A 115,343-nucleotide genomic window follows, 5' to 3' on the forward strand; every position below is an offset into this window, starting at 1 on the left:
CTGCGCAGCCCCTCGGGGCTGCGCAGTTTTTGTTAGACGGCTCCTTGCAAAATCCCTTCCGCCCATTCGACTTCTTCCGTCGTCGGAGGCTTGATTCCTTTTAACGGATAGTCGAGACCGAGCGCCTCCCATTTGTAGACACCCATCTCATGGTACGGCAAGATTTCGACCTTCTCGACGTGGTCGAGTTTTTGAATGAACGCCGCCGTGCGCCGAAGCGCCCCTTCGTCGAGCGTCCATTCAGGGACAAGGACGTGGCGGATCCACATTTTCGTTCCGCGCTCGGATAAATGTTCGGCAAGCGCGAGCGTGTTGACGTTGCTCCGTCCCGTCAGTTTTTTACACATGTCATCATCGATATGTTTGATATCGAGCAGCACGAGGTCGGTATGATCTAAAATCGCATCTAAGTTAGGAGGGCGTAAAGCACCCGACGTATCGAGTGTCGTATGGAGACCGTGTTTTTTCGCCTCCCGCAACAGCGCCTCTAAAAACTCTGGCTGTGCGAGTGGGTCACCGCCTGAAATCGTGATGCCGCCTTTTGACGCCTCCATGAACGGACGATAGCTGAGCGCTTCTTGAATGACATCCTCGGCCGAACGATGGTTATTTTTTTTGAAATCCCACGTATCAGCGTTGTGACAATACAAACACCGGAGCGCACAACCTTGTAAAAAGACGATAAAACGAATTCCCGGGCCGTCAACGGTTCCAAACGATTCGACCGAGTGTACATATCCCATTGTCATCGAAATGACCTCCTAACGAATGAGCGGCCTTCATCCGAAGGCCGCCAAGCCTTGATTGCTTACAGTGAACCGTGGAACGTACGGTTGATGACGTCGATCTGTTGCTCGCGTGTCAACTTGATGAAGTTGACGGCGTAGCCCGAGACGCGGATCGTGAGCTGTGGATATTCTTCTGGATGCTCCATCGCGTCGAGCAACGTCTCACGGTTGAAGACGTTGACGTTCAAGTGATGTCCTTTGTGCTCGCCGCCCATATAACCGTCAAGAAGAGCAGCCAAGTTGAGTTCACGAGCGACGTCTTCTTTTCCGAGTGCTTTCGGCACGATCGAGAACGTATATGAGATACCATCTTGCGCATGTTCGAACGGTAGTTTCGCGACTGATGAGAGCGAGGCTGCCGCTCCTTTCGTATCACGGCCATGCATCGGGTTCGCACCCGGTGCGAACGGTTCGCCGGCGCGACGTCCGTCTGGTGTGTTCCCCGTCTTCTTGCCGTAGACGACGTTCGACGTGATCGTCAAAACGGACTGCGTATGAAGCGCGTCACGGTACGTTTTATGTTTCCGGACTTTTTCCATGAACGACTCAACGAGTTCGACAGCGATCGCATCGACACGGTCGTCATTGTTTCCGAATTTCGGGAATTCGCCTTCCGTCTCGAAGTCGACGGCGATGCCTGCTTGGTTACGAACCGGTTTGACTGTCGCGTACTTGATGGCCGAAAGACTGTCCGCTGTGACCGAAAGTCCAGCGATCCCGCATGCCATCGTCCGCAAAATCTCTGGGTCGTGAAGCGCCATCTCGATGCGTTCGTACGCATACTTGTCATGCATGAAGTGGATGACGTTGAGCGTGTTGACGTAAAGTTCCGCGAGCCAGTCGAGCGTCCGGTCGAAGTCGGCGTACACTTTGTCATATGTGAGCACGTCTTCTGTGTTCAACTCCCATGCCGGCGCGATTTGATCGCCGCTCTTCTCGTCACGGCCCCCGTTCATGCTGTAGAGGAGTGCTTTCGCCATGTTGGCACGGGCCCCAAAGAATTGCATCTGCTTCCCAATCTTCATCGGTGACACACAGCAGGCGATGCCGTAATCGTCACCGAACGTCGGGAGCATGAGGTCATCATTCTCATATTGGATGGCGGACGTCTCAATCGACATCTTCGCGCAATACTGTTTGAATCCTTCCGGCAACTTCGTCGACCAGAGTACCGTCAAGTTCGGTTCTGGTGCCGGGCCGAGGTTCGAGAGCGAGTGGAGGAAACGGAACGAGCTCTTCGTCACGTTCGAGCGACCGTCTTCACTCATCCCCCCGATTGATTCCGTGACCCAAGTCGGGTCGCCAGAGAACAATTCGTTATAATCAGGTGTCCGTAAGAATTTGACGATACGGAGTTTCATGATGAAGTGATCGACGATCTCTTGGACGTCTGATTCTGACAAACGCCCCGCTTCGATATCACGCTCGGCATAGACGTCGAGGAACGTCGAGACGCGTCCGAGTGACATCGCTGCCCCGTTTTGCTCTTTGACAGCGGCAAGATATGCGAGATATACCCATTGGTACGCCTCTTGAGTATTCTCCGCCGGACGGCCGAGATCGAATCCGTAAGCCGTACCGAGTTGTTTTAATTCTTGAAGGGCACGGAGTTGTTCAGATAACTCTTCGCGGTCGCGGATATCTGATTCTGATAAGAAGCCACCACGCTTCGCCAAATCTTTCTTCCGTTCGGCCATCAAGAAGTCGATTCCATAGAGTGCCACGCGGCGATAGTCACCGATGATGCGGCCACGGCCGTAAGCGTCAGGAAGACCTGTAATGATCCCCGACTTACGTGCAGCACGCATTTCTGGCGTATACGCATCGAACACACCTTGGTTGTGCGTCTTACGAATATCCGAATAAATCTTTGTGATCTCTTTGTCCGGTTCGAAACCATACGACTCGAGCGCGGCATCGACCATGCGAATCCCGCCGTTCGGGTGGATCGAACGTTTGAACGGTTCGTCTGTCTGGACACCGACAACCTTTTCAAGTTCTTTGTCTAAGTACCCAGGTCCGTGCGAAATGATCGTCGATGGCGTGTGTTGATCGACGTCCCATACGCCGCCGCGCTCCCGCTCTTGTTTTGTCAATTCCATCACATGTCCCCAAAGACGATTCGTCGCCTCTGTCGGTCCCGCCAAGAACGAATCGTTTCCTGTATACTCGTGTCGGTTCAAGCGGATAAATTCACCAACGTTCACTTCCGTTGTCCACTGCCCAGGAACGAATCCTGACCAGGCTGATTTAATTTCGGTTGCCATTGTGGGTCACTCCTCATAAGTTGAGATAACTGCCTGCTTTCTATAATATGAGTGTACGTGAAAACGTGAACATTATGTTTTACATTCTTGTGAAAGTTGTAACAATCTTATGAACGTTGATATATCAGCTTTTTTGTAAGCGCTTTAATTACTGTTATACTATAAATTAACATACATATGAAACAGTTCAAGGTTGATAGGCCATCATTTTTCCGTTATCTGTATCATTTTTATCGTTCTGTGACGATTTACACAGTTTTTATAGTGATGTAACTCACAGTGCGGGGATAGAACTTGAATTTTTGACCGTTATCGGACACAATGAAGGCAGAACATTGTAGAAGAGGAAGGGGTTCTTCCCATGACGTATGAACCATTGACTGCCGAGCACGACTTAAAAACCGGAGACCGCGTCTCTCTCAAAGTAGAAGCAGCCGGCGAACAGCGTGACGGATTTATCACAGAATTTGAAGACGCAGGGTTTTGGATTCGCTTTGACGACGACATCGAGAACGAGGATTTCATCGATTACCGCGACCACTTGCTCGTAGCATTGATTTCCCGTCCTATCGTCGTAGTGGCGGCTCACCCTGAATTGAAACCGTATGAGCAACTCGTTTCAGAATTACAGTACCGCGTATACCAAGGATTCACGATCGAAGGTGTCGATCGAACGGCTGACGGGGTCGATGTGCACATCAAACTCCTCGAAGACGGCCAGACGTACACACAAACGCTTCGCTCCTCGTTCGACGGAGATACTGAACATGTTCGTTATATTTGAGACAGGGAGCGCTTATGCTTCCTTTGTTTTTGCCCAATGATAAGGAGAAATGATATGAACTTTACAAAACCATTTATTAATGAAGCTTGGCAACGCCTAGGCTTTACGGAACCGATGCCGGTTCAGGCGGAAGCGTTCCCGCCCCTATTAGAAGGAAAAGACGTCACGATCGAAGCACCGACAGGAACGGGTAAAACGCTCGCTTACCTTTTACCCGCTATCGAAAAAATCGACGCCTCGAACGACCGGATCCAAGTCGTCATCGTCGCTCCGACACGCGAGCTCGTTATGCAGATCCAGGCAGTGGCCCAACGTTTCACCGAGAAAGGTGACGTTCGTATCGCCTCGTTCATCGGTGGCGTCGAACTGAAGCGCCAAATCGATCGCCTCAAGAAAAAACCGCATTTGATCGTCGGCACGCCGGGGCGTCTCGTCGAATTGATCGATAAGAAAAAGTTGAAACTACACGAGACGCATACGATCGTGATCGATGAAGCCGATCAAATCATTGACAGCGGTTTGACAGAAGCGGCCGAACGGATCATCAAACATACGGCATCGAATCGTCAAATCGCGCTCGTATCGGCGACGTTGACGGATACGCTTCAAGCATGGGCCGCCCCGTTCTTACCAGAGCCAGTCCACATCAAAATCGAGCGCGCCGTAAGTGCTCAAGTGACGTATGGCTACATGTTGACGACACGCCGCTATAAGCCAGAACTGCTCCGCCGCCTGTCTCACGTCGACGGCGTCAAAGCGCTCGCCTTCATCAACAACCGCTCGTTCTTGCCACCATTAAAAGGTGAGCTCGAGAAGATGAACGTCAACTATCGCATGCTCGACAGCTTGAAAGGAAAACGGGAACGCGTCGAGACGCTCCGTGAGTTCCGTAAAGGCGAGTATCCGCTCCTCATCACGACAGGCCTTGCCGCTCGCGGCCTCGACATCGAAGAAGTGACACACGTCGTCCACTTCGACTTGCCGGAGTCGATTGACGACTTCATCCACCGTTCAGGCCGGACGGCGCGCGGGAACGCGGCCGGCACCGTCCTCTCACTCGTGACTGATGAGGACTTGAAACATTTGAAATCGTTCGCCCGTCAACTCGGCGTCGAATTGAAAGAGCTCGAAATTTACCGTGGCGACGTCATCGAGAAGCGAATCGAAGATAAACCCCCGGTCGTCAAACGTCCCGCGAACAAGCGAGGACCGCGCCGATGAAAAAAGACCGGAAAGTGATTCCATTCCCGTTGCTCGTGGAAGAGTCCGAATTGCTGGCCGAGCTGAAGAAATTGTATGAGCAAGCGGCACTTGCACGAAGCACGCAGTGGACGAACTATATTCAAGAGATCGCCTCGGAAGGCACGTGGCACTTGAAAGACGCCGAACTGTTCCGCGACCTTTTCATCGATTGGGCCGTCTTCTTTGAGACGGACGAGGACGGGATGACACCGCACGGCCGCTACTTGGTGGAGCATAAGGCGGACATGTCGCCGGCCCTCTATCATGCCCTCCGCGGTCTGGCCGTCCCACGCTGCAGCATCTTTGAAGTGACCGAGAACGGTTTACGCGATTGGGAGACGAAAGAAACGTACAACGTGACCCTTCCAGAAGTACGGGAACCTGGCGATGTGATGCTTGGGAAACTGCTAGACATCCGTGGCAGCTGGCGTTTCGGGTCGGCGTTTCTCGCTCTTCCGGCGAAAATGGCCGGGAACGTCTCGGACCTCTATATCGACTTCACGGACGAAGTCGGTCCCGGTGCGTTTCTCGATCAGTTCCCAGAGTTTTGCGCCGAGCTGATTGACTTGTTGCTCGATTTAGAAGAAGGGATCATCGTCCCGAAACCACTAAAATAACCGAGAGGCGGCCGCCTCTCGGTTTTTTCTATCAGTAGACATAATACTCGACGGTTTGATTGGCCGCTTGATCGCTGTCTCCTTCTGCTTTTATGGAAGCACGCGACACCATGTCTCCCTCATCATATACTTCTAGCATAGCCCCTTCTGTCGTTGGAAGCACATGATAGATTAGCTGATCGACATAAGTGACTGACCCGACCGTACCTTGAATGGCTTGGCGAGTCGTCTGCTCCAACGAGTTTAAATCAATAATCAATTCCGTTCCGTCAGATTGAATCGTACGATACTCATGACCTTTGAATAGCGTACCTTTCAATTCTTCCGATTGGTTCACTTTCACTACTTTGTTTTCTTTAGCGTCATAGACAAATAGTCCTGGTAGATCCATTTCTGACATATATTCTTCACCTGTGTCGTCTTGTAACGTCTCAAGCGCCGTCGCGCGAATCGGAATATAGCGGTTGTCCGTCGCCACTTGACCTTGATACGCAGACGGATACCATGACCATTCCGCCCCAACGACACCTCCGATTAACGTCTTGGATCGATCAATCTTTTGCGTGACGAACGTCTTCGTCGATTCATCGAACGTTGCCACATGATGGTTCGTCGTTTCATAGTTTTGATCGTATAGAAGGTGGACTTTATCGTCGTAAACGTAAAATCCCTTCCAACCACTTTCTAATATCTCTCGTGCCTGTCCAAACTCGGTGACGTCTACTTCCTTACCGTCTTTTGATTTGAGCACCACTAACGTATCACGGTCTTTTTGGCCGATCGCCACTTCCCCATTGGTCGTCCAAATGCGTTGCGCATAATCCAACTGTTTCAGCGCTCGTTTGAACGCTCGAGAGTCTTCCCCGAAATTCGCTCGAAAATCGAGGAGCTGCTCGAAGTAACTTCCCTTATGCGAGGAGGTGCTCCCATTCAATGTCACATTGATCTGCGTATAAGGCTGATCTATCGATCCTTTAGCGACTTGAACGATTCGATCTTCCCACACCTTTTTATTGGATTCGACTTGAAGTGACCAATCCGTCCCACTTTCCGTCCCGCTGACGGCATATGTGGCGAGCCCTACCGTGATCATCACACCTAAGGCGACCACGTTCACCATTCGTTTCATGCGATTCACCTCACACACTCATTTTTTTTGAAAGGAAACGACGGCTTAGCAACGTCAGCCCGAAGACCAACCCGATCAATCCTAAACCGAACAGTCCAATCAGTTCATCCATAAACAAATAGCGTTCAAAATAAATAATTAGAAGCGTCGGCAACGCAATCAAACCACTCACTACACAAATCGCCAAGACCGGTGACCAAAGCGTCCGTTGCCATAGCCCCCGCTCCACTAAAACGAACGTGAAGAGTGCGAGCACGACAAATGCGATCAGCACTTGATGCACGAGGAAGTTAAATCCACTCTCTGGATACATCATGGCAAGATAATCGAACTGTATCGCCCTCTCAAACGATCCTTGAAGCGGAATCATTTTGGCGTTCAGCCAAGCAGTGAACAGTTGATATTGCAAAAGCAACGCCATCCATTGAATCGCGAACAAGCCCAAAATGAGCATCATGACCGTCACAAATTTCGCAATGAACAGTTTCATTCTCCCTGTCGGTATCGTCAGCAACCGCATCATAAATGTGCCGCGTCCTTGAAACTCGCGATACCAAATCCAGACGCTGAAAAAAATCATCGCGACGATTGCGACACCAACCGATAGAGTAAAAATAGTGCTCCCGATGTAATTCGCGAACGAGACCGTATAACCCGTCATGCCCTCTAGTCTCATTTCTTCATATGTAGCAGTCTGCCTCCATAAGAAAGCACCTAGCCAGCTGAATTGCAGCGCCAACAGCACGCCGACTAAAAGCAAGTACGATTTCTTTACGCGATCAAGCTCCCAACTGATCAGTTTCAACACGCTCATGCCCCGTACTCCTCTCTCATGACATCGACGATCGACTTGCCGTGAATGAAACGGACGTCCTCGACGTCGAACTCACGGACGATCCGTCCTCGGTTCAACATGACGGCCTTATCGACCAAATATTCAATGTCTTCAATCTCGTGCGTCGTAATCAACACGCCCCGATCTTCCATCACATCACTCGAGAACAACTCGACGATCTGTTCTTTTGAAAACACATCGATGCCTGAGAATGGTTCGTCGAGCAATAAATAGTCCGGGTCTTGTGCGATGCCGAGCGCCAAGTTCACTTTCGCGAGCGTCCCTTTCGATAGCTCGTTCAACTTGTCTTCCGGGAACAGCTTGAACTCGTCGACGAGACGGGCGAATAGTTTTGAATCGAACTTCGGATAAAAGTCGCGCATGAACGCCTCGCACTGCTCAATCGTGAAGTGAATCGGGAATGTCGAGTGATCCGGTACGAACGCGACGCGATTCAAATCAAGCGGCTCCCCATCGATGAGCACCGTGCCGCGATCAAACGGCGTGAGCCCCATAATGCCTTTTAAAATCGTCGATTTCCCGGTCCCGTTCAAACCGATGAGGCACGTGATCTCTCCTTTTTGGGCCGTGAACGACACGTCTTCAAGTACTTGCTTTTTACGGTAACGTTTTTTAACTCCCAGTACTTCGATCATCGAGATTCCCCTCCTCGTATTGCTGTTTAATTTTATCGACGAGTTCATCCATCGTGACGTCGAGTTCTTGGATCGATTCGACGAAGACGGCGATCGCCTCATCGACGAGCTCCGTTCGAATCCGGGTCAATACGTGTTCATCCGTCGTCACGCGACTCGGACGGTTCCGTTCGGTCGTAATCAATTGTTGTTCCTCCATCTCTTTGAACGCCTTTTGGACGGTGTTCGGATTGATTTTCAGTTCGGTCGCGAGCTCTCGCCGCGACGGCATCTCTTCGCCCGCCTGTAGTTCTCCTAGCGCCATCTTCTTTTTGAAGTAATCGACGACTTGGATATAGACGGGGGCTCTCGTGTTGAATTGAATGATCATAGGCCACCTCTCTAAGTGTATGATGCGACTAATACACTATCTGACTGTATTATCATCATAATACACTTAGGTGTCAACAACTATTTGTCAAAACCATCCAAAACAAAAACGCATCCGTTGCTTACACGGATGCGTCAATCGATTTGAATGATCTGGTCGGCCTTGACTTTAGGATTGACCGTCTCGAGATAATGCGCCTCTCCCGGCCAATAGCGACGCTTGTATTTGGCGAGCCGTTCCGCCATGTCCCCGATGTATGTATCGCGTTGCAGAACCCGCTCATACCGGACCTCCCGCGGGCAGTCGAGATAGACGACGTAATCGAAATAACTCCGCCATTCGTCACGCAGCAAAAAGATGCCTTCGATGAGGACGAGTGCGTTCGGTGCGATTTCCACCGTTCGGTTGATGACCTCATCCCGGTCGCGGTCATAATATGGCAACGTCAGCGTCGCCTGCCCTTCTTGAAGCGGTTTGAACAACGTCTCCACGAGCAAGTCGACATCCCATTGGAGCGCATAGTATTCCATCGCCTCGGGTTCACCCGTCCCATAACGCCTGAACCGCTCGACGATAAAGTCGTCAATGTGAAAATTCGATTCGTTCGGCACGATGCCCCGTAATTGATTGACAAGTGTCGTCTTCCCGGCACCGCTCAACCCGTCAATCGCCACCACGAATGGCCGGTCCGGCGATTGTTTGACGTATTCGTTTCGAAGGATCTCCTTCAGCGTCTCCATCTTTTCCTCTCCTCTAACAAAAAAAGTCAGCCGCTAGGGCTGACTTCAGTTTACCAGAGCACCCAACCGCGCGCTCCCGGCGGTGCACTCTCAATCAAGTGCCAAATCGGAATCGTGTAAGCGAACGCGATCAAGACGAACGTCACGGTGATCCACAATTTCCAGTTCTCGAAGAAACGAGGTGTCTCCATCGCCGCCTCCTCTGTCTCGGCGAGCGGGAACTCTTCTTCCCCTTTCGGCGCGAGGAATGACAGGTTGAACATCGAATAGACAAAGATGAGGACGGAGATCAAGAGAATCGTCCCACCGATCGCCATTGCCATATGGTACGGGATCCATTCACGCGTGAGCGCGTCCGAGAAGTAAGTCGCCGGACCCGTTCGACGCGGGTTTCCTTGAAGGCCCGAGATGTGCATCGCGTACGACATGATCGCCATCCCGAACGCCCAAGTCCCTGCTTGGATCAAGCCGAGGCGATTCATCGCTTTCGTGAGCGTCCGGCCACGCAATACCGGCACAAGCCAGTACGCTGTCCCGAAGAACGTCAAGGCGACGGCCGTCCCGACCGTGATATGGAAGTGACCGGTGACCCAAAGCGTGTTGTGGACCATCGCGTTCAATTGGTGCGACGCGTTAATGATCCCACCGGCACCGGCCGGGATGAAGAACAACATGCCGACGAAAGGTGCAAGGAAACGGACATCCCCGTAAGGCATCTTCTTCACCCAACCGAACAGTCCGCGGGCACCGAGCGCCCGGCCTCGCAATTCAAACGTCGCGAACAGCGAGAACGCGGTCATGAACGAAGGGATGACGACGAGGAACGTCAAGATGACTTGGACGAACTTCCAGAACGGGTCGATGCCAGGTTCCGTCAACTGGTGGTGGAAACCGACAGGGAACGAGAACAACAAGAACAACAAGAACGCCATCCGGGCGAGAGCATCCGAGAAGATCTTACCGCCGATGACTTTCGGCACGACCGTATACCAGACGATGTAGGCCGGCATGAGCCAGAAGTAGACGAGCGGGTGGCCGAAGTACCAGAACAGCGTCCGTGACAACTCGATTCCGACCGTATCTTTCCACCCGAGTGAGAGCGGGAGCAGTTGGAACAAAATCGTCCCGGCGACGCCGAGTGTGGCGATGACCCAAAGCAGCATCGTCATGATGCTCATGAAGGCCGGAAGTGGCGGATGAACCCCAGGATTTTCCCGTTTGTAGTCCGCATACATCCGGAACATCGCGAACGCTGACAACCACGTTCCAACGACGAAGAGGACGAGACCGACATAGAAGATTGGGTCGGCCATGAGCGGCGCATAGAACGTATAGAGCACGGTCGCTTTATTAGCGAGCACCATGATCGTGACGAGCACGGCCCCGGCGATGATCATCCAGAAACCGAGCCAGGCGACGCGGGTCGGGAATGATTCGAACCGACCGAACGACTTGGCGAGGAGCGCATACAGGAGACCGATGATGAACATCGTCGTGAAGACGAGACCGAGCATGATGCCGTGGGCGGTCAAAAGTTGATAGTAGCCGAACACTTCCGGGATGATGCCGGTCCGGATAAGCGTTTGCATGAGCCCTGCCAGGGCACCAATCAAGACGGCGAGCACCGAAATGACGACGTGGGCGTAAGCGAGCCTTGCCTCTTTCACACCGATACTTGGCACCGGCACGCCCCGTTCCATTTCCCATTGTTTCAACTTTGAAGCGACGTCGTTCATGTTACTCCACCACCTTAATTTTAGTCGCCATCATATGATGGCCCGTACCGCAGTATTCATTACAAAGAATCAAGAACTCTCCCGTTTCTTTGAACGTATACGTGAGCGAGTTGATATGTCCCGGGACGACCATCATGTTGACGGGCGTACCGACGAGCTGAAAGCCGTGAACGACGTCAGGTGATGTAACGAGGAACGTCACTTTCGCACCTTTCGGGATCTCAACGTTTCCAGGCGTGAACGTGAACGCCTGGGCGACCATGACGAGTTCATACTCGTTGTCCCCGATTTTGTGAAGGCCAGGATTGTCGAACGGCGCCGTTTGATGTACTTTCGCCGGGTCGACCAGATCGGCGTCTGATGCCGGTTGGTTGCCGGCCGCAAAGGCCGATACACCGAGGACAGTCAAAAACACGGCCAATAAGATAATGCCAAACACTAACCAATATTTCTCAAGCTTATGAATATGCAACGTGAGCGACTCCTTTCGTTTCTGTTATCGTGTGACGAATAAATAAAAGACCGATGACCACATGGCGATGATGACGCCCGCGACGATCATGACTGATGTGAACGTTCCTTTCAAATCTGGTTCTTGTCCACCGTTCTTATCCACGTGAAGGACCCCTTTCGCTATAATTTCCATCTTCATTGTATGAGATTGAGCAGTTATTAATATGTGACTTTTATCACTTCAAAAGTGACAATCACATCATTTTTGCGTAGTTTACACACATAAAGTTCACAAATGATACATGCAGTCACACAAAAAAACCGTCTCACGAAGAGACGGTTGCGTTTCAGTTATAATCGGCAAATTCCAGCCGGACAGCCTTCACAGTGACATAACTCTTTTAGGAAATCGAGGTCGTGAATCTCGATCGTATTCGGAGCCGTCATCAAGACGCCATCTTTGCGCCATTGACTCATCAAACGATTGACCGTCTCCCGCGGGGCGCCGATCAGTTGACCGAGCTCACCATCGGACGGATGTCTCGGAATGATGATCGATTCGCCATCGTCGATACCGTGCATCGCAGCCATCCGGAGCAATGTCGAGGCGAGTGCGCCTGGCTTGCCGTAAAGGAGAAGATCGCGCACTTTCATCTCTGAATGTTTACGCATCATCGACGTCCACCGGATAATCTCACCAGCGAACCGGATATCCTGCTGCATGAGCGTCTCCAGCTCTTGTTTCGAGATGGTCCCGATGACACTCTCCTCGGTCGTCTCAATGCTATAGGAGCTTGGATATGATTCGACGATGTCGAACTCTCCGAAGAAATCATTCGACCCGAATAAGAACATGACGAGCGGATTGCCTTTTTTCGTGATCTTTGTAAATTTGACCGAACCACTCTTTATATAAAAGAATTTGTCACATTTCTCGCCTTCCCAACAGACGATGCTCGCTTTCGGATAAACTTGAGTCGTCATCATCTCGAGCAACAACTGTTTCGTCTCGTTTGAGAAGATAAAACTGTTCGGTTGCGTCTTTCCACATTTCGTCGACATCATTTCCTGCTCCCTCCATCGTTCATTCACTTGAATGTCTCGTACGTTCATTGTATGGGTTTATTATACAGGAGAAGATGCCGTTTCATCACAAAAGTATGTGACATTTCAAACAATCTTCTATCTTTTCTAGAAAAAAAGACTGCGGCGGGGCCACAGTCTCCATGCTTACCGGTACACGAGACGAATCAACTTCTCTGCCGCTTTAAAGTTCGGATAACGAAGCGGCAAATCATACTTCGTCGTGTTCCGTAAAATCGATTTGGCGTGGCTGAACGTCTCAAAACTGTAACGTCCGTGATAAGCACCCATTCCACTGTCGCCGACCCCGCCAAACGGCAAGTTCGGGTTCGTCAAATGCATGAGGACGTCGTTGACACAGCCGCCACCGAACGAGAGGTGTTTGAACGTCTTTTGTTCGATCTCTTTAGACTCAGTGAAGAGATAAAGGGCAAGCGGATGCGGCCGCGCCGATACGAACTCGATTGCTTCATCCAAATCTCGATACGTCAAGACCGGGAGAATCGGGCCGAAGATTTCATCTTTCATGACGTTTGCCGATTCATCAACATCCGTCATCACCGTCGGCGCAATCTTCAAATTGTCACGGTCGATCTCCCCGCCAAAGAAAATGTTTCCTTCTGCTAAGTAACCTGCCAGGCGGTCAAAATGGTTCGTGTTGACGATTCGCGTGAACCGTTTCGTGCCGACGCCGTTACCGAACATCGTGAACGCTTCTCGTTTGACTGCCTCAAGAAACTCGTCTCGGCGAGATTCATGGACGAGGACATAGTCCGGCGCGACACATGTCTGCCCGGCGTTCATCCATTTGCCCCACGCGATCCGTTTGGCTGCCACATCAATCACGGCGTCTTCATGGACGATGGCCGGGGATTTCCCTCCGAGTTCGAGCGTGACCGGTGTCAACTGCTTCGCCGCCGCCTCCATGACGACTTTTCCGACCCCGGTCGAACCGGTGAAGAAAATATGTCCCCACTTTTCAGCGAGCAGTGCCGTCGCCACGTCTTTATCGCCTTCAATGCTGACGACGTAACGGTCTGTGAAAGCGCGCTCGAGAACGGTCGTGATCATACGCGCCACGTTCGGCGTGAGTTCCGATGGCTTCACGACGGCCGTGTTGCCGGCTGCAATCGCTCCGATGAGCGGAGCCATCGCGAGTTGGAACGGATAATTCCACGGTGCGATGATCAACACCGTCCCGTACGGTTCATACGTGATCTCGCTCTTCGTCCCCAAATGGATAGCCGCTCCTCTAACTCGTTTCGGGCGCATCCACCGCTTCAACTCTCGGCTCGTCCGAGTGATCTCATCATATACGAAACCGATCTCGGTCGTGAACGCGTCAAGTTCCGATTTGTTCAAATCTGTTTGTAACGCCTCAATGATGTCCGCCTCGTAATGTTTAATCGACTCTTTCAAAAACGTCAGCATACTGAGACGGAAAGCTAACGACTTTGTCGCTTGTGTTTTGAAGAAACGACGTTGCTTTTGAATCAATTCCTCGATCGTCAATTGTTCGATTGGTGCGAGCATGAAGGTTCCTCCCTTGATTAATAACGCTGTCTCCATCTTATCACTCTCGGCTCACCCGCGACCATTTTGAACCTTCTCGGAACCTTTCGACAACCATCTCGTTTCACTCTGACTTTGGTGATAACAGCCGCTTCCTCATTTGTTCGAAGGCAAAGAAAGCAACCCCTGACCCGAGCAGTACGATTCCCGTAACGGTGAATTTATTCGTTAACGGAATCGTGAGCCAGCCGAGTAAAGCCGACCCGACGACCGTCCCGAGTGAGAAGAACGCATAAAAGTATCCGTACGACTTGCCGCGGTTGGCACGGCTTGTCGCTTTGATCAAAAGCGTGTTGATGGCGGGGAACAAGATGGCGAAGCCGACACCGTACAAGGCGAGGACAGCGTACAGTGCGCCGGCACTGCCAGACGTGCCGATGAGCAACTGACTCACGCCGAGAATCGTGATTCCGAGTGCGGCTAGCTTCGTCGGTTCAACACGATCGAACAACCGGTTCGTCGGCATCACAAAGACGAGGACGGCGACAATCCCGAACGTGCTCAACAGCGTCCCGCTCAGCCGCGAATCATACCCGAGCGCCTGTACATAGAGCGGCAACAAATAAGCGAGCGCCCCTTGGGAGAACATGAGCAAAAATGCACCGACGTACGCTTTCAACACGTCGCGTTGCAACGCATCGGACACCGGTTGTTCATCAGTGTCAATCCGTTTTCCGGTCAGACGCAACTGACGTAACACGACTAAAGCGAGTAGCGCCACGGCCAATCCATAAAACGCGACGAATGAAAACACGACCGGGACCGACGTCCGGCTCGCCATGATTCCGCTAAACGCCGGACCGAGGATGGCAGCGAGTCCGACAAAGCTACCGGTGAGGGCGACTTTCTTCCCTTGCCGATTGGCGGCGGTCAAGTTGGCCGATAAGGTGAAGGCGGCCGGGACGATGAGACCGGCGACAAAGCCGTGGACGATTCGGACGACGAGTAACGTTGTCGGCGTGTCGACGACGTGATACATGAAAAGACTGACACTCGACAAGACGAGACCGGCGAGCAAAATCCGGAACGGACCCGTCCGATCGGTCCACACTCCAGACAAAATATTCCCGAACGTGTTCGATAATGAATAAATCGCAATCGCCACACCGGCAAGGAACGGTGTCGCACCGACCGAAGTGGCGAACGTGCTCATGACGGGCAGTTGGGCGAATAAATCAAAGAAAGCAAAAAAGACGATACTATAGATGACGAATGCAGACGTCTTGTTCAAGCGATTCAACTCCTTCGCTCAGTCAATCAGTGACTAAGTTTCAGCTTCAGTCTAGCTTGACGTCTTGACTTTGTATAGATGACACGGCACACCGACACAAAAATGCCCTACAAACGAATTTGTAGGGCACCCGATTAATTTGTCACTTCGACGGCCGTGTCGAGGGCGACGCGAATCATTTCGTCGAACGTCGATTGACGCTCTTCCGATGTCGTCTCTTCACCTGTCAACAAGTGGTCCGAGATCGTGAGAATCGTCAACGCGTTGACTTTATGTTTGGCTGCAAGCGTATAAAGGCCAGCTGCTTCCATTTCAATCGCGAGGCAACCGAAGTCGGCCCACTTCTTGAAGTGGTGGAAGTCATCTTGATAGAATTGGTCGGCCGTGAAGATTTGACCGACTTTTACTGGGATGCCCGCTTTCTCAGCGTTCATATATGCCCGATGTAGGAGGTCGAACGTCGCAGTCGGTGCATAATCCATTCCATCGAAACGGACACGATTCTGCCCCATCTCACTTGATGCGCTCATCGCGATGACGACGTCGCGGACTTTGACGTCTTCTTGAATCCCGCCAGCAGTCCCGACACGGATCAAGTTTTTCGCGCCGTACGACATGATCAACTCGTTCACGTAAATCGACATCGATGGGACACCCATCCCTGTCCCTTGAACGGAGATGCGCTTTCCTTTGTATGTTCCTGTGAAACCGTACATACCACGTACTTCATTGTACAATTCGACGTCCTCTAGAAACGTCTCGGCGATATATTTCGCACGAAGCGGATCTCCTGGAAGTAATACCGTTTCTGCGATTTGTCCTTCTTGTGCCCCAATGTGTACACTCATGATTTATTTCCTCCTTTAAACTTGTTGTTGGTATTGTTCCCGATATTCATTCGGGGTAACACCAACTTGTTTTTTGAAGACTTTTCGGAAATATTTGTCGTCCGAAAAACCAACTGCTTGGGCGACCTCGTAAATACGTTGTCTACTCGTCTCAAGGAGACGTTTGGCCTCGAGCATGCGAATCGAGAGCAAGTACTCTGATAAGTTGACGCCATACTGCTGCTTGAAGCGCCGCGATATGTATTCGCGACTCAAAAAAAAGCGCTCACTCATTCCTTGCAGACTCAGTTCTTCCGCGTAGTGACGTTCGATATAGGCGCCGATTTGTAAAATCGGGTCGTCCTCTGTCGGACGCACATCGACAAGGGCCCGCTCGAGCGTGTCGTTCAAGACGTCCGGATCGATCGGCTTCAGCAAGTAATCGAAACTCCCTAGCTGAATCGCCCGTCGCATGTATGAATATTCGTCATACCCGGTCAAGACGATCAGTTTCGTCGCTTCGGCTTCTCGGTGCAACCATTCCATCAACTCAATCCCGTTACAACGCGGCATTTGAATATCCGATAATACGAGTGCCGGACGTTCCTTGACGATGATTGCTTTCGCCTCATCCCCGTCGCTTGCTTCGATCACGTTCGTGACGCCGAGCCGCTCCCATTCTCCGAGCAACTTGACCGCTTCCCGTACCGGTGACTCGTCGTCGACAATCAACACTTTTGTCATGACGCATCTGCCTCCTTTACGGCCGGAAAGCGCATGACGATGCGAAATCCGCCTGTCTCTGGTGTAGCCAACATAAATTCAGCCTCCCGATTATAGTTTAACATGAGTCGATCCCGAATGTTCTTTAAACCGGTGCCTTCCGCCCCATTTAACGGGATCGATGACCGTTCAATCCGTTCCTGTAACGCCACCAATTCATTGTGCGGGAAGAGGCGTCCGCTATTCTCACAATGGATGACGAGTTCGTCCCCGTTTTGACGGATGCGAAGCGTAAAGCGATTGGACGCCCCGTCTCGTTCAAAGCCGTGCTTGAAAAAGTTTTCCGCTAGCGGCTGCAAAATCATTTTCGGAACGATCAAGTTTTTCAGCGATTCGGGTACATCGACCTCGACAGAGAATTGGTCAGGAAAACGCACGTGCTGCAGCCGAACGTAAGAGTCCAAATGATCGACTTCTTTTTTTAACCTCACCATCGACTCATCAGGATGCATCGTATAACGCATCATCGATGAGAGCTGGGTGATCAAGCGATAGACCGTTTTGCCGTCTCCTTTCAAGGCGAGCGTGCCGATCGATTGCAAGGCGTTGAACAAGAAATGAGGGTTCGTCTGTGCTTGTAGCGCCCGTAGCTCATTCGTCCGGTTTTCAAGCGCGAGGCGATATTCTCGTTGGATCAAATCATCAATTCGCTCAATCATTCGTTTGAATTGACGGCCGAGCACACCGAACTCATCATTTCCGAGGGAATCAAACGAGACCGTCATGTCCCCTTGCTCGATTCGCCAAATGTTAGACGTGAGCGTCTTGATCGGCGTCGTCAAACGGATCGATGCGTACGTGGCACCGATGAGCGCCAAGATGAGCGAAATGACCCCGACGATAAAAATGATAAATGACGTCCGTGAGGCCGGTTCGGTCAATAGACGGTCTGGAATCGATTTCCCAACGTAAAAGTGTTGATTCTCGAACTCGAACGACTTGATGATCCGGTGGTGTTTTCCGTCACTCGACACCGACGTCGGCGCCACCGTTTCCGGGATCGCCTCGTCACCGAGGTGGGCGAATACTTGGTCACCTGCACCGACAAACCAAAGACTCTCACCCGGATTGTTTTGGAGTGAGGCGAGTTGACCGATAAAGACGTCCTCTGGAATATCGATCGATAAGATGGCGAGCGGCTTGTCTGTCTCGATTTTATCGAGCCGGAAGTGAAGTGTGACGACGTCTTCTTCTGAGACGAGCGGTCCAAAATCATGATACGGGACGAGCGGATGCGACGCCTCAAGCAAGACGCGGCTCTCCTCGTACTTCAATAATTGCTGTTGGATGGCACTCGGTTGCTTTTTCGAACGCGGGGACACTTTCATTTTGTAAGCCGCGAACGAGTCCATGTCCTCGAGAATGAGCAGCTGGATTTGCGCGACGTCCTCACGGGATAAATACATGCCGAGAAGTGCCCGCCGTACTTCAAGTTCGGTCTGTTCGAGCGACAACCCGGGACCGTACTCTAAAATGTCGAGCACGTCGCGATTGGCATATAAACTCGTCGGGAGACGGCTCAAATCAGATATGTACCGTTCAAACTGCAACGTCCCACGTTCGAGCGACCATTCGGTCAGTTGGAGACCGCGTTCACGCTCTCTGTCCTTCACGTACCAGTAGGAAACGATTGTCGCTAAAATGACTGGAACGATGATTGTCAACGCGATCATCCCTGTCAGTTTCGTTCGAATGCTATTCACCGTCATCCCTCCCGACTTGATTATATCACGGGTTATGCAAACGCTTGCAAAAACCTTCAAAAAAAAACTTAGCCCTTCGTTTAAAAGGGCTAAGTCAACGTTTTATTCATATGAGCGAAGGAGTTCGACGATCCCAAACTCATGGCTCCAATCTTTCGCCACATCGATCGGTGTCATCCCGTCGTTGTTCTCGATTGTGACATCGGCTCCGCTTTCAAGCAACAGCACCAACGAATCATAATCCATTCCATCGTTGTACAACAAGTTATGAAGCGGTGTGTCGCCATAACCGTCTTGCATATTGATGTCCGCCCCGTTCGCCAACTCCTCGCGGATCGCATCCGCCCCTGCGTTGTCATACGTCAACTGTTGGAGCGGCTCTTCCGACAGCGTATCGGCGAACCCTTCGCCAAACGACGGCGAGGCGAGGCTCGTGAACCCGTCACTCGTGACGAGCCACGCGATAAGGGCCCCGTTCAACACGACCGTCATGGCAATCGTCCCGATGATCGACGCTTTGACGTAGCCGGCCGTCTTGAATACCGGTACATTCACTTCGCCAGCTGCCGTGGCGATGGCGGCGATACGTTTCGGTAACGTCGGATGTGTCGAGATGAGTTCGCTGTATTTGGCGATAAAGCCGTTCTCGCGGCTCGCCTCTTGTAAATAATCGAACTCGTTCACTTCCTTGGCGAGTGTACCACCGACAGCGAGGACGGTAAGCGCCTGTTTCGCTGCCGCTTCGTCTTGAATATAGTGGGCCGCCATCCGGTCGCACGTATATTCGCAAGCGCGTGAGTATGCCGAGCCGAGGAACGGGACGATATTCCCGAGCAAGACGAGCCATTGTTTTTGCACATGGTTGCGACGGATATGGGCCAGTTCATGCGCGATAATGAACTCGACTTCTTTCACTTGACCGTTCCGAGACAATTCAACGATGTCGGAATACAAAATAATCATATTCTTTTGGAAGAACCGTGTCGCGAACGCGTTCAAAATCCCTCCGGCTTGCAAGATATAGACGTCCGGCAACATCCGGATGCCCATCCCTTGACCGACGCGTTGATACGTCTCATATAAGTCCGTAAATTGACGTTCGGTCACTTTCACCCCGTTCGTCCGGATGTAACCGATTTGAATCCAGTGGGCGAACATCGACAACGACACAATGAAGCCGATGATGACTAAAAAGAAGCCGAGCGATGCGATCGTTAAGACGATGGCTAAAAGAATTGTCATAATACTCGATGCGACGAGCAAGCCGAAATACAAGTTTTCGTGCTTATGGATAAGTTTTGTTTGATTCACGTAATATTCCCCTTCATTTTCCAATTAACAACATAATTATAGCGGCTTCCTTCTAAAAAGCAACAAAAAAATAGAAACTGACGAAGTATCAGTTTCTATCGAATTGTCACACTATACAATTGATCATCTTCAGAGCCGGGATTGCCTCGCCCATCCGTATTGTTCGTGATGTAATACAGACGGTCTCCCTCGAGCCAGACGTCACGGATTCGGCCTTTGTCTTCGACAATCGGGGTCACGTCTCTCGTCTCCCGGTCAAGGGCGACGAGTCGATTTCCGCGTAACGTCGCCATATAGACGTAATCCTCATCCGCGATGATGCCGGACGGGGCCCACGACGTCGGCCCGACTTCGAACCAAGGCGTCTCTAACCCGTCGCCGGTCTCTTCCGCCTCGATTAGCGGCCAGCCGTAGTTGTTGCCTCGTTCGATGATATTCACTTCATCGTGACCGGATGCCCCATGCTCACTCGCATAGAGGACCCCGTCGACAAGCGCCAGCCCTTGCGGATTGCGATGGCCCGAAGAATAAATCCAGTCGACCGGCTCACCTTCACCCGAGAGCGGGACAGCAAGAATCTTTCCAGCGAGTGACGTCTCATCTTGGGCGAGATCGGGTACGAGCGCATCACCGGTCGTGACCCAGAGCATGTCATCGTCGAGGAGCAATCGTCCACCGTTATGGAACTGTGCACCGGGGATATCTTCGAGCAAGATGCTCGTCTCTTCAAACCGTTCGCCGTCCCACGTCAGCTCGACGACGCGATTTTTAACGTCTCCAGGCGTCCCATACGTATGGTAGGCATACAGCTGACGGGACGTATCGAAGTCATCTGTCAGCGCCAACCCAAGGAGCCCGCCTTCCCCGATTTCGAGAACATCCTCGGTCAACTCGACCGGTTGTCGGTCCACGTTCCCGTCCGCTCCAATGACCGCGATCGTACCACCCCGTTCCGAGACGAGCCAGCCGTCTTCAGTCCGCGCCATCGACCACGGTACATCGAGTTGTCCGGCGAGCGCCTCACTCGTCCCGATCGACAATCGTGCTTCCGTCGACTCATCCGTCTGTCCGCCTTCTTCTTCCGTTTGCTCAGGCGCCTCTTCGACCGGTGTTTCTTCTTGTACAGCGTCTTCTGTCGGTTCGGACGCACATCCGGCGACGAAGACGAGAGACAAGAGTAGGATCCATCGTTTCAATTTGACCGCCTCCCTTTCCACCATCATACCGCGACTTTAGTTGTCACGTGAAGGTTCGGGTGGGCGAGCGGGCAAGCGCAAGGCGATCAAAAGGGCGATGAACGCTGCCAACGCCGCTCCAACGAAGACGGTGTTCAGACCGGTCGCAATCAATTGCTCTCCTTGTAAGCGGACGGTCTCGTCAAGCGCCGCACTTGTCGCCCGGTTGAAGAACGATTCGAGAGAGGCACCGCGCAACATCTCATCGTTCCGGAATCCGCTCAAGACGATAAAGTTGAATATCGCACCAAAAATGGCGACACCGAGCGTCTGCCCGACCGTACTTAAAAATGAATTCGCCGCCGTGGCCGTTCCTCGTTGACGGTACGAGACGACCGTTTGCAACACGACGATGAACATCGGTTGCGACAATCCGAAGCCGACGCCGATGATGCCGACGGCGAGATAGATGAACACGTCCGGGCTCGACTGGGTGAGAAGCGTCAAAATGATCGTCCCGACTAGCAAGAGACTCATTCCTGTGACGGCACGGCGCCTTGGCGAAGCCGCCCCGAGCGTTCGCCCTCCAATGATCGACGTGAACGTCCACGCCACCGACAACGGCATGAGCATGAACCCTGCCTCTGTCGCCGACTTTCCGAGGACAGCCTGCGCCCAGATCGGAATGTACGCCGACATCGACACGAGCACCCACGCCGCGAAGAAGACAGCCCCATTGATCGAGGCGATGATCGGTTGCTTCAGCAGATCAAGCGGCAATAGCGGCGTCGCGGCTCGACGCTCCGACATGAAGAAACTCGTCAGGAGACCGAGGCTGGCAATCCCGCTGACGATGACCGGTACCGTCCACACGTTCGTCTCACTGAACGTGATAAGGGCGTACAAGAAAGCTGACGTCCCACCGGCAAACAAGAGGGCGCCTTTGACATCGATTCGTTCGGTCGTCTCCGTAACCTTTTCTTTGTAGAACACGACAATCATCAAAAACGACAGGAGCGCGAAAGGTACGTTCAATAGAAAGACGTAGCGCCACGACAACGTTTCGACCAAGAAACCACCGATGACCGGCCCGAGCACACCGGACACGCCCCAGACGGCACTCAAAATCCCCTGGATTTTTCCGCGTTCCTCATATTTATATAAGTCTCCGATAATCGTCATCGAGATCGGCAGCACCGCCCCGGCACCGAGACCTTGGAGCGCCCTGAAAATGATGAGCTGCTCCATCGATCCCGCGAGTCCGCATAGAAGCGAAGCAACAGTGAACAAACCGATTCCGAACAACAAGACGCGTTTACGCCCGAACAAGTCGGCGACTTTACCGTAAATAGGTGTTGATACAGCGGTGAATAGTAAATAAGACGCGAACACCCAACTGACGAGTGCCGCCCCGTTCAAATCGCTCGCGATGACCGGTGTCGCGACGGAAACGACCGTCCCTTCAATCGCTGCTAAAAACGTCGCCAATAACAAGGCGATCGTGACATTCTTTCTCATTCGATTCATCTCCCCAACAAAATAGTGGCGCCGGTAGGTTCCGCACGCCACTTCACTGTCTATTATTTTGTGCGAGAGACGTCCGTTTGACAAGTGTCAACTTCAATCCCAAAAAAGAATCGACGAATTTCGTCGTATGCCGTTTCATCATGAACGACGACGCGGCCGATGAGCTTCCCTGTTTCGAGCACCCATACCTCATCGGCCAACATCGCTGCGACGTCAAGCTGATGCGTCGACAGTACGATCGTCGCCCCTCGGTCCGCTTCTTCGCGTAACAACTGACTCAACGAACGCATCCATAGCGGGTCGAGTCCATTCGTCGGCTCGTCGAGAAGCAAAATATCGGGCGTCGTGACGAGCGCTTGAGCCAACAACAGCCGCTGCCGCATCCCTTTCGACAGTTCCCCGACCCGTCGTCCCATCTTGTCATCGAGTCCGACGCGCCGTAGCAAGGAAACGTCCGGCTTCGCTCGCTGGAGCAACGCGTAATAGACGTATGTCTCTTTCACCGTCCATGACGGGTCAAACGCGAAATCGTCCGGCATGTAACCAAACGTTTGATTGAACCCGTTGCGACGGCGGGTCGTCTCCCCGTTTAAAGAGATGTGGCCGACACTCGGGGCGATCGTGCCGTTCATCAAATTGAGAAGTGTCGACTTCCCGGCCCCGTTGCTGCCACATAAAGCAACGACACGTCCTGTCTCAATCGTCCCATCGAGCGGATGGAGCGACCACGTCGCCCCATAACGTTTCCCGACTTGACTCAATTCAATCATGGCGTCCCTCCTGACGTAACATGAACGTCGCCCCGAACAACGTGAACATGATGACACTGACGATCGCGATCGTGACCGAGATGGCACCGAGCGGTTGACCGAGCCAACCGATGAACGACTCATAGATCGCCCCGAACAAGTCAGGCGCGGCCGAGACGGCGCTCACCCAGACACGCAACAGTTCGAATCCGTTCAAATAGAGGAGCCCTACCATCGCGTTCGCTTGAATACCGTATGGCAACCATGTCAACGTCGCGACAAGAAGCGTGGGCCAAAGTAAAATCACGACGACCCACAAGACGAAAGAATAGAGCACGGCGCGAAGCCGGGTACGGCCTGCCACCCCAATCAACGTGCCGATGCCCGCCGCATACGCTGTGAGCCCGAGGGCATATCCCCACAAGACGAGCCACGCCCCAAACGATAAACTGACGAGAAAAGAGGCAAGGGAGAAAGCGAGCGTGATGACGACGGCCTGAGCAGCAAGGAACGCACTATATCGCACCAACACGATCCGACTCATCGCAATCGGGTACGTCGAAAGGAGGCGCAACCGCTTCGATTCGAGTTCGTTCGCCCACTTAAGCGACGTCGTCAACAAAATAAAGAGCGGCAGCACGAGGCCGATCACCGTCACAAGCGTCGCATTAATGTTCGTGTACGCCGTCGCTACCGGAAGCGCCTGCCCGAGTCCTCCAAGCAAAACGAGAGTGAACAGCCAGGCGATGAGGAAAGCGTAACTCTCCTTTTGACGCAGTGCGCGCGACCATTCTATTCGCCACAGCATCACTTATTGTCCATGTGCGTCAGACGATGATTCCGAGTGAGCGTCGCTCATCTCGTCTGTTTCAGCCTCGTCATCAGAGTGCTTGTTCTTATGCCCTTTCATTTCTCCTCGATCCCATGCGTGCTCTTTTAAATCAGCGAACTCCATCACCGTGCCACCGTTCTCTTCCACATAAGCTTCCGCATCAGTCGCTTCGGCAAATGACAAGATGTTATAAGCCATCGGTGTCTTCGACGCTTTGTCGTAGACGAACGTCCCTTCTTCGAGGTCGACCCAGTCTTTCGTGTTATAGTCTTTCACGTACATCGCCGCAATATCGGCTTCTTTTTGTTCAGGGTACCAGTCGCGCATTAAGCAACCGATATCATCGAACGCATACCCTTTCCCGTTCGTCATGATCGCTTCAGCAGCGAACTGTTCGTCCATGATTTTCATGTTGCACACTTCACACTCGGTCTCGCCCCATTTAATCTCAAACGGCTCGGCCGATGCGTTCGAACAAGCACCAAGCGCAAGCGTTAATCCTGTGACAGCGAGTAATCCAGTCATCTTTTTATACGTCTTCATCATCGTTTCCTCCCAAATACCCATAATATAATCATTAAACTGCTCATCACGGCCGCTCCGACCGACCCGCTCCATGAGACGCGTCTCGTCTCGACACGGGGTCCGACGTCCGTGAGGACGACGTCATCCGGACTGCGGAGGACGTGTTCGAGCACGGTCAGTCCCGGCGAACCGTACAACAACTCGAACGCTTCATATGTATCTGCCAATAAGAACAGATAAGGATCGGACCGGAACGGGAGATCACTTAAGCCGTCGCCGGTCACATCAAGCGTCTGTCCGCCCCACTCATTTCCTTTGACGTCGTTATGTGCCGACTCGAACGAGAGCACCGGATAGCGATTTCCTGTCAGATCGTTTCCTTCCATCGTCATCTCGTTCGCCCGTTTGAAGCGTAGACCGACGTCGTTTCCGTTGATGCCGTTGTCATAGATGAGCGTCCAATCCGACTTTTCAGCATAGAGGCCGACCCGGTTGCCAAAAATCGCGTTCGCACGGACGGTCGTCTCGAGTGCCTCAAACAACATGATTCCTGTCGCCGACGCACCGGTTTGATCGTGAATTTGACCGTTCTCGATCCGGACCCGCTCTGTCCCCATGATCATCGCCCCTGCCCCATTCCCATGAAGGTTCGGAGAAGTGATGACGGTATCTTTTGGGAACATGAGATGAATCCCATACCTCGAGTCCGTCACGAGCGGACGCGTCACCTGGTGCATGGAACCGTTCTCCACGTAAATCCCATCTCGTGCGTGATGGATGATGGCGCCAATCACAATAGACGCCTCGCTGTCGATCAGCGAGATCCCTTCCGCTCGTCCGTTTCCGATAATGAGCGGACGGATGAGACGGACGCCGTAACTGTTCACGACGTTTATCCCAGCACCTCGGACGTTCACGTCAATCAATTGATGACCGAGTCCTGTAACCTCGACGGCGGGGACTTCCGCTTGCGCGCACTGCTCAATTTTCACATTTTCAAGCAACGCCCCTGTCCCTTCCATGCGGAACGCAGGTTGGTCACAACTGACGAAACGTTTTCCGGAACCATCAAACGACTCGTTCGACCCGATGACAATCGGCTCCTCGAGCTGAACGGTCTCCATGTCCTCTTCTGCCCCGACAGGCGTCGCCAACATGAGCAACGCGGCAATCCATACGTATCGTTTCATAACCCCTCCTTAGTGAACCGCTTACAGAACATATTGTACGAAAACCCAAGGGGGTATGTGTGTGGTTTATATGGGATTCCTGTGACAATTTCTTCATAAAAAAAACACAAACGGCAAAGGGGTCGTTTTGCCGTTCGTGCTTATGATTATTTCGACTTGTCCATCCATACTTTTGTGAAGTCTTGAAGCATCTCATCGCCAGTCTTTTGACCGCCGACATACGCTTGCATCAATGCCCCGTACTCATTGACCGCGCCGTCTGGGTACTTGAACCAGTTCCATGAGATCGTCTTGCCTTCGTTCGAATAGGCGAGGATGTCGTCGGCAAGCGGTCCGAGGTCGTTCGCTTCGATCGATTTGAACGCCGGAATGAACTTGAACTTATTGACCATGTAGTCTTGTCCTGTTTCAGACGTCGCCATCCACTCGAGGAAGTCTTTCGCTTCTTCTTTATACTGTGAGTTTTTGTTGACGACCCAGTTGTTCGGGACGCCGACCGGCAAACGGTCCATCTTCTCTTTGTCGTCATTGATTGGAATCGGGACGAAGCCCATCTCGAGATCCGGGTTCACATCAAGAATCATCTGTTGCGCCCAGTTGCCTTGTTGCAGCATCGCTGTCTCGCCCTGGGCGAACTGAGTGACTTGTGTGTTGTAGTCTGTCGTGAGCGGGTTTTTGTTCCCGTATTTGATCGTGAGGTCGAATAGTTTTAAGAACTGCTGGAACTGTTCGTTGTCCTCGAATTTTGCTTTATTGTCGTTGAGTGCTTGGATAAACGCGTCCGGGTCATCTTGTTGTGCAACCGGGATGTTGAGCAAGTGGATGCCGAGAATCCAAAATTCTGCATAACCGACCGAGAACGGGGTGATGCCAGCCTTATCCAATTTTTCTGCCGCCTCGGTTAATTCCGAGAGCGTCTTCGGCAACTCGCTAATACCGGCTTTCTCAAACAACGCCTTATTGTAGATGAAACCATATCCTTCAAGGTTCATCGGCATCCCGTACAGTTTACCGTCCATCGTCATCGGCTCTTTTGCAACGTCACTTAAGTCGCCGACCCACTTCTCGCTCGAGAGGTCTTCGAGCTTGTCTTTCCAAGTCTGTGCTTCTGTGAAACCACCGTTATTGAAAATATCCGGTTCATTTCCTGAAGCGAACTGAGATTTCAACGCTGCGCCGTAGTCGGCACCGCCCCCTACCGTTTGGACGGTCACTTTGACGCCTGTCTCTTCTTCGTATTCTTTCGCCATCGCTTCAAGATCTTTGGCGATCTCCGCTTTGAACTGGAAGACGTTCAACGTCACTTCTTTTTTGTCACCGCCGTCCGCTTTCGCATCGTTCGATCCTTCTTCTTCCGTTAGCGAACCGCCTCCGCATGCCGCAAGCGTCAACACCATCCCTGCTGTCATGACGGCTGTCGACAATCTCCATTTACGCTTCATTCTAATTCCTCCCTTGATGTCGGATCATTTTTGCCATCCATCCAATAAGTACACTATTACTGTAAATGAAAACGCTTCCAATATGTAGGTGTCAAAATTGACGTGTAGGGTGGAAAATGTTGCACAGAAAACCAGGACTTCCATAAATGAAAGTCCTGGTGACGAGTTTCTTCTATATTACTATTTGAATTACAACAAGCTGATGCCGGCTTCTTCACACGCCGTGACCATTTCAAGCGGCCAAACCGACGACTGGACTTCACCGATGTGACGGGCCCGGAGCAAGTACATCGCGACACGGGACTGTCCGATTCCACCGCCGATCGTGAGCGGCAAGCGACCTTCGAGAACGGCTTGATGGAACGGATACTTCCGTTTCTCTTCCGCATCGGCAATTTCGAGTTGGGCAGCGAGAGCCGCTTCGTCGACACGAATGCCCATCGAAGACAACTCGAACGCTGACTCGAGCTCAGGATGCCAGACGAGGATGTCGCCGTTGAGCGACCAATCGTCATAGTCAGCCGCACGTCCGTCATGCTTCTCACCAGAAGCGAGTGCACCGCCGATTTGTGAGATGAACACTGCCCCATACTCTTTACAAATCGCGCTTTCACGATCTTTCGAAGAGAGCGTCGGATATGTGTCTTCGAGCTCTTGGCTCGTGATGAAATGAATCGATTCCGGAAGGATCGCTTCGATGCCATATGTCGCCTCGACCGTCTTCTCGGTTTCGAAAAGAGCCGCATAAATCGATTCAACCGTCGCTTTCAAATACTCGGTCGTGCGTTCTTCACGGGCGATGACGCGCTCCCAGTCCCACTGATCGACGTGAAGCGAGTGCGTCGCATCGAGCTCTTCATCACGACGGATGGCGCGCATCTGTGTATAGAGACCTTCACCGACCTCAAACCCATAACGACCGAGCGCCTCGCGTTTCCATTTCGCAAGTGACTGGACGATTTCAAGCTCATGCCCCGGATACAGTGTGTCGAACTGGATGATGCGTTCAACGCCGTTCAAGTGGTCGTTCACACCGCTCGCTGACGTCACGAATAGCGGGGCTTGCACTTGAGTGAGCCCAAGTGCCGTGCTGAACTTCTCTTCGAACGTCGCCTTTACTGTCGTGATTGCCTGTTGTCTTTCCTTCATCATGCTTGTTGCTGTTGTCATTTTGTCTTCCTCCAATTGTGGGGTATTTGGGATGGAACAATAGAAAAAAGCCCTCCAATCCCATGGACTATGGGACGGAAGGCTTCAAGCTCCGCGGTGCCACCCAAATTAGTAGACGAGTCTACTCACTTTTTCGAGACGAACATCTCGTAGTTCCGATAACGGGGAACGGTCCGGCTACGTCTACTTGCAAAGCGTTCGGGTAGCGACTCCAGGAGGTTCTTCGACAGAGATTTCAGACCGGGCTCTCACCGCCCCCGGCTCGCTTTGCTTACGTCTTCTGTGTACTCGTCCTTTCAATGTCGTTCACAATTGAATTGACCCCATTATTATAAATATTCAGACGAATGTCAACACCTTTTCTCAAAAAAAAATTCTCCCCCGTGTAGCGGACGGGGGAGATCCCTTGGGAAGGGTTATTTGATCGAACCGCTCGTAATCCCTTTGATGATATGCTTTTGCATACCGAAGAAAAAGATGAGGAGCGGGACGATCCCAAGGACTAAACCAGCGAGTGCCAAATCCCATTGTTTCGTATATTGCCCGAAGAAATAGAACGTCGCGAGCGGAATCGTTCGCAGTTCGATGTCTCGGAGGACAAGTGAAGGTAATAGAAAATCGTTCCAAATCCAAAGACTGTTCAAAATGACAATCGTCACCGTGATCGGCTTCAAGAGTGGGAAGACGATGCGCCAAAACACGCCCCACGTCGAACAGCCATCGATGATCGCGGCTTCTTCGATTTCCTCAGGAATCGACTTCATGAAACCGTGATATAAGAACACCGAGATGCCCGAACCGAACCCGAGATACATAATCATCAATCCCCAATGACTGTTCAGCAACCCGAGGATGCTCGACACTTTGACGAGCGGAATCATAATCGATTGAAACGGGATGACCATCGCCGCCACGAACAAGAAGAAGATAACGGTCGAGATCCAATGTTTCGTCCGCACGAGTTTCCACGCTGCCATCGACGTAAAGAGGACGATGAGCAGGTTGGCCCCTGCCGTGATGAGAAGGGAGTTGAAGAAGACCCGCCCATAGTTCATCGCTTCCCACGCCTCAGTATAGTTCGAGGCGAGCCAAACGTTCGGTAACGCCGACGTGTTTGTGTAAATCTCGGTGATCGACTTGAACGAGTTGACGATGACGTAATAGAACGGGACGAGATACAACAATCCGAGCAAGATCGCAATCAACTCGATGAGTCCGAGCCCGGCCGTGTATCCGCCTGTCTTTAGTTTTCGTTGAGGCAATAACTGTCTTGGCGCTTGATCGATATTTGATTCAATGCGTCTCACTTTTTCTGTCGTCATGCTTCCACCTCCCGCTTTTTCGTCAAATATACTTGTGTGACAGTGATGGCCGCGACGACGAGGAAGAAGATGACCGCTTTCGCCGAACCGAGGCCGTAATTGTTATTCACGAACGACTCCGTATAGATGTTCAAGGCGAGCATCTCGGTCGACTTGAACGGTCCCCCGTTTGTGAGCGACAAGTTCGTATCAAATACTTTGAACGACCACGAGATCGTCAAAAACAAGCAGATTGTAATCGACGGCATGATCATCGGGAGCGTGATATGGCGAAGCATTTTCAATCGGTTCGCCCCATCGATTCTCGCCGCCTCAAGCAAGTCGGTCGGTACGTTTTGAAGTGCTGCGATGTAGATGACCATGACGTAGCCGCCCCCTTGCCAAATCGCGACGATAACGATTCCCCAGAACGCCGTTTGGGCATCTCCGAGCCATGGTAGCTCGAACAGGCTCCACCCGGTCAACGCTCCGATTGACTCAAACCCTTTCACGTAGATGAACTGCCAAATGAACCCGAGGATCAGCCCGCCGATCAAGTTCGGCATGAAAAATACGGTCCGCAACAGATTGCGTGTCTTGATGTTCATCGTCAACAGCAGAGCAAGCGAAAATCCGACGATGTTCGTGAGCAGCACCGCTACGATCGTATATTTTGTCGTGATCCAGAACGAGGAGCGGAACTGAGCGTCCTCAAACAATAAGCGATGATAGTTGTCGAGTCCGACAAAATTCAATTGCCCGGTCACTCCGTTCCAATCGGTGAAACTGTAATAAATTCCGTTGAAAAATGGAATGAGCACGATAGCCACAAACGCCAAAAAGGCTGGTCCGACAAATGCGATAAAACTCGCTGGTCTCTTCCAATTCCGTCTACGCTTCATTCGTTTCGTTGTTTCGGTCATGTTGATCGCCTCCACTATCAACTTACATCCTAAACAGCCTTATGAAAATGGATACATTTGACGGAATGGGTGGAATATATTGAACTTCTTTGATGAATTCTGCATAGCGATGCGTTATGATAAACTCAATGACAATACGAACGACCCGAGACAGATTAGAGATTTCATCATAGATCGGGCTCGAATCACGAATGAAAAAGATATTTTCTTAATAAAACGTTCGAAAGTGGAGGGATTTTGTACATGACGACGATCAAGCCGTTAACTGACCTGACGATTGCCCAACAAGCCGAGATGCTCCCCATCAAACAAGTGGCCGAAAAACTCGGCCTGCACGAGGACGACCTCGATCTTTATGGCAAATATAAAGCAAAACTGTCGTTTGACCTGCTAGACGACGTGAAGACCCGGACAGATGGGAAACTCGTCCTCGTCACCGCCATCAACCCGACGCCAGCGGGCGAAGGAAAATCGACGGTGACCGTCGGCCTCGGACAAGCGTTGAACCGCCTCGACAAACGAGCGATCGTCTGCCTTCGTGAACCGTCTCTCGGTCCGACGATGGGGTTAAAAGGCGGGGCTGCCGGTGGCGGTTTCAGCCAAGTGCTCCCAATGGAAGACATCAATCTTCATTTCACCGGAGACATGCACGCCATCACGTCAGCCCACAACACGATTAGCGCCATGCTCGACAATCACCTCCATCAAGGCAACGACCTCGACATCGACGTCCGAAAAATCGTCTGGAAACGCGTCCTCGACTTGAACGACCGGGCCCTTCGCCACGTCACGATCGGGCTCGGTGGCCCGGTCCACGGGGTGCCACGGGAAGACGGGTTCGATATTACGGTCGCTTCGGAAATTATGGCGATCTTGTGCCTCGCCGACTCGCTCGCCGACTTAGAAGCACGAATCAAACGAATCGTCGTCGCCTATGACCGTGACAACGAACCCGTCACCGCCGAACAAATCGGTGCGGCCGGTGCGGCTACACTCCTTTTGAAAGAAGCGTTCAAACCGAACTTGGTCCAGACGCTTGAACAGACGCCGGCGCTCGTTCACGGTGGTCCGTTCGCAAACATCGCCCACGGGTGCAACTCGCTTATCGCGACAAAAACGGCTTTAAAGCTTGGCGAATACGTCGTCACAGAAGCTGGATTCGGAGCTGACCTCGGTGCCGAGAAATTTTGTCACATCAAATCACGTATCGGCGACTTGAACCCGGATGCTGTCGTCCTCGTCGCGACCGTCCGCGCGCTCAAGATGCATGGCGGTGTCGCCAAAGACGCCCTCCATGTCGAGAACGTCGAGGCGGTCAAAACAGGATTACGCCTCCTCGCGAAGCACGTCGATACGATGGCGAAGCTCGGATTGCCGGCTGTCGTCGCACTCAACCGATTCAATTCAGACACGGATGAAGAACTTGCTGCCGTGCTCGATTGGTGCGAGGCACAGCACATCCGCGTCGCCTTGAGCGAAGTTTGGGCGAGTGGCGGACGAGGCGGTGAAGCGCTCGCCGAAGCCGTCATCGAAGTGGTTGAATCGAACGAAGCCGCGCTCACGCCACTTTATGAATTGACCGACTCGATCGAATCGAAAATCACGACGATTGCTCGCGAAGTATACGGCGCAGCCGAAGTCACTTTTACGGCGATCGCCAAAAAACAAATGGCTCAAATCGTCGCGAACGGGTGGGCCGATCTGCCGATTTGCATGGCGAAAACGCCGTTCTCACTGTCGGACGACCCGACGAAACTCGGGTACCAAGAAGGGTTCAACGTAACGGTGCGCGAATTGAAGCCGTCTGTCGGCGCAGGTTTCCTTGTCGCTTTGACGGGCAACGTGTTGACGATGCCAGGATTACCGAAGCAGCCGGCCGCGCTCAACATGGGAATCGATGAGACGGGTAACGCGATCGGCCTATTTTAATTTTGGAGGGATGAGCTTGAACGTCACAGAATATACGTATACGGACGGTTATCGTACTCACGTGCTGACCGTTCCCGCGACAAATGCGATCGCCGATTGTTTCTTGTTTCACGGAATGCTTGAACATCACGAACGCTACATTGAGTTCGCCCACTTTTTAGCAGAAAATGGATTTAATGTATATGTTTGTGATTTGCGCGGCGCGGGTTCACTCGCCCGGAAACAGGAGACGTACGCTCATTTACTTCCAAAAGAAGGGTTTAATCAAATGGTCGACGATGCGGTTACGCTCATCGAGCACCACGCGAGGGCGTTGCCGACGTTTGTCCTCGGTCATAGTTTCGGATCACTGCTCTCACGGCGTCTCGGCCAAGTCATGGGGCACCGGTTAGCTGGGGTCGTCGCCATCTCCCCTCCCCCGGGGTCAGGGATCATCGGTCGATTCGGCCTCCTCGCCATCGATGCTGCCATCCGGCGAAAAGGAAGCGATTATCCGTCACGTTTCTTCGAACGCCTGTTGTTCGGTCGTTACAATTTAAAGTTTTTACCCGCTAAAACGGAGAGCGATTGGATTTCAAGTGACCCAGAAGAAGTCGCCGCTTATCGAAACGATGAGAACTGTGGCGGGTTACCGACCCTCGGTTATCTTCATGAAGTAGCAAGCGCGTCCCTCGACGTCACGTCTCTCCCTCGTATTCACGAACATCCAAAGTCGCTCCCGCTCCTCTTCGTCGTCGGGGCGGACGATCCGGTCGTACATGACGGAGAAGGACTGAAAGGAATGGTTCGTAACTATCAGGCGGCCGACATTGAAGTGACCGTCTTGTCTTATGACGGAGCGCGTCACGAAGTGTTAAGGGAAATCAATCGGACCGAGGTGTGGAACGATATCACATCATGGCTCCTGCAAACGACTTCTATCGCACTTGAAAAAACCTCCTACTAATTGGAGGTTTTTTCTTTTTGTAAAATTCATACAACCCTATTCTAAATCATTTACCTTTTTTGAAATTTTTCATCTTCTTTCCATTTTTTCTGTACGCTATACTTAGACCGCATACTAAAAAAAACACCAATTATGTATAGATTCACATGGATCGAAAGGGGTAAGACATTGAAACCAACGATGACAAGACTCAGCGTGGCCGTTCTCGTTTCGAGCACTGTGCTCAGCACAATCGTCCCGACTCAGTCATACGCAGCAACATACGAAGGAACCGTAAACACCTCGATCTTAAACGTCCGTTCGGCAACATCGACATCTTCATCGATTGTCGGCAAATTGACGCAAGGGGCGACCGTCCACGTCTACTCAACGAGTAACAACTGGGCCGAAATTGATTTCCAAGGCCAAAAACGGTACGTGTCGTCTTCCTACTTGACGCTCAAGCCGACCGTTGCGAAAACGAGTACGACCCAGGCGTACACAGCGAACGAGAACGTCAACATGCGCTCGGCCATGACGACGACGGCATCGGTTGTGACAACGATCCCGAAAGGCGCGACCGTCACGTATCTCTCGACACACGGAGCAACAGGCTCGTGGTTCAAAGTGACATACGGCGGGAAAACAGGCTATGTGGCGCAACGTTACTTCACGCTCTCAGGAGGTGGAACGGTGTCTCCTCAATCAAACGCTACGCATACGACCGTCAACAACACAACGATGCATAGTTCGATGATTTCAACGGCCCCTGTGCTCGTTACCATTCCAAAAGGTGCAAGCGTGACACTCGTCTCGACGCATGGCGCGACAGGCTCTTGGGCAAAAGTGACGTATGCCGGACAAACCGGCTATGTGGCTATGCGTAATCTCCAAGCCATCGTCACGTCATCACCAACGACGCTATACGTCAAGACAGCGACGAGCATCTTTAATTCGATGTCGACGTCAGGTCAAGCGCTGGGCACATTAGCGGTCGGATCGAGTGTGCGACTCGTCTCGACGCACGGGGCGACTGGCTCTTGGGCAAAAGTGACGGCCGGCTCGTTGACAGGCTACGTGCCGATGCGTAACTTGTCGGAAACAGAAGTTGCTGCACCGGTGACACCTTACTACGCGCAACGGACTGCGACGATGTATTCGTCTATGTCAACATCACGTACCGTTGTTCAATCGATTCCAGTAGGCGCGAAAGTCGATCACCTTTCCACTCACGGGGCGACTGGCTCTTGGTATATGATTCGCTACGCCAATAAAACAGGATATGTCGCGGCACGTGATTTTTCACTGACTGCTCCGTCGACCTCGACAGAACAATACGGACCCGAGCGTGAAGTCCAAGTCGTCTCCAACAACACGCCGTTGAACGTACGCCCTACTCCAGCGACCGGAAATGCCGCCATCGGCACTCTTGCGCATGGTACAGTCGTCAAAGTAAAGCCTGTTCTGAACACGGATTGGGGACTCTTGACGAGCGGTAACTTCGTTGGAGGATATATTCATTTAGGCTACACGGCCCCTGTCTCAACGACGCCACCGGCCACAGGCATTCAGCGTGTTGTGTCCTATACAAACTATTCAATTACCGCTCGTGCCATGGCCGAACGTCAAGTTGCCCAATTCGGACAGACTGATGCCCATCGCAATGCGCCGGCATATTTGCCACGGGCCTGGGTAAGTGTGAATGGGAACACCGGGACCATTGTCAATAATCAGCTTCGCGTCATTTCTGGGGTAGGGACGGCACTTAAGATGTCGGCTTCTTCTACTGCAGTCACACTCGCAACGATACCTAACGGGACGAACATCGAGTATGTGGACCGACAAGTTGTCGGGACCGCTGTTTGGTATCGGGTCAAATATGGCTCTATGACTGGTTTTGTCACACCGAGCTCGGTTGTGGGCGCCGCGAATATCCTTAGTCAACCGAGTTTGACATCGCACGCATATGGTCAAATCAATCCTGGGGAGACTGTCACCATCACTGGCCAGACAGGTACTTACTATACGGTTTCATATCGCCGCCCTGCAGGTCATAATATCCGGATATTTGATAATGTGTGGCGTCGAGCTTCTGTGACGGATCTTGAACCGTTTGTAAACCCGAATAATTTTGATCAAAATTCTCAGGCGTTCTATCAGTTCCTTGATTTATCGAAGAGTGCTGGAACGACTGCGTCTACGTTGAATAAAGTACTTGTGAATACCGGCACCCTAACGAATCAAGGGCAAGCATTCATTAATGCTGCAAACCAATACAGTATTAACGAAATTTATTTACTCTCTCACGCTGTTCACGAAACCGGCCACGGAAAGTCTGTTCTTGCCCAAGGGGTTCCTGTCGATAAAGACGGAAATGCTCTCATCAACTCGAGCGGTACTCGGATTCATCCAGACCGCGAGGTGGCGGCAACTGTTTACAACATGTACGGCATTCAAGCGGTAGATAGCAGCCCGCTCGCGACCGGGGCCAAGTTTGCCTTTGAACAAAAGTGGTTCAGCCCTGAAGCTGCCATTGTCGGAGGCGCCTATTGGATTGGTGCGAGCTATATCAACCATCCGACACACAAACAAAACACGCTCTACAAGATGCGTTTCAACCCAGCTAATCCGGGCGTACATCAATACGCGACCGACATCGGCTGGGCAACGAAACAAACGACCCGGATTTATCAGACGTACCAAACACTTGACTCTTATACGCTTCACTTCGACGTACCTAAGTTCCAATAACGAACAAGAGACACGAGCCATCCGGCTACGTGTCTCTTTTCATGCCCATTCGATCGAATCGACGATTGCTTCAACTTCTAATTTTTCGTCGGTCATCTTGTCCGCAACGTACGTCAAGAACAACAGACGTTTCCCGTCGGTCAATGACCAGACGTCCAAATGCATGCCGTCTTCAAGCCCGCTCGCATAAGCGGTCGTCATCCCAGCCGACTGATCGGTCACACTCGGTGCGACTTTGACTTCAATTGGGAATTCACCTAAAAACGTGTTCAACTCTTGTAATGCCGCATCCTCGGGCGCCTGCTCCGTCTCTGCTTCGTAGATGGACATTTGCAGCGTCCCTTGGGCGTCAGGTTCTACCGAGTAAAAGCTGACGTGATCTTCTTCCTCGTTGTATTCAAAGTGTTCTGGATACGTCAAACGGATCCATCCATCGATTTCATATTCTTTCATGCCGTCTGCTCCTTCGTCTTCTTAAAAGCTAAGCCGGTCACCATTCTTGTTTGGAGCGCATATTTCAATCGCTCGGTCACATAGAGGCGCTGGCTGTTCATATCTTGGGCGATCATATGCCCGAATAAATTCATACGCACCGTTTGATTCGATAGAAAGTAAAGTCGGTCTGGGCTGAGCGGTCGATACTCTCCTGAGTCTTCTATCTGTTCGATTTCGAACCGTCGCAACACGTTAAGCGCGGAGTATTCGTCCGTTTTACCGGTCGTCGTATGCAGTTCGACCCGGACGAGCTGAATGTCGTAAGGACAGAGGTTCATCAAGATGGGGGCGATGCGAGCATGGATCAACAACACCCCCATGTCCGTCTCGATCAAATCAGGCAGCACCCCGGCGTCTTGCGAGATGCTCAAAACGACGTACGGGCGTTCAGTCGGTGCGAGCAATTCCCCTTTAAAGAAGCGGAATCGTTGTATGCCGGTCAATACGCGGGCCTTCCAGGCGATGCCTCGGGCTTCCGCTTCAATCCGATACAGCCTTTCTCCACTCACGACTACTCCCCCTTCAATTGTTTGAGCGTCTCGACAAATCGACCCCACTCTTCATCGTCACAGACGACCTTACTTTCAATTCCCCATTCTTCCTCGATCTTCAAACGTACCTCGTTCGACTCGACATGCCGTTGCAATGATAAATCACCTAGACGCACTTGGGCAAGGTCGATGCTGAACTCGCTTGCAGGCCGACCGACCCATTTGAGGCGATCGGTACGTAAGATGACCGTCCACTCCTTGTCATGCCGGAACGAAAACGTCCATTGCCGCAAAGTGACCGTCTGCTCGACTTCTTTCGCTTGTTTCATCATCCGAAACCCTTCGCTCATCATCTGCAAATACGATTTTCGTTCGCTCACGCCCATCCACTCCCCTCTTCTATTATCTTAGCAAGATAACCTATTCCGTAACAACCAATGTTTTTGCAAAAAAGGGTTTGCAAATATAAATTCCTATGCTATTATATTTATCGTAACGTTAAACGTTTCGCGGGTGTAGTTTAATGGTAAAACCTCAGCCTTCCAAGCTGATGACGAGAGTTCGATTCTCTTCACCCGCTCCATTTTAATATTTATGATGCGGGTGTAGTTTAATGGTAAAACCTCAGCCTTCCAAGCTGATGACGAGAGTTCGATTCTCTTCACCCGCTCCAATCTCAACATATACGCGAGAGTTTTCTCGCACACATAATCGCATGATGCACATCATGCCAAAAGCAGAAAGTCTTTTGACTTTCTGCTTTTTTGTTTTCCACCATAACGCATATGCGATGCAAATTCGGGAAAAGACAGATAGACAATGAGGAGGGATGATCCGTGATCCAAGTTCGCCTACAACCATTTACCGTTTATGAAAGTGCTCTCATGCGCACGACATCGACATTGATTTTTACCGAAGAGAGCCTTATTCTGGTCGACCCGAACTGGTTGCCAGAAGAAGTAGCGATGATTCGACGCGACATCGAGCTAGCTCGGGACGGTAAGAAGTTATATGTCATCTACACCCATCATCACTACGACCATATCATCGGTGCCTATGCGTTTCCTGACGCGACCGTGATCGCCTCAAAAGCGTTCGTCGAGGCAAACTCGGATGATCAATTGCGGGAGATTCAGTCATTTTACGAACAGAACTACATCAAGCGACCGATTCATAAGCCAGCTGTCGACTTGATCATCGCGGAAGACGGCACACTCGAACTCGGCTCTACCCCGATCACGTTCTATTTGACGCCCGGCCATGAGTCGACCCATATGTCTCTCGTTGTCGAACCACTTAAGCTGCTATTGTGCGGCGATTACGGTTCGAATGTCGAGCCTCCTTTTATTGAGCATGATGCGGAAGAATACATCGAATCCCTTCAAAAGTTGCAGACTGCCGTTTATGAGCATGAAATCCGCTGGCTCGTTCCGGGTCACGGTGACGTCTGCGACGATCGCAGTAAAATGATTGAACGGCTAAGTGCCGCTGAAGAGTATATTCTCGCCTTGCCGGAGGAGCGCGTTTGGTCCAAGCTATGGCCGGAACACGCGTTCTTTGACCGAGTTCATGAGCGCAATCGAGAGCATGTCGAACAAAAAATGCGGGAACGCGAAGCGCGCCGCCAAGATTATTGATAAAAAAATCGCAACGTCTCCCCAAGACGTTGCGATCCCCCCTATGTAAAACTATTTCTTTGTGACGCGTTCTGAACGGACCGTGAACATACGGTCAATCCCAAAAATCGTCACGCCTGTCAGCGCGAGCAATCCTATCATGGCTGTTGAAAACATTGACCATACCCCCATTGTTCACAAATTCGTCATAATCACCCCGTGTTTTTATTATAGTAGAAACCGTTCTGAAAAGAAAGCGTTTTCTTCAAACTTTTTTCACATTTTCAGCCTGCTCACGCTTCTCTTCTTTCTGTATAGCCCTCGTTAAATATGTGTAGGTTTTGTGGAATGTGGGAATACACTCTATAAGAATAAAAGAGACAGAAAGCTGTTCGTTGAGGAGGAAGAGGTATGATCAAGTATGGCACGTTGGTGCGGGTCGAAGGGAAATATGCCGTGCTACGTTGGAACAACGGCTCAAGTTTTATCCCGAGACGATTCTTGCCATCAGAAGCACGTGTTGGCGATACGATCATTCGAGATAATCATCACTATTACCTCGAAGAAGACATGACACCGAATTTCGATGCGCTGATTAAACAACATTATAAAAAATAAGCAAAGACAGACCGGTCCATTTCCAGTCTGTCTTTGTGCGTTCAGTCCGTCTTGTCATGTAGCCAATCAAAATCCACGGGCCCGATCTGTTTAGCTGTAATCCGTCCGTCCGTCCCGATCACGTACGTCGTCGGCAACGCAACGACCCGGTAGGTTTTCTCGACCACTCCTGCCTCATCTAACAGTACAGGGAAGCTGACCGGCACTTCAGTCAAGAACGCTTCGACGTCCGCTTTTCCCCGGCGTTCATTTTTTGTGACGTTCACGCCGAGTACAGGGATCCCGGTCTCCTCACCGAATTCAATCAATTCAGGCAGTTCCTCGCGGCACGGCGGGCACCAAGACGCCCAAAAGTTCAGCACGACTTGTTCTCCCGCATAATCGGACAAGGCGACGGTCTCGCCTTCGATCGTCTCCAATTCGAACGCCGGTGCTTGTTGGCCAACTTCGAGACCACCGAGCACGGAATCATCTCCAGCGATGCTGACCGGTTCTGCTCCTTGGCTTGTCCTATATTCATCATAGCCTTTGTAAGCTAATCCAGCGACGAGCGCCAGTATGATCAATCCAACGAATAGTTTATGAACTCTCATCATTTACCCCTTGTCGTTTGTACGATACATTTCTAAACTTAACTTATCATATTCGTTCAAAGGAGAGTAATATATGATACATCTTCATAATGAAAACGTGAACGTGACATTAAAAGCACAAGGAGCGGAACTGACAAGTTGGAAAGTCGGCGGGACCGAGTTGCTCTGGCAAGGAGACCCGACGTATTGGGGGCGCCAAGCACCGATTTTGTTTCCTTTCGTCGGCCGACTTTTAGACGACCGTTATCTTTATGACGGGACGACGTATACGATGAGTCAGCACGGATTCGCACGCGATGAGCTGTTCGAGGTTATCGACTCCTCCGACACACATGCCCGGTTCAAACTTCAGGCCACGACCGAGACACGCACCCATTATCCGTTCCAATTTGAACTGTATGTGGATTACCGATTGATCGGAGAAGAATTGAGCGTGACCTATGAAGTCCGTAATGAAAGTGACGTGCTCCTTCCATTCAGCATCGGGGGGCACCCCGCCTTCAACATCCCGTTCGCGGGCGGTTCATTTGAGGACTACACGATTGATTTTGGCGACACACGCCCGCTCGACCGGCTCCTGCTCGAAGGGCCGTATTTGACGGGAGCGTATCATCCGCTTGGAGAACGTCGCTATATCCCCCTCACCCACTCGCTCTTTGATCAAGATGCGCTCATCTTCGAGAATGTCGAGTATGCCGCACTGCGACATGAGCCGACAGGTCGCGCCATCGTTATGGAGTGTCCGTCGTTCACGCACTTCGGGATTTGGTCACCACCGAAATCAGACGCGCCGTTCGTCTGTATTGAACCGTGGTTCGGTCATGCCGATTACACCGGCCATCGTAAAGATATTCGCCAGAAAGAAGATATGCAGTTGCTTTCACCGAACGAGACGTTCGAAGCAACGTATACGCTCTATCTCGAAACGTAAAAAAAAGGCTGACCCTCTTGCGGTCAGCCCTTTCACATTAAAAGCGACTTTCTTGTTCCGCCTCATATTCTGAAGGCGGTTTTTTCATGACGATGGCCAAGACGATATAAATGAGGATACCCGGTCCCCCGAACAAAGCGAGGGCAACGAAAATAATACGCATGAGCGTCACATCGACCCCGAGATACTTCCCGAGACCGGAACAGACGCCGGCAATCATTTGATCAGACGGATCTTTATACAACTTTCGTTCCATCAAGGTTAATTCCTCCCTTTATCGTTGTGGTCGCCGGAGTGTCGTCCGACCGGCTGTCGCGGCTTCGCCACGGCTATCAAAGTCGAGCGCTTCATTGATTGGTGTGCTGCCGGACATAATCTCAATCCGCCGGCCATACAAACCGCGATTGTCGAGTGCGGCAGCGATGACCGTTGCGACGTCCGTCTCCGAGATTGTCGCGTCTCTCGCATCACTTAAATCTTCTGACGCTTCAATCGAACCTTTCCCCGCCCCTTCGACAATGGTCACTGGGCAAATGATTGTATAGTTTAAACCGCTATGTTCGATGTATTCATCGGCTGCGTTGTTTGCTGACAAAAAGTTGAACAATTCTTTCGGAGCGGCGTTCGGTTGATCGGCCCCGTAGGCACTCAGTAGGACGACGTGGCGCACGCGTTCTTTTTTCGCGGCGTCAATCGCCTTCATCGCGACATTTCGGTCAAGTAGCTCGATTTCCTTGCTCGCCCCTTCAGCACCGGCCGTCGCGGCAACGATGACCGCATCTTGTCCGGCCGTCGCTTCATGGATTTTTTTCTCCAACTCTTTCTCGACGTCAACCGTCAACACACGTGCACCCATCTTCTCATACTCTGCCTGCAATTCAGGATAACGAATTAAAGCGGTCACTTGGTGAGTTTTCGCCAAACTTTTCAAGACGCGTTTGCCAATCTTTCCGGTTGCTCCAATGACTAAGACTTTCATTCAAATTTCCCTCCTCAAAAGAGTAGTTCATTTGATTAAAATTCCTCTTTCCGAACGGAATCAAACCCGTTTCCGGAAATTATCTCACCGTTCCCCACATCGTCAAATCAAGGGCGTCACGAATCGCTTGAACACTCGCTTCAGTCGGTTGATAGTAGTAGACGTTGTTGATATATGCATCTTGGCCTTCGACTTGCATTTTATTGACGTCCGGCTTTAGCAACATCGTCAAGCCGACTGACGCCATCTGAAGCGGGTTCATCTCAAGCCCCATCTCATTTTTCATGAAACGATACGTAGCCGGGATTTTCGTCCAGCCCGAAGGACTCGCCAATTTATCCGCGACCGCTGTCATGACTTCCGTCTGGCGGCTCGAACGGGCCCCATCCGTATCAGACTTTCGGTGTCTTGCGTAGGCGAGGGCCATATCACCGTCCATCGAGTACGAAACGCCTTCGGTGTATTCATACGTTTGATTGAACCCTTTCTCGCTGAAAGAATGTGTCGCCGTCACGTTGACGCCGCCGACCGTGTCAATCAATTCCATGAACGTCTCGAACGTGATCACGACCTGGCCGTCGACCGATGCCTCGGTCAAACCTTCGACTGCCCCGACTGTACAAGACGCGCCTCCATACGCGAACGCATGGGTAATCTTATCCCCTTCGCGATCCGGCTCACATGGGATGGCCGTATACGTGTCCCGAGGAATCGATACGTTTTGGACCGTCCGTGAGCGGGGAACAAACTCGATCAATTGCAACGAGTCCGTTCGAGAACCGGACACCGATTCACCGACCCTGGCGTCACTGCCCATGACCAAGAACGTAAACGGATTCGATGCCAAATAACCAACGACAACAAAGAATAGTAAGAGAAGTAAGAGGAACTTCCCTTTCCAACCACGCCGCTTGCGTTTTTCTTTCACTGGTTTTTCGCGCGGTGGTGCTGCTTCCCGCCTCGATTCCCGGTTTTTTGATTCTTTAGCGCGTGGTTCAGAGTGACCGTCCTCGCGCTTACGCCGCCGCTTCTTGCCGAGAGGCAGCGTCCACTTCGGCTTAGGGGCACGAACGGTCTGTTTGTGTCTATCGGTTTGCTTCTGCCGATCTGTCGACTTTGACCGCTGTTCCGAATTCGATTGGTTTAAAAACGGATGATCGGACGAAACGTCTTCATCTCGAGACGTAGGCGATGTCACTTCACCCGTGCGACCTTCCTCTATTTGTTCATCACGTATATTGTCTTCGGTTGATTCATGCTCGAGTTCACGTTTACGCCGTTCAACACGCGACAACCGTTGTTCTTCATTCATATGGATTACCTCAATCTTTAGATTTTCTTCTATTATTACGGACCAATCGCATTCTGACAATGAATCATGCAAAAATCCGCCTTAAGCATGAGTCGTCATGATTGTTTCAAATGAAAACCGGGAAAGGAATAATAATTGGTGTCTGCCTATCGCCGTGAAGGCAGGCCGTTGAACGTCCTCTCGAAAGGAGGGAGAGCAAATGCGCATTGGGAAGTTACGCATGTTGTTAGAGCAATATGGCGAGGCCACGTTACGAGATATCATCGCGGAGATGTATCGACATATCCCGAAAAACGTGATCGAGGAAAAAGAAATTGATTTTATGCTCGGTCAGTTCACACGTTATAAAGAGCAAAAGTCGTCAGACGAGCGGCATTCGCTCTCACAGACGATCGTCCTCGCGGAACGTTTCGTCGAACTTGCATACGACCAGCTGTATCTGCTGCCAAATCAAGTCATGAGTGAACGAGATCAAAAAAATTGGTATATCCATGCCAAGAAAATCATTCGCGACTTGACATACTATGCCGAGAACGATGCCGAGGCACGCACGATGTACGAAGAAATGTTTTTTTTACTTTCTTCTTCAGCGGGCGAAGAACCGCTCTTTACTACGAGCGACCCGTTTCGTTTATTGAAACTTTCCCAGAAAGTCATGCTCACGCAACTGATCCACTACTATCGTCTCGACGCACCGACATCTGATGTTTGGATCGATCGTTCCCTTTACACGGCACTTCATATCCCAAAAGATGTCGACTCGACCCGAATCGATTTACTCTCGACTTTGCTTGCCCAGCCGTTCACCCCGTCTGAATGGTCCCTGTTCCACCGCCGTGTCGCATCGCTCTGTGAGCGGACGTTGGCGAAAGCATACATCGACGATCAAGCTCTTGAAGACTATCAAGCATTGAAGATGCTTGAGCTTGAACTACTCGTCGAACGGGGCCGTTTGTCCGAAGCTGAGCAGAAACTGTTCGCAGAATATATCCCTTTCTTCTCCCATCGCTCTGAACCGTTCCAAGTTTATATCGACTTACTCGAAAGCCGTGGTCATCTTGACGAGACAAAGCGCCTACGCCGCCTCGCCAAGGAAAAACGAATCCCGTTTTGACTTGCTCCCCAATAGGTAGACAGATGATTTCTTAAATCTGTTTTTCCTACCGGGGGATTTTTTTTTGGCATAAAAAAAGGGAGTCCGCGATTTTAATCGCCAGACTCCAAAACATGATATGAACGAGGGGTGTTCATCTGAAAAGAGGACTGAAGTTGGTGCAGAACTTCGTTCCTACTCCTTTAGTATAAAAGAAAATTGTAACCGCTTCCGTCCCACATATTGCATTTTTGTGAACGTTTTCACGTTATTCGATTGCATTAATAATACCTAAACCGATGACCGACAAAAGGACGATCAAAATAAAGATGAACACCATCTCGTTTGGCGATCGAAAACCATCATACAATTCAACCTTCTCTTCAACAAGCACATTTTCATGCACGACGACCGGGTCCGTTTCTGCATAAATGACCATCGGAACGCTCGACAGCATAACGGCCAACATAATGGCTAATACGTATTTCATGACACACCTCTTATTTGTATTCATTGGTATTAGTATACCATGTCTAAATCCTAAAATTTTTGCGGGAAATGACGTGGTCTTGTCGATGTGGATAAATATCACAAGCACGGCCACTAAATTATTATTTTATTCTTTTTTAGGATTTTTTGGGTAATTCAATGACCTAACAGGACTTTAGACCTATGAAAAACAGCTTCATGCGGTGTCGAAACACCAAAAATAAACTTTTGAATACCAATAAATGTTCATCAATTAGATGTTATCTTTATTATATGGTAGCGCTTACAATTTAAGGGTACCATACATAAAAAAGAAAGAAGGAATCCCTTTGAAACGCACTATTACTTTTCTAGAGGCACGGCAATTGACAATGAAACACCGTTTGGCGGTCAGAAAATTATACGACCTCAAGGATGACCCAATCATCCTTAGTATCCCGGCCTCTCATCAGATTTACACAGCGTTTGAAGGAGACCAACCCGTAGCAGCCATCGCGGCCGAACGTGTGGATTATGAAGGAAGACGATCAATCCTCCTCCGTCATGAGGCGTACCGAGATCGCCACATTTTCCAAGGTTTGGTCGATCGACTTTTCGATCAGCTGAGCCGAGAGACGATTCATGAAACGTCTGTCTTGTTGCAAGTCAAACAAAATCAAGACCAAGACAAACTACAATTATTCCAATCACTCGGATTTACAGCTTACCATGAGTCGTTACACTATGTGTTGCCACTTATTCCTTATGAAAAAGAGGCGTATAACAACTGGTCCTTGACGTTAGTAGAAGCAAACAACCATTCTACGTGGTTGCATCACCGTAATCTTTACGCCCACGTCTTATCAGACATTTTACCGATGTCGAAGGAACGTTTACACAGTTACATCGAACGCGGTCACGTCTGTTACACGCTCCATCATGATGGAAAACCTGTCGGGATTCTGCGTGCCCGAATTGGAGAGAATGATGTCAACGTTCATGAAGTTCATGTATTTGGTGGAGATGACATCATGCAAGATGCGATTTCATTTTTACAGCGCACGTTCCATAAAAATCTAAAACCATCGCGACAGCTTCGGTTGACCGCCACTTCTCTTCAACCAGAATTACAGTTCGCCATCATCAAACAAGAGCCGCTTTCGAAACAACCTGCCTTCTATACGATGACGACTGAAATTACCCCCGCCGTCTCTTACGCTAGATAAAAAAGCGCCCATCGCTTCGTTCTTTTCGGTTGAAAAGATACGTCCGATGGGTGCTTTTCTTCATTCAGCGGCAGTTGTCGATTCCATGGCCAGCGGAGGCATCTCTTCGAACAAGGCAGTCCGTAGCCCAATGTCACGCGGATCGAGTGAGGCGATTCGGTCGAATTGAATCTCCCGATCGTCCACCTTGAACCAATATGTGATGTGCGGCTCATCCGCGAAGCGAAGGGCATAGTTCGATCCATTTAAATGGAAGTCTACCTCGGTCGACAGGATTTCTGTTGGTCCAATTTTTTTATGAGTCGTCAGTCGTTCGAGCACGACTTGTTCTTCATTGATTCGGTAATCGACAAACGTCGCAAGTGAGAGTCCAAACACAAATGACACCAGCGCGAATGCGCTGATCAATCCAAGAGTGATCTTTCCGTTCATTCCGCCGTCCCTCCCTCTCTTAGTATATCGGATAACGGTAAATCGTTGTGAAGTGACATTTTGTTCAAGTTTAGGCAAACTAGAGCGAGAGGAGGGATGAATATGCACATTGATCATACTGGAATCGCTGTCCGAGATTTAGACGAGGCGATTTCATTTTACACGACAGTCCTACAAGGAAAGCTCGTTGACCGTTATACGAATACGGCGGTCGGCGTCGAAACGGAGATTGCCGTCATCCACGTCGGGGACGACGTGATTGAACTGCTGTTACCGACTAGTCCGACGAGTCCCATCGCCCGCTTTATGAAGGCAAGGGGCAAAGGTGTCCACCATATCGCTTACCGGGTCGACGATTTAGAGCAATCAATGGACACGCTCAAGCGGGATGGCATCACATTTTTAGAAGAAACGCTTCGAACGACAGCGAAAGGACGGCGTCTGATTTATATGGACCCGCGCCATTCGGGCGGTGTCATCGTCGAACTGTGTGACTACCCAAAAATCAAGCAGTGAGGGACCCCTCACTGCTTGATGATTGTCTGTTCGATGATGGCCCGGTTTTTCGATTTTAACCGTTCGTTGTGTGAAGATACCATCGCCGTCTTGGTCGCATCAGGATCGATGAACGTTTTCGCGCTGTTCACGGCGTTCGCCGCGTCTTGGAACGCCCCGGCAATCAAATGAACCTTTCCTTCATGCGTCAAAATATCCCCAGCCGCATACAAGCCCGGCACAGACGACTCACTTCGCGCATTGCCTGACACGTAATAGCCGTCCTTCATGTCGACCTGGAGTTCGCAATCACCTAACAGTGTCGCGTCTTGTTCATAGCCGTGGTTAATGACGACTTCGTCCACTTCCACGTGTTCGGTCTCACCTGTGACGCAATCCACTAGCTCCACCGCATCGATCATCTGTCCATCCCGTGAGATTAAGTCGTGAATGCGGGTTGACAGGCGACAATCGACGCGCCCGCAGCGCAACTTCTCTACTTGAGACTCATGTCCCTTCAACGCCTCTTTCCGATACGTCAAAATGACGCGTTCAGCAATCGGCTCTAGCTCATTCGCCCAGTCAATCGCGCTGTTTCCGCCCCCGGAGATGAGCACCGTCTTGCCTTTGAAACGCATAAGCGACTTTACCGTGTAATGAAGGTTTGACACTTCGAAGCGCTCGGCTCCGCTGATTTCAATCTTTTGTGGTTGTAGGATCCCGCTTCCCGTCGCGACGATGACCGTCTTGGAGATGTGACGGCCATGCGTGCCGTCTAAAATGAAATGGCCGTCATGATCTTTCGTCATCGACTCCACTTTTTCCCCTAAGACGACGGTCGGCTCGAACGTGAGCCCTTGCTCGACCAGCTGTTCAATCAATTTTGCCCCAGTCGTCGGCGTCACACCCCCGACATCCCAAATCATCTTTTCGGGATAGACATGAATTTTCCCCCCGAGGTGCGGTTGAAACTCAATCAATTTTGTTTTCATACCGCGCAGACCGCTATAAAATGCGGAATATAGCCCGGCCGGTCCTCCACCGATAATCGTCACATCGAATATGTCTTGTCCCTTCATCCCACTCAACCATCCTTCCACGTGTCCACTCGTCATTGATTATCATTCTCACTCACTATACCGTGTATCACGCGGAAGCACAATCCGTTTTCTCTCAAACTGAAGATTGACAGAAAGTGAAGCGCTTGCTATAGTGAGTACGATATTGAGAATCATTATCACATTTGGCGATACGAGAGGAGAATCACTATGTCACGCATACATACAACAGACATCGAGGTCGGTTATGGGGACAAAACGATCGTCAAACAGCTCAGTTTAACGATTCCGGACCGTCAAATCACGACCATTATCGGACCGAACGGTTGCGGCAAGTCGACGCTGTTGAAAGCGATGACGCGAATCCTCTCGCCTTCAAAGGGATCGGTCCATTTAGACGGTGCCGATATCGCCAAATGTAAAACGAAAGACATCGCTAAAAAGATGGCGATTTTACCGCAGACGCCTGAAGGCGCAAGCGGCTTGACCGTCGGCGAGCTCGTCGCCTATGGCCGCTTTCCTTACCAGTCCGGATTCGGCCGATTGACGAAGCGCGATCATGAGGTCATCGATTGGGCGCTCGACGTCACCGGGACGCTTGACTATAAAGACCGGAGCGTCGACGCCTTATCCGGCGGTCAACGCCAACGGGTATGGATCGCGATGGCACTCGCGCAAGAGACCGATTTGATTTTCCTGGACGAACCGACGACTTACCTCGACTTGGCCCATCAACTCGAGGTGCTCGAACTGCTCGAGACACTGAATCGCGAGCAAGGCCGTACGATCGTCATGGTCCTTCACGATTTGAATCAAGCCGCTCGTTTCGCTGATCACATCGTGGCGATGAAAGATGGCGAAGTGCTCGCGACGGGATCTGCCGAAGAAGTCATCTGTCCGCTCGTCTTGCGCCAAGTGTTCCACATCGATGCTATTATCGGTCGTGACCCACGCACCGAGAAACCGATGTGCCTGACGTATCATTTAATCAAAGAAGAAGCATTTGTCGAGACAGCGGCACCACGCCCAGATTTGATTCATGCTTGATGCCCTGCCTGTTCCGTTATCAGGCAGGGTCTTTTTGATTCGACAGCGAACATGTCGAAGAGAGCATACCGAACCCGCCCTTACGGTTTTTGGACAAACAGGCACGGGTATGAGTGAGAAGAGAGTGAAGGAGGAGTTGCTATGGATTGGCTCGATGGATTGTTCGTCGTCACCTCGATGGCTTGGCTGTATGAGCTATGGCGTTATCGCAATCGTGACGATACGAAAGACGGGCGGAGCGAACATATGAGTTTTTATGTCGTCTCGTTCGTCATGGTGATCGTGTTCGCAGGTTCGCTCGGTTACTCTGTATTGACGGACGTGCGTCAAAGCGTCTCTTTACGTTTGATCGGTCTTGCATGTTACATAGCCGGTGTCGCCCTCCGGTATTGGGGAATCGCTCATTTACGGCATCAGTTCACACGTCATGTCGTCGTCCGACCTACCGATGAGATTGTCAGCACAGGTCCATACCGGTTTTTACGGCACCCGCTCTACACAGGGCTATTGTTTATCACGTTCGGGTTCTCACTTTACTTCAGTTACGTACTGTTCGCGGTAGTCGGAACGATTGCGATGGGGGCAGCACTGTTATGGCGCATCCACATCGAAGAGAAGATGTTGACCGCACATTTCGGCGAAGCTTACGCCGTATGGTCGAAGTCCCGGAAACGTTTGCTTCCGTTCATCTACTGAAAAAGACGCGGCCTCGCCATAGCGAGAGCCGCGTCTTTTGTTCACACTGAGAATTTCCCAAGCAATCGGACGATCATGAAGCCAGCCAGGAACGAGACGATACTCAATCCCCACATGACGGTCGTCTCCGGAAGACCTGGGAAGACGACGGCGAGCGATCCGATGACGAGGCCAAGGATGACAGAAAACGTCATACCCGGATAGTTCGCGAGCAGATGGCGAATGACTTTACTGCTGACGATAAACCCTACGGCGACACCGAGACCTACGATCCCGATGACGAGCACGTTCAAATTCGACAACGCACTAATGACCGTCGGATAGACGCCGATCAACAGCAAGACGAACGACCCACTAATACCCGGCAAGAGCATCGCCATACTGCCAAGCCAGCCCGAGAAGAACAAGAGGACTGCCGTCCCCGCCGTCACATCCGTGATGACCGCCGTGTCCGCCGGTTTGATGATGGCCATGCTCGCGACGAGAATCGTGCCGATAATCATTGCGGCAATGTGGATCGGTCGCATCGTTGCCCGCGACTTGAATTCAAACAACAAGAGCGGGATGATCCCTAAAATCAAGCCGATAAAGAAAAACTGCGTCGGGGCATGGTAGTTCAGCAATAAAAACTCGATGACGCGGCTGAGCCCTAAAATCGCCCCGCCCATTCCGATGGCGAGCGGAATCAAGAACCCGATATGTTTTTTCCAGTGCCGGCTAAACACACCGCTAATCGCTTCAATCAACCGGTCATAAATCCCTAAAATGACTGCAATCGTGCCGCCGCTGACGCCAGGGATCAAATCACTCGTCCCCATCGCCATGCCGCGTAGTATATTTTTCCATTCCATAAATGCGTAAGCTCCTTTGTTCGCTAGTTCAGTTCAAGCATTCAGTATAGCCGAGAACACCAATTCATGCATCGGTTTCAAGACCGAAAAAACGGACTTTCGTCCGTTCTCACACTTCGAGCGCCATATAGTCGAATCGAGCACCTGAAATATCAATTTCTTTCTCTTTTTGAAAACCGAGCCGTTCGTACAGTCGGGACGCGGCCGGATTAGACTGGTCGACGTTCAATGTGACGACCGGGATACCGGATGCACGGGCATGACCGATGACGTGTCGAATCAAGTTCGTCCCGATCCCGCGACCGCCAAAACGGGTGTCGACCGCGACCGAGTCGATATATAAGACGTTCCCTTCTGTCTCGACATCGAGTTGTCCGATTTGGCCAGCTTGCAGCAACCAACGTTGAATCGGTTCATCCAGGGCAGCCGCCGCTTCTCCCGGATACGCGATAATAATGCCTGCGATCGTATGGTCGACGTCTGCGACCCAAATGTTTTCATAACTCAAACGATTTGCTGGACGGCTTATCCACATGGCGAGCCGCTCGAGTACTTGCTCTTTCTCCGTCGTCCCGGTAAGCGTGTAGGCGATGTCATGGATGGCCGCATAGACGAGTGGGGCCACGTTTGTTGCCTCTGTTGGTTTAGCTTGTCGAATATTCATCAATATCTCCTCCATCTACAACTTTATCATATTGGCAAAAAGAGTGGGTTTGTCAACGAACGAACTGTGGGATGATACAAACAGAAGGGAGGAAGATCTATGAAAGCTATTTTGACAGGCATGAACGGTACTGTCGCCCCCGTCGTGGCGGCAACGTTACAGCGCCACGGGATCGAACCCGTCGCGTGGGACCGAAACAAAGTATCTACATCGAACGAAAGCGAGATGCGTGATTTCATCGAATCGACCCGGCCCGATTACTTTCTCCATATCGGGATGGGCTCCGTCGAGTGGGCCGAAACGCTGGCAAGACTATGTGGCGAGTATAGAATCCCGTTCCTCTTCACAAGTACCGTCTCTGTCTTCTCGGATGATGTGACGGGTCCGATCACACCGGACACGCCACCTGACGCTAAAGACGAGTACGGATCTTACAAACGGGCGTGCGAGCAAGCCATCGCCCGTGCCAACCCTGGCGCCCAGATCGTCCGTCTCGGATGGCAAATCGGTGACAACGCCGGTTCAAACAATATGATGGACTATCTCGAGACCGAGATGGAACAAAAAGGCGTCATCATCGCGAGCACACATTGGTATCCTTCGTGTTCTTTCTTAGAAGACACGGCCGAGGCACTGTTCAACATCTTGACGAAACGAGGTGCCGGTCTGTATCAATTGAACGGGAATACGAGCCATTCGCTTTACGATATCGCCTCCGCCCTCGCCGAACATCATGATCGTCCTTGGCGCATCGAGCAGGCCGACGAACCGAAACGTGACAATCGCATGGTCGATACGAATATCACCATTCAACCGATCACAAAACGATTAGCACTTCACAGAAAATGAACCACCCGTTCGGGTGGTTCATTTTTCATGTGCGTCGTTCGATCTCGGTCAACACGAGTTTGCTTTTCGGCAAACTTGGTAAATCGACAAAACTATAGCTCAAATCTTGTGGTGGCACGGTATAACGATAGCGGTTCAAGAAGACATCGATCGTCTCTTTCATGACGGCAATCGTCACGTGTTCACCGGCACAGCGATGCCCGAAGTCAGCATCGCCCCCACCTTGGGGAATAAATGTGAACGGACTTTCTTTCCAATCGTTGAACCGTTCTGGCATAAATTGCTCCGGTTCGTCCCAGTGTGCAGGGTCGTGATTCGTCCCATACAAATCGAGCAAAACGAGCGTTCCTTCTTCAAACGCGTACCCGTCCCACTCAAAATCTTGTTTGACTCTTGCTGCCGTCACTGGGAAGAACGGATAGAAGCGGCGAACTTCTTGCACGAACCACGTCGGATTGACCGAACCGGCAACAAGCTTAGCTCGCGCTTCTGGGAATTGATGGAGCGCGAGCACGGTGAAGAGGACGTAAATCGACACAGCGACGGTCGGTCTCAAAATGTTGATGACTTCGACGGCAACAACGTCCGCCGGCAACAGTTCCCCTGTCTCGTCGCGATGCCAAGAGAACTCATACAAGGCCGTCTTCTCGTTCGGTAACAAGCGGTTCGTCCGTACTTCTTCGACCATCTCTCGGATCCACGCCTCGGCCGAGGAACGGGCTTGACGTCCTCGGAAGTGTTTCGGTCCTAGCGCCGTTCCCGATTCGAACAACAGACGCATCTCATTCGTACGCTTCTCGACTTCTGCTTCGGCGAGCGGGACGCCTGCCCACTCGCAAACGGCACGCATGAGCACTTCTTGAGCCGTGTCATATAAGACGATCTCTCCGGTGGCGCGGTCGAGGGCACGTTCCCATTCTCGACTGACGAGCCGCGTCAACCGGTCGATATTTCCAGGGAACATAAGTGACATGAACATCCGTTTGCGGTGCGTATGGGCTGGCCCATCAAGCGTCTGGACCCCATCCTCACCGAACAACGTCTTCAAGAGACGTTTCGGTGCCGCATCTTCACGGACAAAACGTTCGGCATCATAGAACAATTCAGCCCCGTCTTCCCCTCCTAGACAGATGGCCCGCTCCCCGAGCAGCCTCGTCTCGAATATGTTCGACTGGAACCCTTTCCGGCGATTCGGGACGAAATGGTAACCCTCTCGTAAGAAATCAACGCTATGATCGAGTCCTTGTTCTTTAGGTATCGGTCTTGTCATTTCCTTCACCCTTTCTTTCACAGACTATAAAGGATGTTCCCTCCTCCGTCACGAACAAACCTATAGAAGAAAGGAGTGGTCCGATGCTCTCATTCATTTTGACATTCCGGCGCATGTTTCGCGGAATCTGGCGGGGGTTAAAAGAACCTGAGTTTCAAGTATTGTTCAGCCTCGCTTTCCTCACCATCTTGTCCGGCACGTTGTTTTACGTCCGCTACGAAGATTTACGATGGCTCGATTCGCTCTACTTCAGCGTCATCACGCTGACGACGATCGGCTATGGTGATTTTGTGCCGTCGACCGACCTCGGGAAAGTGTTCACGATCGGCTACGTCATCACAGGCGTCGGCATCATGGTCGGTTTTGTCACCCAAGTGTTCAACCACTTGCAGCAAGCCCGCCTCGAAGAAGTGAAAAAGAAAAAAACGCCACCGTCCGAGTAGGAAGGTGGCGTTCGTTCGTCATGACGCCTTTCGATTGCGATTTTCAAGCGCGAGCTGTTGATTGAACCGTTTCGTCTCGGCGATGACGACACCTGACAAGAACAACAGGCCGATCAAGTTCGGGATGGCCATCAAGCCGTTGAAGACGTCTGATAACGCCCATACCAAATTGAGGTTCGTTGTCATGGCGCCAAGACCAGCGACGAGGACGAAGGCGATCCGATACGGAATGATCGACTTTTGACCAAACAAGTAATGGATCGAGCGTTCCCCGTAATACGACCAACCGAGAACGGTCGAATACGCGAACATGACGAGACCGATTGTGACGACGTAGCGGCCGAACGGTCCGAGGAACTGTTCGAACGTGGCCGCCGTCAAGTCGACCCCTTCGAGACCAGACCCGATCTGCCCACCCATGACGAGTGTGATCCCCGTGATCGAACAGACGATGAGCGTGTCGAGGAAGACTTGAGTCATCGAGACGAGTGCTTGCCGTCCCGGCATATCCGTTTTCGCGGCTGCTGCCGCGATCGGTGCCGAACCAAGTCCTGCCTCGTTCGAGAAGACCCCTCGTGCGACACCGTAACGGATCGCCGCACCGATAGCCCCACCACCGATTGCCTCGGCACTGAACGTGCTGCTGAAGATGAGCGCGATCGCATCCGGGATGAGCGTGTAGTTCATGACCATGATGATGAGCCCGCTGCCCAGATAGAAGATGATCATAATCGGGACGAAGAGGCTGACGACACGACCGATTGATTTGACTCCTCCGAGAATGACGGCACCCGTGAACACCATCACTAAAATCCCGGACACGTAGAGTGGGACGTCAAACGTCGACTTGAGCGCCAAGGCGACAGAGTTCGTCTGAACCCCGTTCCCGATGCCGAACGCCGCGAGCGAAGCAAACGCCGCGAACAAGACGGCGAGCCAGCGTTGTTTCAATCCACGTTCCAAATAGTACATCGGCCCTCCGGCCATCTGCCCCCGTTCGTCGGTTACCCGGTATTTGACGGCGAGCACGGCCTCGGCATATTTTGTCGCCATCCCAAAGAAACCGGACAGCCACATCCAGACAATCGCACCCGGTCCCCCGAGCACGACAGCCGTGGCGACACCGACGATATTCCCCGTACCGACGGTCGCCGCAAGAGCGGTCATGAGTGCTTGGAAGTGACTAATGTCCCCTCGTGACGTCTTGTCTTGGTTTTTCGAGAAGGCGAGCTTTAATGCGTAAGGCAGTTTTGTGATTTGAAGGCCACCTAACCGTACTGTCAAATAAACGCCTGTCCCCACAAGCAAAATCAACAGCGGCGGTCCCCACACAAAGTCTGAAATCGTACCGATGAGTTCACTGAACGATTGACTCATGCTGAAATCCCCTTTCCCCTTATGTAATGGTACATCTCTATTTTTTCAGAATACTTGGAACATTGTCAAAAGTATTGTACTAAAACAAAGGTTCACGCGCGGACCTGTACCTAAAACAGCGAGACGTCGATTAGACGTCTCGCTGTGATGGGGGTTTCTCTCGTTGTAGCGGTGCTTTCCAGTCAAACTCGTCCGGCACATAGTCGAGTCCGCCCGAGTGGAACGGCTGACAGCGCATCAGACGTCGTGCGGTCAAATAGCCTCCCTTGACCGCACCGTGTTTCTCAATCGCTTCAATCCCATAATGGGAACAGGTCGGATAAAATCGACACGTCGGTGGCTTTAACGGTGAGATGAACCGTTGATACCCTTGGATTCCGCGCACTAAAATTCGTCTCAAGTTCCTCGCCTCGCTCGCTTATTTTATTGCCATCATAGCTCGTCAAACACGAAATGTCACTTCCGTCACTTTCATTTGTCGAGTATATTCCTTCACTTTTTATATTTCCTTTCTTTTACAATTTGAGCACGTGAGGCGATATTCGGTGAAACATTTGTTATGATAGGCACCATGTACTAGACCGAATCTATATGAAGAGGTGACGAAAATGAATTTATTAATGGTAGGAGCAGGATCAATGAGCGAGGCCCTCGTCCGAGGTTGGATCGACTCCGGTCTTTCACCAGAGTCCATCACGATGACGAACCGGAGTGACCGGGCTCGATTGGACCAACTACACAACGAACTCGGCGTCCAAGTCGTTGAGGAAGAGGACGTGAACGCTTATGATATCGTCATCCTGGCGATGCAACCAGACGGTGTGCTCCCGTACGTGCGCTCGAAGACGTGGACGGCCCCACTTCTCGTCTCTGTCGCAGCCCATATCGAGCCGGCGGAACTCGAGGCCGCCTCAGGGCTTCCTGCCGTGTGCGCGATGCCGAACACGCCAGTCGCATTCCGAGACGGGATGACGGGCCTTTGGTTCGGACCGGAAACAGACGAGTCTGTGCGCGCGACAACGACCGCTCTTTTCGAACGGGTCGGGCGAACGGCCGTGACGGACGCAAAAACAATGTCTGCCTTCATGGCAGCAGCCGGATGTAGCCCAGCGTTCTTCTATGAAATCGTCGGATCGATGACACCGGTCTTGACCGACGCTGGATTTGACGAGGCGACGGCCCGACAAATCGTCGCCCAAGCGATGAAAGGATCTGCCGAGCTGTTACTTCACGAATCGCGTCAAACCGAAGAATTGATTGCGGACGTAGCCGCGCCAGGAGGTCCGACCGATCGTGGTGTCGGCGTACTGCGTGCTCGCGACTTGTCCGATGTCATGTCCTCGGCATTGCGTGAAAGTGCGAAAGAAGGTCATGAATCAGTCGACACAACGATCGACAGAGTGTAAGCGATGCTTACGCTCTTTTTTTGTTTGTAGACGATAAGCGTTCACAAAGTCGATACTTTTTCCCGACGCCGTGCATGATATGCTAGCAAATGAGAAGTATTATCATTTGACCAAATTGGAGAGATTTAAATGCGCTCATTGCTAGCCATGCCCTTGCATCAATCGGTAATCTTATCCGATATGACGAAGCTGGATGATCGACTACGACGCCGAATGATCGCCTTAGGTTTTTATGAGGGCTGTTCTGTCCAAGTCAAACGTCGGGCCATCTTTGCCGGTCCGCTCACCGTCGAACAAGTCGAGCACCAACAGATGATCGCGCTCCGTCGTTCGGACGCCGCCCAGATTGGAGTGATCGTTCCGTGACTCAAAGAATCGCACTCATCGGAAATCCAAACACCGGTAAAACGTCACTCTTCAACCGCTTGACCGGTTCTTCTGCCCATGTCGGGAACTGGTCGGGGGTGACGGTTGAACAGAAAGTTGGGACGTTACATGGACAAAATGGGCACTTGATCGACTTGCCCGGCATTTATGACTTAGACCCTTTGTCAGCGGATGAGGCAATCGTCGCCCGCTTTCTGTTGCAGGAGCCGTTCGATGGAATCATCAATATCATTGATGCCTCACAGTTTGAACGGAACTTGCAACTGACACTGCAACTTCTTGAAACGGGACACCCGTTACAAATCGGCTTGAACATGGTCGACGTCGCCAAAGGACGGGGGATCGATATCGATCTCACACATCTGCAACAATGTCTAGACGTGGACGTGTTCCCGCTCACCGCTCGGACAGGCGCCGGTTGCGAAGTCCTTCTGACTTCACTTCGGATGATGCCACGTGAGCCGTTCATCCTCGATTACGGGGTCGAGACCGAGCAAGCAATCCGACAAATTCTTGTTGCGACCGGCTTGTCGCCGGACGAGCGCTGGGTCGCCGTTCAATATTTGGCAGGAAATCGCGTCATCTCCAAGCATCTCGAAGCAACGACACCGACGGTCAGTGACATCCGAAAATCGCTTGAACAGGCGCTTGGACGTTTTGCCCACGCACAAATCACAGAGCGGAGACGTGAATGGGCCAAAGCGATTCGCCAGCAAGTCGTCAACCGTCAAAATACCATACGCGTCACGACGACCGACCGAATCGATGCTGTCGTCACCCACCCGGTTTTGGGACTACCGATCTTCTTTGCGGTGCTCTATAGTTTATTCCATGTCACGTTTAACTGGGTCGGGGCCCCATTGTCAGACATGTTCAATTTCTTTTTGTCAGGTCCGTTCACGTCAGCTATAAGCTCGGCGCTCCAAACGTTCGGTGCCTCCGCTTTCATTCAGGCGTTGCTGCTCGATGGGGTCATCGCCGGTGTCGGAGGGGTGCTCGTCTTTGTGCCGCAAATCTTCGTGCTCTTTTTCTTTATTTCATTGTTAGAAGACTCAGGGTATATGGCGCGTGTCGCCATCGTCATGGATCGCTTCATGCAACTCGTCGGGTTGAACGGTAAAAGTTTTATTCCGATGATCATCGGGTTCGGCTGTAACGTGCCTGGCATCATGGCTGCCCGTACAGTTGAAGAAGAGCGGGAACGCCTCGTCACCATCTTCATCTCACCGTTCATGTCATGTTCCGCGCGTCTCCCGATTTACGCCGTCTTCGCCGCTAGCTTCTTTGCGACTAACCAAGCGCTCGTCGTGCTGTCGTTGTATGTGCTTGGCATCACGCTCGCACTCATTGCCGCAAAAGTGTTCACTTCCGTATTGGCTACAGAGGATGACCATAGCCTCTTTCTCGTCGAACAACCTCCTTACCGTATCCCACAAGGGTTGACGCTTTGGCGCAGCACGTGGCAGAAAGCAAGAGGCTTCGTTCGAAAAGCAGGTACGTTCATCTTCGGTGGCTCTGTCTTCATTTGGCTCCTCGCTTATTCAGGTCCGAGCGGATTCGACGTTCCGATGAATGAAAGCTTTCTCGCCCTCATTGGTGGATCGATCGCCACGCTGCTCGCTCCATTAGGATTCGGAACATGGCAGGCAGGCGCTTCGCTTATCACCGGATTTTTAGCGAAAGAAGTCGTCGTCTCCACGATGGCCATCATTTACGCGGTCAGTGAGTCAGACCTTTCCACTTCATTATTGCCGCTGTTCACACCGCTCAGCGCGTACAGTTTCATGGCATTCGTACTTTTATACGTCCCTTGTCTCGCGACAATCGCTGTCATTCGTCGGGAAGTCGGCAGTGTTCGGCTCACATGGGTGGCCAGCCTATACGGACTCGGCGTCGCCTATGCCGTTTCATTCCTCATCTATCAATTCGGTCGTCTACTAGGCTTTGCATAACAAGGAGGAAAGCTTATGTATTTATTTGATTTATTAGTCGGTCTCACCGTCTTCGGTTACGCTTCCTATACGCTTTATCGCTTTACACAGAAGGCGAAATCCGGAAAGTGTGCCACATGCGAGTTGGAATCGACGTGTACGACGACTTGCGACGCCATCGACTGGGATGCCATCATCAAACAGGCGTTACAGTCCGATCGAACGAAATGACAAATAAAAACGGGCGAGCCGCGTTTGCGAGCTCGTCCGTTTTTTAAGGAACCATATGTAACACGGTCACGACAAGCGCCACCATCAAAATTCCGGGCAACAAGTTTGCCACTCGTATTCTCGTAATACCAGCCAAATTCAGGCCGATGGCGACGATCATGACGCCGCCGGTCGCCGTCATTTCCAAAATGAAGCTATCCATGAGCGTTTCCGGGATGAACTTCATGATTTGGATGGCGAGAAGCGCGATCGCCCCTTGATAGAGCAAGACCGGTACGGCCGAAAACATGACACCGATGCCAAGTGACGAAGCGAGGACGAGCGCCGTGAACCCATCAATCATCCCTTTCGTGTAAAGAACGTCATGATCGCCTCGAAGTCCACTGTCGAGCGCTCCGATGACCGCCATCGCCCCGATCACAAAAATGAGCGTCGCCGTGACAAACCCTTCTGCGATGCTCGATTTCCGGTTACCGCCGATTTTCCGCTCCAATTGATAGCCGATTTCGTTCAGCTTCTCATCAAGCTTCCACCACTCCCCGAGCGCTGCGCCCGCGACGAGACTCCCGATCACAATTAAAAAGTTCTCACTCTTCAGTCCCATTTGAACGCCGAGTAGCACGACGGCTAGTCCGATTGCGGCCGTGACCGTCTCTTTCATCCGTTCCGGGATCCGGTGGAACAGAAGACCGAACAACGTCCCGATGACGATCAATGCCGCGTTGACGAGCGTCCCTAACAACACCATCCTGCATTCCCCGTTTCTTTATGTATTGAAAGCAATATACCAACCCGTTCCATCGGATGTCAATTGAAAAAAGAACAAAAAAAAGAGCCACTTCTCGCAAGAAGTGGCTTCGCGGAAACCCACGTTCCTATGGGTTTCGCATCGGGTTTGGCACCCAAGTGATTCTGACTGGGCTCGAACCAGCGACCTCTACCCTGTCAAGGTAGCGCTCTCCCAGCTGAGCTACAGAATCAGGTCGTGTCCTCTCTTAAGGACACTATTAATATATCAAGAAACTAATGCGTTGGCAACTGTTTTTTAAAAGTTTTTTTATTTTTTTTAACGCGACATTTCTTGTCGTTGAATGTGACGGCAAAGCCGCTCTAAGTCACCCGCATATACCGATACGAGCATTCCCTCGTACTCCGTGTCCCGGTCCCAATGAAGTCCGTTCGCTTTCGCCACACGTTGCGATGGCACGTTGTCCGGGTGGATGAGCGAGATAATGTCTTTCTCCCCTTCCTCGAACGCATGTTGCATAAGGCGAGCCGCCGCTTCTCGACCGTAACCCATGTGCCAATGCTTCGGTGCCAACCAATAGCCGACTTCAAGTTCGATATTGCCGTCGAGCTCGTGTAACAACGTACCGGCATGGCCGATCGGCTCGTCACTTTCAAACGTCATCAACTTGAGTAACCCGGTCTGCCGTCCCGTCTTATAACGCGCCAACTGCCGCTCGAACCATTCGATCGTCTGCTCATCCGTATACGGTTTTCCGTCCGGGCTAATGAATCGCATCACCCGTGGATCTTGCAACAACGATTTGACGAAATAAAAGTCAGCAATCGTATATGGTTCAAGCCGTAAGCGCTCAGAGTGTAACTCGACATGCTTCATCGTTCCCGCCCCTTTCGTTCACAGTCTTTACTCATTAATTCCCGTTATCAAATAAATTCAATCCTGTTCAAGCGATAACTTTCAAGCCGACGACGCTGCCGATAATGAGCGTTAAAAAGAAAATTCGCCACCGGTCCGTCGATTCGTTCAAGTAGAGCATACCGAGGATGACCCCACCGGCCGCTCCAATGCCGACCCAAATCGAGTAGGCGAGTCCGAGCGGCAACGTCTCGAGAGAGCGGGACAATAAATAGAAACTGAGCGCGAACGTCACGATCGACAAGATCGACCACTTTAAGATTTGATAGCCTTTTGATTTTCCCATGAAAAAGACGGCAATCATCTCGGCCAGTCCCGCCCCTATTAAAAATGCCCAACTCATGCTGTCCCTCCTCCCGTCACTTGTTTCAATCCGATCACACCGACTAACAACGTTCCAATGAAGACGAGCTTCATGCCGGTGAGCACCTCGTCAAACAAAATATTCCCGACGAGCACTGTCCCGACCGCACCGATCCCCGTGAAGACGGCGTACCCCGTACCGGCCGGCAAAACCCGGAACGATAATGCCAACAATCCGAAACTGACAATCAACAAGACGATTGTAATCAATGTCGGTCCAAGAACGGTGAACCCGTTCGATAATTTCATCGTCGTCGCCCAGACGATCTCGAGCAGACCGGCGAGGACGAGCCACATCCATGCGAGTTGATCACGTTTCATGTCCACCCGACCCCTTTCTTGAAGATTTTAAAGGCGGCGCGTTGCCGGGCAACCCGGTTCGTCTCGAACGTGAAGAGAGAGACGAGCGCACCGTCTAAAAAGCAATAGTATGCGTGGTAAATGTCATCAAGTGACTGGTTTGGTAAATCACCTTGCTCCATGGCGAGACGAAACTGTTCTTTCTCGAACGCTTGGAGTTCTATCTCGACTGTTCCGAGTGTCGCCTCGATGAACGATCGTAACTCAGGTGGCGGCACGAGCAACATCCGTTTCGTCAGCATCCACGTTTCCTCTTCTTCAAAGAAACGAATGAGTGCCTTCACGATCGCCGCGATCCGCTCGAGCGGTGGAGCGTCGACCGACGCGTCACGCGCATCCATCCATGCCCGCTCATATCGTCCGGCCATCTGTTGTACGACTTGTTTGAATAGCTGTTCCTTTCCTTCGATATGCGCATAGAGTGACGCTTTTTTTATACCGACGTCCTCGGCGAGTGCGGCGAGCGACAGTCCTTCATATCCTTCAAGGGCAAAACGGCGCGTCGCCGCTTGCTCAATTCGTTGTTTCGTATTCATGTCTATTCGGCCTCCTAACTGCTCCCTTAACTTTACCTAACGAACGGTAGGTAGTCAAGTACGGCGATTGAATTTTTAATTGGAGACCTTCACAATATAGGAAGTGTATCGGAAAGGAAGGTTGTTTATGATTGAACAGTTCAGCTTCACAATCCCGACGGATCGTCGTGGTCAAAAACGTATCATCTCCATATATCGTCCTGACTTTGTGACGGCGCAACATCCGCTCCCTGTCCTTTATATGCATGACGGACAAAATGTGTTCGACTCGAAGACAAAATCCAGTTGGGGCATCGACCGCCACATTGAAGATTTGCACTTGCCGCTCATGGTCGTCGCCGTCTCGAGTCCTCCGGATTGGCTGGACCGTTATGATGACTATTCTTTTTACGAGGATGACATGCTCTATCGGCGCATCGGACCTGAACTCGCAAAGACGAGACCGACGCTCGGCGGCCGTGGACGCCTCTATACGGATTGGCTCATGCACGAGTTGAAACCATGGGTCGACGCTCGTTACGCGACCGACCCGGATGATGTCGGGGTGATGGGCAGTTCGATGGGCGGAGTCATCTCTTTATACATGATGGCGACCTATCCGTCGATTCGTCGAGTCGGCTCGCTGTCAACGGCTGCCTGGTCAAACCTCGACCCGCTCGTCCGCGAACTGACACAAGCCGACTTGTCGGCGCGCCTGTATCTGGATATCGGTACGAACGAGACGAGTGGTCCAATCACACCGGAAGACTATCTATATACGAACGCCAAGCTCGTCGAGGCGTTGGCAAGGACCGGCATCGCATTCCGTTACGAGGTCGAACCTGACGCCACCCACCACGAGTCGGCTTGGCGGCGGCGCTTGCCGAACGCACTCGCCTATCTGTACGACCGTACTTAAAAAAGGGAGGCAGCGTCCGCTGTCTCCCCATTCATCCGCCTCCATGATGTTCAGCCAAGTAGAGCGGTCCGACTTTCCGGACGAAGTAGCTCTCGAGTCGGCCTTGTGTCGCGCGCTCCACCGGTGGCTCCGTCAACGTATAAATCTTCCCGCCCCGCTCTTCGAACGCATCCCGCTCTAGCTCGTTACGGGCATCGTCCTCGACGATTGGCGACGTCAAGGCTGCAATCGGATGACCCATCAAACAGACGTACGTCCGGAGGGCCGCATGCGGCGTCGCATGTAACGCGAGCAAAATGAGACAAGTCACACTGATTGAAATCAATCTTTTTTTCACGGGCACACCCCTTTACTCATTCGTTCCTATAACATAGTTCGGGCACCGCTCTTCTTTTTCCTTCATGCAAAAAAGAGACGAACCCTAAGTGGATTCGTCTCTCCTTCCTTTAGATGACCCAGTTGCCGGCACGCATGATCGCTTCGCGCGAGCCGTCTTCAAGTTCACCATCGATATCCATATCGGCTGAGCCGATCATGAAATCGACGTGTGTCATCGAGTCGTTCGCCCCGTTCTCGGCGAGCTCTTCGGCTGACATCAATGGACCGCCCTCGAGACACGTCGAATAAGCACGTCCGAGCGCCAAGTGACACGAGGCGTTCTCATCAAAGAGCGTGTTGTAGAAGAGAAGGCCTGAGTTCGAGATTGGCGAGTCGTCCGGAACGAGCGCGACTTCGCCGATTCGGCGCGCCCCTTCGTCGAGGTTGAGCAACTCATCGAGTGCGGCTTGTCCTTGTTTCGCTTCCGCCTTCACGACTTTTCCGCCTTCGAACCAAAGCGTGAACTCATCAATCAAGTTCCCGCTATAGCTGAGCGGTTTCGTGCTCGACACATGTCCTTCGACCGCATCTTTATCAGCAAGCGTGAACACTTCCTCGGTCGGCATGTTGGCGATGAAGTCGACACCGTCCGTGTTCGGGCCTCCGCCGCCTAAGAAGACGTGTTTCTTCGGAAGACCGATTGTCAACTCTGTGCCTGGCGCTTTGTAGTGGAGTTTCGCATATTTTTTCTCTGTCAATAGCTGTGCCCGGGACCGAAGCGCTTGGTCATGTTCATCCCAAGCGGCGACGACATCGTCTTGGTCCATCCGTGTTGCGGCGAAAATAGCCCGCCATAACGCCGGAACGGCATCCTCACGATCCGGGAACACTTTCTTCGCCCACGCCTCAGAGGCACCGGCAATGATCGACCAGCTGACGTTGTCGCTCATGACGTACTTGCGCCACTTCGCGAGCGCCACACCGGCTGCCCGGTTCGAATCAGCAATCCGTGAGGACTCGACACCGTTTAACGCGTCTGGGTCGTCGCTGACAATTGATAGGAACGCCGTCTTTTCTTCAGCAAGCTGCTCGAAACGCGCTTTCAACCATTCTGGAAACTCTTTAAACGAGTCGTGCGGTGCATCGAAGTAGCGGATTTTCGTCGACTCCTCGTCGCTCCAGTTGACGAAGACTTGTTTCGCACCGGCCGCATAAGCCGCTTTCACGACTTGACGGACGAGCGGGGCTTGGCTGATGTCCGCGCGGACTTCAAGCTGTTGACCCGGTTGGATGTTGACACCTTTTTTGACGGCGAGTTCCGCATAGCGGGCAAACTCTGCCTCAGTCGGTAACGTTTGAGTAGACATATGTACAGTTCCTCCTTTGTTCGTTCTATATCATTTTCTTAAATTTTCGGAAAAGTTGCAACCAAATCGCAAAAACGGGCATATTAGTAGATGTAAAGAGAAGGAGGAATTCATATGTCAGATTGGAAAACGACGTATACCCATTTTTTAGACACGGCAAAAGAAGAGTACGCCGGCAACGAACAACGCGGTGACCTGCTCGTTCAAGGCGAACTCGCCTTAGCCAAAGTGACGGTCGATGTCGCTTCAAATGAAATCAGCAATATCGAGCGCGAGGAAGAGCTCACGCTGTACTTCCAAATGAAACAGTTGCTCAACATGTTGCGCGCCATCTATAATGACCAGTTCGAAATGCAACCGGAAAAAGAAGACGCGCTCGTCGCGGCCGTCCTCTACTTCGTCTCACCGTTTGATGCCATTCCTGATGATGCGCCGCTCGGATTGTTTGATGACGCCCAAGTGATCGACTACGTACATGAACAACTCGCTAGCGATATCGACCGCTTTCACCACGCATTGTAAGCAATCGCCCTTGAAATTCGACCCGGGTCGGAGTACGCTTGCTTGAGAACTATGTCAAAGGGGGCGTATGGCGCCTAGCCAATCTATATGTACGCAAAATCACGAAAACGAATCGCCGTCGAAACGGTATTGTTCATTATCGCCGGAACGATTCTCCAATCTATTTTCGTCAGTTTGCTCCTTAAGCCGAACGAAATCGGCTCTGGAGGAATCGTCGGAATCACGCTTATTATCAATGAACTGTTCGGGACGCCAATCGGTCTCAGCCAGTTAGTGTTAAACATCCCGCTCTTTATCGTCGGGATCAAGTTTTTAGGAAAGCGGTTCATCTTGATGACCGGGATCGTCGTCGTCTTGTCCTCTATCTTGATCGATGCGTTACCGGTGCTCGTACCGCCGACGCCGCTCGACGACCCGCTCGTCGCCTCCGTATTCAGTGGAATTGTTTCCGGACTCGGCCTGGCGCTCCTATTGTTCGCCGGCGCCTCGACAGGCGGACTCGATATTCTCGGAAAAGTCATCTATTCGACGAACCGAAATTTGTCGCTCCCTAAAATCTTTTTGACACAAGACATCATCGTCTACATTCTCGTGTTCATCACGTTTGACATCAAGGCGGTCATGTACGCGCTCGTGCTCAGTTTCGTTCGTTCGCGCACCTTGTTGACGATCCACCGCTTCTTCTCGGCCCAAAAGCAGTGCTTTATCATCTGTAAAAAAGCCGATGAGATCAACTTGGTCATCAAGCAGAACTTGAAGCGCGGCGTCACGATCATGGACGCGACAGGCGGCTATTCGAACGACTCGAAGAAGATGTTGTACGTCGTCGTCCAAAACAACGAGATTCCAAAGCTTCGTCAAATCGTCTCCGATATCGATTCGGAAGCGTTCGTCACCGTCTCAGAAATCGATTCGGTCGTCGGAAATTTCAAAGAACATTCTTATACACTTTAATCGACAGCAACTTGCTGTCGATTTTTTGTGTAACAAACGCTCCAACGTTCCGATAATACGAATGAGCCTATTAGACATATACAGAAGGAGGTGCATGAGTTGTCTAGCCACTCCTTGCGCCAATCAGTCCCCGCCCTGCTCGTCGGGACATTTGCTCTCGGACTGTTATTGATTGTTTTCAGCCCTTATGGGTTACGTGAGACGAGTCTGTTCATCTACTTCATGACGATCACACTCATCGCGACCGCTATTAGCGGCTACGCCGTTTACCGCCATCAGGGCATGCGACGCTACATTCATTTGTTGATCAGCGCCGGCAACCTTTGTTTCATCGCTTACTTAGTCGTGCATCGCTACTACACGACCGTACCCGGTGACATGATGATGTTCATTCAAAACTTTTTCTATTTGATCATGGCACTCATCGTCATCACCCAGTCCATTGAGATCCGCACGCTGAAACTGCGGACGTTCGACGTGTTCGCCTTACTCAGCTTCCTGCTCATCGGCGCATTGCACATTTTCTTCTACTCAGCCCGTGGCGAACAATACGTCGCCAGTTTGAACGGTTTCGAAGAACAAATGGTGCTCGTCAGCCTCTACATGGTGCTCGGGTTTTTGTATTTAAACCGAATCGTCACCTCGGGCCAAACGTTCCGGGTGATGCTCTTGATCGGGATACTTGGTTTCACGACCGCCTCGATTATGAACCAGTTGAACGGGTTTGCCGGTGTCGGTCATGACCTCGTCCATCTGCTTCAAGTGAGTAGCATCTTCCTCATCTCAGTCAGCTTCTTGTTCGATGAAGCTGCGGAAGACGTCCTCGCCCATGACTCCGTGTTCGATTACGTCATTTACAGTTCGGTCGTCATGTTGTTCATGCTCGCATCCGACCGTCTGCTCGGCACGTCCGTTCTAGACTCGATGATCGCGAACGCGGTCTTGCTGTTACTCATCCGACAGTTCGTCGTCGCCAAACAAAACGCCTTGATCAGTCAACGCTTACATACGGTCAATACGGATCTCGAAGTCGCGGTGACGACGAAAGCGCACGAACTTGAGATTCGGGAACAACAATATCGGTCACTGTTCGCCTATCACGCGGAACCGATTTTCTTGTTCGACTTGCACGGGGAAGTTCTATCCGTCAACGAAGCCGGTAGTTCGGTGCTCGGACACGATGCCGAGATGTTGGTCGGTTCTAACATTTTAGACATTATCGAACAGAAAGATCGCGCCGCCTATGCGACCGTGCTCCACGACCTAACGACAGGCCGTCCCGAGACACTCGAGGTCGATGTCATGACCGATGATGGGACGAAACGTGTCTGGCAATTGATGAACATCCCGATGATCATTGATGGTGAAGTCGAAGGAATTTACGCCATCGTCAAAGATGTCACGCAAATGATCGCGCAACAAGAACAAATCTTATACCAAGCGAACCATGACAGCTTGACGGGGTTACATAACCGCTACGCCCTGCAAGAACAGATTGAACGACTCATTGAAGATGGCCGACCGTTCACGCTCATGTTCTCCGACCTTGACGGATTCAAAGAGATCAATGACCAGTTCGGACATCATATGGGCGACCAGCTGTTGCAACATATCGGCAAGCGTCTGCGCAGTGCGCTGTTGCCGAACGAGTACGCCGGCCGCCTCGGCGGGGACGAGTTCATCGTCGTCGCTGAGCACGGTGATGACGAAATTCTCATTGAACGGCTCCGCCGTCTCGTCTATCGCCCTCCATACTTCATGGCCGGTACGCTCGTCGAGATTCACGCCTCGATTGGAATCGTTCGGTATCCCGAACACGGGGCGACGCTCAAACATCTGCTCTCAAACGCCGACCTCGCCATGTACAAGGCGAAAGAAAAAGGACGGGATGAGACGGTGCTGTTCGCCCCTGAACTACGCGAAGACAAGGAAGAACGGAAACTGTTGATGGAAGGGCTTGACACCGCTCTCGAAAAAGGCGAGATTTCGTTATATCTTCAACCACAAGTCGACGCCTCGACGAAAGCAATCATCGGTGCTGAAGCGCTCATGCGCTGGCAACGAGACGGCAAGTTCGTCCCGCCGAGCGAGTTCATCCCGATCGCCGAGGAGACCGGACACATCCAAGACCTTGGTCGCTGGATGATTCACGAGACGTTCCAACTCATGTACGCGTTTGAACAAGGGGAAATCGACCTGCCGAAACTATCGGTCAACTTATCGGTCCGCCAGTTGTTCGATGAGCACTTGATCGAGTACTTGACGACGTTGTTCGACCGGTTCCCGATTGAGCCGAGCCGATTGAACTTCGAGTTGACCGAAACGGTCGCGGCCCATCATTCCGAGCGCGTCTTAAACCGCATTCTCGAATTGAAAGCACTCGGTATCAAGCTGTCCATCGATGACTTCGGGACGGGATATAGCTCACTCGCCTACCTCGTCCGGTACCCGATTGACGAGTTGAAGATCCCGCGTGAATTCACGATGCAACTCGAAGAGAACCGAGAGTATCAGACCGTCACCGCGACGATTGTAGCGATGGCCCGCCAACTTGGCATGGCGCTCGTCGCCGAAGGAGTCGAAACCGAGTATCAAGAGACGTTTTTGCGTCGCATCGGGTGTGACTCGATGCAAGGCTATCGTTATGCCAAACCGATGCCGCTTGACGAGTTCGTCATCTTTTACATGAAACAACGACAATAGAAAACGCCTCGGACCGAGAACCGGTCCGAGGCGTTTTACATTATTTCATCTCATACACTTTCACTTCACCTGGTTTCAAATCGATCCACAGGTCCCAGTTTTCATCGAAACGATGCTCCGCATACGGCCACGAGTTCGGTGAGTACACCATCTCGGCGAAGCGGCTCGCGTTCCAGTTGCGGCGACGAACGCCGTCGAGCGGGACCGTCCCTTGTAACGAGTGATGCATGTCCGTGTTTGCGACGATGATGAGCGTCTCGTTCGTGTCCGGCCGTAGCCAGGCGAGACCGATGAATGGAGCGTCCATGTACGGCATCGTCAGCGGCTCGAAATGGCTCGGGTTGACGAGCACATCGAGCCATCGGCGACGAATGCCGGCCACTTGATGCATGAGTTCGATCATCTCGTTCCGTTCCGGGTGATCCCAATGGAACTGATAGGCGTCAAAGAACGCGAGCTTCCCGAAATAAGGGTCGGTCGGGAAGAGCTGATACGCTTCTTCCGGACGACAGTCGAGTCCGGTGTTCATCGGTTGTGTCTCGTACAGTTCGAGTCCCGAATTTGTCATCGGCACCCCATTCGGCATGAACCCGTTCAAGACGGTGAGCAATCGGCTCGCTTGACGGCCTCCTTCACGGGTCGCGATGCGACGCGTGTCCGCGGTCTCACCGGCAGCGAATACCGGAAGCGGCAAGAAACGAGAGTCATAAATGAACTGATGTGTGTCATGCGTATCAAACCGAGGCTCTTTATAGAATCCGTATCCGATGATCATGTTGTAGCCGGCGTCACGCGCTGCCCAGGCCCCTACTTCGATCAACTCCTCGGCGATAAAGCTGAAGTTCGAGTCGAGCGCCCGTGGTTCCGTCAAAATCCGTTGTGCCAGATCGACCGGTAAGGCGTGGCCCATGTCGATTCGGGCACCGTCAATCCCGTATTCCCGCTGATAATGCGGAATGATGTCAGCGAGCATCGCCCAGAGCGGTTCGTTGATTTGCTCACCTCGGAACTGGTTCGACTTAATCGAATCGAACAAAATGTATGGCGCCAAGTTCGCTTCGTTCACATAAGGCGCGGCCGCTGTCGGATGGTCGAGGAACAAACGGAAGTACGTGACGTCAGACCACGGCGGTTGCGGGTCGTTGATGCAGTCAGAGAACGCCGGGGCGGTCGTCAACCCGAATTCGCGTTCGATGACGGCGAGCAAGTTTTCTTCCGGGTGCTCCGTCACATACGTCTTCACGTCTTCCCACTTCTTCGCATCGACGAGGTTCGGGGCCATCGAGAAGCGACGCAAGTGGTGCCACACGTCTTCTGATCCGTAAATCATCGGTAAAAATGCGTACTCCGGTTTCACGTTCTCCCCGATTCCTGGGACGTGAGGCGGATGATAGTGATCGAGCTCCGTCACCGGAATCCAATAAAACCATTCCGGGTTCTCGAGAATCAATCGGTTGTCCCGGGCACACGTTCGCGGGATCACGTCGATGACGACACGAATCCCGACCATGTGACATGCTTCGACGAAGGCGGCGAACTCTTCTTCGACCGTCAACCCATCTCCCGTGAGCGTCTCTTTTAACTCTTCATCGATTGCGAAGAAGTCTTGGACAGCGTACGGTGAGCCGAACTCCCCTTTTTTGTTCTTATGGCTATGTTGCGAAATCGGTAACAAGAATAACGTATCGATGCCCATGTACAACAAGTGCGGCAGCAGAGCGAGCGTCTTCACAAACGTCCCCGTGTCTTTCATCCCTTGTGAATTCTCCATCTCGACATAGCCGGAGCCATCATGGTCCCACGATGTCGACGTCCGGACTTGCATCGAGTAGACCGAAGCGCGTTTGATCCAATCGCCACCCGTCTGTAAGTGGCCGTCAGCTTTTGCGACAGACTGATGATAGTCCCGTCCGTCAACGTTATGCGGGAGGATGCCTTTCTCAATCGTTTCAATCAAGAAGTCGTACGGATTGACCCGTTCGACGCCGTCACGGACCGGTTCGGACGAAAATCGCATCCGATTCCATAAGGTTGGGATTTCATAGTGCAGGTCGGTCCGTTTTGTTTTTAAGACTTGATGTAACTTTTTTAACGACGAGTTCTCTGGCATAGTTATTCTCCTTATGATTGAAATCGTACCTCTTCACAATTGTAAACGATAACAGGGCACGGCTTCTTGTCTTTTTATACATTTACCCGTTTTTTTCCTTTTCCAAAAAAATATTTTGTGCCGAATGAGACAAAATATTGTACGATGGTCATCAGAAGGGAGGGAATGATCATGTTTCAGCGCAAATGGCTCGCCCTTTTCGGTGCTTTAGCCGTCTTGCTCGTGCTCGTCATCGCCAGTTTCATCGTTCAGTTACGGAACACGAACGAACGGATTGAGGCGATACATGGAGAACGACTCGATTCGTATCAAGCAATCGAAGAGATCATGTATTACAATCTCGAGCGGGCCAACGCCATCCGTGGTCTTCTCGCCTACAACGACCGACGCTTCTTAGAAGCTTATTACAGCATGTCCCAACGAGCGAAAGAGTTGAAAGCTTCCATCGCCAGCGACCCGAACACACCGAGCTCACTTCTCGACTTGTTGTATCGCGACGGGATTTGGGAACAAGAAGCCGACCGAGTTCTCGTCATTTACGAAACTGGTGATATCGACGAAGCGACCGCCGTGGCCGAGACGATGACCGATCAACGTCAGACCATCCTCGAAGATCTGCGTTCACTTAAAAAGATGCAATACAATGACATCCGTAAGCAGTTGACAGCGACACAACGAGAAATCGACCTCGCTATCCAAGTGCTCTTATCGCTTTCGATTTTACTCGTCGCCACGTTCATCATCCTTTTGTTTTTAATGTTCAAACCACGAAAAAAGACCGATCATTAATGACCGGCCCTTACGCCTCAAGCCTGCTTGAGGCTTTTTTTCGTCCCACGGATCAAACGGGTCGCGTTCCCGATGGCGAGCAAGGCGACGCCGACGTCGGCGAAGACGGCCTCCCACATCGAGGCGATACCAAGGACGCCGAGAACGAGGAACAATGCTTTCATCCCAAATGCGAACGCGATATTTTGCCAAACGATCCGCTTCGTCCGTTTGCCGAGGTCGATGGCGGCAACGATGTCGCTCGGGGCGTCGTTCATGAGGACGACGTCTGCAGCTGTGACAGCCGCGTCACTGCCGATGCCCCCCATCACGAGTCCGAGGTCGGCCCGCGCGAGTGCGGCCGCATCATTCAACCCGTCGCCGACGAAAGCGACTTTTCCGTGTCGAACCAATCGTTCGACCTCCTCGACTTTTTGATGGGGCAGGAGTTCGCTCTTCACGTCGTCAATCCCGAGATCTTGACCGACCTTGGCGGCGACCGCCGCCCGGTCCCCCGTCAACATGACGGTTCGATACCCGTGTCGCTTCAAGGAAGTGACCGCCTCGGTCGCGTCTTGCTTCACCGTGTCCATCAGCTCGATCCGCCCGAGCCATCGGTCGTTTTTCACTACGTGAACGTTCGTCCCGACTCTTGCCTCGGTCACTGCATGGCCTAGTTTTTCCATGTAGCGGGCACTGCCGACATAAATTCGATCCGTTCCGTCAAGCGCCATAAGGCCGTACCCCGGCTCTTCTCGCACATCAGAAAATGCCGTCGCCTCACCTGCTCGCGCCACAATCGCTACGGCGAGAGGGTGAGTCGAGGCGATCTCGACTCGGGCCGCGAGCTTTAATAACGCTTCTTCTGACGTTTGTCCGTTCGTTTCAACTGCAGTCACATCAAAACGTCCCGTCGTGAGCGTGCCGGTCTTATCGAACACAATCGTGTCGACTTCGGCGAGTGTGTCTAAATATTCTCCACCTTTCACCAAAATGCCTCGTCGTGAACCTGCACCGATGCCGCCGAAATACCCGAGCGGAATCGAGATGACGAGGGCGCACGGACAGCTGATCACGAGAAAGATCAGGGCGCGATATACCCATTCTTCTAAATCACCGACGAAAAGTGGCGGTACGAACGCGACGACAGTTGCCAATCCGACAACAATCGGCGTATACACTTTAGCGAGACGCGTGATCATCTGCTCCGTCTTCGCCTTGTTCGCACTCGCCTGTTCAACGAGCGCAATCATTTTTTGCAGGCTCGAATCGTTCGCCGGTCGCTCCACCTCGACCTCAAGGCGCCCATCGAGGTTCAACATTCCGGCGAGCACGGCATCCCCCGGACCAGTTTGGCGGGGAAGTGATTCTCCTGTAAGTGACGCCGTGTCGAGTGAACTCGCTCCTGTCACAATTCTCCCATCCATCGGCACGTGTTCCCCTGCCCGGACGACGATGATGGCACCGATCTCGACGTCTTCTGGTCGGTGCTCGATTTCTGATCCTTCGACGAGAACCCTTGCCTTCGTCGGTTTCATGTTCAACAGCGACTGGATGGAGCGGCGCGAAGCTCTCACGGCCCGACCTTGGACATACTCACCGAGTTGATAAAATAACATGACCGCTACCGCTTCCGGATATTCGGCAATCGCGAACGCACCGAGCGTCGCGACGGTCATGAGAAACTTTTCATCAAACCACTCGCGGGCCCAGATATTACGCCCCGCCGTATACACCACGTCGTATCCGGCAATCACATAGGCGAGGACGTAAAAGAAGAGCGAGTCGGTAAACAAGCCGAGACCGAGCAAGACGAGAGCGATACCAAAGCGCCAAAGCAATCGGTCCGCTTTCGTGTCCGCGTCGTCTTTACGGACGAAATGGGCACCCGGTTCGATCCGCTCCATCGTCGCCTCGATCGAACGAAGCATCGCTTCACGATCGGACGGCCCGACCCACTCGATCACCATTTGGCTCGTGGCAAAGTCGATGCGACACGACGTGACGCCGTCTTGCTCTGTGACGCGACGCTCGATCTTCGCTGCACAGTTCGTACAGGTGATCCCTTCGACCGGCAAGACATCTCGTTTTTCCATCGTATCCCCCCTCATTCAAACACTCATTTGAATATATGATAACGTGCCCGCTCCCATATCGCAACACAAAAAAAGCGTCTCCCGCAACGCAGCGGTAGACACTCATGATTCGGTCGGTCGTTGTTCAGCACTATGGGCCATCGCAATCTCGACGAGACGACGGACATGGTCGTCATCGAGCGAATAGTAGACGACTTTCCCGTCTTTCCGATATTTGACGAGCCCTTGCTCAAGCAACGTCCGGAGGTGATGGGACGCCGTCGCATTCGAGTGACCGATGACGGCCGCCACGTCACAAACGCATAATTCCGCTTCAAGCGTCAACACGTACAGCACTTTCAAGCGTGTCGGATCGGCGAACGCTTTGAACAAACGGCTGACTCGATTCGCATCCAATTCAACGAGAGACGCTTGTAAAACCGCCACGTCTTCGCTTTGAATCGCTATCGTTTCACATTGGGGTACCTTCACCTGTCTCACCTCATTTCTCATTACGTATAGTTTATCAAACCTTTACCGGAAAATCTGTTATATATTATTATTGACTTGTTAACCTCTGTTATAATACAATCAATACAACGAATAACGAATCCATATATTTGAAGGAGGAGTCTCAACATGAACGAATGGGCAAGCCGACTCGAGTCGTCAGTTGAATTTTATCGCAAGTTACCGGATAAGACGTGTCAAGAATGCGGGAAACATATGGATGAACAGTGCGAATCATACGAGAATACATGCGCATCGTGCGCAGAAAAACTTCAAGTCACCGAATAAAGCAATCCCCTCGGAACAATTTTCCGAGGGGATTGTTTTTATCCAACATGGTAGCCGATATAGGCGGCAATCAAACCAAATACATAAGTCACTAATAAGTATAGGCCGAATCGAAGCCAATCTTTCGTCACGAACCGCATCACTTCAAGCTTGAACGTCGAGAACGTCGTGAACGACCCAAGGAATCCGACGCCGATCCCGAGTAGCAGTTGATGACTCACCTCAGCCGCATATAAGTAACCGAGCCAAAACGATCCCGTCACGTTCACGAACAGCGTCGCCCAAGGGAAGACCGACGTCGTCCAAACTTTGACGAGCTGACCGATTCCAAAGCGGGCCATCGCCCCAAAAAAGGCACCGACCATCACTGTAACAATCATCATCACGCCTCCCCCTTTCGCTTCGCGAAACGAAGGAATCGTTTATTGCCCAATTTATACCCTAACCACGAACTCAACAGACCGAGTACGATGCTCAGCGTCACATATGCGAGCGCCCCCGACAGGTTCCCTGTCTCGATCATCACGATCGTCTCGACGCTGAACGTCGAGAACGTCGTGAACGACCCAATAAATCCGGTACCGATCGCCGTGACGACCATCGGCGAGAGCCGTCCGGTCCGAAACAAGTAGTGGGTGAGCCAGCCGAGCATAAAACTTCCAATCAAGTTGACTGCAAGCGTCTCGAACGGGAACGTCCCGCCATAGAAATTATGGACCCCGACCCCGATTTCGTAACGTAAAAGCGCGCCGAACGCACCGGCTAGCCCGACATAAATATAGAGCATGCCTGTTTCCTCCCTAACGAAAACACCTGCCGGGCAATACATGCGGCAGGTGTCGGATTGCTTCTTAAATTATAACAAATCGTGTGCGGTTATGAAATAGGCGTCGGTGCGAACACAGCCGCAATCGCCTCGAACGCTTCGTCGAGCTCTTCTTTCGTGATGACGAGCGGAGGCGCGAGGCGGATGACCGTTTCGTGTGTCTCTTTACAAAGCAAGCCCCGCTCTTTGAGCGCCTCACAGTAAGGACGAGCGGCTTCCGTCAACTCGATGCCGATGAACAGTCCGCGCCCGCGCACTTCTTGGATGAGCGGATTGTCGATCGACTTGATCCGGTCCATGAAGTATGTCCCAAGCTCGAGCGAGCGCTCAGGGAGCTTCTCTTCTTCGAGCACTTCGAGCGCCGCAATCGAGACGGCCGCTGCGAGCGGATTCCCGCCGAAAGTCGAACCGTGCGACCCTGGGTTGAACACGCTGAGTACGTCTTCATTGGCTGCCACGCAAGAAACCGGGAACACCCCGCCTCCGAGCGCTTTTCCGAGAATATACATGTCCGGTTCGACGTCTTCCCATTCGATGGCGAACCATTTCCCCGATCGTCCAAGACCCGATTGAATCTCATCGGCGACGAACAAGACGTTGTGCTCGCGGCATAATTCGCTCGCCCGTTTCAAATAGCCTGCCGGCGGAATGATGATACCGGCTTCCCCTTGGATCGGCTCGACGATGAACGCCGCCGTGTTTTCTGTGATGGCCGCTTCGAACGCGTCGATATCACCGTACGGCACGACTTTGAATCCAGGTAAGAGCGGTCCAAAGCCACGTTGATATTCTGCTTCCGTCGACATCGACACGGCCGCCATCGTGCGTCCGTGGAAGTTGCCCGAGCAGACGATGATCTCGGCTTGGCCTGGAATGTTCTTCACTTCATACGCCCAACGACGTGACGCCTTCACCGCCGTCTCGACCGCTTCGGCACCCGTATTCATCGGCAACACCATCTGTTTATTTGTAAGCGTTGCCACTTTTTTGTAGAAGCGACCGAGCTGATCGTTATAAAACGCGCGTGACGTCAACGTGATCTTATCCGCTTGTTCTTTTAGCGCTTGAATGATTTTCGGATGACAATGCCCCTGGTTGACAGCCGAATATGCACTCAACATATCCATGTAGCGATTCCCTTCAGGATCGGTGACCCAAATCCCTTTCGCCTCCGAGATCACGATTGGAAGTGGATGATAGTTGTGCGCCCCGAACTTCTCTGTCAATTCAATCACATCTTGTGTTTTTGACATTTGATTTCCCCCTTATTCTAAAAAGTCGATCTTACTCTTTCAGTATATGATGACCGTCTTTCTTTTGACAACGACGAACTTGACCATTCCTAGGGTTGGGAAAATAAGGTACACTGAACGTAGACTATGACTTATTCGACGTAGATTGGAGGAATTCGTGTGGCATCATTGCGTGACTTGCCGATTGACGCGTTCATCGACGCCTTGTCAATCCCATGCTGTTATATCGACCTCGACGGCGACGTCCTCTTATGGAACGGACATGCGACAGCGCTATTCGGATGGGAGCGTGACGAGGTGCTCCACCAAGCGTTGCCTGTCGTCGAACATTTAGAAAGCGCGCTCGAGACGTGGTCACCGCTACTCCTTCAATACCCGTTCTCGACGACGGCGATGACGCCGTTTCAACATAAAGACGGTTCGCTCGTCTATGCGACCGCCTATTTGCAATCATTCGCCATCCACGACTTTAACGGCTATTTTCTCGCGTTCTTACCGAAAGGGTTCGGTCCGCTCATCAGCACCGAACAATTTAATCTATTACACCATTTCCAATCGATGATCGAGCAGTCGACATACTATTTGTCGGCGAACGCAGAAGGGGTGATCCACGAGATCAACCCGATGCTATGTGAACTGATCGGTGCACCGAACCATCGCTTCATTGGCCAAAACTGGTTTGAACTGATTCATCCGGTATACAAACATAATCCGATCGCCGATACGGTGCGCCACGCCCTTGTATCCGACCGCATTTGGAACGGTGAAATGCCGATCTATTCGAAGCGGCATGCGACGAACGTCTGTTGGCTCAACTTGACGGTCGTTCCGATCTTGAGCGAGGACGGCGACGTCCTTCAGTATACGGCGTTCGGCTTTGACGTCTCTGATAAGAAGCGGCTCGAGCGTGAAGTCGAATACTTGGCGTACTACAACGACTTGACCGGTCTGTTGAATAAGAAAGGTTGGTTACGCGAATACAGAGACATCCTGCAATCGACCGATCAAACAGAAGGGCTTGTCCATATCGCTTTATTTGATATCGACCGGTTCAAAATTATTAACGAGTCGTTCGGCTCACGCGTCGGCAACGAGCTGTTGCTCCAAATCAAGGAACGGGCTGCCCGTTACTTACCTGAATCAAGTGTCATGTTCCACCCTTCCGGCGGTCTGTTCGGTGTCCTATTCTTAGAACAATCGAAAGAAGAAGTGTTCCAATTGCTTCGTCAATTGCAGTACGAGTTGCAGCGACCGTTCCGGATTTATCACCATTCGATCATGTTGTCGATTTCCATCGGCTGCGTCTTCTATCCGTCCGCGACGAACTCGTTAGAAGAACTGTACACTCGGGCGGAGAGCGCCCTGTTCAAAGGAAAACGGATCGGGGTCGGGACGATTCAATTCGTCACGAAAGACATGGATGACGCCTTCTCGCGGCAAATCCATATCGAGAAAGCACTGTATAAAGCGCTCGAAGAGAAACACTTCTATCTCGAGTACCAACCGAAATACGAGTTGAAGGCGGACCGGCTCATCGGGTTCGAGGCGCTGCTTCGATGGCATCACGACGAGCTCGGTCAAATCCCGCCTTCGGAATTCATCCCGCTCGCCGAAGAGATGGCGCTCATCGTCCCGATCAACAACTGGGTCATCCTTGAGGCGGCAAAACAGTTGAAGGCGTGGCAACCGCTCGTCGATCAACCGCTGTCGATGGCGGTCAACATCTCGCCGAACCAGTTCCGGAGTGAGAGTTTCATCAATACGTTGCGAAATATTAAACAGCAGCTCAATTTAAATCCGAGCGACGTGATCCTCGAGATCACGGAAAGTCTTGTCATGCAACAGACAGAAGAAATCATCGCCCGGATGAATCAAATCAAACGTCTCGATTATCGTTTATCGATTGACGACTTCGGGACAGGATTCTCGTCACTTCAATATTTGAAGTCGTTCCCTGTCGACGAGCTGAAGATTGATAAAGTCTTTTTAGATGACTGGCTCACATCGAAGTCGCACTTGCTCGACGTCATCGTCCATCTCGGGAAGAGCTTGAACCTCCACGTCGTCGCCGAAGGTGTCGAGGACCAGGAGATGCTCGACCACTTAAAAACGACCGACTGCGACTCGTTCCAAGGTTTTTTATACGCCAAACCGATGTCGCCGCATCGAATCGTCCATATGCTCACGAATCAAGTCGATAACAAAAAGCACTGACCTCGCGGGTCAGTGCTTTTTCGTTATAGTGTGATCGATGCCGTCACGAGTCCGTATACCCCGTACGTCGCCGCGAGCAAAATCAGCACTGCAATCGCATATTGAAGCCGACTGAGAAACGGCCGTCCTTGCTCCCGTTCCGCCACCATGAACACGAAAATGCCTGGCGCATATAAAATCATCGCAATGAGCATGTATTCAAGCCCTGAAGCGTATAATAACCATCCGGCGTACATGGAAGCGATGCTAGACACTACGAGCATCCTCCGCGAGTTCGTCCGTCTCGCCTCTTTTAAACCGAATAAGGCCGAGAAGAAATACGGGACGAGCGCCGCGATTCCGGCGATGCTCGAGAGGACCAAATACGTCTGCTCCGAGAACAAGGCGATGACCGTGACGACTTGAGTGAACGCTTGTGTGACGAACAGCGCGTTCACCGGCGTCTCATTTTCATTTAACCGGTTGAATAGACGCGGAAAGACGCCGTCCCGGCTCGCCACGTAGGAAATCTCCGTCGCCAAAATCGTCCAGCCGAGGAGCGCGCCGGCGAGTGAGACGAGTAGCCCAATATTGATGAGCGTCGCCCCGACCGGTCCGACGACCGCCTCCAACACATATGCCATCGACGGTTCCGGTAACGCGGCGAGCTGCGCTTGTGTCATGACCCCGAACGAGAAAATCGAAATCATCATATAGATGAGAAGCGTCCCGACAAGCCCGATGACCGTCGCCCGTCCGACGTCCCGTTTGTTACGAGCGCGGGATGATAAGACGACCGCCCCTTCAATCCCGACGAACGCCCATAACGTGACGAGCATCGTCGATTTGACTTGCGGGAACACGTGCGACCAATTAAATCCGTTCTCGCCCCAAAAATCAATTTGGAACGTCTCGATGCGAAACGCGAACAAGATGAGGATAATAAACAAGAAAATCGGCACGAGTTTCGCAATCGTCGTGACGATGTTGAGAAGCGCCGCTTCTTTCATCCCTCTCGAGATCAACCAAAACAACCCCCAGATGAGGAGAGCGCTCATGAGCAACCGAAACGTCCGGTGCTCAGCCGAGAAAATCGGAAAGAAGTAACTGAGTGTGCTAAAGATGAGCGTAATATTCGCCACCGTGCCGATCCAGGCCGACATCCAATAGCCCCAACCGCTATTGAAACCGACGAACGTACCAAACCCTTCCTTGGCATACGCATAGATGCCACCCTCTAACTCCGGACGAGAGTCCGCCAAATATTGAAACACGAACGCGAGCATGATCATACCGACGCCCGTGATACCCCAACCGATCAAGACGGAACCGACGCCGGCACCCTGTGCCATCGCTCCCGGTAAATTGAACGCCCCGCCGCCGATCATCGTTCCGACGACCATCGCCGCGAGGCCAAAAAAGCCGATTCCGGCTGTCTGTGACTTCATTCAAAACGACCTCCACTTACCCTGACGTCTGACGAATAACTATACATACATAACGTATAATCATCCGACGATTTTTTCATTCTACTGAATAAAAGGGTCGTTTGATAGGTATTTCACTAATGTTTATATTTTCGAATAATTAAGAAAAATAAATTGCGTATTCATAATATTTGTAGTTTAATAAACACTATATTCGAAACAATCAGAATTTTCGGGAGGAATCACAATGCGCAACAAGAAATGGTTAGCTTTATCGGGAGTCGCATTACTCGCCACGGCAGCTTGCGGAGGCGGCGAAGAATCATCAAGCTCTTCTGAAGGTTCTTCATCAGGCGACGCAAAAAAAGAAATCACACTCGTTTCGGCGACGGACTTGCCACAGCTTGACCCGACGCTGACGACGGATTCAACGTCAATCATCGTAACGAACAACGTCTTCGAGGGACTGTATCGACTCGATGAGAACAACCAACCGACACCAGGCATCGCAGAAGATGTCGACGTGTCAGAGGACGGCCTTACATACACATTCAAATTACGTGACGCCAACTGGTCTGACGGCTCACCAATTACGGCCGACGATTTCGTCTACTCATGGAAACGCGCCTTGAACCCTGAGACGGGTGCCGAGTACGCGTACATCTTGCAAGACTTGAAAAACGCCAATAGCATCCTCGCAGGAGAAGCCGACGTCAACGACCTCGGTGTCAAAGCCGTCGACGAGAAGACGCTCGAAGTCACACTCGAAGCACCGGCTCCTTACTTCCTCGGGTTGACTGGGTTCCCGACGTACATGCCACAAAAACAAGAGTTCGTCGAAGAACAAGGCGAAGCGTTCGCGACTGCCGTCGACAAGACACTCTATAACGGTCCTTACGTGCTCGAGAGCTGGCAAGACAATACGGGCTGGGTGTATAAGAAAAACCCGGACTATTGGGATGCAGACAACGTGAAGATGGAGACGATCAACGTCAAAGTCGTCAAGGACGTCTCGACAGGCGTCAACTTGTTCGAGTCTGGCGAAGCGGACTATACGCTCCTCTCGTCTGAATTTGTCCCTCAGTTCCAAGACAGCGAAGAGTTCAAGACGCGTGCCGATGCCCGCATCAACTTCCTTCGCTTCAACCAAAAGAACGAGGCACTCCAAAACGTCAATATCCGCGAAGCGCTCGCGAAAGGCTTCGACAAACAAGGCGTTACGGACGTCATCTTGACAGACGGCTCGCAACCGGCAAACTTCATCGTCGCCAAAGACTTCACGTACACGTCTGACGGTGCCGATTTCCGTGAAAAATATCCAGACCTCCTCAGCTACAACGTAGACGAAGCGAAAGCGGCGTGGGAGAAAGGATTGTCTGAACTCGGCGTCGAGACGATCGAACTTGAGTTCCTCTCACGTGACGAAGAAGCGTTCAAAAAAGTAAACGAGTTCATCAAAGGCGAGCTCGAGAAGAACTTGCCAGGACTCACGCTCAACATTAAACAACAACCGTTCAAAAACTTCCTTGAACTCGAAGGCGCAGGCGACTATGATGTCTCAGCTGCCGGCTGGGGTCCTGACTATCAAGATCCGATGACATATCTCGACATGTGGGTAACGGACGGTCCGTTCAACCGGATGGCCTACTCGAACGATGAGTACGATCAACTCGTCCAATCTGCCAAGAAAGAAGCCGATGAGATGAAGCGTTGGGAGACGATGCAAGAAGCGGAACGCGTCTTGCTTGAAGAAGACTTCGCCATCGCACCGATCTACCAAAAAGGTGAGGCATACCTCGAGCGTACGAACATCGAGAACATGTACCGCCACCCGTTCGGAGCTGACGCAAGCTTCAAATGGTTGGACGTCAATTAATCGACAACCCCTTCCGCATTCTCGCGGAAGGGGTTGTTTGTCGTTCTATTGTCTTCGAGCCGGGAGCGGATCCGATGACAAAGAAACAGGCATGCCCTCGAGTGGGGCACGCCTGTTTTGAGTAATTATGCTTCGCGTTCGGCTCGGATTTCCGCCGGTACACGACCTCGTTTCGAGATGATTTGCGCGATGAAGAGCAAGACGATGAACGTCGCTGCTGCCGCGAAGAAACCAATCCACATCGACGTCGTGATACCGAGTACCAAGTATCCGACCGCTGAGACTCCAGCCGCGATCGAAGCGTACGGAAGCTGTGTCAAGACGTGATCGATGTGGTGCGATCCGGCACCAGTCGAACTGAGGATCGTCGTATCCGAAATCGGTGAGCAGTGGTCACCGAAGACGGCACCTGCGAGCACGGCCGCGAGCGTCGGAAGCAACAGCTCCGGCTCGACCGCCATAATCAAATCGGCTCCAATCGGAAGCATGAGACCGAACGTCCCCCAGCTCGTCCCTGTCGAGAACGCCATGAGTCCAGCGATCGCGAACAAGATGAGCGGCAAGTAAGACGCCGCGATTCGATCCGTGACGAAGCTCGCCAAGTAATCACCTGTTCTCATGTCACCGATGACCGCGATGATCGTCCAAGCGAACAATAAGATAAGCACTGCCGGCCACATGGCACGGATCCCGGCCCAAGCGGCGCGACCGTAGTCAGCAGACGGGATTTTGCGTCCGATGAGCAACAAGAAAGCAGAGATCAAACTGATGACGGCACCGGCAACGAGTGAACGTGTGACGTCCGTCGCCTCGAAGGCGCCGAGGAGCGAGAACGCTTGTCCGTCAGCCGCGAGCGCTTGTCCGCCCGTGTACAGCATCGCCGAGACGGTCGCGACGATCAACACGATGATCGGAACGATCAAGTCACGGACTTTCCCGCCATCATGCTCTTTAATATCTTCGCTCATCCCCATCGGCGCGCCTTTCGACACGTCGTACAGCTCACCTTTAAGGGCGCGAAGTTCATGGGTACGCATCGGTCCGATGGCGAGTCCAGTGAAAGCGACATATCCTGTCAACAGAAGCGCAAAGATGGCATAGAAGTTCATCGGGATCATTTGGATGAACGCCGACAATGACGAATAGCTGTCAATCGAGTACTTCGCTAAAATACCGGCGATGATAGCAATGATGTAGGCTCCCCAGCTCGAGAGCGGGCTGATGACACAGACCGGTGCGGCCGTCGAGTCAATCGTATAGGCGAGTTTCGCTCGTGAGACTTTTTTCCGGTCCGTGAGCGGACGGCTAATGTTACCGACTGCGAGGCTGTTGAAGTAGTCATCGATGAATATCAAAATCCCAAGCCCGAACGAGACGAGGCGAGCGCCGCGTGCCGTCTTGACGTTAGCAGCCGCCCATTCACCGAACGCACGAGCTCCACCCGACGTCTGAATGATGGATGACAAAATACCGAGTAAGAGCAAGAACGCGATCAAGAGAACGTTCCATTCGTTCAATTCGCCGTCAGACCAGAACAAGGCGATGACGTTCGACCATAAGTATGAAATCGAGTCGATCGGGTTGAAACTATGCAAGAGCAACACCCCTGCGATAATCCCGACGCCGAGTGACGGGATGACTTTCCGTGTTGTGATGGCCATAATGATGGCGAGCAATGCCGGTACGAGTGACAGTACCGATGTTGAATAATCTACCATGCTGTTTTCCTCCTCTTCTGTTTGAGATGAGGCCCCCCAATGCTTAAAAAAACGCAAAGCGAGGGCATCGGCAACAAAGCCGACACCCTCGCTGGATGTTCCGTCTTTCTTAGCCGACTTGGAGCGCTCCATACGCAAATATGTATGGCAGTCTGACGGGTGTTTCCCGTCAGCCCAGCATGAAGTCACGGACATGACTTCACACTTCGGCGATCTTGCCTTTCTGTAGTCTTCACCGTTGTCATCCTCGGACTACTTACTCATCAGCATCGCACCTCTACCTCATCGATAGCACGAATATTCATTTAAAAGTTACGTCTAAATTATCATAAGTGACCGTCACATATCAACACTTATTTTTCCTCGCGGACGATTTGTTTCAAGACAGCGAGTGCCTCTTTGTCGTCCGACTCGACCGCTTTAAAGAAATCACTGAAGAAATGATACAGCACGAACCGTTCGGCGTGCGATGACGTGTGGTCTTTGATCGTCAATAGGATGAGTCGGCGCAAACGGCGTTTCGTCCGCGTCTCGTCAGGCAATTCTTCACATCGGTCTTGGAAGGCACGATATACAGAATTGATCAAATCCTCATGTTCATCATACGACCGGTTGTAAGCAACTTGTTCCATCTGTTATATCCCCCCTTTCAAATTGTACCGATGAAACTTGTTGTAACTATACCAACTTACCGGTGACCGTTCAATCGTTTCGGGCCGGTCTTAACAAAAATCATACGTTAGACCGACTCACGCTTCGATGAATGAGAACGTCGTCACATCAAACAGTCCCATATCCGTCAACTTCAAGTCTGGAATGACAGGAAGTGCGAGGAACGACATCGTCAAATACGGGTTGAAGTGACGATACGCCCCGACGACGTCGAGGGCGTCGTTCAATTGCTCGAGGACTTCTGCGACTTCTCTATACGGACGTTTCGTCATGAGTCCGCCGATCTCGAGCGGCAAGACGGCGAGAACTTTCCCTTCTGAGACCGCGACGACGCCGCCACCGACTTTCTCGAGCGTCTCGGCTGCGAGTAGCATGTCTTCCGGGCTGACGCCCGCGACGACGAGGTTGTGGCTGTCATGCGCCACCGTCGCGGCGAGCGCTCCTCGTTTCAACCCAAAGCCGGTCACTGGTGCAAGTGCCATATGTCCCGTCCCATGGTGCCGTTCGATGACCGCGAGCGTCGCGATGTCCTGGGCGATGTCCGCGCCAGATTCGTCTGGACTGAAGACGAGCCGTTCCCGCTTCGTCAACAGACTGTTCGGCAACACTTGAATCACGTCGACGGCCTCTTCCTTGACCGGCAAGCGGAACGAATCCGCGGTCAAAGCTGGAAGTTTAAGTTCCCCTTTCATCGGTTTCGGCACTTCGATCCCTGTGGCTTCGAACGTGGCGTTTCCTTCTTCAACTACAAGTTCGCCGTTCACGTAAACTGTTTCGATTTTAACCGATTGGACGTCTGACAAGATGACGAAGTTCGCTCGCTTGCCTGGTGCGATGGCACCCACATCTTTCAATCCATACGCTTCGGCCGCGTGAAGACTGGCAATCGCGTATGCCGTCTCCGGTTTGACCCCTTGTTTGATGGCCATACGAATGTTGTAGTCAATCCCGCCTTCTGCGACGAGATCATCTAAGTGCTTGTCATCCGTACAGAACAAGAAGCGATGCGCGTTGCTCTCGGTGATGGCCCGACTCACTTGTTCAACGTTTCGCGCCACCGACCCTTCTCGGATTTGAACGTAAAAGCCGCGACGGACTCGCTCGAGCGCCTCTTCCGCTGTCGTGCATTCGTGGTCTGTCATGATGCCCGCTGTGCGGTACACGTTCAACTGGTCCGGACCAAGCCCAGAGGCGTGCCCGTCCACGACTTTTCCGGCATGCTCGGTTTGGGCGATTTTCTGAAGCATATCTTCACTGCCGGCCTCAACGGACGGATAATCCATCACTTCTCCAAGACCGTGTACGCCCGGGTCGCCTAAAAACGGTGCCAAATCCTCCGCATATAGTTTTGCCCCGGCGTGTTCAAACGGTGTCGCCGGCACGCAGCTCGGTAGCATCATCCGGACGTCGAGCGGGAGCCCTTTCGCGTCGGCGAGCATATATTCAATGCCGAGTGCCCCGTTCACGTTCGCGATCTCATGCGGATCGGCGATGACCGTCGCCACACCGAGCGGAAGGACGGCTTTCGCGAACTCGTGCGGCGGGACCATCGACGACTCGATATGGACGTGTGAGTCGATGAACGTCGGCGCGAGCGTCCACGACGGGTCATGGTATTCCGTCTCCCCTTCGTAGCCTTCCCCGATGGCCACGATGTATCCTGCGTCGATGGCCACATCGGCGCGAATCGTCTCCCGACTATACACGTCGATGACCGCCACATCTTTAAAGACGACCGCTGCTTTCTTTTTCTTGGCGGCGATGTCAATCAAATGTTGTTTTTCCATCTGTGTGTCTCCTCTTTTCAACGTATTTTATCTATCTTAACAAGAAAAATCTTTTCGGCGCAATTTCTTTTTGAAGTTGTGCGACAATAAGAGCATATCTGTTTGAAAGGGGTTACACATATGCAATATCAATTAGGCGAACTCATACCAAAAGTCGACGAGACGGTGTTCATCGCTCCAGGGGCCCATGTCATCGGAGACGTCACAATCGGCGAGCATTCTGGGGTCTGGTTCAATACGGTCATCCGCGGAGATGAAGGGCCGATTCAAATCGGTTCGTATGTCAACATTCAGGACGGGTCGATGGTCCACCAATACGAAGGATCACCGACAATCATCCATGATCGCGTCTCGATCGGACATATGGCGATGATTCATGGTTGTGAGATTGAAGAAGGCTGTCTGATCGGGATGCATGCGACCGTGCTCGATGGGGCGAAGGTCGGGAAAGGGTCGTTCGTCGCCGCCGGCGCGCTCGTCACGCCGAACATGCAAATTCCAGAAGGGGTAATGGTCATGGGTGTCCCGGCCAAAGTCGTCCGTCCGCTGAATGACGAAGATCGTTTCATCATGGAACGGACCGTCAACAAGTACGCCAAACGGGCGGAACAATACCGCAAGACGTGTAAAGTACTCGCCGCCACAGAAAGTTTGTGAAAGCGTTTACAAGATTCATAAATTGTTAACGATTATCCCGATTTTTCTTCATGTTTCCCTTGTATACTGAGGATGTAGTCAAGCCGACGTGTCGAAAGGGGCCAATTGTATGCATCTCAACCACGCGCAATTCATGTTAGACTTGTACGCTTCGTCCATCAACCCAAGCTATTGCCTTCATGTCGAGGATTCGTTCGACGATACGCTACAAGGCGCACATCGAGAGGTTTGGGAACGGATACAATCGGATAATAGTATAGAGGAAGAAATCAAAACCGGGGGAACGTGATCATAATGATTCCAGCTAATGTCATTCAAGACTGGCTCGCAAATAAATTAAAAAAATAACTCACATACATCAAAAGCTCGAGCGTAGACACTTGTCCTCGCTCGAGCTTTTATTTATTCAAAAATCGTGAGGCAACTGTCAATCGACTGACGACGTTTTGTCGGTGGCACGTCCTCGAACCGTCCGAGTTGGAGTAGCCCGACGAACGTCTCCCCTTCCGCCCCAATCATGTCTTGCAGGCGCGCATCCTCAAAGATACCGCCCGTCCGCCAGACGAGGCCGATGTCTCGTTCACTACAGAGCAGATGGAAGTTTTGGATGAACGTCGCCGTCGCGAGCAACGCATCCTTCTTGTCTTTCTCCGTCTCGAACGGCTTCGTCGTCACGTAGATGCAGGCAGCTGCATTTCGGATCCGCCCGGCAATCTTTTCCCGCTTCGACTCTGGTCCGTCTTGAAACGCTGGCTCGAGCGCGGACAGCAACACGTCTTTCCCGTCCCCGTTGAACAAATAGACGTTCCATGGTTCGACTTTGTTATGAAACGGCGCTTGATGGGCCGATGTCAAAAGTTCATACAACTCAGCCGTGTCGAGTTCACCTTCCGTGAACATCCGAATCGTCCGCCGCGATTCGATCAACTGTTGTCCTGCCGTCTTTTCTATCATGTCAATTCCCCCTCACATATCTTTTTTCATCATATATGAAGCAGAAGTCAACGCACAACTCGATTAACCTGCCAACTAACGGTTCACCCGAAAAGGGATTCAGTCATGCGACTGAATCCCTTTTCTTTATTCGCCTACACCATTATGTCGATTGACCGACCACTTCACAAGCGACCAAGTCTTCGAGCGTCTGTCTGCGAACGACGAGACGATGTGTCCCGTCTTTCACGAAGACGACGGCCGGACGAAGCATTTGGTTGTAGTTGCTCGCCATCGAGAAGTTATACGCCCCCGTCGCTTTGACGAGAAGCAGATCCCCCGCCTCGATCGGCGGGATGAGTGAACGGTTCGAGATGATGTCTCCCGACTCACAGCACGCCCCGACGATTTTCGCCTCGAGCGTCTTTTCTTCATTCATCCGTGTCGCTGCGATGACGTCGTACTCGGCGTCATAGAGGGCAGGACGGATGTTGTCCGTCATCCCGCCATCGACCGAGACATACGTGCGGACACCGCTCACTTCCTTCACCGTACCGACCTCATAAAGCGTCGCCCCGGCGTTCGCGACGAGCCAACGTCCCGGCTCGATCCCGATTTTCGGGAGCGGCAATCCGAAGCGGTTCACTTCCGCGATGAGCGTATCCATCACTTGCGTCATCGTGTCGGCAAAGTCGAGCGGATCGTCCGACTCGAGATAGGCGACGCCAAAGCCGCCCCCGATGTTCAAGACGTCGGCTGTGAAGCCTGTCTGTTGACGAATCGTCTCGATGAAGTTGACCATCGTCTTGACCGTATTGATGAACAGCGTCGGCTCTTGAATCTGTGACCCGACGTGGCAATGGATACCTTGTAAGCGGAGTCGTTCCGCCGCAAGTGTCGCCCGGACCGCTTCGAGATACGTCTCGTCATGCGTTGGGAAACCGAACTTCGTATCGACCCCACCCGTCTGAATCGCTTCATGGGCGCCTCCGACAACTTGTGGAACGATGCGGAGCAAGACATCGACGTCGACGTCATGTTCGACGGCAAGGCCGGATAACAGCCCGATTTCACGCATGTTGTCAATCGTGAAATGAGTGATTCCGTTCTCAAGGGCGAACGCGATGTCTTGGACCGTCTTGTTCGACCCGTGGACGTGAATCCGGTCGGCCGGTACACCGGCGTGCAAGGCGACGAACATCTCGCCGCGCGAGACGACATCGATACTGAGACCGGACGCCATGACTTTCTCATAGACGGCCGCGATCGACATCGCTTTCGACGCGTAGAGCGCGTACGTGTTCGGATACTTGTCTAAAAAGGCGCTCCGGACGAGTCCGAGACGGCTCTCGAGCTCCGGCTCGCTCATGATATAGAGCGGCGTCCCATACGTCGCTTGAAGCTCACGAACGGACACGCCCTCGATCATACAAACTGATTGGTTGGTGGTGTACATACATTTCCTCCTTCGAAGCGATGCGGGACACGCCATGAGCGTGCGCATAGTTGTTCTGAATTGTTGGCGTGACCGGTACGCGTCACGTCATCAATTTTTGTCGTGTTGCCATATAACTCGACCACGTCCCCGACTTGAACGGTCTCATCGACGCGGAGGAAGCTGTGGCTCATGAAGATGTTACTAATGAACGGGAACGCCCGATCGTTAATATGGGCCGGCAAATGCCGCCGTGCGCGCATCAAGCCATCGCCGTAACCGACTGACAGGACAGCGATCCGTTCTTGCGCCGGTGCCGTATAACCTGTGCCGTAACCGACGTGAGCGCCCGCTTCGATCTGATGCACCGCGATGACTTCTGTCTCCCAACGGAACGCTGGGACGAGCCATTCGACCGGTTCAACCGACGAATAGCCGTACAGAAAGATACCGACCCGCACGTGCGTGCAATGCGCAAGACGAGCGTCCGCTTGTAGCGTCGCCGCGCTGTTCGCCGCATGCACGACTTCGAACGCATGCCGCTCGATGAGCCGCGTCGACCAGTCGGCGAACCGCTCCACTTGGATACTATGCTCGATTTCCGCGTTATCGGCATCGGCGAGCGGGAAGTGCGTGCATAACCCGACGAGGTCGAGTCCTTCATCTTGGCAAAATGCGACGATGGCAAGTGCCTCCTCGAACGTCTTGGCACCAAAACGGTTCATGCCGACATCTAATTTCAAATGGAGCCGGACCCCGTCCAAATGGGCGCGCTGCGCGACTAACCAATCGTACGATCCGATGGCGACATCGAGTTTCTGTTCTTGGACATCTTGCCATTCATAAACAGGGTTCATGACGAGGACGCGGGCGTCAGGCGCATACGTCCGAACCTCCTTTGCCTCTTCAAGCGTCGTCACCATGAAGTGACGCACCCCTTCTTCGTACAGTGTCGTCACAACTGGCTCCATCCCTAAGTTATAGGCGTTGTTTTTCACGACGGCGAACACCGGGCGGCCGAGCGTCTCGATCCGACGTTTGTTCTCACGAATCGCGTTTAGGTCAATTGTGACTCCCATACAAAAACTCCTTTATTCTTTGACTGCTGCTTTGACGAATGTGATCCAATCGCGATGGTTTTCGATTTTCCCGGTCACGGCTTCACGGTAACGTGTGAGCATGTTCGTTGCGACCGTCTGAACCCCACCACCGATCGAGATGTTGTCGACTTCGATGACACTTGTCACTTCAGCCGCCGTACCCGTCAAGAAGATTTCATCTGCTACGTATAGTTCGTCACGACCGATGTGGCGTTCGATCACGTCAAACCCGTCTTCACGGGCAAGTTCGATCACCGTTTGACGCGTGATGCCGTCGAGCACCGAACAGTCGAGTGACGGTGTGAAGATTTTTTTACCTTTGACGAGGAAGATGTTGGCGACGCTCGCCTCGCTGACGTTTCCGTTCATGTCGAGGGCGATTGCTTCATCGTATCCGTCGCGCACCGCTTCGCCTTTAAGCAACTGCGAGTTCATGTAGTTCGCTGCCGCTTTCGCCTGCATCGGCATCATCGTCGAAGAGACGCGGCGATATGACGCGACTTTCGCCCGGATACCGACCGTTTTGCTGAAATATTCACCGAGCGGCCAGCATGAGATGGCGACGTGTACTTTTGTTTCCGCAGTCGGCATGAGTGCCTGCCAAGGTGTGCCGAGGAAAACGAATGGACGGATGTAACAAGCTTCAAACCCGTTGCGTTCAATCAATTCGATTGTCGCTTGCTCGAGCTCGTCGACCGTGTACGGTAAATCTACGTGATAGTAGGCGCATGAGCGTACGAGGCGCTCCAAATGTTCGCGGAGACGGAAGATGGCCGGGCCTTCCTCTGTGTGATAGGCTCGGATTCCTTCGAAGAACCCGCTCCCGTAATGAATCGCGTGCGTCATGATGCTCGTATTCGCATCCGTCGGCTCGATCCAAGCCCCGTCTTTCCACATCCATTGTCCATACTGTTCCATAGTTCAACTCTCCCATTCATTTTTGATATTTTCTGTCTATTATACGTTAGAGAGAGCGTAAGTCATCAACAAGTTGTGTTTTTTCTGCAGTTTTTTCATCTTTTTGCTTAATGATGCGGGCCGGTGTACCAGCAACGACGACGCCAGGCGGTACGTCTTGTGTGACGACACTTCCTGCCGCGACGACTGCGTTTTCTCCGACACGGACGCCTTCCAAGATGACGGCGTTCGCACCGATCATGACACCGTCTTCGATGATGACCGGATCTTTTGAAGGTGGCTCAAGGACACCTGCGACAACCGCGCCGGCTCCGAGGTGGACGTTTTTCCCGAGTGTGCCGCGGGCGCCGATGACAGCGTTCATGTCGACCATCGATCCGTCACCGATGACGGCTCCGATGTTGATGACCGCCCCCATCATGACGACGGCGTTGTTCCCGATTTGGACGTGGTCCCGGATGAACGAGCCTGGCTCGATCCGTGCGTTCAATTTCGTCGTGTCGAGCATCGGCACGGCACTGTTGCGACGATCAAACTCGACGTGTGAGTCCGTGATGACCGCTGCGTTCGCTTCTAGGAATGCGGCGGCACGTTCTGCTGTCGTCAAGAACAGTTTCGACTCGTCTGACCCGAACGCTTTCGCGTCCTCGATCGTGAGACCGGCCAATTGGCCGTTGACGTATAGTTTGACTGGCGTTTCTTTCTTGGCATCTTTAATGTATTGCGCGATTTCATAAGCGTTTGTGAGTAACATGAGTAGCCTCCTCGTATAGGTTCGTTAAATTGTATAATCCGGCCGGGCGGTCGAGAATCGTCGCCGCAGCAGCGAGCGCCCCGTTCGCGAACACGCGTTTTGACAGGGCGGTGTGTTTCAATTCCAGCATCTCGTCATCCCCAGCGAAGAGCACCGTATGCTCGCCGAAGATCGTACCACCACGCACCGAGTGCATGCCAAGCTCGTTCGCTTCCCGGGCTTCACGGCGTGGCGTCCGGTCATATACCGGTGTGACGTCACGTTTCGCCTCGATGGCTCGGGCGAGCAACTCCGCTGTCCCGCTTGGCGCGTCGACTTTCTTACGATGATGCGCTTCGATTACTTCGATGTCATAACCGAGCGTGAGCGGTACGAGCTGGTCGAGCAATTGTTTCAACAGTGCGATCCCGTAAGACGTGTTATACGACTGGAAGATCGGGATCTCGTTTGATGCTTCCTCGATTTTCGCGAGTTCTGCTTCCGAAAAGCCGGTCGTCGCGATGACGAGCGGGACTTGCTTCGCTTTTCCGTAGGCGAGCACATCATCTAAGAGCGCCGGGTTCGAGAAGTCGATGACGACATCGATGTCCGCCTCGACTTCTTTCAGCGACGTCGGATGCTCCCCGCCCGCCGGTGAGACGATAGCCGCGACGTTCAAGTTTTGCGTGTGGGCGACTTCTTCCACGATTTGCCCCATCGCCCCGTAGCCATGAATGAGTAAGTTCACTGTCTCACCTCATTGAATTGCTCCATTGCTGACAAGAGCCGGGCCTCGGCCGTCGCGCTCATCGGAACGAGCGGAAGGCGTGGTGCGCCGAACTCGAATCCGCGTGCGTTCAATGCGGCCTTGACCGGGATCGGATTCACTTCGGCGAACAGCTCATCGATGACCGGCAACAAACGGATTTGCCACTTGCGCGCCGTCTCTAAATCTCCGGCGAGAAGTGCCTCGGCGAGTGCGACCGTCGCACCAGGATAAACGTTTGATAATACCGAGACGACGCCTTGGGCTCCCCAAGCCATGTACGGTAAGATTTGATCATCGTTCCCGCAATAGACTGGGAACCCTTCCGGTAAGTGGGCCATCATTTGAGCCATCACCGAGATGTCCCCGCTCGCTTCTTTCAAAGCTGCGATGCGTGGATGGTCGGCAAGTTCTCCGACCGTCGCCGGTTCGAGCGCGACTCCGGTGCGTGACGGCACGTTATAGAGCATGAGCGGAATCGGTGAAGCGTCGGCGATCGCTGTGAAGTGTGCGATGAGGCCGGCTTGCGTCGACTTATTGTAATACGGTGTGACGACCATCGCCATCTCGGCACCGAGCTCTGCGGCGCGCTTCGTCTTCTCGATGCTTAGCGCCGTATTGTTCGATCCGGTGCCAGCGATGATGACGGCGCGTCCGGCCGCGATGTCGATCGCTTTCGTGAGGAGCGTCTCGAACTCTTCGTCCGTGATCGTCATCCCTTCACCGGTCGTCCCCCCGATGACGAGCCCGTTGATTCCTGCTTTGATTTGATCTTCAATCAACGCTTCCCATGCGGTAAGGTTTAGCGATCCGTCTTGTTGGAACGGTGTGGCAAGTGCTGTAGCGACTCCTGTGAACATGTGATTTCCCCCTTTATTTTGTAGCGGTCTGTCCGATCATGCATTGAGCGATTTGAACGGCGTTTGCGGCCGCACCTTTTCTGACGTTGTCGGCGACACACCAGAGATGGAACGTGTTCGGTTGCGACTCGTCGACACGGACACGTCCGACGTACACGTCGTCGGTCCCGTTCGCATCGAGCGGCGTCGGGTAGACGAGTTCATTCGGGTTGTCCATGAGGACGATACCTGGCGCGTCACTGAGGACGGCCTTCACTTCAGCGAGCGTCGCCTCGCGGTCGAGCGTGACCGTGATCGAGACAGCGTGGCTGTTTCGAACAGGAACACGGACGCATGTCGCCGTCACCCCAAGGTGTGGAGCGTTCAAAATTTTGCGTGTCTCGTCGATCATCTTCTGCTCTTCTTTCGTATAGCCATTCTCGAGGAACACGTCGATGTGCGGTAACACATTGTCATAAATCGGATACGGATAGTTCTGCGGGTCCTCACCACGTGCTCCGCGCTCTAAATCTTCAATCCCTTTTTGTCCTGAACCCGAGACGGCTTGATACGACGTATAGGCGACGCGTGTCAATCCGTACACTTCAGCAAGCGGGGCGAGCGCGACGACCGATTGGATCGTCGAACAGTTCGGATTGGCGATGAGCGTCTTGTCCGGGCTCAGCTCGACCCGGTTCACTTCCGGCACGATGAGTGGGATGTCCGTTTGCATCCGGAACGCGCTCGAGTTGTCGATGACGATGACACCTTGTTCGCTAAGGCGCGGCGCATACTGTTCACTGATACCGCCTCCTGCCGAGAACAAGGCGATGTCGATCGGGTCTGCGTAAATCGCATCGGACAATTCTCGGATGACGACGTCCTGTCCATTCACCATGACCGTCTTCCCGGCTGAACGGGCTGATGCGTACAACATCAACTCGTTGATCGGGAACTCATATTCTGTCAACACTTCAATCATCTTTTGACCGACGGCACCGGTCGCACCGACGACAGCTACGTTATACATGTGGCGTCCTCCTTATAACTTGAAGCGCGTCGCGATGGCCGCGACTGCTGCTTCGACGTCTTGTTCGTTGATCGTGTAAGAGATGCTGATTTCAGATGTCGTGACTTGGTAGAATGGGATGCCGCTCTCACGGAACGTCGCGAACAGCTCGGATGCGACACCGGTCGCATCACGCATCCCGATACCGACGACTGAGATTTTCGCATGTTCGGTATGGCGATCAATCTTGATTTGCGGGAACGTCTCCGTCAACTCGGCGAGCGCTTCTTCAAGGAACGCTTCCTCGTCAAGCGGACACGTGAACGACAAGAACACTTCTCCGTCGAACGCCGTCTGACTGATCATATCGATATTGACGTGACGCTGTGACAACTTCTCGAAAATATCGGCCACACCTGCCACCGAGTGCGGAATATGTTTAATTGAGACGCTGAGCACGTTCTTCACGACGCTCACGCTCGTCACCGCTTTTTGTTCCATTGCCTGTGTCATATCCATGATCCAAGTTCCTCCTTCGCTCGCAAGCGTCTTTCCTACAAAAATGTTCACGTCATATTTTTTCGCGAGTTCGACGCTACGCATCTCCATCACTTTCGAACCGAGTGCGCTCATCTCCATCATCTCGTCGTACGACACTGTGTCTAAGCGGCGGGCTGTCGGATGGATGCGCGGGTCGGCCGTATACACACCGGCGACGTCCGTGTAAATCTCACACCGTTTGCTGAGGACGGCGGCTAAGGCGACGGCCGTCGTATCGGAGCCGCCGCGACCGAGCGTCGTCACGTCCCCGAACTCATTGACACCTTGGAAGCCGGCGACGATGACGACATCATACGTGCGCAACTTTTCTTCCAACACTTCTTTTCGAATCGCCTTAATTTTACTTTTCGTATGGATGCCCATCGTGTCGATCCCGGCTTGTTGCCCGGTGAGCGACAGCGCTGCGACGCCACGCGAGTTCAAGGCGATGCTGAGCAGGCTGATTGTCTGCTCTTCCCCGACCGCCAGCAAGCGATCGAGTTCTCGAATCGTCGGTCGTTCCGTGATTTGCTTGGCGAGTGACAAGAGAGAGTCGGTCGTCTTTCCCATCGCGGAAACGACGACGACGAGCTTCTCGCCGGCCTCGGCCCGCGTTTGTAAATATTCAGAAATTGCCTGTATTTGTTCGATCGTGGCAACAGAGCTGCCTCCAAATTTCAATACGGTTGTCATCAAGTTCCCCACTTTCATGATGTCCACCAACAGAAAAAGCGGCAGACCGGTAGGAAGCACTCTCCCTACGGTCTGCCGCTTGTACGCGCAGTTGAAAAACGATTGAAAAATCGTTCCGTAGATAGCGCTCCATGGCATTTCATCCATGGCAGTGTAGGCGTTGTTCACGACTACCCCAGCCTTCGTTCGTACGCATGCGAACGTCGACTTCGGCGAATTTCCCCTTTCGGCCCGATCCGGAATGCGTCCGTCTCGATCAAGCTTACTCATGTCATTCGCAACCTCTATCTGTCAGTTGTTAGTTTTAGTTATAACAAATGAAAAACGACTTGCCAACCTTTTTTTAGAAAAAAGGAAAATTTCTAAAAACGATCACCACGCCTTTTTCATCATCCGGTGCGGGATGTCGGCGTCTAAAAACTCATCGCCATACGGCTCATACCCGAGTCGCTCATAGAACGGGAGCGCCGTCAGCTGGGCCCCGAGTTTCAACGTATGGATGCCTTGTCCGTTCGCGACGCGCTCGATCTCAAACATGACTTCCTGGGCATACCCGTTCCCTCGCGCCGTTTTCAATGTCGCGACCCGTTCGACTTTGCCGACGCCGTCTTCAATCGGTCGCAGCCGGGCCGTCGTCACAGGATTGTCGTCCACTGTTCCGACGACGTGGACACAGACCGGATCGAGGTCATCATACTCGAGTTCAGGATCGATGCCTTGCTCCTCGATGAAGACGACTTCCCGGACGTGTCGCGCTTGTTCAATCAACGCCTTTGTTTGACCGTGCTTGATGTTCAACATGAGACGACCCCTTCCTGCAACCGTTTCACGACTTCCGCCGTCGCCTTCTCTAAGTCGAGCACCGACTCGAACCTGGCCTGCGCTTGTTTATGGCTGCCACCGCCCCGCCCGATGCCAAGGTCGTCGAGCGTCCGTTTCAAAAACTTCCCGATGGCGATGTCATGTGTCCCGTCATGCATGAGGATGAGCTTTTGCGCCGTATGATTGGCGCCGACGGCGATGCGTCCCGTCGCAGCGATGCGCTCGATGATCATCGTCGTCAGTGTCTCGCCTTCAGTCTTGCCGATGTGAGTGATGACATAGTTGTCTTCTTGTAAGAACGCGGCCACTTTCGCTTTGGCGACTCGCGCTTCGAGTGCTTTCACTTCTTTCTCCCGCTCGATCCGGGCGTTTCGTTCTTCGACGACACGGGCCGCGACCGTCTCGTTCGTCGTCGACAACGTCTGGTGCACTTGCCGGAGCGCATCGCGTGACGATTGAACAGCTCGTAGCGCCCGCGCCCCGGCCACATACGTCAAACGGACGTTGCCCCGTACTTTTTTGACGGATGTGACATGGACGGTGCCGAGTTGTCCGGTCGAAACGACGTGTGTCCCACCGCAGGCGTTATAGTCGAGACCTTCGATTTCGACGATGCGAATCATCCCGGTCCGGTCCGTCGGTTTTCGTAGTCTCGCTCTGTCTATTTCACCGTCTAATAACGTGTGCACCGTGATCGGACGATTTTCAAAGATGAGATGTTGCACGTCGCGTTCGAGCGACTCGACGCTCGACCAGTCGAACACATTCGTTCCGATCTCGAGGGAAGACTCTTCCGGACCGATGCCGAAACTGAGTGTCTCGATGCCATATCGGTCTTCGAGCACGGCCGTCAACACGTGTTGTGCCGTATGTTGAATGGAATGGTCGTGACGTGACGCTTCGTCGACTTGAGCGGTCACTACTGTGCCGACCTCAAGCGGTCGCTCGAGCAAATGCCACACGACGTCGTCGACTTGTTGAACGTCCTGTACCGTTTCGTCCGCGATCGTCCCAGCGTCAGCCGGTTGTCCGCCGCCTTCCGCATAAAAGTGCGTCTCTTGAAGCGCGATCCAATGCCCACGCTCATCTTTTCGTTGTGCCGTCACCGTCGTTTCAAATTGCCATTCGCTCATAAGTGGAACCTCTTTTCTCTATAATGTGTTCAGACAACTAGTTTGATTTGGTCTATAATAGGACATAATCCTTTTTTAAGTCAGGAGCGATTGAGATGCTACAGATTGATAAACAATCCCCGCTTCCTATTTATTATCAAATCGAATCTTATTTAAAGCAACAAATAGATGCCGGCTTTCTTCAGCCCGGCGATTTGATTCCTTCAGAGCGCGAGTTCTCTGAGCAATACGACGTCAGTCGGATGACCGTCCGTCAGGCCATCAAGAACTTAGTGAATGAAGGGTATTTGCATCGTCAAAAAGGCCGCGGCACATTCGTCGCGACGAATAAAATCTCGATGACGCTCTCCGGCCTTACGAGTTTCACCGAGGAAATCAAGCATCGGGGCATGCGTCCATACACTCGTCTGCTCTCGTTCCAAACGATTCCCGCCCCGTATAAAGTGTCGCGCCGCTTAAGTGTCGCCCTTGACACCCCGGTGTACGAGATGAAGCGGCTCCGCCTCGCCGACGAGCAAGTGCTCGCGCTCGAGACGGCCTACATCCCGGTCACGTTGCTCCCCGATTTGACGGAGGAGGATGCGACGGGATCGATTTACGAATACGCCGAGCAGGCAGGACTCCATTTGAAAAATGCGACCCAGACGCTCGAAGCCCGCAGTGCCGGCTCAGAGGAAGCGCAGCTACTGACGATCGAACCGGGTGCCCCGGTGCTCTTGATCGATCAGCGGACGTATCTCGACAGCGGCGACATGTTCGAATATAGCCGTGCCCTGTTCCGTGGCGATTCGTACTCGTTCACGGTCGCAATGGAGCGCACGTAATCAAAAAAACGATTTGCCGACGCGGCAAATCGTTTTTATTGTGCTTCATATGTGATGCCTGAAGGGTCATACATATACGATTCGAGTTCTGACTCGGTCATCGCCTGTACTTCGTTTCCGGCATCGGCCTGTTGGACGCGATAACGGACCTCGTCGAGCAACGGTTCGTTCAAGAAGTAGTAGAAATGACCGTCATTACCCCGGGCCCCTTCACCCGTCAATTGGTATTGCACCGTATTGTTGAGCGCCCCGACATCCTCAATCAAGCGCATGTAGTCGTTCGGTCCGAGCGTCGTCTGCATGTTGTCACCGACCGCCTTCAACACTTTGTCATAGTTGTTCAGGAGCGACGTGCCGAGTGATTGCTCGAGCACGGCGTTGATGACTTCCATTTGACGTTGGCCCCGGCCGATGTCTCCACGCGGATCGTCATAACGGTTACGGACGTAGGCGAGCGCTTCTTCGCCGCTCAGCTGTTGTAGGCCAGCTTCGACTTCGACGACTTCGCGTGACGCGTCATAACTGTTCTGTTTCGATGAGAACGGTACGTCAATCTCAACTCCGCCGACGGCGTCGATAAAGTCGACGAACCCTTGGAAGTTGAGCGAGACGACGTGATCGATTTCAATCCCGACGAGGTCTTCGACTGTTTTCGTCGACATCCGCATGCCGTTGTTCGGGTTCGACTCGTCCATCGATCCGAAGTAATAGGCGTGGGTGATCTTATCTTGATCGAGCCCCGTTTTTCCATACGGAATGTTATAGCCTGTATAGTCGATATTGACGTACGAATCGCGTGGAATGCTCAGCATCGTCGTCTGCTTCTCTTTCTTGTTCAAGATGACGACGATCATGACGTCAGAGCGACCGTATTCCCCGCGTGCTTTCTTCTGGGGAGAGAGATCGGTTCCGAGGACGAGGAAGCTTTCGGTGTCTTCTTTATCGAACCGGGTCGGTTCAACCGTCGGATCGTCCTCAAGCGTCACTTGTGTTCCCGACAGCATGTTGTGCGCTTTATAAAAAGCAGTCCCATACATGCTGGAGCCGGCAATAATCACAATCAACAACAGAGCGCTGAAAAGTTTATAAAACGCAGACGGGCCTTTACGCCGTCTACGAGCCTGGGTTCTAGAATTCATCTTTTTCTCCTTCACGGTCGAATGATACGAGCTTCACTTATTATAGAGGAATCCATAACGTTTGTCGAAAACGTTTTGATGACAAATTCATTTCCATACAATTTCCCACAAAACGTCACGAAAAAACCTGCGGATACGAATCCGCAGGCAGTTAGGATCGAATGGAGAAGAAACGGGCCGCGGCCTCATTCCCTCGTGCTTGCAATGCGTCGGCGCACTGTGACGCGGCTTCCTTGTCGAGGACGACCGTCACACTCGGGTGCGCTTGTAAAATCGTGGCCGGCCAATCGATTGTCGGGACGCTCTCGATCATATGGTGGACCGCCTCCGCTTTTCGTGTGCCCGTCGCGACGAGTACGATTTCACGGGCGTTCATGATCGTATCGAGTCCCATCGTGATGGCGTCAGTCGGGACGTCCTCGATCGAATCGAAGAAACGCCGGTTCGCTTCTCGCGTCGACTCCGTCAACTCGGTCACGTGCGTCTTCGCATCGAGTGCCGTGCCCGGCTCATTGAAAGCGATATGACCGTTCTCCCCGATGCCGAGCAGTTGTAGATCAACGCCGATCGAACGGACGAGCGCCTCATATCGTTTCGCTTCCGCTTCCGGATCGTCAGCGTCCCCTCGCGGCAAGTGGTTCTCCTTGAACGGGACGTCGTCGAACAGTTTCTCTTCCATGAAGTGGTGATAGCTTTGCGGATGGTCCGGGGCGAGCCCGATATATTCGTCTAAGTTGACGCTCGTCACATGACGACAGTCAAGCCGGTCTTCCTTGAACATCTTATACATGCCGACGGGCGTACTACCGGTCGCGAGTCCTAGGACGAAGTCGTGCTTTCCTGAGAGTCGTTCTTTGATGAGTGTATACGCGATCTGTTCTGCTTTTTCCGGTGTATTGGCTACTAATATATTCATACGAGATCCTCCTTCTTAAATACGACCTGCCCCCGATGGATCGTCTGCTCGACCGATAACGCCTCGTCCCACAAGACGAGGTCCGCATCAAAGCCGACCGCAATTTTTCCTTTATGCATCAACCCAAACTCATGCGCTTGGTTTCCTGACGTCATCTTCACGGCCTCTTCTAACGTACATCCCGTGAAATCGAGCATGTTACGGAACGCAGCGTCCATCGTCAACACGCTGCCGGCTAGATTCCCTGCTTCAAGACGGGCTGCCCCGCCCTCGACGATGACCGGTTGACCCCCGAGCTCGTAGCGTCCGTCTGGCAATCCTTTCGCCCGCATCGCGTCGGTGATGACGACAAGCCCGTCAGCTCCTTTCAAGCGATAAGCAAAATCGACCATCTCTCGGCGGCTATGGATCCCGTCTGGAATGATCTCGACCATGACGTCCCGCTCGAGCAAACAGTATCCGACCGTCCCCGGCTCCCGATGATGCAGACCACGCATTTGATTGTACAAGTGCGTCCCGTGTTTGACACCTGCTTGTTTGTTTTCGGTGTATGTCGCATTCGTATGCCCGGTCGACCCGATGGCCCCCGTCTCCCGCATGGCACGTTCGAGTTCCCGAGCCCCTGGCCGTTCCGGCGCATACGTGACGAGACGAATGTGTCCCCCGGCCAGCTCTTGAAAACGCCGGAACTGGTCGGCGTCCGGGTCCGTGATATGTTCAGCCGGTTGGGCCCCGGCGTTGTCCACGTTGACATACGGGCCTTCTAGGTGAATACCGATGACAGACGTGTCGCCCGACTCAATGACACGACGGGCCGCCTCAAGCGCCCGGGCAATCTCTGATGTCGATTGCGTGATCGTCGTCGCCAGAAATGACGTGACCCCTTCTGCGAACATTGATGTCGCGAGATGACGCAAACGCGCCTCGTCCGCATCCATCGTGTCGACGTCGTAACCGCCGTGCACATGAATGTCAATCATGCCTGGCGTGACGAGTGCTCCCGCTACGTCGAGCACGTCCTCATCTTGCGCGACGTAATCGTCCATTGGCCCGACCGCCTCAATCGTATGCCCGTTCCACCGAATATACCCACGTTCCCACGTCTCATCTCCCGAGACGATTCGTGCATTCATGATCACCATCATCAGTCTCCACCTTTCTATCCCTATTCTTCCCCATTATCATAACAAATATCTAGTATAGTTGTATATACCAATTTTTTTGTTTAATCATCAAATAAAAAATGAGGGCAAGAAACGTTCATCACGCCTCTTGCCCTCATTCATTGTTTATGGGGCCGGTTTCGCTTCCGGCTTGTATCGACGCACGATGTACACGAGTCGGACGAACAACAGCACTGCCCCGGCAGCGAGTCCGGCGATCAGCCCGATCCAATAACCGTCCGGTCCGAAGCCGTACGGTTCGGCGAGCAAGTAGCCGAGCGGAAGCCCGATCACCCAATAGGCGATGAGCGACAGGACGAGCGTCACGTTCACGTCCTTGAAACCACGCAATATCCCTTGAATCGGTGCGGCGACCGCATCTGACAGTTGGAAGAACACCGCAAAAATCATGAAGTGGGCGGCGAGCTCGACGACAGCCGCATCGTTCGTATAGATGGCCGCGACACGCTCATTTTGCCAAAAGAGAAGGGCTCCGGAAAACATCGATACCGCCAAACAGAGGACAAGTCCGATTTTCGCGTAGCGGACCGCATCTTTTAGGCGGCGTGCCCCGAGCTCATAACCGACGACGATCGTCAATGCGCTCGATGCCGACAGCGGGAGCATGTAAACGAACGAGGCGAAGTTGATAGCCGCCTGGTGGGCTGCGACGATATTGTCTCCGTACGAGCTAAGAAGCAGCGTCACAGCTGCGAAAATACTGACCTCGGCAAAAATGGCCAGACCGATCGGCGTCCCAAGCTTCAACAGTTCTCGCTGTCTCGGCCACAAGAGGCGTTCAAACGAGCGAAGAAAACGATATTCCAAGAACGGTTTGCCGCTCCGGACGAACGCGAGCGCCATGAAAAAGAGGAGCCAGTACGTGATCGCCGAGGCGATTCCTGCCCCGATGCCACCGTATGCCGGAACGCCAAGTTTTCCAAAGATGAAGATGTAGTTTAATCCGACGTTAATGGGTAACCCTAATAGTATAAGGAGCATCGAGACACGGGTTTTGCCGAGCGAGTCCATGAGCGTGCGTAGCACGTTGAACAAAAACATCGGCAAGACCCCGAAACCGAGGGCGAACAAATACCCTTTAGCGATGCGTTTCCCTTCCTCGCTCAGCCCCATCCCATCGACGGCGGGCGGGACGAGGATGGCCCCAAGGATGAGCGTCGCGATGCTCAGACCGACCGCCAAGTAAATTCCTTGGAACAACGTCCGTTGAATCTGCTGGATATTTCTCGCTCCGAGCGCTTGTGCGACAATCGGCGCGACGGCGAGCAAAATCCCGCTCAGTCCCGTGTAGACCGGCATCCACAAACTCGAACCGACACCGACACCGGCCAAGTCGACCGCTCCTGCGCGGCCGGACATGACTGTGTCAAAGAAGCTGATTAAGTAAAACGACACTTGGGTCACCAAAATCGGGAAGAAGATGGTGAAGAACAATTTGATTTTTTCTTGAAGCGTATGTGTTTGGTACATGGACAACCCTCATCTCATTTCAGAAAGGAAACAATCGAATGAATCAACGGAATGCGGAAAAGCTAAAATATGAACTGCTCGAAACATGGAACACGTTCAACCATTATATAACCGAAGCGCTCACGTTTCAAAATAGCGAGGACGTCCATCAGGCGCGCGTCCATTTACGGAAGCTGTTGACGTTCATGCAGCTGTACGAGACGAAACCGTCCACATATCGACAACTGAAACAGCTCATGGAAGCGCTCGGTACGGTTCGCGACGGTGATGTGCTCATCGAAGCGTTTGAGGTGGACAACGAGCTCGACGAGGCCTTTCTTGCTTACATGGAACAAAAACGCGCCGTGGCTCGAACGGTGCTCGCGACACGAGTGAGCGAAAAGATGACGCCTTCGCTCGATCAGCAAGTGCGTCGTTTTCTCGGTGGACAGCTGTTGCGCGCGTTCAATAAACGAGATGCAGCGGCTTTTATCGACAAAGCCAAATCGGAACGGAAGCGCCGCATCGATACTCACAAAGAAGCGTCACACATGGCCGACCGGCTCGAGACGCTTCATAAAATCCGGCTCGCCGTCAAACGCGAGCGCTATTTACATGAATATTTATTGAACTACGAAGAGGCGGCCTCAAAAGATCACGTCCATAAATTGAAACGGCTGCAGACCGAGCTCGGCAACATGAACGATCATCATCAACTTCTGCTGCGTTGGACAGATTTTTCACCGCCTGACGAGCTCAAGTCAGCTTATACGTCGAAGCTTTGCCAGCTTGAGACCGAACTCGACGAAGCGGTCGCTGCCGTCTCACTTTAACGCGACGTGTAACGTTCGACGAGTAGCTCAAGCAGTTTCATCCCGGCAATCGAATTCCCTTTTGAATCGAGCGCGGGACCAAAAATACCAAATCCGACATCGCTCAGTCCGAGCTCGTGCTTGCCGGTCGCAAGGATCGCTCCTGATACACCACTCTTGCCGGGCAACCCGACCCGAACGGCAAATTCGCCGGAGGCGTCGTACATGCCGCACGTCGTCATGATCGCCTTGACGATTCGTACGACACGCCGCGGGATCAACTCGTCACCCGTCACCGGATCTTCTCCGTTTCCTGACAGGATTCGACCGATGCGCGCCAGGTCGAAACAGTCGACCTCAATGGCGCACTGTTTCGTGTACACATCGATAATCTCATCGACGTCTCCTTCAACAATGCCATGGTGACGCATGAAATAAAGCAAGGCCCGGTTCAAGTCGGTCGTCTCGTATTCCGAGCGGGCGACTTTTTCGTTGTAGCGTACTTCTTCGACCGGCACACCTAACAGCGTCGCCAAAAATTGACGGAACTGATAAATCTTCAGCTCGGCCGTGTCGCCCAAAATCATGCTTGTGACAGCCAACGCCCCGGCGTTGATCATCGGGTTGAGCGGTTTAGAAGGGACCGTCTCCTCGAGCTTCGCAATCGAGTTGAACGCGTCCCCCGTCGGTTCCATCCCGACTTTTGAGAACACGTAGTCTTCCCCGAACTCCATCAAGACGTAGCAAAGCGCAAGTGCTTTGGACACGCTTTGAATCGTGAATTTATGATGGACGTCACCCGCATGGATGTAAGAACCATCAGGCAGGCAAATCGCCACACCGAGTAAATCGTCTTTCACATGAGCGAGCTCAGGGATGTAATCGGCCACTTTCCCTTGAGCCGTATACGGACGACACTCGTCGACCAAATGCGCCAACTGCTGTTCTAATACGTTCATCATCATCACCTCATATCCGATAGTTTACAACCGGGTCATCTTACCATATCTTCTCGCGCTTATCCATCCGGCGGTCCGTCGTCTTTGTACCACTTGTCATCGGCCCATAAGATCGGCGGGCTTTCTTCGTCCCCTTCTAGCTTCTCGCCATGGCGATTCATGATCACCACGAACGTGACGACACTGCCGACGACGACGAACGCCATCATCCAAAACGAGAGCATCGCGGCCCCTCCTCTTCAATCGTGACAATTTTGTCTAACAACGGCGTGATACTTATCCTATGTCTCGTTGCCAATTCTCGGTACCGTTAAGAGTAGACTAAACGGAAATGGGTGAATCGATTGAACAACATCGCAATTATCGGCGGCGGCATCACCGGCATGGCAGCCGCCTATTATGCCAAACAAGCCGGGGCACACGTCACACTTTATGAAGCTAGTGATCGAATCGGAGGGAAGATCAAGACGATCTATCGGGATGGGTTCGTCCTAGAGTGTGGACCGGATGGCTACATGGCGCGCAAGCCGACACTCACCGAACTGATCACTGAACTCGGTCTTGACGAGCAGCTCGTCCGCTCGAAGACGGGCACATCATACATATACGTCCGCAACAAGTTGCGTCAAATGCCGGCCGGGTCGGTCATGGGGATCCCGACAAAGTTCTGGCCGATGGTGAAGACCGACCTGTTCACGTGGCGTGGAAAATTCCGGGCCGGGCTAGATCTCGTGCTTCCCCGCGTCTACGCGGGCGAGGATCTATCGCTCGACACGTTCTTTCGCACCCGGCTCGGCTCTGAAGTCGTCGAATCGATGATCGAACCGCTCTTATCGGGAATTTATAACGGGACGCTCGAAGATATGAGCATCGAGTCTACTTTCCCTCAGTTTATCACGATTGAACAGAAAAGACGTAGCCTCATCCTCGGCATGAAAGCACTCACACCGCCCGTTCAAGCCGGGGTGAAACCGCAGGAATCCGGGAAGTTCCTATCGCTTCGAAACGGACTCGGCACCTTGATCGAGGCACTCCGTCCATCGATTGACCGGCTCCATACAGACGTCTCCGTCACCGCGGTCCGCCCTCACGAAGTCGAGCTCGCAGACGGCACGGTCGAGCGGTTTGACGGTGTCATTCTCGCCACGTCCCCGCACGCACTCGGTCCGATGCTCGGCATCGAACCGGCCCGTCAACTGTCGTCGCTCAAGCGGACGTCCTCATTGACGGTACTCGCGGCTTTCAAGGACGCAGATGTCGCCGCCCTCGACGGCACCGGTTACGTCATCGCTAAATCTGAAGGCAACGCCTTGACCGCCTGTAGCTGGATGCATAAAAAGTGGCCACATATGGCACCGAAAGGGACGGCGCTTCTTCGCGTCTATATCGGTTCAGACTTCGTCCCAGACCTTCTGCTCGAGTCGGAAGATGCCATTGCCGCATTCGCCTTGGACGAACTCCGGAAGATCCAACAAGTCGGGACGCCGCTTTTCACGAAAGTCGAGCGCCACATCGACTCGATGCCTCAGTACGAAGTCGGTCATAAACATCATGTGCAGGCGTTTGAAGACGCCGTCGCTCGACTCGAAGGGGTCGAAGCGTGTGGGGCGATTCTGCATGGGGTCGGCCTTCCGGACTGTGTCGACTCCGCGAAACGTGCCGTCGAACGGCTGATGAAGAAACAAGAGGTGCCGGTATGAGACACATCGACTATAACGAAAACCCGTTCATCGTCATTTGGGAAGTGACCCGGGCCTGTGCCTTGTCATGTGTTCATTGCCGGGCGGAGGCCCAATATCATCGGTATCCGGACGAACTCGATACGTCGCAAGGAAAAGCGCTCATCCGCGAGATTCACGCGATGGATAACCCGATTCTCGTCTTCACCGGTGGAGACCCGCTTATGCGTGAGGACTTGTTCGAACTGACCCACTACGCCGCTTCCCTCGGCATGCGCGTCTCGATGACGCCTTCGGCGACGCCCCGCGTCACTCATGACGCCGTAAAACGGGCGAAAGAAGCCGGACTGACGCGTTGGGCGTTCTCACTCGATGGACCGGACGCCAAATCGCACGACTATTTCCGCGGGACGCGCGGCAGTTTTGAACGGACTATCAAGGGCATCTCCTTCTTCCGCGAAGAAGGGATGTCGTTTCAAATTAATACGACTGTCACCGAGTATAACGTCGACCGCTTGCCCGAGATCGCCAAACTCGTCGGTGAGCTCGGCGTCTCGGTGTGGACGCTGTTCTTCCTCGTCCCGACCGGTCGTGGTTCACTCCTACAACCGATTTCACCGGAACGACATGAAGACGTGCTGCGCTGGGCGTTCGCACTTCAAGAAGACGTCCCGTTCATCATCTCCACGACCGAGGCACAGTTCTACCGGCGCGTGGCGAGACAAGAAAACCAGCGACGAAAAGACGAAGGACTGCCGCCGATCGGTCATCCGCACGACGATCTTGCGAAAGCACCGCGCGGCACAAATGACGGAAACGGCTTTGTCTTTATCTCGCATACGGGCGACGTCCAACCGTCCGGCTTCCTCCCGATCAAGTGCGGCAACGTGAAACAGACCCCGCTCGCCGAGATTTATCGTCACCACCCCGTGTTCAAGTCACTTCGGGACCCGGATACGCACGGCGGCAAGTGCGGCTACTGCGAATATCGATACGTATGCGGTGGCTCCCGTGCCCGTGCTCACGCCGTCACCGGCGACTACAAGGCGGAAGAACCGTATTGTGTGTACCAACCGGCACGGACCCCATCTTCTTAAATAGACATGTTTCATTTTTTTGTTTTGTCGTATGATGAATGTAAATATATTGAATTTTTATTTCGTACGATAAAGGTGGAGATGACATGTTCGTGTATATCCCGATTGACGGTTTGTTCTATACCGGTCTCGCACTGATCGCCTTGATCAGCTATCCAATCGCCCATCTCGTCATGCGCATAGGAAAGACGGTCAACGGCGCATTTTACGCGCTCGTCGCCGTCAGTCTCGGTCTATTCTTTTGGCTTGTGATTTGGTTTGACGAAGCAGCGCGGCAACGTGATATGGGGACCATCCCGGTCGTTTTCAATTTTGCGTTCGCCGTCCTGTTATATGCTACGTTTCTCGCACTAAGTTATTTCGTCCTACGTGCCGCCTATCGACGCACACAAGTGAATCGCTAAAAAAGGAGCGCCTGCATCTGCTGGCGCTCCTTTCCTTAATAGGTCACGGTCGTCGGACGGAGCGTCAATTCCCCGTTCTCAACGTCGATCATGACCGTTTGGCCATCCTCGACGTCTCCGGCGAGAATGCTGCGGGCGAGCTTCGTCTCAATCGTCCGCTGCACGTAGCGATTGATCGGACGAGCCCCGAACTGCGGTTCGTACGCCTCGTCCGCGATGAACGTTTTTGCGGCTTCCGAAATTTCGATGCGGATCGAACGGGCCGTCAAGCGGCTTCCCATCCGGGCGACCGCTTTCTCGACAATTTGTCCGATTTGAGCGCGCGTGAGCGGATGGAACAGAATCGTCTCATCGACCCGATTCAAGAACTCCGGTCGGAAGTGACGCCGGAGCCGCTCGATGACTTGGCGTTCTTCTTCCTCATCGATGATGCCGTCTTTCGCGGCCTCAAGCAAGATATCGGCCCCGATGTTTGAGGTCATGATGACAATCGTGTTCTTGAAGTCGACGACTCGGCCATGCGAGTCGGTGAGACGTCCGTCATCGAGCAGTTGCAGTAAGATGTTGAATACGTCGGCGTGCGCTTTTTCGACTTCGTCGAGCAACAATACCGAGTACGGGCTACGCCGCACCGCTTCCGTCAATTGGCCGCCTTCTTCGTAACCGATATACCCTGGAGGCGCCCCGACGAGACGCGACACAGCATGTTTTTCCATATATTCGCTCATATCGAGACGGACGATATGGTCTTCCGAGTCGAACATCGCTTCGGCGAGCGCTTTGCCGAGCTCGGTTTTCCCGACCCCGGTCGGTCCGAGGAAGAGGAACGACCCAATCGGGCGGTTCGGATCTTTAATACCGGCCCGAGCCCGAATGACGGCGTCACTGACGAGACGAATCGCATCGTCTTGTCCGAAGACGCGTTTGTGTAGCACCGTCTCCAAGTTGAGCAACTTATCGCGTTCGCCTTCGGTCAACTTCGTCACCGGGATCCCGGTCCATTTCGAGACGACCTCGGCAATCTCTTCTTCGGTCACTTCTTCCCGGACGAGTTCACGCGTCACTGCCCCGGCGAGTCGTTCCGCTTCAGCAAGTTCACGTTCGAGCTCCGGGATGCGTCCATATTTCAGCTCAGAGGCCCGGTTCAAGTCGTAACGACTCTCCGCTTCCTGCAGCTCGAGCTTCACTTTCTCTAAATCTCCGCGAATATGTTGGACGCGGTGCGTCGATTCTTTCTCGTTCTCCCAGCGCAAGCGGAGCGCGTCAGCCTGCTCCCGAGTGGAGGCGAGCTCTTGTTGGAGCGCCTCAAGCCGTTTCTTCGAGGCATCGTCGCTCTCTTTCTTCAGCGCCGCTTCCTCGATTTCGAGCTGCATGACGCGACGGACGAGCTCATCGAGTTCGGCCGGCATCGATTCCATCTCGGTCCGAATCATCGCACATGACTCATCGACGAGGTCAATCGCCTTGTCCGGCATGAAGCGGTCGGTGATGTAGCGATTTGACAATACGGCCGCCGCGACGAGCGCGTTGTCGTGGATGCGGACCCCGTGGTGAATCTCGAAGCGTTCCTTCAAACCACGCAAGATCGAGACCGTGTCTTCGACGTCTGGTTCGTCGACGAGCACTTGTTGGAACCGCCGCTCAAGCGCCGGGTCTTTCTCGATATATTGGCGATATTCATCGAGCGTCGTCGCACCGATACAGTGGAGCTCCCCACGCGCGAGCATCGGCTTCAACATATTACCGGCGTCCATCGCCCCTTCTGATTTACCAGCGCCGACAATCGTGTGCAACTCATCGATGAAGAGAATAATTTTCCCTTCCGCCTCTTTCACTTCGTTCAAGACGGCTTGAAGCCGCTCCTCAAACTCCCCGCGATATTTGGCGCCGGCGACGAGCGAACTCATGTCGAGGCTGAAAATCGTCTTGTCTTTCAGACTTTCCGGCACGTCGCCGCGAACGATCCGTTGGGCGAGCCCTTCGACGATGGCCGTCTTCCCGACTCCAGGTTCCCCGATCAAGACAGGGTTATTCTTCGTTTTTCGGCTCAAGATGCGGATGACGCGGCGAATCTCGCTATCGCGTCCGATGACGGGGTCGATTTTCCCGGTCTTCACTTCTTGAATCAAGTCGCGGCCATATTTCGTCAATACGTCATACGTCGCCTCTGGTGACTTCGACGTGATGCGCCGATTCCCGCGGACGGCGACGAGCGCTTCCCGCAGTTTCTCTTCCGTCACACCTTTCCGTTCGAGCATGCTTTGCGCTTGGCTCTTGTTCAGCAAGATTCCAAGCAAGACGTGCTCGACCGAGACGTACTCGTCATTCATGCCGGTCGCCTCACGTTCAGCCGTCGTCAACACGTTCAAAAGTGACGCCGAAATCATCGGTGTCGTCGGGTTTTGCAGTTTCGGTGCATTTTTGAGCGCCATCGCGACTTCCGCCTCGATCTCACCGACGTTCAACTCCATCTTCTGCAATAAGAGCGGGATGATGCCATCCGCTTGAGAGATCATCGAGGCGAGCACGTGCCATTCGTTCATCTCGCTATGATGATACTGCTTGGCGAGCGCTTGTGAACTGACAATACTTTCATGGGCTTTATCGGTAAATCGATTGAAATCCATCACGTTTCCTCCTTATGCTCAGCGTTCGAGTTGTTCATAAACAGATCGGTGGGCGGCATCGAGCGGTAACTCGACTTCAAGCTGGACGAACAGGTCCGAGCGAACTTTCGCCGCTGTCATGAAGCCGCGTCCTGGAATCCGCATCCGCTGTCCGGGACGCGATCCTGGCTTGACCTTCAATTTGACACGACCGCCGTCAAGCGTCGCGACGACGACTTCGGTCCCGTCGAGGAACGCGAGCGGACGCAACCGTTTGACGGTGATGACGTTCGCCCCTTCACGCCGGTACGTCTCGTCATCCGTGAAATGAAGCTCGACGTAGACGTCGCCCCGGTCCCCGGACTGTCCGACTTTGCTGCTCTTGCCTTTCAGACGGAGCTTCTGTCCTTCGTGCGCCCCTTTTGGAATCTTCACATTGACCGTTCCCGTCTGAAGTCGCAGGCTTACTTTCGAGTCGGACGTCAGCTGGCTGAGCGGCACGTTGACACGGACCGTTTCATCCAAGTCCTCTTCGACCGCCTGATCGAAGAAGCTGCCAAACATGTCCTCGAAACCGAACGTGCGCGACGTCGTCCGAGAACCGCCCCCAAATTGGCGGAACAAGTCCTCAAACTGGGCCGAACCTTCGCCATACCCGTCACCGCTATAAGTCCCTTGGCCGAACGTTGGTCCTTCGGCGCTTCCGTAACGGTCATAGTTCGCTTTCTTCTCCGGGTCGCTCAACACGTCAAACGCTTCTTGGATCGCCTTGAACTTGTCTTGTGCGCCCGGATCTTTATTGACGTCCGGATGATATTGTTTGGCCAACTTGCGATAAGCTCGTTTAATGTCCTGGTCCGATGCCTGTTTCGACACCCCGAGGACGTCATAATAATTTTTTGCCATCTCGTTTCACCTCACCTATCCCTTTCCCGATTCTGATAAGTCTATTCTACCCAATTGGTCAAAGAAGGTCAAAGAATACCCTCGCTATTATGTGTACGAAAAAAAGAAGGACTTCGTTTCATCACGAAGTCCCCACGATTAGAAATATACTTTTGGCGCAGACATACCTTCTTCGAACACGATCGTCACTTCTTGGTTGCCGCCAAGCGACGTGACGTTGATTCGGACCGGTACGCTCCGGTTGTACTCCCAACGGTTCTCAAGCAATCCGACGATATGTTGGGTGAAACCGACGAGTTCGGCCCGGCTGTAGAATTGAATCGGAATGTCAATTTCAAGCCGCGACAAATCGCCGTTTTGATAGAACCCTTTCCCGATCATCCCACTGAAGTCTGGGAACACATCGGCGATCCGGTCGCTGAACAACGTGAACTTCTGGGCATCATCCCGTACTTCGTTCGTCGCCGTGCCCGACGGGAAGTAATAGTACCTCTCATCGATCGCTTTCCAGTCACCGGCAGCGACGCCGTCTCCCTTGCCGACAAACGCCGACTTGATATAGTTGCCCGGCGTCGGAGAGCCTTGGGACGACTTCATATAGAGCGCGACGTTGATATCGAGGTCTTTAAAATCTTCTCGCGCGCGCAACTGACCGACAAGTTCATTCGCCATCCGTTCCCCTTCGGCGATGACTTTTTTCTCGTCCAACCGTTCCGTGTAGGTCGGTCCGAAATTCGGGGCTTGGAAGACGTACTCCCGGTTCAAGATGAGGGCGAACGACACACCGCCGAGTTCGTATCCGTTGTCGGCTTTGCGCATGTAATTTTGTTCGACGAGCGAAGCCAAGTAGAGCGGTGACTCTTTATTGGCATCGACGAAGTCAGCTTCCGACACCTCGGCCGTCCCGTTCGCATACGACGGGTTGAGCGGCACGAGCGCGCCTTCTTCCTGACTCTTGTCTTTACGCCCGAGCAGGCGTGACACGTCGCCGCTATTTAATAACTGTCCTTCTTGATACGCAAACTGGTCCGGGTTGAACGCTCCCGTCGAGTGGCGCATCAATCCGAGTTCGACTTCTTCAAGCTCGAGCGACGAGCTGACTTGTCGTTGAGCAAGACCACGCGCTGCGGCCGATTTGAACGGGATGACCATCTGATAGTAGGAGTCCCGCGCTTCAATCGCCGGCGTCACGCCTTCTGACGTCGGTTCGTTCCCGGTCGGCGTTGCTTCTTCCTCCCCCATCGGGATTTTCATTGAACATCCGCTAAGTAGCAGGCTAGCCGCCACAGCGGGAATGATGAGTTGCTTCCATTTCATCTATGTCTAAACTCCTTTAGTAAATCGATTCATCGTACACTTCGTCCATTATAACAAAATCGTCGGATGAAAAAAGTGTCGAAGCGGAATCAGTCCGTCTCCATACGAAAACGCCCTTCGATGTGACAGTCGAAGGGCGTCGATTCAAGCTTTTCTAGACGGGCGACGCCAGTGCGTCAAAGCGAACAACCCAAGAATGATCAAGACGAGTCCGAGCGCCGTCACCCACGTGCCGGTCGAGCCGGTCAGTGGAAGTGTTCCTTGTTCAGGAGTGACCGGTGTCGTCGGTTCCGGGACGTACACAGAGTCATCTTCTCGTTCCGGAATCGCTTGTTTGACGTGGACGGTTGCTTCAGCCGACCGGGAGACGCGATTTCCGCTCACTTCGAACGTGAACGTGACACGGTTCGTCAGTGTGCCGCCGGCCCGGACATCATAGGACGGGAGCAACACTTTCTCCATCTCGAGCACGATTTCTTCGCCCGGGACGAGTCCGTTCTCGACTTCGGCGAGTGCCCGCATTCCGTCACGGAGCGTCTCCGTTGTCTCTTGCTGTTCCGTTTCGGTCAACGCCCCGCTCGTCCATTCTTCCATCACATCGACGAAATAAAGCGTGACGTTCGACGTGTTCGTGATCGTATACGTGTAGACGATTGTGTCGCCTGGGTGAACCGTTTTCGGGTTCGCTACTTTCGTCACCGTGAAGTCGATACGGTTCAACAAGACGATCTGTTGACTCTCGGCATCGACGACGCGACCGAGCTCGTCACTCGCCGCGACACGGAAGACGTTCCCGATTTCTGGATGGGTCATGTCATCATAGTCGCTAGGCACTTCGAGATTGACCGTCGTTTCGACCCGTTCTCCCGGGGCGAGACCGTCCGTCCCGATGAGGTCCGTCAATCTCGTGTTCACCGTCTCGTTGAAGGCTTTCACTGCGTCAGCATCGATGCCGCCGCTGAAGAACTCGTCTTCAATCGACGTGATGGTCAGCGTCGTCTCGCCCGTGTTCTCAATCACGAACGTATACGGAATCATCCCGCCGACGACGGCTTGATCGATATTTGCTTCTTTACCGACCTCGAGTCCAATCACCTTGTCCGGGACGACCGTCACTGTCACATCGGTACAATCAGCCGGAATCGCTTCATCCGGTCCTTCCACACCGATGCAAAACGTGTTCGTCACGTCTGTCTCCATGTCAACGTCCGGTGCGAACGTATCGAATTGGATCGTCGTCGTGCCGACCGGGATGACGGGGAACGTCCAGTAGAAGGCGGGCGGTCCGCTCACAACGGTCGGGACGGGCGTTTCCACCCCATCTGGTCCGAGCACTTCGACAGAATCCGCGACGACCGTCAATGCTTCCGGAACCGTATCGGATACCGAGAAATTTTCAATCGGGGCGCCGTCCACGTTGATGACGAGACGGTACGTCAACAAGTCACCGGCAAGCACTTCCGTGATCGCTCCGTCAGCGCCGAGGGCGAGCTTTTCAATCGTGACCGTCGGGGCAACCGTCGTCGCGGCCACTTCTTCCACCATCGTCTCGACTTCAGCGAGCGGTTGTTCCACCACTTCTTCGGCATCAACAGTTTGTTCTGTCGTCGCTTCGACTGCCTCCACCGCTTCTTCGGCATCGGTCACCGGTTCAGATTCTTCTTCATTTCCAATCGCTTCGGACGCCGAGGCGATCGCTTCCGCTGCCGGTTCGGCTGTGATCGTGAACGCGGTGAATGAATATGGGACGCGTTCTTCATC

General features: G+C 52.6%; 114 protein-coding genes, 3 tRNA genes, 2 riboswitches and 1 other annotated feature (1 of these 120 running past the window's edge). Of the genes, 36 read left to right on the plus strand and 81 right to left on the minus strand.

Annotated features, from left to right (window positions below; translation table 11 throughout):
- Positions 1-32: 32 nt before the first annotated feature.
- Both pflA and pflB read right to left on the minus strand, forming a co-directional pair.
- A complete protein-coding gene (gene pflA, locus L971_RS08840; protein ID WP_024371649.1) occupies positions 33-749 on the minus strand; it encodes a pyruvate formate-lyase-activating protein in 717 nt (238 codons plus the stop codon).
- Positions 750-808: 59 nt separating this feature from the next.
- Positions 809-3,055 carry a formate C-acetyltransferase gene (gene pflB / locus L971_RS08845; RefSeq protein ID WP_047375434.1) on the minus strand — a complete coding sequence of 749 codons (2,247 nt, stop codon included), beginning with the start codon at positions 3,053-3,055 and terminating at the stop codon, positions 809-811.
- Between the two features lie 361 nt (positions 3,056-3,416).
- Between pflB and L971_RS08850 the strand changes: the two genes are divergently transcribed.
- From L971_RS08850 to L971_RS08860, 3 genes are read left to right on the plus strand one after another with little or no spacing between them, the layout of a single operon-like run.
- Positions 3,417-3,839 (plus strand): hypothetical protein, encoded by a 423-nt coding sequence (locus L971_RS08850; RefSeq protein WP_029335941.1) that lies wholly within the window; start codon positions 3,417-3,419, stop codon positions 3,837-3,839.
- A gap of 54 nt (positions 3,840-3,893) precedes the next feature.
- Entirely contained in the window at positions 3,894-5,060 is a 1,167-nt protein-coding gene (locus tag L971_RS08855) for a DEAD/DEAH box helicase (protein ID WP_051638926.1), read from the plus strand.
- Positions 5,057-5,698, plus strand: coding sequence for a hypothetical protein (locus L971_RS08860; RefSeq protein ID WP_024371653.1), 642 nt, complete (start codon positions 5,057-5,059; stop codon positions 5,696-5,698). The genes L971_RS08855 and L971_RS08860 overlap by 4 nt, the downstream gene beginning before the upstream one ends.
- A gap of 31 nt (positions 5,699-5,729) precedes the next feature.
- Here L971_RS08860 and L971_RS08865 read toward each other — a convergent pair whose 3' ends face one another.
- From L971_RS08865 to L971_RS08980, 25 genes are all read right to left on the minus strand, one after another.
- Positions 5,730-6,827: a hypothetical protein gene (locus L971_RS08865; RefSeq protein WP_047375436.1), complete on the minus strand. Its 1,098-nt coding sequence runs from the start codon at positions 6,825-6,827 to the stop codon at positions 5,730-5,732.
- Positions 6,828-6,837: 10 nt separating this feature from the next.
- Positions 6,838-7,641, minus strand: coding sequence for a membrane protein (locus L971_RS08870; RefSeq protein WP_047375438.1), 804 nt, complete (start codon positions 7,639-7,641; stop codon positions 6,838-6,840).
- Positions 7,638-8,318 (minus strand): ABC transporter ATP-binding protein, encoded by a 681-nt coding sequence (locus L971_RS08875; protein ID WP_024371656.1) that lies wholly within the window; start codon positions 8,316-8,318, stop codon positions 7,638-7,640. Before L971_RS08875 ends, L971_RS08870 begins: the two co-directional genes overlap by 4 nt.
- On the minus strand, positions 8,296-8,688 hold the full coding sequence (locus L971_RS08880; protein ID WP_024371657.1) for a GntR family transcriptional regulator: 393 nt from the start codon (positions 8,686-8,688) through the stop codon (positions 8,296-8,298). The genes L971_RS08875 and L971_RS08880 overlap by 23 nt, the downstream gene beginning before the upstream one ends.
- A gap of 134 nt (positions 8,689-8,822) precedes the next feature.
- Positions 8,823-9,428 carry a kinase gene (locus L971_RS08885; protein WP_047375441.1) on the minus strand — a complete coding sequence of 202 codons (606 nt, stop codon included), beginning with the start codon at positions 9,426-9,428 and terminating at the stop codon, positions 8,823-8,825.
- 50 nt (positions 9,429-9,478) lie between these two features.
- On the minus strand, positions 9,479-11,164 hold the full coding sequence (locus tag L971_RS08890; RefSeq protein WP_034799259.1) for a b(o/a)3-type cytochrome-c oxidase subunit 1: 1,686 nt from the start codon (positions 11,162-11,164) through the stop codon (positions 9,479-9,481).
- A gap of 1 nt (position 11,165) precedes the next feature.
- The gene (locus L971_RS08895) at positions 11,166-11,636 is read right to left on the minus strand and encodes a cytochrome c oxidase subunit II (protein WP_024371660.1); all 471 of its coding nucleotides are present in this window, start codon (positions 11,634-11,636) and stop codon (positions 11,166-11,168) included.
- Between the two features lie 24 nt (positions 11,637-11,660).
- Positions 11,661-11,780: a cytochrome c oxidase subunit 2A gene (locus L971_RS15060; RefSeq protein ID WP_228615964.1), complete on the minus strand. Its 120-nt coding sequence runs from the start codon at positions 11,778-11,780 to the stop codon at positions 11,661-11,663.
- Between the two features lie 188 nt (positions 11,781-11,968).
- On the minus strand, positions 11,969-12,682 hold the full coding sequence (locus tag L971_RS08900) for a Crp/Fnr family transcriptional regulator (protein WP_231557585.1): 714 nt from the start codon (positions 12,680-12,682) through the stop codon (positions 11,969-11,971).
- Between the two features lie 165 nt (positions 12,683-12,847).
- Positions 12,848-14,233 carry an aldehyde dehydrogenase gene (locus tag L971_RS08905; RefSeq protein ID WP_052200340.1) on the minus strand — a complete coding sequence of 462 codons (1,386 nt, stop codon included), beginning with the start codon at positions 14,231-14,233 and terminating at the stop codon, positions 12,848-12,850.
- Positions 14,234-14,336: 103 nt separating this feature from the next.
- Entirely contained in the window at positions 14,337-15,503 is a 1,167-nt protein-coding gene (locus tag L971_RS08910) for an MFS transporter (RefSeq protein WP_024371663.1), read from the minus strand.
- A 134-nt stretch (positions 15,504-15,637) separates the two neighbouring features.
- Positions 15,638-16,351 (minus strand): purine-nucleoside phosphorylase, encoded by a 714-nt coding sequence (deoD, locus tag L971_RS08915; RefSeq protein WP_024371664.1) that lies wholly within the window; start codon positions 16,349-16,351, stop codon positions 15,638-15,640.
- A gap of 15 nt (positions 16,352-16,366) precedes the next feature.
- Positions 16,367-17,074: a response regulator gene (locus tag L971_RS08920; RefSeq protein WP_024371665.1), complete on the minus strand. Its 708-nt coding sequence runs from the start codon at positions 17,072-17,074 to the stop codon at positions 16,367-16,369.
- Complete coding sequence (locus L971_RS08925; protein WP_047375443.1) at positions 17,071-18,822, minus strand: sensor histidine kinase; 1,752 nt, start codon at positions 18,820-18,822, stop codon at positions 17,071-17,073. The genes L971_RS08920 and L971_RS08925 overlap by 4 nt, the downstream gene beginning before the upstream one ends.
- Positions 18,823-18,918: 96 nt before the next feature.
- Entirely contained in the window at positions 18,919-20,127 is a 1,209-nt protein-coding gene (locus L971_RS14835) for a M48 family metallopeptidase (RefSeq protein ID WP_156111514.1), read from the minus strand.
- A gap of 95 nt (positions 20,128-20,222) precedes the next feature.
- Positions 20,223-21,323 (minus strand): sorbosone dehydrogenase family protein, encoded by a 1,101-nt coding sequence (locus tag L971_RS08935; RefSeq protein ID WP_047375444.1) that lies wholly within the window; start codon positions 21,321-21,323, stop codon positions 20,223-20,225.
- A 36-nt stretch (positions 21,324-21,359) separates the two neighbouring features.
- Positions 21,360-22,820, minus strand: coding sequence for an MDR family MFS transporter (locus L971_RS08940; protein ID WP_047375446.1), 1,461 nt, complete (start codon positions 22,818-22,820; stop codon positions 21,360-21,362).
- 62 nt (positions 22,821-22,882) lie between these two features.
- Positions 22,883-23,599: an ABC transporter ATP-binding protein gene (locus tag L971_RS08945; RefSeq protein WP_024371670.1), complete on the minus strand. Its 717-nt coding sequence runs from the start codon at positions 23,597-23,599 to the stop codon at positions 22,883-22,885.
- The gene (locus L971_RS08950; RefSeq protein WP_047375448.1) at positions 23,592-24,386 is read right to left on the minus strand and encodes an ABC transporter permease; all 795 of its coding nucleotides are present in this window, start codon (positions 24,384-24,386) and stop codon (positions 23,592-23,594) included. Before L971_RS08950 ends, L971_RS08945 begins: the two co-directional genes overlap by 8 nt.
- Before the next feature lie 3 nt (positions 24,387-24,389).
- Entirely contained in the window at positions 24,390-24,953 is a 564-nt protein-coding gene (locus tag L971_RS08955) for a nitrous oxide reductase accessory protein NosL (protein ID WP_047375450.1), read from the minus strand.
- On the minus strand, positions 24,953-26,125 hold the full coding sequence (locus L971_RS08960; RefSeq protein WP_047375452.1) for a NosD domain-containing protein: 1,173 nt from the start codon (positions 26,123-26,125) through the stop codon (positions 24,953-24,955). Before L971_RS08960 ends, L971_RS08955 begins: the two co-directional genes overlap by 1 nt.
- A gap of 146 nt (positions 26,126-26,271) precedes the next feature.
- A complete protein-coding gene (locus L971_RS08965; RefSeq protein WP_052200343.1) occupies positions 26,272-27,567 on the minus strand; it encodes an ABC transporter substrate-binding protein in 1,296 nt (431 codons plus the stop codon).
- A gap of 189 nt (positions 27,568-27,756) precedes the next feature.
- Entirely contained in the window at positions 27,757-28,737 is a 981-nt protein-coding gene (gene asnA, locus L971_RS08970) for an aspartate--ammonia ligase (RefSeq protein WP_024371675.1), read from the minus strand.
- Between the two features lie 67 nt (positions 28,738-28,804).
- Positions 28,805-29,046, minus strand: a binding site (T-box leader).
- A 107-nt stretch (positions 29,047-29,153) separates the two neighbouring features.
- The gene (locus L971_RS08975; RefSeq protein ID WP_231557586.1) at positions 29,154-30,059 is read right to left on the minus strand and encodes a carbohydrate ABC transporter permease; all 906 of its coding nucleotides are present in this window, start codon (positions 30,057-30,059) and stop codon (positions 29,154-29,156) included.
- Entirely contained in the window at positions 30,056-30,961 is a 906-nt protein-coding gene (locus L971_RS08980) for a carbohydrate ABC transporter permease (protein WP_029335973.1), read from the minus strand. The genes L971_RS08975 and L971_RS08980 overlap by 4 nt, the downstream gene beginning before the upstream one ends.
- Before the next feature lie 243 nt (positions 30,962-31,204).
- On the opposite strand from L971_RS08980, the gene L971_RS08985 reads away from it, so the two are divergent.
- The 3 genes from L971_RS08985 to L971_RS08995 all read left to right on the plus strand — a co-directional run bounded on the left by L971_RS08985 (position 31,205) and on the right by L971_RS08995 (position 36,566).
- The gene (locus L971_RS08985) at positions 31,205-32,890 is read left to right on the plus strand and encodes a formate--tetrahydrofolate ligase (protein WP_047375454.1); all 1,686 of its coding nucleotides are present in this window, start codon (positions 31,205-31,207) and stop codon (positions 32,888-32,890) included.
- Between the two features lie 16 nt (positions 32,891-32,906).
- Positions 32,907-33,836 carry an alpha/beta fold hydrolase gene (locus tag L971_RS08990; RefSeq protein WP_024371679.1) on the plus strand — a complete coding sequence of 310 codons (930 nt, stop codon included), beginning with the start codon at positions 32,907-32,909 and terminating at the stop codon, positions 33,834-33,836.
- A 168-nt stretch (positions 33,837-34,004) separates the two neighbouring features.
- Positions 34,005-36,566 carry an SH3 domain-containing protein gene (locus tag L971_RS08995; RefSeq protein ID WP_024371680.1) on the plus strand — a complete coding sequence of 854 codons (2,562 nt, stop codon included), beginning with the start codon at positions 34,005-34,007 and terminating at the stop codon, positions 36,564-36,566.
- A 39-nt stretch (positions 36,567-36,605) separates the two neighbouring features.
- Here L971_RS08995 and L971_RS09000 read toward each other — a convergent pair whose 3' ends face one another.
- From L971_RS09000 to L971_RS09010, 3 genes are read right to left on the minus strand one after another with little or no spacing between them, the layout of a single operon-like run.
- Positions 36,606-37,019, minus strand: coding sequence for a hypothetical protein (locus L971_RS09000; protein ID WP_029335977.1), 414 nt, complete (start codon positions 37,017-37,019; stop codon positions 36,606-36,608).
- Entirely contained in the window at positions 37,016-37,570 is a 555-nt protein-coding gene (locus L971_RS09005) for a hypothetical protein (protein WP_024371682.1), read from the minus strand. Before L971_RS09005 ends, L971_RS09000 begins: the two co-directional genes overlap by 4 nt.
- Before the next feature lie 2 nt (positions 37,571-37,572).
- Positions 37,573-37,938, minus strand: a complete 366-nt coding sequence (locus tag L971_RS09010) for a hypothetical protein (RefSeq protein ID WP_231557587.1) — start codon at positions 37,936-37,938, stop codon at positions 37,573-37,575.
- 123 nt (positions 37,939-38,061) lie between these two features.
- Here L971_RS09010 and L971_RS09015 point away from each other — a divergent pair.
- The 4 genes from L971_RS09015 (at position 38,062) to L971_RS09030 (ending at position 39,786) form a co-directional block, all read left to right on the plus strand.
- Positions 38,062-38,135: transfer RNA gene (locus L971_RS09015), tRNA-Gly, on the plus strand.
- A gap of 16 nt (positions 38,136-38,151) precedes the next feature.
- Positions 38,152-38,225, plus strand: a tRNA-Gly gene (locus tag L971_RS09020).
- Between the two features lie 163 nt (positions 38,226-38,388).
- On the plus strand, positions 38,389-39,189 hold the full coding sequence (locus L971_RS09025; protein WP_047375455.1) for an MBL fold metallo-hydrolase: 801 nt from the start codon (positions 38,389-38,391) through the stop codon (positions 39,187-39,189).
- Between the two features lie 390 nt (positions 39,190-39,579).
- Positions 39,580-39,786: a DUF3006 domain-containing protein gene (locus tag L971_RS09030; protein WP_016508383.1), complete on the plus strand. Its 207-nt coding sequence runs from the start codon at positions 39,580-39,582 to the stop codon at positions 39,784-39,786.
- Positions 39,787-39,827: 41 nt separating this feature from the next.
- Here L971_RS09030 and L971_RS09035 read toward each other — a convergent pair whose 3' ends face one another.
- Entirely contained in the window at positions 39,828-40,379 is a 552-nt protein-coding gene (locus tag L971_RS09035; RefSeq protein WP_047375458.1) for a thioredoxin family protein, read from the minus strand.
- Between the two features lie 73 nt (positions 40,380-40,452).
- Between L971_RS09035 and L971_RS09040 the strand changes: the two genes are divergently transcribed.
- On the plus strand, positions 40,453-41,310 hold the full coding sequence (locus L971_RS09040) for an aldose 1-epimerase family protein (protein ID WP_047375460.1): 858 nt from the start codon (positions 40,453-40,455) through the stop codon (positions 41,308-41,310).
- Positions 41,311-41,347: 37 nt separating this feature from the next.
- On the opposite strand, the gene L971_RS09045 is transcribed toward L971_RS09040, so the two are convergent.
- From L971_RS09045 to L971_RS09055, 3 genes are all read right to left on the minus strand, one after another.
- A complete protein-coding gene (locus L971_RS09045; protein WP_024371687.1) occupies positions 41,348-41,566 on the minus strand; it encodes a PspC domain-containing protein in 219 nt (72 codons plus the stop codon).
- An 18-nt stretch (positions 41,567-41,584) separates the two neighbouring features.
- Positions 41,585-42,289, minus strand: coding sequence for an NAD(P)-binding oxidoreductase (locus L971_RS09050; RefSeq protein WP_024371688.1), 705 nt, complete (start codon positions 42,287-42,289; stop codon positions 41,585-41,587).
- Between the two features lie 79 nt (positions 42,290-42,368).
- Complete coding sequence (locus L971_RS09055) at positions 42,369-43,601, minus strand: LCP family protein (protein WP_047375463.1); 1,233 nt, start codon at positions 43,599-43,601, stop codon at positions 42,369-42,371.
- Between the two features lie 199 nt (positions 43,602-43,800).
- On the opposite strand from L971_RS09055, the gene L971_RS09060 reads away from it, so the two are divergent.
- Complete coding sequence (locus L971_RS09060; RefSeq protein WP_047375466.1) at positions 43,801-44,715, plus strand: hypothetical protein; 915 nt, start codon at positions 43,801-43,803, stop codon at positions 44,713-44,715.
- A gap of 247 nt (positions 44,716-44,962) precedes the next feature.
- Here L971_RS09060 and L971_RS09065 read toward each other — a convergent pair whose 3' ends face one another.
- Positions 44,963-45,184 carry a hypothetical protein gene (locus tag L971_RS09065; RefSeq protein WP_029335987.1) on the minus strand — a complete coding sequence of 74 codons (222 nt, stop codon included), beginning with the start codon at positions 45,182-45,184 and terminating at the stop codon, positions 44,963-44,965.
- A 328-nt stretch (positions 45,185-45,512) separates the two neighbouring features.
- Here L971_RS09065 and L971_RS09070 point away from each other — a divergent pair, with 328 nt between their 5' ends.
- Positions 45,513-46,388 carry a hypothetical protein gene (locus L971_RS09070; RefSeq protein WP_156111515.1) on the plus strand — a complete coding sequence of 292 codons (876 nt, stop codon included), beginning with the start codon at positions 45,513-45,515 and terminating at the stop codon, positions 46,386-46,388.
- A 60-nt stretch (positions 46,389-46,448) separates the two neighbouring features.
- Here the strand turns inward: L971_RS09070 and L971_RS09075 are convergent, their stop codons facing one another.
- Entirely contained in the window at positions 46,449-46,820 is a 372-nt protein-coding gene (locus L971_RS09075) for a hypothetical protein (protein ID WP_024371693.1), read from the minus strand.
- Positions 46,821-46,916: 96 nt separating this feature from the next.
- Between L971_RS09075 and L971_RS09080 the strand changes: the two genes are divergently transcribed.
- Positions 46,917-47,336, plus strand: a complete 420-nt coding sequence (locus L971_RS09080) for a VOC family protein (RefSeq protein ID WP_024371694.1) — start codon at positions 46,917-46,919, stop codon at positions 47,334-47,336.
- An 8-nt stretch (positions 47,337-47,344) separates the two neighbouring features.
- Here L971_RS09080 and L971_RS09085 read toward each other — a convergent pair whose 3' ends face one another.
- Complete coding sequence (locus L971_RS09085; protein WP_024371695.1) at positions 47,345-48,394, minus strand: NAD(P)/FAD-dependent oxidoreductase; 1,050 nt, start codon at positions 48,392-48,394, stop codon at positions 47,345-47,347.
- 189 nt (positions 48,395-48,583) lie between these two features.
- Here L971_RS09085 and L971_RS09090 point away from each other — a divergent pair, with 189 nt between their 5' ends.
- Together L971_RS09090 and L971_RS09095 are read left to right on the plus strand one after the other, a co-directional pair.
- Complete coding sequence (locus L971_RS09090) at positions 48,584-49,420, plus strand: ABC transporter ATP-binding protein (protein WP_024371696.1); 837 nt, start codon at positions 48,584-48,586, stop codon at positions 49,418-49,420.
- A gap of 141 nt (positions 49,421-49,561) precedes the next feature.
- Positions 49,562-50,116: an isoprenylcysteine carboxylmethyltransferase family protein gene (locus L971_RS09095; RefSeq protein ID WP_024371697.1), complete on the plus strand. Its 555-nt coding sequence runs from the start codon at positions 49,562-49,564 to the stop codon at positions 50,114-50,116.
- Between the two features lie 41 nt (positions 50,117-50,157).
- Here L971_RS09095 and L971_RS09100 read toward each other — a convergent pair whose 3' ends face one another.
- Together L971_RS09100 and L971_RS09105 are read right to left on the minus strand one after the other, a co-directional pair.
- Positions 50,158-50,967 carry a DUF368 domain-containing protein gene (locus L971_RS09100; RefSeq protein WP_024371698.1) on the minus strand — a complete coding sequence of 270 codons (810 nt, stop codon included), beginning with the start codon at positions 50,965-50,967 and terminating at the stop codon, positions 50,158-50,160.
- 109 nt (positions 50,968-51,076) lie between these two features.
- Positions 51,077-51,631, minus strand: coding sequence for a GNAT family N-acetyltransferase (locus tag L971_RS09105; RefSeq protein ID WP_047375469.1), 555 nt, complete (start codon positions 51,629-51,631; stop codon positions 51,077-51,079).
- Positions 51,632-51,730: 99 nt separating this feature from the next.
- On the opposite strand from L971_RS09105, the gene L971_RS09110 reads away from it, so the two are divergent.
- Positions 51,731-52,480, plus strand: coding sequence for a sugar nucleotide-binding protein (locus L971_RS09110; protein WP_024371700.1), 750 nt, complete (start codon positions 51,731-51,733; stop codon positions 52,478-52,480).
- Positions 52,481-52,505: 25 nt separating this feature from the next.
- Here L971_RS09110 and L971_RS09115 read toward each other — a convergent pair whose 3' ends face one another.
- Positions 52,506-53,750 (minus strand): cytochrome P450, encoded by a 1,245-nt coding sequence (locus L971_RS09115; RefSeq protein ID WP_047375471.1) that lies wholly within the window; start codon positions 53,748-53,750, stop codon positions 52,506-52,508.
- A gap of 83 nt (positions 53,751-53,833) precedes the next feature.
- On the opposite strand from L971_RS09115, the gene L971_RS09120 reads away from it, so the two are divergent.
- Positions 53,834-54,193: a potassium channel family protein gene (locus L971_RS09120; RefSeq protein WP_024371702.1), complete on the plus strand. Its 360-nt coding sequence runs from the start codon at positions 53,834-53,836 to the stop codon at positions 54,191-54,193.
- A gap of 18 nt (positions 54,194-54,211) precedes the next feature.
- Here the strand turns inward: L971_RS09120 and L971_RS09125 are convergent, their stop codons facing one another.
- Together L971_RS09125 and yidD are read right to left on the minus strand one after the other, a co-directional pair.
- Positions 54,212-55,570 (minus strand): sodium:alanine symporter family protein, encoded by a 1,359-nt coding sequence (locus L971_RS09125; protein ID WP_024371703.1) that lies wholly within the window; start codon positions 55,568-55,570, stop codon positions 54,212-54,214.
- A 130-nt stretch (positions 55,571-55,700) separates the two neighbouring features.
- The gene (yidD, locus tag L971_RS09130; RefSeq protein WP_029336000.1) at positions 55,701-55,970 is read right to left on the minus strand and encodes a membrane protein insertion efficiency factor YidD; all 270 of its coding nucleotides are present in this window, start codon (positions 55,968-55,970) and stop codon (positions 55,701-55,703) included.
- A 208-nt stretch (positions 55,971-56,178) separates the two neighbouring features.
- Here yidD and L971_RS09135 point away from each other — a divergent pair, with 208 nt between their 5' ends.
- The 4 genes from L971_RS09135 (at position 56,179) to L971_RS09150 (ending at position 59,525) form a co-directional block, all read left to right on the plus strand.
- Positions 56,179-56,976 (plus strand): pyrroline-5-carboxylate reductase, encoded by a 798-nt coding sequence (locus L971_RS09135; RefSeq protein ID WP_047375473.1) that lies wholly within the window; start codon positions 56,179-56,181, stop codon positions 56,974-56,976.
- A gap of 129 nt (positions 56,977-57,105) precedes the next feature.
- Positions 57,106-57,342, plus strand: a complete 237-nt coding sequence (locus L971_RS09140; protein WP_047375474.1) for a FeoA family protein — start codon at positions 57,106-57,108, stop codon at positions 57,340-57,342.
- Complete coding sequence (gene feoB, locus L971_RS09145) at positions 57,339-59,315, plus strand: ferrous iron transport protein B (protein ID WP_047375476.1); 1,977 nt, start codon at positions 57,339-57,341, stop codon at positions 59,313-59,315. The genes L971_RS09140 and feoB overlap by 4 nt, the downstream gene beginning before the upstream one ends.
- A gap of 15 nt (positions 59,316-59,330) precedes the next feature.
- On the plus strand, positions 59,331-59,525 hold the full coding sequence (locus L971_RS09150) for a FeoB-associated Cys-rich membrane protein (RefSeq protein ID WP_047375479.1): 195 nt from the start codon (positions 59,331-59,333) through the stop codon (positions 59,523-59,525).
- A 43-nt stretch (positions 59,526-59,568) separates the two neighbouring features.
- Here the strand turns inward: L971_RS09150 and L971_RS09155 are convergent, their stop codons facing one another.
- The 6 genes from L971_RS09155 to L971_RS09180 form a co-directional block, all read right to left on the minus strand.
- Entirely contained in the window at positions 59,569-60,273 is a 705-nt protein-coding gene (locus tag L971_RS09155; protein ID WP_029336005.1) for a DUF554 domain-containing protein, read from the minus strand.
- A gap of 159 nt (positions 60,274-60,432) precedes the next feature.
- Positions 60,433-60,505 (minus strand) — tRNA-Val (locus tag L971_RS09160).
- Between the two features lie 86 nt (positions 60,506-60,591).
- Entirely contained in the window at positions 60,592-61,149 is a 558-nt protein-coding gene (locus L971_RS09165) for a GNAT family N-acetyltransferase (protein WP_029336006.1), read from the minus strand.
- 67 nt (positions 61,150-61,216) lie between these two features.
- Positions 61,217-61,531, minus strand: coding sequence for a multidrug efflux SMR transporter (locus tag L971_RS09170; protein ID WP_024371711.1), 315 nt, complete (start codon positions 61,529-61,531; stop codon positions 61,217-61,219).
- On the minus strand, positions 61,528-61,872 hold the full coding sequence (locus L971_RS09175) for a multidrug efflux SMR transporter (RefSeq protein ID WP_024371712.1): 345 nt from the start codon (positions 61,870-61,872) through the stop codon (positions 61,528-61,530). Before L971_RS09175 ends, L971_RS09170 begins: the two co-directional genes overlap by 4 nt.
- A complete protein-coding gene (locus L971_RS09180) occupies positions 61,869-62,447 on the minus strand; it encodes a TetR/AcrR family transcriptional regulator (RefSeq protein WP_047375480.1) in 579 nt (192 codons plus the stop codon). The genes L971_RS09175 and L971_RS09180 overlap by 4 nt, the downstream gene beginning before the upstream one ends.
- A 127-nt stretch (positions 62,448-62,574) precedes the next feature.
- Here L971_RS09180 and L971_RS09185 point away from each other — a divergent pair, with 127 nt between their 5' ends.
- Positions 62,575-63,345 (plus strand): alpha/beta hydrolase, encoded by a 771-nt coding sequence (locus tag L971_RS09185; RefSeq protein WP_024371714.1) that lies wholly within the window; start codon positions 62,575-62,577, stop codon positions 63,343-63,345.
- 31 nt (positions 63,346-63,376) lie between these two features.
- On the opposite strand, the gene L971_RS09190 is transcribed toward L971_RS09185, so the two are convergent.
- The gene (locus L971_RS09190; protein WP_024371715.1) at positions 63,377-63,682 is read right to left on the minus strand and encodes a hypothetical protein; all 306 of its coding nucleotides are present in this window, start codon (positions 63,680-63,682) and stop codon (positions 63,377-63,379) included.
- 109 nt (positions 63,683-63,791) lie between these two features.
- A complete protein-coding gene (locus tag L971_RS09195; RefSeq protein WP_024371716.1) occupies positions 63,792-65,030 on the minus strand; it encodes an aminopeptidase in 1,239 nt (412 codons plus the stop codon).
- A gap of 114 nt (positions 65,031-65,144) precedes the next feature.
- Between L971_RS09195 and L971_RS09200 the strand changes: the two genes are divergently transcribed.
- The 3 genes from L971_RS09200 (at position 65,145) to L971_RS09210 (ending at position 69,209) form a co-directional block, all read left to right on the plus strand.
- Complete coding sequence (locus L971_RS09200) at positions 65,145-65,552, plus strand: YkvA family protein (RefSeq protein ID WP_024371717.1); 408 nt, start codon at positions 65,145-65,147, stop codon at positions 65,550-65,552.
- Positions 65,553-65,639: 87 nt separating this feature from the next.
- Positions 65,640-66,506 (plus strand): YitT family protein, encoded by an 867-nt coding sequence (locus L971_RS09205; protein ID WP_052200345.1) that lies wholly within the window; start codon positions 65,640-65,642, stop codon positions 66,504-66,506.
- A 99-nt stretch (positions 66,507-66,605) separates the two neighbouring features.
- Positions 66,606-69,209 (plus strand): bifunctional diguanylate cyclase/phosphodiesterase, encoded by a 2,604-nt coding sequence (locus L971_RS09210; RefSeq protein WP_047375482.1) that lies wholly within the window; start codon positions 66,606-66,608, stop codon positions 69,207-69,209.
- A 40-nt stretch (positions 69,210-69,249) separates the two neighbouring features.
- On the opposite strand, the gene L971_RS09215 is transcribed toward L971_RS09210, so the two are convergent.
- On the minus strand, positions 69,250-71,319 hold the full coding sequence (locus L971_RS09215) for an alpha-amylase (RefSeq protein WP_047375484.1): 2,070 nt from the start codon (positions 71,317-71,319) through the stop codon (positions 69,250-69,252).
- A 171-nt stretch (positions 71,320-71,490) separates the two neighbouring features.
- On the opposite strand from L971_RS09215, the gene L971_RS09220 reads away from it, so the two are divergent.
- Positions 71,491-72,108, plus strand: coding sequence for a hypothetical protein (locus tag L971_RS09220; RefSeq protein WP_231557588.1), 618 nt, complete (start codon positions 71,491-71,493; stop codon positions 72,106-72,108).
- 17 nt (positions 72,109-72,125) lie between these two features.
- Here L971_RS09220 and L971_RS09225 read toward each other — a convergent pair whose 3' ends face one another.
- Together L971_RS09225 and L971_RS09230 are read right to left on the minus strand one after the other, a co-directional pair.
- A complete protein-coding gene (locus L971_RS09225) occupies positions 72,126-74,183 on the minus strand; it encodes a heavy metal translocating P-type ATPase (RefSeq protein WP_047375486.1) in 2,058 nt (685 codons plus the stop codon).
- 102 nt (positions 74,184-74,285) lie between these two features.
- Entirely contained in the window at positions 74,286-74,654 is a 369-nt protein-coding gene (locus L971_RS09230) for a helix-turn-helix transcriptional regulator (protein ID WP_024371723.1), read from the minus strand.
- Positions 74,655-74,801: 147 nt separating this feature from the next.
- On the opposite strand from L971_RS09230, the gene yhfH reads away from it, so the two are divergent.
- Positions 74,802-74,960 carry a protein YhfH gene (yhfH, locus tag L971_RS14970; RefSeq protein ID WP_081648610.1) on the plus strand — a complete coding sequence of 53 codons (159 nt, stop codon included), beginning with the start codon at positions 74,802-74,804 and terminating at the stop codon, positions 74,958-74,960.
- 38 nt (positions 74,961-74,998) lie between these two features.
- Here yhfH and L971_RS09235 read toward each other — a convergent pair whose 3' ends face one another.
- The 3 genes from L971_RS09235 to L971_RS09245 form a co-directional block, all read right to left on the minus strand.
- On the minus strand, positions 74,999-75,343 hold the full coding sequence (locus L971_RS09235) for a CrcB family protein (protein ID WP_024371724.1): 345 nt from the start codon (positions 75,341-75,343) through the stop codon (positions 74,999-75,001).
- Positions 75,343-75,747, minus strand: a complete 405-nt coding sequence (gene crcB / locus L971_RS09240; protein ID WP_024371725.1) for a fluoride efflux transporter CrcB — start codon at positions 75,745-75,747, stop codon at positions 75,343-75,345. Before crcB ends, L971_RS09235 begins: the two co-directional genes overlap by 1 nt.
- Positions 75,748-75,836: 89 nt before the next feature.
- Positions 75,837-77,039 carry an ornithine--oxo-acid transaminase gene (locus tag L971_RS09245; protein WP_024371726.1) on the minus strand — a complete coding sequence of 401 codons (1,203 nt, stop codon included), beginning with the start codon at positions 77,037-77,039 and terminating at the stop codon, positions 75,837-75,839.
- 159 nt (positions 77,040-77,198) lie between these two features.
- Here L971_RS09245 and L971_RS09250 point away from each other — a divergent pair, with 159 nt between their 5' ends.
- Complete coding sequence (locus tag L971_RS09250; RefSeq protein ID WP_047375488.1) at positions 77,199-79,253, plus strand: bifunctional diguanylate cyclase/phosphodiesterase; 2,055 nt, start codon at positions 77,199-77,201, stop codon at positions 79,251-79,253.
- 23 nt (positions 79,254-79,276) lie between these two features.
- Here L971_RS09250 and L971_RS09255 read toward each other — a convergent pair whose 3' ends face one another.
- Positions 79,277-80,680, minus strand: coding sequence for a basic amino acid/polyamine antiporter (locus L971_RS09255; protein WP_047375489.1), 1,404 nt, complete (start codon positions 80,678-80,680; stop codon positions 79,277-79,279).
- Between the two features lie 226 nt (positions 80,681-80,906).
- On the opposite strand from L971_RS09255, the gene L971_RS09260 reads away from it, so the two are divergent.
- Positions 80,907-82,535, plus strand: coding sequence for a peptide ABC transporter substrate-binding protein (locus L971_RS09260; RefSeq protein ID WP_024371729.1), 1,629 nt, complete (start codon positions 80,907-80,909; stop codon positions 82,533-82,535).
- 125 nt (positions 82,536-82,660) lie between these two features.
- Here L971_RS09260 and L971_RS09265 read toward each other — a convergent pair whose 3' ends face one another.
- From L971_RS09265 to ade, 3 genes are all read right to left on the minus strand, one after another.
- Positions 82,661-84,253 (minus strand): Na+/H+ antiporter NhaC family protein, encoded by a 1,593-nt coding sequence (locus tag L971_RS09265; RefSeq protein WP_047375492.1) that lies wholly within the window; start codon positions 84,251-84,253, stop codon positions 82,661-82,663.
- Between the two features lie 113 nt (positions 84,254-84,366).
- A riboswitch (Lysine riboswitch) is annotated at positions 84,367-84,541 on the minus strand.
- A gap of 65 nt (positions 84,542-84,606) precedes the next feature.
- Positions 84,607-84,885, minus strand: coding sequence for a hypothetical protein (locus L971_RS09270; protein WP_024371731.1), 279 nt, complete (start codon positions 84,883-84,885; stop codon positions 84,607-84,609).
- A gap of 117 nt (positions 84,886-85,002) precedes the next feature.
- A complete protein-coding gene (gene ade / locus L971_RS09275) occupies positions 85,003-86,712 on the minus strand; it encodes an adenine deaminase (protein WP_047375494.1) in 1,710 nt (569 codons plus the stop codon).
- Positions 86,713-86,832: 120 nt separating this feature from the next.
- Between ade and L971_RS09280 the strand changes: the two genes are divergently transcribed.
- Complete coding sequence (locus L971_RS09280; protein WP_029336028.1) at positions 86,833-87,369, plus strand: gamma carbonic anhydrase family protein; 537 nt, start codon at positions 86,833-86,835, stop codon at positions 87,367-87,369.
- 402 nt (positions 87,370-87,771) lie between these two features.
- Here L971_RS09280 and L971_RS09290 read toward each other — a convergent pair whose 3' ends face one another.
- The 11 genes from L971_RS09290 to L971_RS09340 all read right to left on the minus strand — a co-directional run bounded on the left by L971_RS09290 (position 87,772) and on the right by L971_RS09340 (position 98,290).
- On the minus strand, positions 87,772-88,323 hold the full coding sequence (locus tag L971_RS09290; protein WP_231557589.1) for a nitroreductase: 552 nt from the start codon (positions 88,321-88,323) through the stop codon (positions 87,772-87,774).
- 142 nt (positions 88,324-88,465) lie between these two features.
- Entirely contained in the window at positions 88,466-89,758 is a 1,293-nt protein-coding gene (gene lysA / locus L971_RS09295) for a diaminopimelate decarboxylase (protein ID WP_047375496.1), read from the minus strand.
- Positions 89,728-90,816 (minus strand): alanine racemase, encoded by a 1,089-nt coding sequence (gene alr, locus L971_RS09300; protein ID WP_024371737.1) that lies wholly within the window; start codon positions 90,814-90,816, stop codon positions 89,728-89,730. The genes lysA and alr overlap by 31 nt, the downstream gene beginning before the upstream one ends.
- Positions 90,817-90,828: 12 nt before the next feature.
- Entirely contained in the window at positions 90,829-91,755 is a 927-nt protein-coding gene (locus L971_RS09305; protein ID WP_024371738.1) for a branched-chain amino acid transaminase, read from the minus strand.
- Between the two features lie 46 nt (positions 91,756-91,801).
- The gene (gene dapD / locus L971_RS09310; RefSeq protein WP_029336034.1) at positions 91,802-92,509 is read right to left on the minus strand and encodes a 2,3,4,5-tetrahydropyridine-2,6-dicarboxylate N-acetyltransferase; all 708 of its coding nucleotides are present in this window, start codon (positions 92,507-92,509) and stop codon (positions 91,802-91,804) included.
- Positions 92,487-93,236 carry a 4-hydroxy-tetrahydrodipicolinate reductase gene (gene dapB, locus L971_RS09315; RefSeq protein WP_024371740.1) on the minus strand — a complete coding sequence of 250 codons (750 nt, stop codon included), beginning with the start codon at positions 93,234-93,236 and terminating at the stop codon, positions 92,487-92,489. The genes dapD and dapB overlap by 23 nt, the downstream gene beginning before the upstream one ends.
- A complete protein-coding gene (gene dapA / locus L971_RS09320) occupies positions 93,233-94,114 on the minus strand; it encodes a 4-hydroxy-tetrahydrodipicolinate synthase (RefSeq protein ID WP_024371741.1) in 882 nt (293 codons plus the stop codon). Before dapA ends, dapB begins: the two co-directional genes overlap by 4 nt.
- Before the next feature lie 13 nt (positions 94,115-94,127).
- On the minus strand, positions 94,128-95,123 hold the full coding sequence (locus L971_RS09325; protein ID WP_047375498.1) for an aspartate-semialdehyde dehydrogenase: 996 nt from the start codon (positions 95,121-95,123) through the stop codon (positions 94,128-94,130).
- 12 nt (positions 95,124-95,135) lie between these two features.
- Entirely contained in the window at positions 95,136-96,335 is a 1,200-nt protein-coding gene (locus tag L971_RS09330) for an aspartate kinase (protein ID WP_024371743.1), read from the minus strand.
- A 114-nt stretch (positions 96,336-96,449) separates the two neighbouring features.
- A riboswitch (Lysine riboswitch) is annotated at positions 96,450-96,630 on the minus strand.
- Between the two features lie 77 nt (positions 96,631-96,707).
- On the minus strand, positions 96,708-97,136 hold the full coding sequence (locus L971_RS09335) for a GNAT family N-acetyltransferase (RefSeq protein ID WP_047375501.1): 429 nt from the start codon (positions 97,134-97,136) through the stop codon (positions 96,708-96,710).
- Positions 97,130-98,290: an alanyl-tRNA editing protein gene (locus tag L971_RS09340; protein WP_047375504.1), complete on the minus strand. Its 1,161-nt coding sequence runs from the start codon at positions 98,288-98,290 to the stop codon at positions 97,130-97,132. Before L971_RS09340 ends, L971_RS09335 begins: the two co-directional genes overlap by 7 nt.
- A gap of 95 nt (positions 98,291-98,385) precedes the next feature.
- Here L971_RS09340 and L971_RS09345 point away from each other — a divergent pair, with 95 nt between their 5' ends.
- On the plus strand, positions 98,386-99,114 hold the full coding sequence (locus L971_RS09345) for a GntR family transcriptional regulator (protein WP_047375507.1): 729 nt from the start codon (positions 98,386-98,388) through the stop codon (positions 99,112-99,114).
- A gap of 35 nt (positions 99,115-99,149) precedes the next feature.
- Here L971_RS09345 and L971_RS09350 read toward each other — a convergent pair whose 3' ends face one another.
- The 4 genes from L971_RS09350 to L971_RS09365 all read right to left on the minus strand — a co-directional run bounded on the left by L971_RS09350 (position 99,150) and on the right by L971_RS09365 (position 103,823).
- Entirely contained in the window at positions 99,150-100,253 is a 1,104-nt protein-coding gene (locus tag L971_RS09350) for an LCP family protein (protein ID WP_029336045.1), read from the minus strand.
- Between the two features lie 151 nt (positions 100,254-100,404).
- Complete coding sequence (gene nagB / locus L971_RS09355) at positions 100,405-101,169, minus strand: glucosamine-6-phosphate deaminase (protein WP_024371748.1); 765 nt, start codon at positions 101,167-101,169, stop codon at positions 100,405-100,407.
- Positions 101,166-102,314: an N-acetylglucosamine-6-phosphate deacetylase gene (nagA, locus tag L971_RS09360; protein WP_047375510.1), complete on the minus strand. Its 1,149-nt coding sequence runs from the start codon at positions 102,312-102,314 to the stop codon at positions 101,166-101,168. The genes nagB and nagA overlap by 4 nt, the downstream gene beginning before the upstream one ends.
- A gap of 144 nt (positions 102,315-102,458) precedes the next feature.
- Complete coding sequence (locus L971_RS09365; protein ID WP_047375512.1) at positions 102,459-103,823, minus strand: MATE family efflux transporter; 1,365 nt, start codon at positions 103,821-103,823, stop codon at positions 102,459-102,461.
- Between the two features lie 38 nt (positions 103,824-103,861).
- On the opposite strand from L971_RS09365, the gene L971_RS09370 reads away from it, so the two are divergent.
- On the plus strand, positions 103,862-104,635 hold the full coding sequence (locus tag L971_RS09370; RefSeq protein WP_047375515.1) for a CHAD domain-containing protein: 774 nt from the start codon (positions 103,862-103,864) through the stop codon (positions 104,633-104,635).
- Here L971_RS09370 and glsA read toward each other — a convergent pair.
- Together glsA and L971_RS15180 are read right to left on the minus strand one after the other, a co-directional pair.
- Positions 104,632-105,573, minus strand: a complete 942-nt coding sequence (glsA, locus tag L971_RS09375; RefSeq protein WP_024371752.1) for a glutaminase A — start codon at positions 105,571-105,573, stop codon at positions 104,632-104,634. The two genes, L971_RS09370 and glsA, sit on opposite strands and share 4 nt — an antisense overlap.
- A 59-nt stretch (positions 105,574-105,632) precedes the next feature.
- Positions 105,633-105,797 (minus strand): hypothetical protein, encoded by a 165-nt coding sequence (locus L971_RS15180; RefSeq protein WP_167601171.1) that lies wholly within the window; start codon positions 105,795-105,797, stop codon positions 105,633-105,635.
- Positions 105,798-105,908: 111 nt separating this feature from the next.
- Here L971_RS15180 and hemG point away from each other — a divergent pair, with 111 nt between their 5' ends.
- From hemG to L971_RS09390, 3 genes are all read left to right on the plus strand, one after another.
- Entirely contained in the window at positions 105,909-107,273 is a 1,365-nt protein-coding gene (hemG, locus tag L971_RS09380) for a protoporphyrinogen oxidase (protein ID WP_047375516.1), read from the plus strand.
- Positions 107,270-108,349, plus strand: coding sequence for a TIGR04053 family radical SAM/SPASM domain-containing protein (locus tag L971_RS09385; protein WP_047375518.1), 1,080 nt, complete (start codon positions 107,270-107,272; stop codon positions 108,347-108,349). Before hemG ends, L971_RS09385 begins: the two co-directional genes overlap by 4 nt.
- 86 nt (positions 108,350-108,435) lie before the next feature.
- Positions 108,436-108,753, plus strand: coding sequence for a hypothetical protein (locus tag L971_RS09390; RefSeq protein WP_047375520.1), 318 nt, complete (start codon positions 108,436-108,438; stop codon positions 108,751-108,753).
- A 35-nt stretch (positions 108,754-108,788) separates the two neighbouring features.
- Here L971_RS09390 and clpB read toward each other — a convergent pair whose 3' ends face one another.
- The 4 genes from clpB to L971_RS09410 form a co-directional block, all read right to left on the minus strand.
- Entirely contained in the window at positions 108,789-111,380 is a 2,592-nt protein-coding gene (gene clpB, locus L971_RS09395) for an ATP-dependent chaperone ClpB (protein ID WP_024371756.1), read from the minus strand.
- Between the two features lie 18 nt (positions 111,381-111,398).
- Positions 111,399-112,265, minus strand: a complete 867-nt coding sequence (locus L971_RS09400) for a DnaJ C-terminal domain-containing protein (RefSeq protein WP_047375522.1) — start codon at positions 112,263-112,265, stop codon at positions 111,399-111,401.
- 138 nt (positions 112,266-112,403) lie between these two features.
- Positions 112,404-113,582 (minus strand): CamS family sex pheromone protein, encoded by a 1,179-nt coding sequence (locus L971_RS09405; RefSeq protein WP_024371758.1) that lies wholly within the window; start codon positions 113,580-113,582, stop codon positions 112,404-112,406.
- 144 nt (positions 113,583-113,726) lie between these two features.
- Positions 113,727-115,343, minus strand: partial view of an LPXTG cell wall anchor domain-containing protein gene (locus tag L971_RS09410; RefSeq protein ID WP_047375523.1) — the 3' portion only. The gene runs 273 nt beyond the window's last position; the window shows 1,617 of its 1,890 coding nt (coding positions 274-1,890); the start codon falls outside the window, past its right edge; it ends in the stop codon at positions 113,727-113,729.

This window comes from Exiguobacterium sp. ZOR0005, assembly GCF_000798975.1.
GTDB classification, from domain to species: Bacteria; Bacillota; Bacilli; order Exiguobacteriales; family Exiguobacteriaceae; genus Exiguobacterium; species Exiguobacterium aurantiacum.

Bases quoted from the DNA above. Each gene is read 5' to 3' on its own strand.
- pflA (WP_024371649.1), bottom strand. From the start codon at position 749: ATGACAATGGGATATGTACACTCGGTCGAATCGTTTGGAACCGTTGAC.
- pflB (WP_047375434.1), bottom strand. From the start codon at position 3,055: ATGGCAACCGAAATTAAATCAGCCTGGTCAGGATTCGTTCCTGGGCAG.
- L971_RS08850 (WP_029335941.1), top strand. From the start codon at position 3,417: ATGACGTATGAACCATTGACTGCCGAGCACGACTTAAAAACCGGAGAC.
- L971_RS08855 (WP_051638926.1), top strand. From the start codon at position 3,894: ATGAACTTTACAAAACCATTTATTAATGAAGCTTGGCAACGCCTAGGC.
- L971_RS08860 (WP_024371653.1), top strand. From the start codon at position 5,057: ATGAAAAAAGACCGGAAAGTGATTCCATTCCCGTTGCTCGTGGAAGAG.
- L971_RS08865 (WP_047375436.1), bottom strand. From the start codon at position 6,827: ATGAAACGAATGGTGAACGTGGTCGCCTTAGGTGTGATGATCACGGTA.
- L971_RS08870 (WP_047375438.1), bottom strand. From the start codon at position 7,641: ATGAGCGTGTTGAAACTGATCAGTTGGGAGCTTGATCGCGTAAAGAAA.
- L971_RS08875 (WP_024371656.1), bottom strand. From the start codon at position 8,318: ATGATCGAAGTACTGGGAGTTAAAAAACGTTACCGTAAAAAGCAAGTA.
- L971_RS08880 (WP_024371657.1), bottom strand. From the start codon at position 8,688: ATGATCATTCAATTCAACACGAGAGCCCCCGTCTATATCCAAGTCGTC.
- L971_RS08885 (WP_047375441.1), bottom strand. From the start codon at position 9,428: ATGGAGACGCTGAAGGAGATCCTTCGAAACGAATACGTCAAACAATCG.
- L971_RS08890 (WP_034799259.1), bottom strand. From the start codon at position 11,164: ATGAACGACGTCGCTTCAAAGTTGAAACAATGGGAAATGGAACGGGGC.
- L971_RS08900 (WP_231557585.1), bottom strand. From the start codon at position 12,682: ATGATGTCGACGAAATGTGGAAAGACGCAACCGAACAGTTTTATCTTC.
- L971_RS08905 (WP_052200340.1), bottom strand. From the start codon at position 14,233: ATGCTCGCACCAATCGAACAATTGACGATCGAGGAATTGATTCAAAAG.
- deoD (WP_024371664.1), bottom strand. From the start codon at position 16,351: ATGAGTGTACACATTGGGGCACAAGAAGGACAAATCGCAGAAACGGTA.
- L971_RS08920 (WP_024371665.1), bottom strand. From the start codon at position 17,074: ATGACAAAAGTGTTGATTGTCGACGACGAGTCACCGGTACGGGAAGCG.
- L971_RS08925 (WP_047375443.1), bottom strand. From the start codon at position 18,822: ATGACGGTGAATAGCATTCGAACGAAACTGACAGGGATGATCGCGTTG.
- L971_RS08940 (WP_047375446.1), bottom strand. From the start codon at position 22,820: ATGAGAAAGAATGTCACGATCGCCTTGTTATTGGCGACGTTTTTAGCA.
- L971_RS08945 (WP_024371670.1), bottom strand. From the start codon at position 23,599: ATGATTGAATTGAGTCAAGTCGGGAAACGTTATGGGGCGACGTGGTCG.
- L971_RS08950 (WP_047375448.1), bottom strand. From the start codon at position 24,386: ATGCTGTGGCGAATAGAATGGTCGCGCGCACTGCGTCAAAAGGAGAGT.
- L971_RS08955 (WP_047375450.1), bottom strand. From the start codon at position 24,953: ATGAAGACGTATAAAAAGATGACTGGATTACTCGCTGTCACAGGATTA.
- L971_RS08960 (WP_047375452.1), bottom strand. From the start codon at position 26,125: ATGAAACGATACGTATGGATTGCCGCGTTGCTCATGTTGGCGACGCCT.
- L971_RS08965 (WP_052200343.1), bottom strand. From the start codon at position 27,567: ATGAAGCGTAAATGGAGATTGTCGACAGCCGTCATGACAGCAGGGATG.
- asnA (WP_024371675.1), bottom strand. From the start codon at position 28,737: ATGACAACAGCAACAAGCATGATGAAGGAAAGACAACAGGCAATCACG.
- L971_RS08975 (WP_231557586.1), bottom strand. From the start codon at position 30,059: ATGACGACAGAAAAAGTGAGACGCATTGAATCAAATATCGATCAAGCG.
- L971_RS08980 (WP_029335973.1), bottom strand. From the start codon at position 30,961: ATGACCGAAACAACGAAACGAATGAAGCGTAGACGGAATTGGAAGAGA.
- L971_RS08985 (WP_047375454.1), top strand. From the start codon at position 31,205: ATGACGACGATCAAGCCGTTAACTGACCTGACGATTGCCCAACAAGCC.
- L971_RS09000 (WP_029335977.1), bottom strand. From the start codon at position 37,019: ATGAAAGAATATGAAATCGATGGATGGATCCGTTTGACGTATCCAGAA.
- L971_RS09010 (WP_231557587.1), bottom strand. From the start codon at position 37,938: ATGGGCGTGAGCGAACGAAAATCGTATTTGCAGATGATGAGCGAAGGG.
- L971_RS09030 (WP_016508383.1), top strand. From the start codon at position 39,580: ATGATCAAGTATGGCACGTTGGTGCGGGTCGAAGGGAAATATGCCGTG.
- L971_RS09035 (WP_047375458.1), bottom strand. From the start codon at position 40,379: ATGAGAGTTCATAAACTATTCGTTGGATTGATCATACTGGCGCTCGTC.
- L971_RS09040 (WP_047375460.1), top strand. From the start codon at position 40,453: ATGATACATCTTCATAATGAAAACGTGAACGTGACATTAAAAGCACAA.
- L971_RS09045 (WP_024371687.1), bottom strand. From the start codon at position 41,566: ATGGAACGAAAGTTGTATAAAGATCCGTCTGATCAAATGATTGCCGGC.
- L971_RS09050 (WP_024371688.1), bottom strand. From the start codon at position 42,289: ATGAAAGTCTTAGTCATTGGAGCAACCGGAAAGATTGGCAAACGCGTC.
- L971_RS09055 (WP_047375463.1), bottom strand. From the start codon at position 43,601: ATGAATGAAGAACAACGGTTGTCGCGTGTTGAACGGCGTAAACGTGAA.
- L971_RS09060 (WP_047375466.1), top strand. From the start codon at position 43,801: ATGCGCATTGGGAAGTTACGCATGTTGTTAGAGCAATATGGCGAGGCC.
- L971_RS09065 (WP_029335987.1), bottom strand. From the start codon at position 45,184: ATGAAATACGTATTAGCCATTATGTTGGCCGTTATGCTGTCGAGCGTT.
- L971_RS09075 (WP_024371693.1), bottom strand. From the start codon at position 46,820: ATGAACGGAAAGATCACTCTTGGATTGATCAGCGCATTCGCGCTGGTG.
- L971_RS09080 (WP_024371694.1), top strand. From the start codon at position 46,917: ATGAATATGCACATTGATCATACTGGAATCGCTGTCCGAGATTTAGAC.
- L971_RS09085 (WP_024371695.1), bottom strand. From the start codon at position 48,394: ATGAAGGGACAAGACATATTCGATGTGACGATTATCGGTGGAGGACCG.
- L971_RS09090 (WP_024371696.1), top strand. From the start codon at position 48,584: ATGTCACGCATACATACAACAGACATCGAGGTCGGTTATGGGGACAAA.
- L971_RS09095 (WP_024371697.1), top strand. From the start codon at position 49,562: ATGGATTGGCTCGATGGATTGTTCGTCGTCACCTCGATGGCTTGGCTG.
- L971_RS09100 (WP_024371698.1), bottom strand. From the start codon at position 50,967: ATGGAATGGAAAAATATACTACGCGGCATGGCGATGGGGACGAGTGAT.
- L971_RS09105 (WP_047375469.1), bottom strand. From the start codon at position 51,631: ATGAATATTCGACAAGCTAAACCAACAGAGGCAACAAACGTGGCCCCA.
- L971_RS09110 (WP_024371700.1), top strand. From the start codon at position 51,731: ATGAAAGCTATTTTGACAGGCATGAACGGTACTGTCGCCCCCGTCGTG.
- L971_RS09115 (WP_047375471.1), bottom strand. From the start codon at position 53,750: ATGACAAGACCGATACCTAAAGAACAAGGACTCGATCATAGCGTTGAT.
- L971_RS09120 (WP_024371702.1), top strand. From the start codon at position 53,834: ATGCTCTCATTCATTTTGACATTCCGGCGCATGTTTCGCGGAATCTGG.
- L971_RS09125 (WP_024371703.1), bottom strand. From the start codon at position 55,570: ATGAGTCAATCGTTCAGTGAACTCATCGGTACGATTTCAGACTTTGTG.
- L971_RS09135 (WP_047375473.1), top strand. From the start codon at position 56,179: ATGAATTTATTAATGGTAGGAGCAGGATCAATGAGCGAGGCCCTCGTC.
- L971_RS09140 (WP_047375474.1), top strand. From the start codon at position 57,106: ATGCGCTCATTGCTAGCCATGCCCTTGCATCAATCGGTAATCTTATCC.
- L971_RS09150 (WP_047375479.1), top strand. From the start codon at position 59,331: ATGTATTTATTTGATTTATTAGTCGGTCTCACCGTCTTCGGTTACGCT.
- L971_RS09155 (WP_029336005.1), bottom strand. From the start codon at position 60,273: ATGGTGTTGTTAGGGACGCTCGTCAACGCGGCATTGATCGTCATCGGG.
- L971_RS09165 (WP_029336006.1), bottom strand. From the start codon at position 61,149: ATGAAGCATGTCGAGTTACACTCTGAGCGCTTACGGCTTGAACCATAT.
- L971_RS09170 (WP_024371711.1), bottom strand. From the start codon at position 61,531: ATGAGTTGGGCATTTTTAATAGGGGCGGGACTGGCCGAGATGATTGCC.
- L971_RS09175 (WP_024371712.1), bottom strand. From the start codon at position 61,872: ATGAAACGTGATCAACTCGCATGGATGTGGCTCGTCCTCGCCGGTCTG.
- L971_RS09180 (WP_047375480.1), bottom strand. From the start codon at position 62,447: ATGAATACGAAACAACGAATTGAGCAAGCGGCGACGCGCCGTTTTGCC.
- L971_RS09185 (WP_024371714.1), top strand. From the start codon at position 62,575: ATGATTGAACAGTTCAGCTTCACAATCCCGACGGATCGTCGTGGTCAA.
- L971_RS09195 (WP_024371716.1), bottom strand. From the start codon at position 65,030: ATGTCTACTCAAACGTTACCGACTGAGGCAGAGTTTGCCCGCTATGCG.
- L971_RS09200 (WP_024371717.1), top strand. From the start codon at position 65,145: ATGTCAGATTGGAAAACGACGTATACCCATTTTTTAGACACGGCAAAA.
- L971_RS09205 (WP_052200345.1), top strand. From the start codon at position 65,640: ATGTACGCAAAATCACGAAAACGAATCGCCGTCGAAACGGTATTGTTC.
- L971_RS09215 (WP_047375484.1), bottom strand. From the start codon at position 71,319: ATGCCAGAGAACTCGTCGTTAAAAAAGTTACATCAAGTCTTAAAAACA.
- L971_RS09220 (WP_231557588.1), top strand. From the start codon at position 71,491: ATGTTTCAGCGCAAATGGCTCGCCCTTTTCGGTGCTTTAGCCGTCTTG.
- L971_RS09225 (WP_047375486.1), bottom strand. From the start codon at position 74,183: ATGGAAAAACGAGATGTCTTGCCGGTCGAAGGGATCACCTGTACGAAC.
- yhfH (WP_081648610.1), top strand. From the start codon at position 74,802: ATGAACGAATGGGCAAGCCGACTCGAGTCGTCAGTTGAATTTTATCGC.
- L971_RS09235 (WP_024371724.1), bottom strand. From the start codon at position 75,343: ATGATGATTGTTACAGTGATGGTCGGTGCCTTTTTTGGGGCGATGGCC.
- crcB (WP_024371725.1), bottom strand. From the start codon at position 75,747: ATGCTCTATATTTATGTCGGGCTAGCCGGTGCGTTCGGCGCGCTTTTA.
- L971_RS09245 (WP_024371726.1), bottom strand. From the start codon at position 77,039: ATGTCAAAAACACAAGATGTGATTGAATTGACAGAGAAGTTCGGGGCG.
- L971_RS09255 (WP_047375489.1), bottom strand. From the start codon at position 80,680: ATGAAGTCACAGACAGCCGGAATCGGCTTTTTTGGCCTCGCGGCGATG.
- L971_RS09260 (WP_024371729.1), top strand. From the start codon at position 80,907: ATGCGCAACAAGAAATGGTTAGCTTTATCGGGAGTCGCATTACTCGCC.
- L971_RS09265 (WP_047375492.1), bottom strand. From the start codon at position 84,253: ATGGTAGATTATTCAACATCGGTACTGTCACTCGTACCGGCATTGCTC.
- L971_RS09270 (WP_024371731.1), bottom strand. From the start codon at position 84,885: ATGGAACAAGTTGCTTACAACCGGTCGTATGATGAACATGAGGATTTG.
- ade (WP_047375494.1), bottom strand. From the start codon at position 86,712: ATGGAAAAACAACATTTGATTGACATCGCCGCCAAGAAAAAGAAAGCA.
- L971_RS09280 (WP_029336028.1), top strand. From the start codon at position 86,833: ATGCAATATCAATTAGGCGAACTCATACCAAAAGTCGACGAGACGGTG.
- L971_RS09290 (WP_231557589.1), bottom strand. From the start codon at position 88,323: ATGATAGAAAAGACGGCAGGACAACAGTTGATCGAATCGCGGCGGACG.
- lysA (WP_047375496.1), bottom strand. From the start codon at position 89,758: ATGTACACCACCAACCAATCAGTTTGTATGATCGAGGGCGTGTCCGTT.
- alr (WP_024371737.1), bottom strand. From the start codon at position 90,816: ATGGGAGTCACAATTGACCTAAACGCGATTCGTGAGAACAAACGTCGG.
- L971_RS09305 (WP_024371738.1), bottom strand. From the start codon at position 91,755: ATGGAACAGTATGGACAATGGATGTGGAAAGACGGGGCTTGGATCGAG.
- dapD (WP_029336034.1), bottom strand. From the start codon at position 92,509: ATGTTACTCACAAACGCTTATGAAATCGCGCAATACATTAAAGATGCC.
- dapA (WP_024371741.1), bottom strand. From the start codon at position 94,114: ATGTTCACAGGAGTCGCTACAGCACTTGCCACACCGTTCCAACAAGAC.
- L971_RS09325 (WP_047375498.1), bottom strand. From the start codon at position 95,123: ATGTATAACGTAGCTGTCGTCGGTGCGACCGGTGCCGTCGGTCAAAAG.
- L971_RS09330 (WP_024371743.1), bottom strand. From the start codon at position 96,335: ATGACAACCGTATTGAAATTTGGAGGCAGCTCTGTTGCCACGATCGAA.
- L971_RS09335 (WP_047375501.1), bottom strand. From the start codon at position 97,136: ATGTTGAACATCAAGCACGGTCAAACAAAGGCGTTGATTGAACAAGCG.
- L971_RS09340 (WP_047375504.1), bottom strand. From the start codon at position 98,290: ATGAGCGAATGGCAATTTGAAACGACGGTGACGGCACAACGAAAAGAT.
- L971_RS09345 (WP_047375507.1), top strand. From the start codon at position 98,386: ATGCTACAGATTGATAAACAATCCCCGCTTCCTATTTATTATCAAATC.
- L971_RS09350 (WP_029336045.1), bottom strand. From the start codon at position 100,253: ATGAATTCTAGAACCCAGGCTCGTAGACGGCGTAAAGGCCCGTCTGCG.
- nagB (WP_024371748.1), bottom strand. From the start codon at position 101,169: ATGAATATATTAGTAGCCAATACACCGGAAAAAGCAGAACAGATCGCG.
- nagA (WP_047375510.1), bottom strand. From the start codon at position 102,314: ATGATGGTGATCATGAATGCACGAATCGTCTCGGGAGATGAGACGTGG.
- L971_RS09365 (WP_047375512.1), bottom strand. From the start codon at position 103,823: ATGTACCAAACACATACGCTTCAAGAAAAAATCAAATTGTTCTTCACC.
- L971_RS09370 (WP_047375515.1), top strand. From the start codon at position 103,862: ATGAATCAACGGAATGCGGAAAAGCTAAAATATGAACTGCTCGAAACA.
- glsA (WP_024371752.1), bottom strand. From the start codon at position 105,573: ATGAACGTATTAGAACAGCAGTTGGCGCATTTGGTCGACGAGTGTCGT.
- L971_RS15180 (WP_167601171.1), bottom strand. From the start codon at position 105,797: ATGCTCTCGTTTTGGATGATGGCGTTCGTCGTCGTCGGCAGTGTCGTC.
- L971_RS09385 (WP_047375518.1), top strand. From the start codon at position 107,270: ATGAGACACATCGACTATAACGAAAACCCGTTCATCGTCATTTGGGAA.
- L971_RS09390 (WP_047375520.1), top strand. From the start codon at position 108,436: ATGTTCGTGTATATCCCGATTGACGGTTTGTTCTATACCGGTCTCGCA.
- clpB (WP_024371756.1), bottom strand. From the start codon at position 111,380: ATGGATTTCAATCGATTTACCGATAAAGCCCATGAAAGTATTGTCAGT.
- L971_RS09400 (WP_047375522.1), bottom strand. From the start codon at position 112,265: ATGGCAAAAAATTATTATGACGTCCTCGGGGTGTCGAAACAGGCATCG.
- L971_RS09405 (WP_024371758.1), bottom strand. From the start codon at position 113,582: ATGAAATGGAAGCAACTCATCATTCCCGCTGTGGCGGCTAGCCTGCTA.